This is a genomic window from Gottfriedia sp. NPDC057948 (genome assembly GCF_042887255.1).
Lineage (GTDB): Bacteria > Bacillota > Bacilli > Bacillales > Bacillaceae_G > Gottfriedia.
In genome coordinates this window covers 57,672-173,014 of sequence record NZ_JBHVPN010000008.1, presented here as the reverse complement: position 1 = coordinate 173,014, position 115,343 = coordinate 57,672, and the positions used below count along the sequence as shown (strand labels likewise).

Here is a 115,343-nt window from a genome sequence, read left to right as displayed (position 1 = left end):
TACCTGTAATTGTAATATCATAAAGATTACTTTGTATAATTGATATTTTGATAATCGTGTCAGATACAGAATAGTTATTTTTTTTAGGTCTCCCCCGTAAGTTAGTTTCAATCTAACATTACGGGGGATTTTTATCTTGAATAAAAGCAATAAGAATTAAAAATCCCTCTATTTTTAAAGAAATCATTGTCTATCAAAAGCAAAAACATATTGGGAAAACAGCAATAGGATTTATTGATTTATTATTTGAGAAATTCAAAATGAATTGTTCTAATAGTGGTGAACTAAACTCAGGAAACTATTTTTAGATAATAAATAAAGAAATATTTACTGTACTATTATTAACCCGAATTATAGATAGATTAAAAAATGCTTATTATTTATTCTTTATTAATTAAGAACGAATGAGAAATTTCTTAATTGCGTTCTTTCTCAAAATGTTATAAATATATTCATGAGGGGGGGAATAATTGCAGCTATTTAGAATATAGAAAAATACCTTTGAGTTTTTTTAATTTAGAACGAATATTCTCAAATAGCCACAGTAATTGAGATGATTTGGTCCAACTTTTAATACACCATTCCTGGATCAAAGTTTTTTATTAAATGATAGATTTGATACAAAAAGTTTATAATTTTGAAACATTTATTTGCTATGATTTTTTCGAAGACAGTATTGACATTTTCATCATATTGAATTTAGAGGTGAAATTATGAAAAACAATATTAAAAAATTATCAATGATTGCGATTAGTAGTTTCATATTATTAACTGGTTGTATAGAAGCCAAGGCTCAAAAAAATGTAAGTGTTTCAAAAACTGACCCAATCCTTGTTGAATTAAATAAACTAACTCTTAAAGAAAAAATTGGTCAAATGATTATCGCTGGTTTTGATGGAACAACAGCAAGTAATGCAGATACGCTTTTAAAAAATTATAAATTAGGTGGCGTAATACTCTTTGGAACAAATATAAAAAGTCCAAGTCAACTAGTAAATTTAACAAATGACATAAAAACATACAATAAAAATAACAAGGTACCTTTGTTTATCTCTGTCGATCAAGAAGGCGGTAGAGTAAATCGAATGCCCTCAGCGGTTTTAAATACACCTTCTGCCAGAACAATTGGAAATAAAAATAATATGCAATACGCATATAATATAGGTAACATGATTTCAAAAGAGCTATCATCCTTTGGATTCAATACTGATTTTTCACCAGTATTAGATATACAAAGTAATCCTAAAAATACAGTAATTGGAGATCGTTCTTTTGGTACAAATTCAAGTGTCGTTTCAAAAATTGGTGAAGGAATAATGGATGGAATTCATAAAGGAAACACAATTCCTGTTATTAAACATTTCCCTGGGCATGGAGATACTTCAGTAGATTCGCATTTAGAACTTCCTATAGTGAATAAAGACTTATCAAGTTTAAAAAAATTTGAGTTAGTTCCATTCGATCATGCCATCAAAAATCATGCGGATATGATGATGGTAGCTCATATATTAGTAAAGAAAGTAGACTCTAAGTATCCTGCTTCTATGTCAAAAGCTGTAATAACTGATCTTTTACGAAAACAATATGGGTATAATGGAGTTGTCATAACTGATGATATGTCAATGGGAGCCATCGCTAAACACTTTAACTTAAGTAATGCAGCAGTAACCTCTATTAATGCCGGAAGTAATATTATTTTGATAGGACATGGAAATGAAAATGTTAAAACCATTTATAATAGCATATATACAGCAGTTAAAAATCACAAAATATCAGAAGACACAATAAATAAAAGTGTCTATAAGATTTTATCATTAAAACAGAAATATAAACTTAACAATAATAAAGTTCAGCCTGTAAATGTTACAAATTTAAATAAGCAAATTAAGAAAGCAATTACTTTTAGCAATGAAACTAGTAATACACAGTACTCACTTTTAAAAAATATCTCAACAAAGGCTAATGAAGGAAAATTAATCAATGCAGAATTTAATGTAATGAATTCGACTATTGACTCTATAAGGGAAAAATGGGGTAAAGAAGACAGCAGTGTATATGTGGCCGCTGCTAAAGGAACATATAACACATACACAAAGAGAAATGTAGTAGTTGGGTATCAAAAAAGCCATTTAATATTTGAATTACGCTCTTTTAATCCTCAATTAAAATCTTTAACTATTAATAACATAAAAAATTACTTTGGTTCACCTAGTTCAGAAGTTACGACCTCAAATAACGAAAAAATAATAACTTATTCAATTGGATTAAAGAAACTTAAATTTGTTTTTCCTTTAAAGAATAAAAATTTGATTTTAGACCATTATTCAATTTATAATCCTGAAAATGTTAAAAACTAATTAAAACGATAATTTTCAAAAAAATAATAATTGTAAAGAGCTAATCTGTATGTATACGATTAGTTCTTTTTTTCTGTTAATTAAGGCATAATTACAATTATTTCAACTTAGGATTTTTATTTAGAATCTCAATATTTTGATTTCTTTCTCCGCCATCAGAAAGGTCTTCTGAAAATTCATGGTCTGCTTTCTTACCTAACAAAAGTTCAGATGAACGGATTGTGCTAGATGGCAAATTATTATTCGTTGCAGCTTGTTCATTCCACTTACCCATTAATATCACCTCGCTAGATTTAGTATTGGAATTTGTCCTTGTAATTATTTAAAATCATAGGTAATTGGTAAAATTAGAGTTAGTATTTAAAAATAGCATCTTAATGTATACTCAATCTTTATTTGTAAATATGCTATAATCTTTCAAAAGGAGGTACAAACGTGGCCAGACATAAAGAATATGATGAAAAAGAAGTATTACAAAAAGCAATGGAGCTATTTAGGTATCAAGGTTATGAAAAAACCTCTTTGCAAGACCTTGTTTCTCATATGGGGATTCATAGAAGAAGTTTATATGATACATTTGGTGACAAACATACTTTGTTTATTAAAGCATTAGAACTTTACGATAACAATATGAAGAAAAAAATGAATTTACAAGTTAAGCAATCATTATCTGTGAAAGATGCTATTAGAAGTATTTTAGAATCGATAATTGATCAAGAAAATGAAAAATCAATCGGATGTTTGACAGTGAATACTGCCATTGAGTTGGCTTTACATGATCAAGAAGTGGCAGAAAAAATCGAACAAAATTTTGCTAAGACAGAAGAAATTATTCATGAATTACTTATGCGTGGTCAAAAAACAGGTGAAATTTCGAACCACCATGACGTAGAAAAATTATCACAGTTTATTCATAATTCTTTTGTAGGTTTACGAGTATTAACAAAAACAACTAACGATAAGAATAAGCTAAAAAATATTGTTGATATGACATTGTCTATTTTAGATTGATGATTTATTTTTATAGTGAATGAAAAGAGTTAACTAACATCAGTTAATTCTTTTTTTGTATAAAATTTTGCAATGAACATTTGAGAATGAATGGTAAAAAAATATTTATCTTTCGTCCTCAATATGTTATAAATAAATACATCGGAGGGAGTTGTATTGAAGGTTTGTATATTTGAGAATGAACATTCTCGAAAGTAATAAGGTTATAAAAGTTAAGAATTAAAATTAAGGCTTAGAAAGGAAAATGAATTTGAAAAGAATGTTATTAATTATATTATTGATGTCTTGTGGAGCAACTTTTGTTACTCCTTTGTTTCCTGTGTATAGCGAATATTATCAATTAAGTAGTTTGCAACTTACAATTTTATTTGCAATCTATGCTGTTTTTCTTTTGCCAACTTTACTTATTGTAGGAGCAAAAGGTAACGGATGGGGGTTAAAAAGAGTAGTCCGTGTTAGTATCTTGATTTCCATTGCTTCTACCTTATTCTTTCTTGGTAATACTCGAGTGTGGATGCTATTTGCAGGTAGAATTTTAGAAGGAATTGCATACGGTGCTTTTACAGGTACTGCAGTTGCTTTATTATTGAGACAAACATCTCCCCAAAAAACGAGTATCGCACTCAAACTATCAGGAGTTACAGTACTTGTTGGTTTTGGGGTTGGACCATTAATTGCTGCTTTCATGTTGCAGTATATCCCTGTTCAACCTCTTAGATTACCATTGTGGATACTGCTCTTTATATTAATTATTTCGATCGTCTTACTTCAAACGATCTCAAAAGATAATGTAACACCTGAGCAAAAGCGTTCAAATAACAAAATATCACTAGGTGTTCCGAAAAAAATCCGCTCACAATTCTGGTCTATGTCAGCACTTCCTATTTTCACAGTTTTCACCTTACAAGGAATTGCTTTATCTCTAATTCCTACATTTGTCAAAAATGTAATCCAAACGTCTAATTACTTTATTTCGGGTTTGATAATTTTCGTACTTTTAAGCGGTTCAGCTGCAGCCCAGTTCATACCTAGACCGACTCAACCTATTACTCGTATGCAATTAGGAATATTTTTTCTAGTTATTGCTACGTGGCTCATTGTTATCTCAGGTTTAACATCAAGTTTACCATTGTTATGGATAGGTGTATTCATACAAGCTCTTGGTGGCGGATGGACTTTTCAGAATGCGTTATTTTTTGCAGGAAAATTGCCAGAACCTGAAGCTAGACCTCGTGTAATTTCAGCTTTTTATTTTGTTGCTTATATCGGATTTATCGTTCCTGTTATAGGAGTGGGAGTACTGTCAAAATTTTTCAATTTAAACGTAGCACTTGAATTTTTAAATTTGTTTGCAACGATTATTGTTATTTATATTTTGTTGTATTCAATTAAATTTAAACGTGACATTTCTAAGCCTATAGTTCAAAATCATGGAGCTTAAATATTTAATTGCAATGAATTAACAATTATAATGGAGAATTACCTTAACACTAACTCATTTTTTGAGTATTTAAGAATGATTATTCTCAAATGGATAAAACAATTAATTATTAAGTAAAAAAATAAAATATGAGGTGAATACGAATATGGAAATTTCAAAACAAACAGCGCTAATTACAGGAGCTAATCGTGGACTCGGTCGTCATTTAGCACAAGAACTACTTGCTAGAGGAGCCAAGGTTTATGCAGGGGTTAGAAACCTGGAAATGATTGATCTTCCTGGAGTTATTCCATTACAGCTTAATATTACAGATGAAAAGTCAATTGCTGCAGCAGCGGAAATTGCGAAAGATGTAACTTTATTAATCAATAATGCTGGATCCAATACAGAAGCCGCGCTGCTTGACGGTGAAATGGAAAAAATTCGTTTAGAGATGGACACACATTTTTTTGGCAACCTCTCAATGATTCGCACATTTGCCCCGATACTTGAAAAAAATGGGGGAGGGACAATCCTTAATATTCTATCAGTTCTCTCATGGCTGAGCATGAACGGAGGAGGAGCATATCAAGCAGCAAAATCAGCGGAATGGAGTTTGACGAATACGTTTCGCTTAGTCTTGGCACCTAAAAATATTCTTGTTTCTGGCTTACATGTTGCATATATGGACACGGACATGACAGCTAAAATTAAGGCATCGAAAGCTAACCCTGCGGACATTGCTAAGATTGCGATCGACGGTATAGAAGCCGAAAGTTATGAAATTGTAGCAGACAATTTGAGCCGAATGGTACAGCAAAATTTATCTGGCGGTGTAAAAGCGATATACCCACAATTGTTTTAAGAATAAGTAATCACTTGCAAGACTTAGTACTAGAATAAATAGGCTTAAATTAACTGCAAATATGGATTTATAGATAGGAGAATCTCCTCTATGATGTCGCGAACAATAGAAAAGTTGCTCGCACCATGGAGAATTTTTAGGGTTAAAAAAAACATCAAATTAAAATATATTATCAATCGTTCGCTGTCAATTTTTGTCACCAAAGCGAATGATCAGATCTGAATAATTAAAAAGGGAGAAATGATAACAATGAGTAAAGTATGGTTTATTACAGGAACTTCGACAGGATTCGGAAGACAATTTGTGCAGCAGTTGCTTCAAGCAGGAGAAAAAGTGGTCGCTACAGCGCGCAAACTTGAAGCTATACAGGATTTTAAAGAACTGGCACCGGATCGTGTTCACCTGGCTGCTTTGGACGTGACAAACAAGGAGCAAATACAATCCGCTGTTCAAGAAGCCGTTGACGTTTTCGGGAAAATCGATATTGTCGTTAATAATGCCGGATACGGACTCTTCGGTATGCTGGAGGAGTATACGGATGAACAAATCCGCACGCAGTTCGACGTCAATGTGTTTGGTGTACTAAATGTCATCCAAGCGACACTACCTATCTTTAAACGTCAAGGATCGGGACATTACGTAAATTTTTCATCCTTTTTCGGAACTTGGTCAATGCCTCCGTATAGCCTGTACTCTGCATCCAAGTTTGCAGTTGAAGGCTTCTCTGAAGCGTTCGCACAAGAGTTCGCACCCTTTGGAATCAAGACGACTATTGTAGAGCCTTCCGTATACGCAACAGAGTTTTTTGGAGAAGGGATGCAGCATACCGATAAGAAACAAGAATATGCTCCGCTATATGAAGCATACGAGAAAGGAATGTCGAACCTCAAGGTCGGCGACCCGGCAAAAGCAGTGCAACTGATCATTTCCGTTATTAATAGCGGTAATTCACCACTTCGCTTACCGGTTGGTTCTCAAGCTGCATACACGATACGCGAAGCTTATAGTAAGCGTCTTGAAGAGGTCAATACATGGTTTGAGCGTGCGGCTGAAGCGGACTGAATGAATAACAGGCTGAAACATAAACCTAGGTCTTAGACTTTTTTTAGAGACTTTAACCGAAGCAGTTTCTTTATTAATGGAACAGTCTAAAAACACTTATTAATATTTATTCGACTAATCCACGAATTAGTCGAATAAAGTAAAGGAGCTGATGATTATTCAGCTCCTTTTTAGCAATCAACCACCTGAGAAAGGTGGTTTTTATATTAGATCTAAATAGAAGCAGTAAGAATTCAAATCAAATTTTATAGTTGAAATAATCACATAACTTATAAGAAATAGCCGTTTTAGTTTTTATAATATTCTATCCATCTTTATTGAAAGAGTATTATAAGGATAGTTTTCAAAATGTGACAAATTATCTATTTTTTATTAAATAGCTAACTTTTCAAGTTACTATAACATTGTACAAATTAAATTGTTTTGTTATCAAAAATCCTTAAAAACACAGATTTATATTGATTTTCCTCCTATAATCTTGCCTCATTTTTCTTTATTGATAACTGAAATGAATCATTATGATAACAAGAATGTCATTTACTCAAAAAAAATATCACCATATAATAACCTTAACATTTTGAATAGTCTAAATTTTAACGTTTTTATTAATGTTTTAATTCCACTATCCTAAAATGCAAATTATGATAGAGGTGATGCTTAAGAAAACATTAGATTATCTGAAAGATAGAAACAAACAGCACCAAATACTAAGTTCTCGCTCTCCCATTCTTAAATATCACTACAATTTCAAGGGTGAAACACTGGATAAGACTAGCTCCAAAGCTGATGTTACAGCAGAAGGAAAAATGGACTTCACTAGAAGAGAAAGTTGTAACAGTTGCTGTGAGTGTTTACTGCAGTGTAAGCAGGGTCTACACATGTACAATTCAATCTTGGAACTGCTGTTTTAAACGTTAAATAAATATTACTAAAGCCGCACTTGTTTTAGGTCAAATATCAAGATAAGTTAAGTAGGAGGAAAGTGAATGATGAGGAAGAAAAAAGGTTTTCCTTACAAAGTAATTACTACAGCAACTTTAGCAGCAATATTGTTAACGTCAACGGGTTTTGCAAAAGAAACAAAAAGTAACACTGTTCCAGCTCCAAGTATTGAGGACATTGTAAAAAAAGGTCAGAAAATTTTCTTAGATGAAGAGAAGCATTTAAATGAAGATCAAGTAAATGAGCTAGGTTATAAAGATTTAAGTAAAAATGGTATTGTTAAAGCTTATAATCCAAATGAACAAGTACGAGTAATAGTTGAGGTAGATCAACCAGAAACTACTGATATTTCTCTAAATGAAAAAAAGAAGCAACAAAAGCAAAAACAAGATGACGTTATAGCAAAAATTTCAAAGCAAAGATCTGTTTCCAAGGTAAAAAATCGTTTCTTTGAAGGCTTTAATGGGTTTAGTGTTGAAACAGAATTTCGTAATGTTAAAGAAATACAAAACACACCTGGGGTTGCAAATGTACATATTGCAAGGACTTTTGAACCGTCAATGGGAGCAAGCAAAGAATTGGTACAAGCTCAAAATGTATGGCAGCAATATGGTTATAAAGGTGAAGGGTTACTAGTTGCGGTTATAGATTCCGGAATTGATTATACTCATAAAGATATAACACTCACTGAAAAAGGTAAAAAAAAGGAAAAATGGACAGAATCAAATATCCAAAATAAGTTCGCTGAAACTGAAGTAAATGAGAAATGGTACAGCGACAAAGTACCTACTGGTTATGATTGGGCGGATGATGATACTGATATAATACCTCATGGTCAATATGGAAGCCCTCACGGTACACATGTAGCAGGTACAGTAGGAGCAAATGGTGACGAATCAAATGATGGCGTACAAGGTATTGCGCCGGGAGTACAACTTTTAGCTGAAAAAGTGTTTTCTGATAATGGCGAAGGAGCTTATGAGGATGACATTATCGCTGGTATTGAGCACGCAGTAACAATGGGAGCAGATGTTATTAACATGAGTTTAGGAACTGATGCTGGATTTGTTGGTGAGGACAACGATCCGATTCAGAAGGCAATTCACGTAGCAACAGAGCATGGCACACTTGTAGTAGTTGCTGGGGGGAACTCTGCTTACAGTACAAAAAATGAACTACTGCAATCTTCTTTACAACCTTATGCTGAAAACCCAGATATTGGTACAGTGAGTGAACCAGGTGTAAGTCCATATGCAATTTCAGTTGCTTCATATGAAAATTCGAAAATACATATGAACACCCTTGCAGAAGAAAATGGAATTCAGCTTCCATATCAAGATCAAACCCAGTTTAACTTTAAGTTTTCTAAAGTTTTATCTCCATTTGAAAGTTACGAGATGATTTATGTAGGTGAAGGTAGAACTGAAGATTTTAAAAATAAAGAAGTTACAAATAAAATTGTAATTGCAAAACCAGACCAAATATATGGCTCATACAGTCATATTCAATACGAAGCAAGTAGAAAGGGTGCTAAAGCAGTTATTTTAGTACCATCGAATACAGATGTTGACTATCCATTTGTCAACTTTAGTCCATATTATACACCAGCGGCAACAACAGGCAAAGCAATCGGTAATACGTTAATTTCTAAGTTAACAAGCGGTTATATCGTTAAAATGAAATTATCAAAAGGAATTTATATTGATAATCCAAGTAAAGATACAATGTCATATTTCTCATCTTACGGAACTCCACATACATTAGACTTTAAACCTGAGTTATCAGCACCAGGCGGAAATATTTATTCAACTGTTCCAGGCAATGAGTATGAGGTTATGAGTGGAACATCAATGGCAACTCCACATGTAGCAGGTGGATCTGCACTTTTATTACAATCCTTATATGAAAAAGGATTAGCTCATTCAAAGAATACAGCTTTAAAAGCTAAAATTGCTTTAATGAACACGTCTAAAATTGTACAAGATCCACGGACAAATTCTGAAATTCCTTACTCACCACGAATTCAGGGATCTGGTTTGATGCAAATACAAAATGCAATTAAAACACCTGTACTCGTGACAAGAGAAAAAACTCCTCTAGAACAAGCAGGATCAGTTGCATTAAAAGAGATTAATAGTAATAATGTCCAATTTAAATTGAATTTAGATGCACTTCAAAACAATAAAGATAAAGAAAAAGAAGAATTCGAATACAAAGTTTATGTAGATGTCCTTACAGACGGCAAAGAAACGAAAGAATTTGACTTAGACAATGATGGTACATTGGATTCTAAAGAGTATTTAACATTAAAAAGTGAGCGAATACAAGGGGCTATAGCTTCTGTGAATGGAGAAAAAGTATCTAACTCACAAGGAAAAATATTAAAGATTAAGACAGGACAAAACAAGAATCTCGATATTCAAATTGAATTACCTACTAAATTAAAGAAAGGGATCTTTGTTGAGGGATATGTACGACTAATTCCCACAGGTCAAAATGCAGATTTAGCTGTTCCAATTTCTGTACCATATATGGGCTACTACGGAAAATGGGATCAACCACATAATATTGACCCTGTGGCATGGGATAAAGATGCTTTCTTGGGTTATACAGCTCTTTGGAATGATGAACCAGGTTCAGAAGGTACATTCCCACTTGGTTATGATCCGAAAACAGGAACATTTAACAAACGTCGAATGGTTATTTCTCCGAATGCAACCTTTAAAAATGTTTTCTCAACTTTTACGACACTAAGAAACTTACAAAAGACTGAAATGTATATTGAGAATGAAAATGGTGAAATGATTCAATATCTTGGTGACTTTAGTGAATATACTGGAAAGCCATGGAAATTCCGTAAAAATATTATGTCTTATAGAAACTATTTAAATGGTGGTTATTTGTGGGATGTAAAAGACCAAAATCACCAAGTAGTCCAAGATGGTAATTATAACTATGTAATAAAAACAACACTAGATTATAAGAATGCTAAACCACAAGTTGTAAAATTGCCTATTCAAGTAGATTCTGTTGCTCCAGTCGTTTCGGATATTAAAATACAACCGAAAGATGGACAATATGAAATCTCTTTCAAAGCAGTAGACAATGAAAATGGTAGTGGATTTAAAGGGGCAATTATTTGGTGTAACGGTCAATATATGCCATTACAGATTGGACAGACCTCAGTCCTTGTGGAAGCAGAACCAAAAAGCGTAGTCGTGTTGGGCTATGATTATGCTTATAATCATGGATACTCAGTATGGGGAGACCCTTCATATATTAATGAGGAAATGCTAGTCAACTACTTTAGTGTATGGCCAAATGAAAATATTTCTGCAAGTACACCTGCAGGAATCAATGCATTTGCTAATAACAATGTAAATTGGACAATCAATATAAAAGACATAAATGGAAAAGTAATTGATTCTTTTGTAGTTGAAAATGAAAACGAAATCCATTTAAATTGGACCCCTGAGTCAGATGTTCCAAATGGTACGTATTTTGTATCAGCAGAAGTTGTAAATAAACAAGGCTTTAAAGTAACGACAACCCCACAAACTGTTACTGTAGTACAATAAAAAAATGAAAAAATGCCAGTCTCTTATTCTACGAGCTGGCATTTTTCCAATAACTTTAAATTGATATTAAAAGTATTTCAAACAAAAGTTAACGATTTTTGGTTTCCATGATACTTAATTGGTTTGTCATCAAAGAAACTTAAAAACACGGACTTATATTGCTTTTCCTCCTATGCTCTTGCCTCATTTTTCTTTATTAATAACTGAAATGAATCATTATGATAACGAGAATGTCATTTACTAAAAAAATAAAACACCATATAATAATCTTAACATTTTGAATAGTTTAAATTTTCCTGTTTTTTAATAGTTTAATTCCACTATCCTAAATGCAATTTATGTTAGAGGTGATGTATAAGAAAACATTAGATTATGCTGAAAAATAGAAACAAACAGCAACAAAGACTAAGTTATGGAATTAATTTGTTATTATCCGGATTTAAAACTATTGGAGAATTTTATGATTTATACTACCTTTTTATTTGTTGCAATTGTAATTAATGCTTTAGCCATTTTTTGTTTTTTTATTTTAGACAAACAAAATAATAATAAACAAATTAACAAAAATAAACAAATAGAGTACAAATAATTGAAATACAAAATAAAGTGGGGTTGTAAATTTTTAGGGGTGGAGGATCAATTGGAAATGCCGGATTTATAGATTTAGGAGACCCCCTAAAGTAGACTACCTATCCTAAATATCGGTTAAGTTTTTTTGAGTGAATACTATAAGGAGATAATATCAGAAAAACGAATCGTAATTCTTTTCTATTCAATTAACGTATAATGGAATAAATTTGAATAGTTAATTTGGTTAAATGGAGGAGTTAAATTTGAACATTTCTATCATCTGTTTTGATAATTTTACAGATATTGATGTATTTTTACCTTGGGATTTGTTAAATCGTGTACGTTTAGTTGGTGGTATTAGTGATTGGGATGTCCAACTTCTAGGAACTGCTAAAACACATATTTCTATGGCTGGATTAAGAATTCCAATGACAGGGGATATATCTGAGATACCATCAGCTGATGCTGTAATATTTGCAAGTGGTATCGGGGTTCAGGATTTATTTGAAAATCAACAGTATTTAAACAAAATAAACTTCGACCCAAAAAGTCAATTGATTGGGTCCATGTGTTCTGGATCTTTAATTTTAGGAGCTAAAGGGTTGTTAAAAGGTCTAAAGGCAACTACTTATCCAACGGTAGTTGAACAACTTAAAAAATTTGATGTAGAAGTTATTGAACAAAGTTTTGTTAATAATGGAAATGTTTCAACCGCTGCTGGTTGCTTCGCTGCCCAGGATCTTTCAGCTTGGATTATTAGAACCTTAGTAAGTGAAGATATGGTAAACACTGTATTAGAAACTGTGCAACCTGTTGGAAAAGGATTGTATTTTAATTAATTGCTCATGAAATATAAAAGACAATGTTAATAAATAGCTTTGTGATAACTATACAACTGTTATACCTTCATATATACAGTAGTTTAAATAAAAAACTTGCATTACATATTCAATCACGTTATCAAGCTCAAACTGAAATTGTTATCTCCACAATTGAAAAACTTCCTATATGTAATTAGGACGATGAGCAAAATCCTACTTTCATTTGTAAAAAAATAAAGGAAGAGATATGGAGATATAAGAAAGTAATTGTATTATTATTGTAACCACTGAATGAATACAATCATTCTAATTCAGAGGTATTAAAAAAAGCTATAGACTGTTTTTCTAGAGTTGATCAGGTAATCGTGAAAAAACCTGTTATGATTGTAGAAGTTTCTCCAGGCGTTTTAGGAACAGCTCGTGCACAAATGCCTCTTCAGCCCGCGAATGGATGCTACAACTGGTAAAACTTTTCATTATGTGTCATGAATAACCGAATCCAAGCAACGATTTCCTCCCAAATCATGTTTTCCTTTTATGATACAAATAGATAAAAATAAAAAAATGAAAAAGGCTTGAAAAAATCTTTGTCAGATCAAACCTTTTCCTTTTTTAAAAGCATTTATTCAATTATATTCTAGTTACGACAATACTGATTAATGGAAAACATCCCAGAAAACAAATTCTCTTATTTCTTGGTTACAATAAATTATCATTTTTATCATCATAAACGTTTTTAATTTCATCAATTTTATCAACTTTATGTTTTACTCCATATCCTTTTTTACTGTTAAAACAAAAGCACCGAAAACAACAAAAATTATGATTCCACCTATTACATATACAGCTGTCATTGACATAAAAACACCTCCAAATTTAAATTAAAGCGATAGAATATTAATTATTTAATAGGATTTTAGATATATCCCCAAACCATACAGAGTAATGTACCGAATACGTATAGGTTTACGAGTAATAGTCAAAACAACTAATGATAAAAATAAACTGAAAAATATTATTGATACGACACTCTCTGTATTAGATTAATTATTTAAAATAGATGGAGTTCTATTTTAATATGAATGGAAAATAGTTAACTAAAATCAGTTAACTAAAATCAGTTAACTTTTTTTGTTGCTATTTATTTTTAATAATTATTCGAGAACGAACGGTAAAAAATAATTCTTTACTGGTCGTTCTCGATATGTTATAAATATATACATCGAAGGGAGATATAAATTGCATTGAAGAACAACTAAAAAACAATTAAAAGTAACTCAATCTAATATAAATGGCTTTTATATAATGAATTGCGAAAACAAGCGCAATTAAAAATACAATTATTGGAGCATGAAATCAGCCTGAAATTTTTATAAAATGAATTTAGTTTACTGCCAACTTTAACAAATCTGGTGAGTATATCCTTTTTGTTAATCGCGGACTTGTGAAGGTTTGTATATTCGAGAATGAGCATTCTCAAAAAAAGAACGAATGGCATATAGAGTAAGAAAATTATTAATAAGTTTATAAATGATAAGAAATAAAATTAAGTCTTAGAAAGGAAAATGAATGTGAAAAGAATGTTATTAGTAATATTATTGATGTCTTGTGGTGCAACTTTTGTCACTCCTTTATTTCCGCTGTATAGTGAATATTATCAATTAAACAGTTTGCAAATTACGATTTTGTTTGCTATCTATGCTGCATTCCTGTTACCGACTCTACTTGTTGTGGGGGCAAAAGGAAGTGCTTGGGGACTGAAAAAAGTTCTTAGCATTAGTATTTTGATTTCAATAGTTTCAACTTTGCTCATGATTGGAAGTACAGAAGCGTGGATGATATATGTTGGAAGAAGTTTAGAGGGAATTGCGTATGGTTCGTTTACTGGTACGTCTGTAGCTTTTCTAATTAGACAATCAGAAACCAAAAAAATTGGTAAAGCTATTAAATATTCAGGAGTTACTGTACTTGTTGGCTTTGGACTTGGACCAGCAATAGCGGCTTTCATGTTACAATATTTGCCTATTCAACCACTTAGATTACCATTTTGGATCTTAATTGGATTATTAATTATCTCGATTGTCATACTAGTATCTCTACCAAAGGATGTAGTTACGAAAGAACAAAAGCTTGCAAAACATAAGATATCACTTGGGGTTCCAAAAAAAATACGTTCTCACTTTTGGTCGATGTCTGGACTTTCTATTTTTACAGTATTTACGATCCAAGGAACAGCACTTGCTTTAATTCCAACTTTCGTGAAAAATGTTATTCAAACCTCTAATTTATTTATTTCTGGTTTGATCTTTTTAATTCTATTAGGTGGTGGTGCATTCGCACAGTTTATTCCTAGACCTTCTCAACCTGTTACACGTATTAGATGGGGGATCTTGCTTTTAGTTATTGGTTCTTGGTTGATTGTTATATCTGGTTTTACAGCAAGTTTACCATTATTATGGATCAGTATATTCATACAAGCACTTGGTGGTGGATGGACTTTCCAAAATGCACTATTTTTTGCAGGGCAACTGCCTGAACCTGAAGCGAAACCACGTGTGATTTCGGCTTTCTGGATGTGTGCGTATATAGGGTTTATTGTGCCTCCAGTTTTTGTTGGAGCACTTACTCAAATTTTCAATTTAAACATTTCTCTTATCGTGCTAAATCTGTTTTCTTCCTTGATTGTCGTTTATGTATTGTTGTATTCAGTTAGATTTAAACAAGTCACTTCCAGTCCTTCAATACGAAATCAAGGAGTGTAAATATCTTATATAATTACAAATTTAAAGGGTAAATGCTATTACAAACACTTAATTTTATTGCATTTTTAAGTCATTGATATTTCCGAAAAAATTTAGGAAATAGCTGGACTAAGTACGAAAAATAACTTTTTAACTTTCTATAACGGAGAGGGTGAATGCAAACAAACCATTAATTTTTATTTGGACATTTGAGAATGAATGTTCTCGAATTGGGTCTTCAGCTATTAGTTACGAATAAAGCAACTGCAAATATTGTTTTATAGATAGGAGAATCTCCCCTATGATTTCGTGATCAATGAAAAAGTTGCGCATACAATGGAAAATCTTTGAGGGATTCTATTAAAAAGCATCAAATTAAAATATGTTATTAACGATCGCTGTCAAGTTTTGTCATCAAAGCGGAGGATTAGATCTAATTAATAAAAAAGATAATCACCGTCATGGGTTTTATCATAAAAATAAGATTTTATAATAAGGGGAGTGACAATATGTATGAACGATTTTTGGTTCCTGTTGACGGATCCGAACACTCTAAACATGCATTGAAATCGGCAAAAAGGTTGGCGCAAAACATGGGGATAAATGCCCGTATAACGCTTCTTCATATCATTCCTAGTAACAATATCAATACAGTTGCTTTCGGAGTGGATATTGATATTGAACAATTGCAAGTAGAGGAAGTTAGGAGGATTTTAGATGAATCCGCACAAGTCCTTTCAGGGTCATCTATACAATATGATAGCGAATACCATATTGGAGATCCTGCAGAAATGATATGCAAGAAGGCAAAAGAGGGAGATTACGATCTTATCGTAATGGGTAGCAGGGGACTTAGCCTCTTTTCAGAACTGCTCTTGGGAAGTGTAAGCCATAAAGTGGTCCAGCATGCGAATTGTGCTGTAATGATTGTAAAGTAAATAAGAGGTGATCGTTACCCCAAGTACTAAGAGAAAAAGTACAAGAAGTAACCAGGTTTTATTATAGAGTTTTTAAATGGTGAATTAATTAAGCAAGCTAAATCGTATGGATATGATTAGTGTTATTATGGTTTGTTGCTAGAACAATATCCTTACTGTAAGGAGGGTTTATAAGTGGATTTTCAAATAACTGATTCTGCAAAGGAAGTATTGTGCAATAAAATGGATGAGAATCAATTTATTCAATTGTCATTTGATCGTGGAAGCTGTGACATAGTAAATAATATTTACGAAATGAAAGTTATTAACAAAAGACCAAATGACGCATATGAAAAAATATTAACAATAGATAACATTGAATTTTTAGTTAATAATGACTTTGAAGAAGTGTATGATAATCAATTAGTAATAGATTATTTAAACGGATCTTTTATCTTTAAAAATAAAAACCAAATATTTAATAATAAAATAGGCCTTAGATATGTTTAGTGCACCAAGAAATGGCTGAGGCATCAACAATTGGACAGAAACAACTGTTGTTGTAATTTGGTTAGAATAAACGTAAAAAGGCAATTTCCCAAAATTGGTGAAGTTGCCTTTCTTTTTTTATGAGCAGCGCGAATATAATTTAGTAAAGTCACTCGCAGCTATTATACTTACCTTTAAATTAAATTTGCCGGGGTTTCTCCTTTTACGCAGATACGAGATTAGCTGCAGCTAACATCGCCATTTTAAAGCGAGTTTCGTAAGTAACAGAGCTGATATGCGGCAAAGTAACAACATTCTTCATTGAAACTAAGGGATTATCTATATTAATTGGTTCTTTGACAAATAGATCTAATACTGAATTCGCAAAAATTCCGATGCCCTAATTGTTATTGGGATAGGCGGTTCTTATCTTGGAGCAAGAGCAGCAATTGAAGCATTTTCACATACCTTTCATAACCAAATAGGGAATACTACTGAAATATATTTTGCTAATAATCCAGATCTGGCAACAAACCCAAGTTATCAATATGCTGCTGTTAGAAACGCTCTTTACCGTAAAGGGAAATCTATTGAACTACTTGTGAACTACTTGTGAACTACTTGTGAACTATGAACCGTCCCTCCATTTTGTATCTGAATGATGGAAGCAACTTTTTGGAGAAAGTGAAGGAAAAAATCAAAAAGGACAATACTTAAGGATGAAAAGAAATACAGTGGATTGGGTAGTTTAATAACATTAAATTGTGTCAATCAATTTACATGATGCCAAACACTAGATTGGGGATTGTGTTAATAAATTTGAATTCATTAATTAGGATATCAATAAAGATAGATGGAAATAATAGGTAGAGAAAAATGAAAATTTACACAAAAGGAGAAAATAACAAATGAATCAACAACCATTATTTACATCTACAGCAACTGCTACTGGAGGAAGACAAGGCAGAGTTGAATCGAGTGATGGAAAAATAAAATTTGATCTCGCAATGCCAGGAAGTCCAAGAGCAAAAGAGTTACCAAACGCTACCAACCCTGAACAACTATTTGCATCTGGATACTCCGCCTGTTTTGATGGTGCATTACAGCACATGGCTAGGAAAGAGCATATAAAAGTCGAAACACAAGTAACTGCAAATGTAAATTTCTTAAAAGATGAAGCGGATCAAGGTTTTAAAATATCTGTAACGCTACAAGTAAAAGGAACTGGAATTGAAAAAGAAAAATTAGAAAATCTTGTGCATAAGGCACACGAATTCTGCCCATATTCAAAAGCTACAAGAGGAAATATAGATGTAACACTTGAGGTTATTGAATAATATGGATTTAGTACTTTTTTTAAAAGAATTATGTCAAATGTTAGGCTTCATCATTTACTATAGTTCTACAGTACAAATTATTAATTAGCTCAATGTTTAGGAACACAGGAAAACTATATCTAGGAATTTAGAGTATATATTCCAAATGTATCTTTTTGTGAATAAGCAGTTGTCAGTGAGTGCCATGGATTTTGCACAAAACCCTAGCCTACTGAAACTAACTGGAATATTTATGGAAGTGGTGTTACTCAGGACTCTATTGGAGACAATATCCGTCCGACAATTATGGTTCGTGAGAGGTCTGACGAGTTTATAACTAATTTTAATATCAGTGACCACGATTTTGCTGTAAATATTGATGCTATTTTGTTGTTTAAGGCGGATTTTGAAAAACGTTTAGCGGGTCATTGAGGAGTAATATAAGGATAAGCATTTTCAAACTATTTTGGGGGATGATTTCATAATGAATTCATTCTCCTTTTTCATGTGGTGGGAGTCTTTTTGTGTGGAGGAAAAAGAAATTTAAAAATACAGATTGTGAATAAGTACACTTAAACTAAATTGTCAGTTAGCACAAAAAATGACCGGCAATGCTGCTGATCACGTTATGCAACTAATGCTAGCATTAGTTGCATAAGATCGTAAAGGACTGTCTAAATTGACAGTCCTTTTTTTCATATATTAAATATCAACATTTTACTTTAACAGTGCCGTTTTAATAAGTAAGCTCTTTCTCATGATCGACTATTCGTCGGTCTTTTTTTATTAAACAAACTGGTAGGATAGTTACATAATAACTGTCTATTAGTAAAGGTCTTTAAAATGAGTACAGTATAAACTTTAGGAGGAAACGTTGTGTTTAAGAAAATAACGTACAATCCAGAGCAATTAGAGGATAATCCATATCTTGAATTTTTTTAACTGGAATCAATCTAAAAGAATACCCAGTAATGATTGATTAATTGGTTTTGCCATGCGTGTACACATAATTTAATATAATATAAAATTCAAGTAGCAAAAACAAACTAAATAACTAAATTTAGATAAAATGAAAGGGTGTTAATAATGAATGAAATTATTTGGCCTAAAGGCTTCCTACCAGGAATGACTGATAACTTTGCTTCCAACGAAATCATCGTGGCTAATCTATCAGCTGCAGAGTTTTGGGATTACCTTAATGATACTTCAAAATGGGAGTTATACTACAGTAATGTTGACACGATTAGCTTCCACAACGTTACGGGACCTGAATTAAACCAAGGTGCTCACTTCCGATTCAATACTTTCGGCTTCCCTTTCGAGGCGGAGGTAGTAGAGTATGAGCCACCTACAAATGACAAACCAGCAAGATTAGCTTGGCATGGCTGGGAGGAAGGCTCAACAGAAGATGATGCGTTACATGTTCACCATGCTTGGCTGCTAGAAGACCTACCTGAAGGACGTGTACGTATTCTTACTCAAGAAACTCAAAATGGTAAAGTAGCTAAAAAGCTGGCGGAAACAAAGCCAAACCCAATGATTAACGGCCACCAAGAATGGATTGATGGACTAGCAAAAGCTGCAGCAAAACAAAAACGATCTTAAGAACTAGAATACAATATTATTTCTAACCGAAATGAGACTTAGAAAGACTGTCATTCATTAGGAGATGGCGGTCTATTATCTTTATTTTTAAAGAGCGTTCTATCTTTTACCAGAAAATACTTATCCTTAGCTAAAAATGTGGGATTATGGAGAAAACAAGGGGCTAAGCATTTTGGTTTCACCACAATCTGATAATGAATAGAATGGGTAAATTTCACCTAATATATAGCCTTTCTTAAGTAACTAAAGCAAGCGTTCGTTGTACAAAATGAAAAAAAATCCTTCCCTAAAGGAAGGATTTTTTTCAGAGTGTTGAAAAACAACTTAGTCAATAGATCTAAGCATATAATTTTAGAAAAAATCCCCTTTGTAGGAAAATTATTACAAGGGGGATTTTTTATGTACTACTATCAAGAGAATTTAGACATCGCAAAAAATCGTAAACTGTATGAGAATATGATTGATGTGGAGCACCACATTGTAAAAATTGATAAAGAAATCAATTGGAATTATTTATATCAACTTATTGAACCTTACTATCGGTCAACCGTTGGCAGACCTTCAATTGATCCACTGATACTAGTAAAAATACTACTAATACAATATATTGAAGGGTTTCGCTCTGTTCGATTTACTTGTAAACAAGTTAAACAAAATGCTACTTATCGTTGGTTTTTAGGGATTTCACCTACTAGAAAAATACCTTGTCATTCGACTATTTCAAAGTTTCTTAATCATCGTTTGAAAGATAACGAGGTTTGGGAAGCTTTCTTTCACTATGTAGTAAATCTAATTAATATAGATGGATTTATTGCGAATGAAACTTGGGTGGCAGATGAAACAGAGCTAAAAGCGAATGCGAATAAAAGGAAACGTGAGGAATGGATTAAAGAAGTCGTAATTGAGGAAGATCTTGATACTTTAAAAAAAGTAAATGAACGTAGACAAAAACACGGTTTAAAATTACTTAAACCTAAAGGAAATAAAACTGAACTGAAACGCGTTTTACTTAATCCTGTTGATGGTGACGCTAGGTTATCAGTTAAACATGATGAACGAGGTCGCTTTGCATATTTTGAACATAGAGTAGTTGATTCCCTACATAATTTTATAATCGATACTCATGTGACGAGTGCGAATGTTCCTGGTCATAGAGTTTTATTGGATCAGTTAGATTCGTTAAAAGAGAGGTTCGGATATTATGCGAATGAAATGGCTATTGATGCGGGCTACTATAATTCAAGATTTGCCGAAGGTTTATTTAAACGAGGGATATTTGCCTATATCTCTCATCGTAGATTTCCAAGTAATGAACATAAAGAATGTAGAAAAACTCATTTTCAAAAAGTAAATGAAGACCTGTATGCCTGCCCTTGTGGTGTACCTTTTCGTTATAAAACGACTACTAGACAAGGCTATCATGAGTTTAAGCCTGACAAAGGTAGCTGTTCTAATTGTCCATTCGCAAAAAAAGATGATCGGGTTTTAAGAATGTCAGTTAACCAACCAATTTACGATAAACTAAGGGAACAAAGGCTATCAACTCGCGGGAAGATATTAAGGTCAGTTAGACCCTCAACAGTAGAATTAAGTTTTGCCCAAAGTAAAGAACTCCACGGCTTACGCTACGCACGATACCGAGGAGTTCAAAAAGTAAAAAGACAAGTTTTGATGACTGCAATCATACAAAACTTGATTAAATGGACCAAACTTCTCTCGCTAAAGGAAATTGGTCTTCATTTAATTTACCAAAAAACAGACTAAATGAACACTAAAACAAAAAATGCCACGAAAAATTCGTGGCATTTACTTGACGAAGTCTTTTTTCAACAGCGTGAAAAAAATCCTTCCCTAAAGGAAGGATTTTTTTAAAGTTAATTTATTCCATTAAAGTCGATTTCTTAAAGAACATGACTGTCAAATCGGCAGTCTTTTCTATTTGAGATCCAGTTTATTTTTTTGCACAAAGGCTTTCATATACACTCTGTTTTGTCTTTCAAGCATAACTGCCATTTGTTCTGTCCATCGGTCTTTTCTTTTACCGCCGGTTCTTTGTTCATAATAACTTGAAACTACTTCATCGAACTCTTTTAATTGCTTTACATAGACCTCTTTATCTTGCTGATATTCGTTCTCATGGTAAATATGTTCGTACGGTAATCTCGGTTTACGGTCTGTAATCTTTTTCGGATATCCCACTGCAATTCCAAACAAAGGTAAAACTCGCTCAGGCGTTTTTAACAATGTTTTCACTTCTTCAAGGTTATTTCGGATTCCTCCAATAAAACAAATTCCCAGCCCCATGGATTCTGCTGCAATAACAGCATTTTGTGCGGCTAAAGATGCATCAATCAATGCAACCATAAAATTTTCAGTGCTTTCTATTGATGGAAGGACACTTTTCATTTCATTTTCTCCTATAATGGAATGACGGTAAAGATCGGCGCAAAATACGAAAAAGTGACCATTTTTCTCAACATACTCCTGGTTTCCAGCTAGCTCGGCCAACTTTTTCTTACGGAGTTTATCTTTTACACCGATGATTGAGTATGCCTGCATATAACTAGAAGTTGCGGCTGATTGAGCACAGGAAACAATCGTTTTTATTTGTTCATCCGATAGAGGCTTATCCTCAAAATAACGGATAGAACGGTGTTCAAGTATAGTCGATATTACATCATTCATGGAATAATACTTCCTTTCTGATTTGAAATGTATATTAAGCTAAGCTATATAATTAAATCTATCCACCTCATTAAACAGTAACTTTTTTCTAATATTTACTGATATAAAAGAGAAGTATCTATGTAGACTTGTTTGTTTGTTTGTGCAAAGACACTTATATCATTACTAATTATCTTTTCCATACTTTTTTGTAAGTAATTAAATTCTTTTTCATTACTTAAACTTATCCACTCTGGTAACGATTTAAGCTTAATTTTTAATTCCAAATTAATTTTAGCTATTTTTGTATTTTCTTTTTATGAATCAAGACTAATTAAGGGAGGTCGAGGTGTGTTAAAAAGTGTAGATGGAGGAAAAACTTGAACAAATCTTTCCAAGGACCTCGACAATAGAAATGCTATAACACTTCAACTTCTCCGGACGAGGAATATTTGGTTGTCGGCACATAAGGTGGCAGTGTTCAGCGATTGAAATTGTCTAAAAAACAACATTAAAAAACATTCCCCTTTCTTTTTTATGGAGTGGGGAATGTTTTTGTATAAGCTATCAGGAATTTATTAAAGAATATTCAGTATTTCCTACATAAAGATTTTTCTCATTCACATATGAAAGCAACATGTCCATAAAATTTCTAGCTGCAGCTCCAATATACTTTTCTTTGTGATGTACAATAGCAATTTCCTTACAAATAATAGGATTAACTAATTTAATTACTTTAAGTGATTGTGGATTCTCAAAAGCGAGAAGAGAATTAGGAAGTATGGTAGCTCCAACACCTGCTTTCACAATTTTCAAAATAGATTGAACATCAGTTACTTCTATGATTGGCTGGATGACAAATCCTTTAGAAGTAGCGGCATCATCAAATAATTTTCGGCAATTGTGGTTCTTCGGACTTAAGACAAGTGGAATGTCCTTGATCTCTTCAAATTCAACAAAATCCCTTTTAGCCAAATGATGTTCAAAAGGAGCTACTAAAGAAAATTCTTCATTATATAAATGTATATTTGTTAACTGTTCTTTCTCATAAGACTGGTGTGTCAAAGCTATATCGATGTCATTTTGAATTACTCTTTCTTCAATATTATCTAACTTAATGATCTTCATTTGTAAATAGGGGTGCATTCTGTGAAGCTCTAAGAATACTACAGTCGCCAATTGACTTAACTCCCCAGACATTGTTCCAACAATCAGTTTTCCTCTTTTTACTTTTTGAAGCTCTCCAATTTGTTCATATATAAATTTTATATTGGAAAATATTTTATCGGATTCTTCTTTTAGAATTTTTCCCGCTTCAGTAATAGCAATTTTTTTACCTAAGCGATCAAATAAACGAACTCCTAATTTGTCTTCTAGGGCTCTCATTTGACGGCTTAAAGCAGGTTGTGATATTCCTAATTTTTCTGCTGCTCGTGTAAAATGTAATTCATCACAAATAGCCAAAAAGTATTCTATTTCCCTTAATTCCATTAATTTAACTCCTCAATAGTATTTTGTTTTATGGAAAGATACTCTCTCAATAAACTATCATGTGACTACCACTCTCAAAAAGTATATAAAGTAGTAGAACTGAAGGTATAACTACATTCCAAATAAGAAAAGTCTTTAAAGTAATTGAGAAGTTCAAAGAAGAATAAATCGAATACCTTTTTCACCTTCTAAAGTCTCAGCTTTTACACTACTCACAAAGGAGCCTCGCACCTTCCATTCCAGTCATAGATTATCCTGAGAGTGCTCAAAAAGAAATTATTTACAAGCAACAAACCTGTAAAAATCTACATATCTATGTTTTTTTATTAACCTTCATTTCCTTTTTTAGTCTTTGTAACAGTAAACTTGTTCTTGCGAGTAGTTCTCTAATATCAAAAGGCTTCGTTATATAATCATCAGCACCAAACTCTAATCCTAATAACCGATCTATAATGTCATTCCTAACGGTTAGTAAAATAATGCCCATGCCATTTTTACTTCCAACTTGTTTACATAAATCTAATCCATTCATTACAGGCATCACAATATCGGAAATCATAATTTCAGGTTGAAAAACAGAAACTTTCTCTAGTGCCTCTTTGCCATTAAATGCTGTTTCTACATTATATCCTTCCCTTCGAAAAGCATATGCTAAGGATTCTACTATACTTATTTCATCATCTACAATTAATATTTTCTCATTCACGGACTCACCTAAATTCATTGTTAATTTATTACTTATAAAAACTTTTGTTTTAATTTAAATAAAAATTAATAGTTGTCATTTCCAATAATTAAAAATACTCCTTTCTTCTTGATGGTTTAATAATATTGAATTATTATTTCAAAATTAATCATCAGTTGTTTCTAAGTTGTAAACTTTCGTTAAATTATAAAAAGGTAAACCACTAAAGTGATGAACTATTAAAAATATAATGCTTCACTAGATCTTTTGTAGGAGTTGTTTAATGTAAGCATTCTATCTTAAAAATACATCCAATGATTTTAAGAAAAACTTATTCGTTCTAACTTAAAACATTATTAATAGATGCTTCCGATGAAAAAATGCTCAAATTTTTATTATTTACAACTTAGATACAAGTTGTGTCTAAATTCGAAACATCCAAACCTTATTATTCTTTTATAAGGTTTTGAAGGGAGATGAATTTAGATCATATGTAATAGGAATTGTTATAGATTTAATTACTTTTTATTTAGTCAAATTTAAAGTAACTTAATTTAATTATAAATTCATGTAAATCTTTAATAATGAGACTACTAATAGAATCTCTTATAACATTATTTATGAAATTTCATAACAATGAAAAAAGGATTTTAAGGGTTATATATTGAGAAAATTAGTTTAGGGAGATAAAAAATTGAGCAAGAATCGAAAAATAACTTCTAGAAGAAAAAAACGAATAAAAAGAATCTTTTCACTTCTTATTTTTTTAATAATTTTATTTGTTTGTAAAAATGTTTATTCAATTACATTTGGTAATGAATTAAAAAATGAGGAAAATTCTCAAAAAAATGTACACAAACCAATTAAACATACAAATACAATAAAAGCACCACCTCAAAGACAAGTAGAGAAAACCATTAAAATTAGTGCAGCTGGCGACTTTACACTTGGTACTGATGAAAGTTTCAATTATTCTGATTCATTTGTCGATGAAGCGAAAAGAAATGGTTTACATTTTTTTGTAGATAGATTAAATAATATTTTTAATGAAGACGATTTTACTACTGTAAATTTGGAAACTACATTGACAAATGCCACAGAAAAAGCAGTTAAAAAATATAAATTTAAGGGAGATCCATCTTATGCCAATATTCTAAAATATGGCGGAATAGATGCGGTAAATCTCGCAAACAACCATAGTCATGATTATTTAGTAAAAGGTTATGATGACACTATTAGAAACTTAAAAAAATACAAGATAGGTTATTTTGGATATTCCAATCACTATTTAACAACTGTTAAGGGGATAAAAATAGGAGCACTAGGATATGAAGGTTGGAATGATACTCCTGAATTAAGAGTTAAAATTGCTAATGATATAGGTGAATTACGAAATGCTGGTGCAAAAGTAATTTTAATCCATTTTCATTGGGGTATAGAGCGAGAGTATGTACCTAATAATACTCAAAAAAGCTTGGCTCACTACGCGATTGATCACGGAGCAGATTTAATACTTGGGCACCATCCTCATGTACTTCAAGGAATTGAAGAATATAATGGAAAATTTATTGTCTATAGTTTAGGTAACTTTATGTTTGGTGGGAATCGAAATCCTAGTGATAAAGATACAATTGTTTTTCAGCAAACTTTTCACTTCCAAAATGGAAATTTGACAAATGAAAAAGAGTTGAAAGTGATACCTTTTTCTATTTCCTCTGTTTCTTCAAGAAACAACTATCAGCCAAAGTTATTAGATGGCCCAGAAAAAGAGAGAGTTAAAAATAAAGTTATTGATATTTCCGAAAAAATTTCAGGGAATAGTTGGACTATGTACGAAAAATAACTTTTTATCTTTCTATATATGAACACGAATTTCAAAAACGAAATCAAATTTTTGACAAGTTAACAATTAGACAAAGCAGCATGTGGGGGTACTTACTTTTATGAAATATTTAGTTAATTCTATTTTTATTATCTTACTATTATCTTTAAACGGTTGTAGTAACCAACACCATCATCACAATGATTCTAGTCCTAAAAAAGAGTATCACCAATCAAATAAAGAAAATGCTAATAATCAGATAAACAAAACATCAGATGTACCTAAAAATGTTATATATAGAACGAAACAAAATAATGCAATTAAAACCGTTTCACACCCAGATGTAATTACAGTTTTAGTAAACAAAAAATATTTTTTATCTCAAAACTACGTTCCAAAGGATTTAGTTTATGCAAATGTTTCATTCATTTTTAAAGAAAAGATTGAAAAGCGAAAAATGAGAAAAGAAGCAGCAATAGCATTAAAGAAATTATTTGAAGGAGCTAAAAGAGATCATATCTATTTAAGTGGTGTCTCAGGATATCGCTCCTATGCAACTCAGAAAGTTATTTTTAATCGTTACGTTAAAGTAGATGGATATACGAATGCAAGAAAGTATAGTGCATTACCTGGTTCTAGTGAACATCAAACAGGCTTATCAATTGATGTAAGTAGTAGCACTGGAAAATGTGCGGCTTCAAGCTGTTTTGCGAATACCAAAGAAGCCAAATGGCTTGAAAAAAAATCCTCAAATTATGGTTTCATTATTCGGTATCCAAAAGGTAAGGAGCAAATCACAGGATACAAATACGAACCTTGGCATATTCGATATGTTGGGGTTGCACCGGCTAAACAAATGAAAAAAAGAAACATAACGTTAGAGGAATATTTAAACGTCTATCCGGTTTCAAAATAAAATGTCTAAGAACATATAAAATATAGGAAACTATCCTTTGTATTACTAGTAGTGTTGGCCAGACAAGTATTGGTTAACACTACTTTTTTAATTGGGTGTATCTAAACGCTCTTTTTGCGAATGGGTCGATTCTATAGATACCTCGTATTCTCTACCTAAGGAGAAGTTTGTAGATTAAATCGACATTGAGAACGATGTTTTATTGACATTTAATTGCACATAGGAGAAGAATAGGAGTTTAAAGATGTGGTATACATAATTATTTAGTGTTTAGATGAAACTTTAATAAACAAAAGAAAAAGGTTTGAAATAATCTAAGTCAATCAAACCTTTTCCTTTTTAAAAGCAATTTATTCAATTATTTATTTTTTTTATCATCATAAACGTTTTTAATTTCATCAATTTTATCAACTTTATGTTTTACTCCATATCCTTTATTTACAGTAAGAACAAAAGCACCGAATACAACAAAAATTATGATTCCACCTATAACATATACAGCTGTCATTGACATAAAATTACCTCCAATTTTATTTTTACGCTCCAGATAATTAATCATTTATACTGTTTTAGGCATATCCCCAAACCATACAGAGTAAGGTACCGAATACGGTAACTAGTGCGATTGATAATGCATAAAAGATATTTGTATAAATAGCCCCTTTTTCTCTTGTTTCACCTGCATGCATAAACACTACTAATTGAAGACTCGCTTGTAAAAATGCTGTTACAAGCAATATTGTCATTCCAACTGCAAATGACAGGTTAAAAAAGTATACTACAAGTGCAATGCCAGTTAGAATCATTGAAAAGGCAAAGCCTTTAACTTGCTTAAGCGGAAATAATTCTTTCATGTTACATCAATCCTTTCAGATAAACAAAGCTAAAAATGAAGATCCATACAACGTCTAAGAAATGCCAATAGAGTGAAAAGATAAATGTTTTATTAGCAATTTCTGGAGTGATTCCTCTTTTTCGAATTTGTAACAAGATAAATAATCCCCAAAAAAATCCAAGTGTAACATGAGCCCCATGTGTACCTAAAGTTGTTAATAGAATTGCAGTAAATGCGCTTGTTTGTAATCCTGCACCCATATGCATATAATGTACGAATTCTGATATCTCAAAACTTACAAATACTAAACCAAGAATTAGTGTAATCGCAAGAAATGACATTACTGCAGTTTTTCGACCAATACGCATAGCATGAATAGCTAATCCTATAACAAAGCTACTCGCTAATAAAACAAACGTTTCAATTAATACCGGTGTAATTTCAAAAATTTCTGCCCCAGTAGGACCATGTCCAGTACGATTGACTAATGTAAAATAAGAGGCAAAAAGAGTTCCGAAAAGCATAATTTCTGCACCTAAAAAGATCCAAAAACCTAATATATTTATTTGATTTTGCTCCGTACTATATTCTAATGGAAGTGATTTTATTAATTTCATCGTTTAGGCACCTCTATATTCATTTTCGTTTTCCATAATTTTTTCTACAGGAATATAGTGACCCTTATCAATTTCAAAAGAACGAAGCCCCATACAAACAAATATTCCTATTACAGAAATAATTACAGGAATCCACATTGAAAAGACAAATGAGAATCCAAAAACAAATAAAATACAGCCCATGATAAAAGGTGCGCCACTATTATTTGGCATATGAATTTTATCATAATGCCCTTTAAAGATCGGTATTCCTAATTTCTTCGCATCCCAAAATGCTTCTATCGAATTTACTTCAGGGGTAATAGCGAAATTATAAGAAGGAACAGGACTATGAGTTGCCCATTCTAAAGTACGAGCATCCCATGGGTCTGAGCTAATATTTCTAGATGAATGACGAATACTATAATAAATGTTATACACTAATAAGATAAACCCTATAGCCAATCCGATTGCTCCAATAAACGACAATAAATTCAATGGACCAAATCCTGTAGACTCTGAATAAGTATACATACGACGAGCTTGACCATTTAATCCTGTAAAGAACATTGGGAAAAATGTTACGTTAAAGCTAATTGCGATAAACCAGAATGCCCATTTTCCAATTCGTTCATTTAACATAAAACCAAACATTTTAGGCCACCAGTAGGTAAGTCCAGCAATCATGGCAAAAACAACACCGGGAATGATCGTGTAATGGAAATGGGCTACTAAAAACATCGTATTATGGTATTGATAATCAGCGGCAGACATCCCTAGCATCACGCCAGTTACACCGCCAATCGTGAAAATCGGAATGAAACCAACAGAATATAACATCGGAACAGTAAAAACGATTTTTCCTCTCCAAAGTGTAAACAGCCAATTAAAAATTTTTATTCCAGTTGGAATGGCAATTGCCATTGTTGTAATCGAGAATATACTATTCGTTAATGCACCTTGACCCATTGTAAAGAAATGATGAGTCCAAACTAAGAACGATAGAAACGAGATAATTAACATAGAATAGACCATTGATTTGTATCCGTATAAGTTTCGACGTGCAAATGTTGAGATGATCTCACTATAGACACCAAAAGCAGGTAAAACTAGGATGTATACTTCTGGATGTCCCCATATCCAAAAAAGATTTGCCCAAAGCATATCCATCCCACCATTTGTCGTTGTAAAGAAATTTGTACCAAATAGTCTGTCCATCGTACCCATCAAAAGAGCCACTGTTAAAACAGGGAATGCAAATATTACAATCACATTTGTCGTTAGAGCAGACCAAGTGAAAATCGGCATTTTAAAAAGTGTAATACCCGGTGCCCTCATTTTTAAAATCGTTGTGACAAAATTAATTCCAGAAAGTAATGTACCAAGTCCACCAATTTGGAGTGCAATCATATAATAGTTTGTGCCAACTGATTTACTCAGTTCATTTCCAGCTAGTGGGAAATATGATGTCCATCCTGCATCTGGAGAGCCACCTATTACAAATGAGATATTTAATAACATCGCCCCCATAAAAAACAACCAAAAGCTTAGTGCATTTAAACGCGGGAATGCTACATCACGTGCACCAATTTGAAGGGGTACAACAAAGTTCATAAGAGCATAGATAAATGGCATTGCCATAAAAATAATCATGACAAGCCCGTGAGTCGTAAATATTTCGTTATAATGCTGTGCATCTAATATCGTATTTTCGGGAACGGCCGTCTGAGCTCGCATCAAAATGGCATCTACTCCACCTCGGAAAAGCATTAGTAATGCAGAAAGTAAATACATAATCCCAATTCGTTTATGATCAACGGTTGTTAACCATTCTCTCCATAAATAACCCCATTTTTTGAAATAGGTTAAACCAACTACAATAGCAATTACAGTTACCCCAATAGCGATCATCGATGCATAAATAGCGGGGTTTGGGTTTGGAATCGCAAATCGATCGAAAAATTCCATAATACATGAACTCCTTTAACTACATTTATATTTGAAAAATACCGAAAGATTAATGACCAGAGTGTTTTGAATTCATTTCCATTTCAGAGTCCATATCATTTTCACTAGAGTGATGTTTATGACCTCCTTCATTTGGAGGTAAGTACTCCAAATGAGTTCCTGTAAACGTTAATTCTCCAAGGTGACCTGGTTTTAACAACTGTGTGAACTTTTCTTTCGTTAGAGGTGAAGCGGTTTTCTTAACATCTTTGACCCATTGATTAAATTTGTTTACAGGGACCGCTTCGACATTAAAAGTATTTTCTGCAAATCCTTTACCACTGAAATTTGCATTACGTCCCATATATTCACCTGGAACATCAGCAGCTAAGTATAATGTATTGACCATGTCTGACATGGCATATTTTTGTCCTCCCAATTGTGGAATCCAAAAACTTGTAATTGGTCCGTCTGAATATAATTTAAATTCTAGTGGTCTATTTGTAGGAATATATAAATAGTTTACCGTCTCAATATTTTCTTCTGGATAACTGAAATGCCATTTCCAATTAGATGAAGTTGCGTAAATGATTAATGGTTTCTTATTTGCATAACCAGTCGGGGCAGACTCGACCTTATTGTTGCTTTGTACCGAAACGATTGAAAGAAAAATGATGATCAATACTGGAATCCCGACACAAATCATTTCAACCATTACACTACCTTTAATTTTAGGAGGTTCATAATCGTTACTTTGCTTAGATGAACGATATTTAAATAGCATATAACCTAAAATAAGGAAGACGACCAAGACAATAAAAGACATAATCCAAATGGATAACATAATATCTTTAGCTTGAATTTGAGCTTGAGGTCCTTTAGGATCCAACACCTTTACTGGTTCGCAACCAGATAACAAAATGAGAATAGAAATAAAAAAAGTTTGTAAGGTCCATTTATTCTTCATGAACAAAATCCTTTTCAATTTTTATTTTCATAACGTTATTGAGTAAATTTGATTCACAATTGGTTAAAATATAGAACCATAAATATTGAAAGTCAACGAAATCAGAATTACTGTCAATAAATGTTCACAATAAAAAAAAAGTTAATTTACCAGTATTTGAAGTGATTTTTGATCTCAAATTCACGTATCATCAGTTGATATTTCTGGTTTTCTGCAGATTTTTTAAGTAACATTTTTTGATGGAAAATTTGTTTTTTTGTAAAGTGGATGGTAAAACTATATGATAATTGGATGAGTAATAGCTAAAAAAATTAATCTATAATAGATGAATTATTTTATTAAAATTAAGTCGTTAAAATAGATTTCATAGTAGGTTGAAATAAAAATATTAGATTTAAAATTTTGTGAGAAAGAATATTTAATTGCGAGGAGTATTGTCAATGGAATGGAAACCCGATCGTGAAGCGAAAAAAGCTATCTATAAACAACTTGCCGAGTATATCGAAGAAGGAATAGTTAACGGTACTTTTCCATTAGATAAACCACTTCCTTCCGAAAGGCATTTAGCAAAAGAATTTAACATTAATCGAAGCACAGTAGTTGCCGCTTATGATGAATTGGAATCAAATGGACTTATTGAAAGAAATAGAGGAAGCGGAACAACTATCAGTAAAGATATTTGGGGGATTACTAAGAAGCGAATACCCAGTTGGAATAGATATGTTGAAGCTGGCTCTTTTCTACCAAACTTGCCTGTAACCCAAAGAATTCGTCAAAAGACAGCAGAAGAAAAGCTAATTAATTTAGCAAGTGGAGAGTTGTCAGAAGATCTTTTTCCAATGAAAACATTAAGAGAAATTACTTCAACTAGATCATTTATTGGCAGTCTTGGATATGATCATCCACAAGGTTACAAAATATTAAGAGAAACGATCGCAAACCATGTTAAACAATATCGAAAAATTAATACGGATTCTTCTTCAATTTTAATCACATCAGGTGCTCAACAAGCATTATATTTAGTTGTACAATGTTTGCTAAACCCTGGAGATTCAGTAGCTATTGAAGACCCTTCATATGCATACAATCTACCAATTTTTAAATCAGCAGGAGTTAAAACCTATTTATTACCGGTAGATCATAATGGAGTGAACCCTGCCGATATAATCGAATTACATAAAAAACATAGAATTAGAATGCTTTTCTTAAATCCAACCTATCAAAATCCAACCGGTACGAATCTTAGTCTTGAACGTCGTAGGAGCATATTAGATATTTCTTCAGAACTTGGAATCCCTGTCATTGAAGATGATCCGTATAGTTTAACGTCTTTTAATGGGGAAACAATCTCTACATTAAAATCACTAGATGAAAATGGAAATGTATTATATATAAGTTCATTGTCAAAGATTGTTGCTTCTGGATTAAGAATTGGTTGGATTATTGGTCCAAAGCCTGTAATTGAGAGATTATCTGATGCTAAACAACAAATAGATTTTGGTCACTCTGGATTTACACAGTGGATTGCAAATGACTTTTTAGAAGCTGAAAATTTTCATTTACATATTAAAAATTTAGTTAATCAGCTAGAAAAAAGAAGAAATCAAATTGTTAAAAGCCTCCAATTTTATTTAAAGGATCAGGTAGAATTTACTCAGCCACATGGTGGTATCCATATTTGGTGCAAATTAAAAAAGGAAGTTAATGAAGTACAATTACTAGAAGAATCAATTAAAAGAGGGGTACTATTTGCACCTGGTTTAACAATGGGTTCTAAAAAAGGGTTTGTTCGTTTTACCTTTGCAAGAGAAGACGAAAAGTCAATAGATGAAGGGATAAAGAGATTTTCTAAAGCACTAAAATCTATATGAACTAGGAATCATGTACTAATCATGATTCCTTTTTTACTCATTTTTTAAGTGGATGGGGTAAAAAGTACTACAATGGATGGTTTAAATTTTTACAGATTTTTTATAATGAATAGGTGGAAACAATCCACGAATTCATAACGATATAAGATATATTATTGAGTGTATTGATTCACAATTATCTTTCACTTTCTAACATACTAAAAAAATGAAGTCGATATAAAGTTTCAAAATTTGGCAGATTCAATGGAAATTGCACAGAGTTAAACTCAAAATAATTTATAAGGTGGAGTAAAACATGGAATATACAAATATTATTGATCACACATTATTATCGCCAGAGACTGATGATGTAGCCATTATAAAGTTATGTAATGAAGCGATGGAATTCGGATTTGCTTCGGTAGTTGTAAATCCTACTTGGGTAAAATTAGCCTCAAAACTCGTGAGACAATCTGATGTTAATGTATGTACTGTAATTGGATTTCCATTAGGTGCTAATACAATCGAAACCAAAGTATTTGAAACTAATAATGCTATTGAAAATGGTGCTACAGAAGTAGATATGGTCATAAATATAGGTGCTTTGAAAGGTGAAAATTATGATCTAGTCGAAAAAGATATAAACGCTGTAGTAGAAGCTGCGAATGGTAAAGCCTTAGTTAAAGTTATTATAGAGGCGTGTCTATTAACAGAACAAGAAATACAAGTAGCATGTGAATTATCAGTAAAAGCAGGAGCTGGCTATGTAAAGACATCGACTGGCTTCTCATTACATGGAGCAACTCTTAAAGATGTTGCTCTAATGAGAGAAACAGTTGGAAAATCAGTTGGTGTAAAAGCTTCCGGCGGTGTTCGAAGCATTGAGGATATTAAAGCTATGGTTGAAGCAGGGGCAACAAGAATTGGTACAAGCTCAGCTGTTCAAATTTTTACTGAAAATACAACTCTTAATTCAATTAAATATTAAGTAACTTTTATAAAAAAACTTTAATACAACTAACCATGTATCGATCGCAGATAACAAACGTACTTATAGAAGCGTCTTGAAGAGGTCTATACATTGTTGGACAGTTTTTCAGAAGTGGGTCTGAAAAAAAAGAGGATGAATCAGAAACGGCAGTTTAAAAAAATCCCACTTAATTAGCTAATAAAGAATATTATCATAAGTGAGTGCTTAATTAATAGAAAAAAGATACATTTAAATTTTTAATTCTCGCTACTGCCAACATCTTTTGACGCTGAAGGAAGTAGAAACAATAACCTTACTAGTGCCGAAGAGGATTGAAGCTGAAAGAGATCAGTCTTGCACAATACAGATATCTCGTAATTAAACATTATGTACTGGCAAACCTATGGGTTGTCCATTAACTATAAAAATAGAAAAAAGAGCAATGCTCTTCTTGAATAGAAGGAGCATTGCTCTTTTATTTTTTAATAATGAAAAAGGCAGCTTGCTTTATTATGGCGCTGCCTTTTTTGCGCTTCATGTAAGTATGATACTAAGATAATAGGGGAATCTAACTAATATTTATAGGTTTGTAGAATTGATGTTGTTAATCAAGAAGTAAAGATAAAGTAATTTAAAAATAAGTTGGAATACTGGAGGCGATTTGAAAATTTAGTGTTGGATTAAGAAATGTAATTAAAATTCAAAATGGAGGGGTATCGAAATAAATGACTAATACAATGATTAAAGAAAAACATGAGAAAAAAGATAAGATTGAAGCGCAGTCTGATTTTAAAAAATTAATTGTTTATGATACACAGAATTTATCTCTTTGGTATGGTCAAGATAAAGCGTTAAAAGATATCAATTTAAGTATATATGAAAATGAAGTGACAGCAATCATCGGACCTAGTGGTTGTGGTAAATCCACCTATTTAAAAACTTTAAATAGAATGGTTGAATTAGTACCAACCGTTAGAACTGAGGGTATTATTTTATATCGTGATCAAAATATTTTTGATAAAAATTATCCCGTTGAAGAATTACGAACCCATGTTGGTATGGTATTTCAAAAACCAAACGTCTTTCCTAAATCGATTTGGGAAAATGTAGCTTATGGACCAAAAATTCAAGGTATTAAAGATAAAAAAGAGCTAAATCAAATAGTTGAGAAAAGTTTAAAAGGCGCTGCTATTTGGGAAGAGGTGAAGGATCGTATACATGAAAATGCTTTCGGTCTTTCAGGAGGTCAACAACAACGATTATGTATAGCACGATGTTTGGCAATTGAACCAGACGTTATTTTAATGGATGAGCCCACATCTGCATTAGATCCTATATCTACCTTAAAAGTAGAAGAGCTTATTCATAATCTGAAAAAGGAATTCAGTATTATAATCGTTACTCACAATATGCAACAAGCTGCTCGTGTATCTGATCGAACTGCGTTTTTCCTCAGTGGTGAAGTAGTTGAATACTCTGATACGAATAAATTATTTTCTACACCAAAAGATAAACGTACAGAGGATTATATCACTGGACGTTTCGGTTAATGGAAGGATCAAGAGGTGATCATTGATGAGACATAAATTTGAAGAAGATTTAAGAAAGTTACAAGAATTAATCATCGAATTAGCTGAGAAAACAAAAAAGGCTGTAATTAAAAGTATGGATGCGTTTCGAGCTGAAGATATTGAAAAAGCTTTAGAAGTAATTGATGAAGATAATCGTATAAATAAACTAGAAGAAGAGATAAATGAATTAATTGTTGTAATAATTACTAGACAGCAACCTGTAGCCGTAGACTTAAGAAGGAATTTAACAGCTATAAAAATTTCACATGACCTTGAACGCGTTGCCGATTACGCTGTAAATATTGCGAAATCGACGATTAGGATACGTGATCGACAGGAAAATTTACCATTAGAAAATATTGAAAAAATGCATGAATTAGGAATTGATATGTTATCTAGAGCAGTGGATGCGTATCGCACGGAGGATTTATATGCGGCTAAAGAAATTGGCGAAATAGATGATCAAGTAGATGATTTATATGGAGAAACAGTTAAATTTTTAATGAATTGCATTGCCGATTCACCTGATCATGTTACAAATTTAATGCAAATGGCATTTATTTGCAGATATCTTGAAAGAATTGCAGACTATGCAACAAATATTGCTGAGAATATTTATTATCTTGTAAAGGGCAAACATTATTTCTTAAACCAATAAAAATGAGAATATAAAATTTATGAAAAGTTATATTCGCACTTTAGTTAATTTCTAAAATAATGAATAGACAAAGTTAATCTAGAATGAATTTAGATTGCATAGTAGATTTTTTTTTAACACAAACTATTTAGTAAATTTAAAGTGCAATAATTTGAAGGTTAACTAATTTTACTTTGGAGGTATCTTATGAAACGAAGTATTAAACTGATGTTTGCAATTATGTTAGTAGCAATCATGTTGGTAGGATGTAATACTCAAAAAAATACGAATAAAAAGAATCAAACTGGTGGTGGAAAATTAAGTGGTACGATTACAGCTGCTGGTTCAACTGCATTGCAGCCTTTAGCTGAGGAAGCTGCTACAGAATTTATGGGTAATAATCCAAGTGTTTCGATTACTATTCAAGGTGGTGGTAGTGGAACTGGAGTGAACCAAGTAACTTCAGGAGCTGTTCAAATTGGGAACTCTGATGTGCCAGCTAGTGAAAAACTTAGTGACCCTGCTCTTGCAAAGGATTTAGTTGAAACTAAAGTTGCAGGTATCGGTTATTCGATTATTGTTAATAAGGAAGTTACTGTTACTTCATTAACGTTAAAACAAATACAAGATATCTTCTCAGGAACAATTACTAATTGGAAAGATGTTGGAGGCAAGGACGAGAAAATAAATGTGATAAATCGTCCAGCTGCTTCTGGGACAAGAGCAGCTTTCGAAAAAACCGTTATGAGTGGTGTGAAAATAAACGATTCAGTCGGTACAGTCCAAGATTCAAATGGAGCTGTTGAACAAGCAATAAATAGTACTCCAGGGACGATTTCTTATTTAGCAAATTCATATCTCGTTGGAGATAAAAAGAATGCTTTAACGATTGTTCAAATAGATGGAAATGATTCTTCAATTGATAATATAACAAATGGAAAATATCCATTTTACTCATATGAGTACATGATTACAAAAGGTGATTTAAAAGACCCAGTAAAAAGTTATATAGATTTTGTTCAAGGCGATGATTTTTCAGCGAAAGTTGAAGAAATGGGTTATATACCGATGTCCAAAATGGGTAATTTAAAATAATGATCTAACTCAAAAGGGTGTTCTATTTCAAATTAAGTTTGATTAGGCACCCTTTATTAGCACTAAAATTATTATTAGGAGTTATTTATGAAAATAAGAAAAAGAAATTACTTTGCAAATGAATACTTAGGTAGAACATTAGTAACCTTTTGCGGTATTTTAATGGTACTTACCACAATTTTGATTATTATTTTTATTGTAGGTAAAGGAATACAATCATTTACTCAGAGTAATATTTCATTATTTGAAATGCTATTTTCTCCTGATTGGAGCCCTAATGACGCACAAAATCCTAGGTTTGGAGCATTAAAATTTATTACTGGTTCAATCGTAGTATCAATTGGGGCAGTCATTATTGCAGCACCAATTGCAATCGCATTAGCTATATTTATGAATTATATTTCACCGATTTTTGGAGATAAAATATTAAAACCTGTTTTAGAAATACTAGTAGGTATCCCTTCAGTTGTCTACGGATTTCTGGGAGTAACAATCTTAGTCCCGATTATTCGTAATCAAATTGGTGGAGTTGGTTTTAGTTTAATCGCAGGAATAATTGTATTGAGTATCATGATTCTTCCAACAATTGCAAGTATAGCATCAGATGCTATTAGAGCAGTTCCGAAAGATTATTTAGAGGCTTCTTATGGGTTAGGTTCTACTCGATGGCAAGCAATTAGTAAGGCTATTGTTCCTGCTGCGACCACTAATGTATTAACTGGTGTAGTACTAGGTTTAGCTAGAGCTTTTGGGGAAGCTTTAGCTGTTCAAATGGTTATTGGTAATACACTTCAATTTCCTAAAAGCATTTTTGATCCCACTGTCACATTAACTGGTATATTAACAATGGATATGGCTAATACGATGAATGGAACCTCATGGAACAATGCATTATGGTCATTGGCAATGATTTTACTACTGATTTCATTTTTCTTTATATTAATTATTCGATTAATAGGTAAAAGATAGGGGGAACAAGTATAATGAATGCTCGAAGTATTGATAAATTATGGACAATCATTCTCTATATTGTTTCATTAATTATTGTATTACTACTTATTTATCTACTATGGGAAATCATTTCAAAAGGATGGGGATTTTGGGACCCAAATTTTTTATTTGGAAGACCAAGTAATACGCAAGCCGGGGGTGGCATTGGCCCACAATTATTTAATTCATTTTATATTTTAGTATTAACATTGGTGATTTCTATACCTCTAGGATTAGGATCAGGAATTTATTTGGCAGAATATGCAAAGCCAGGGAAATTTCTAAGTTTTGTAAGACTTTGTATAGAAACTTTAGCTTCTTTACCATCTATTGTAGTTGGATTATTCGGTTTACTTGTATTTGTTACAATGACTGGTTGGGGCTATTCTTTAATTGGGGGATCACTCGGAATTACAATATTAAATCTCCCAAGTCTTACCCGTGTATCAGAAACTGCACTACTAGATGTTCCGAAAAATATTAAAGAAGGTAGTTTTGGTTTAGGGGCTACAAAATGGCAAACAATTGTTAAAATTAGTATTCCTACAGCAATTCCACAACTTATCACTGGGATTATTCTATCAGCAGGCAGAATATTTGGAGAAGCAGCAGCTTTAATCTATACGGCAGGATTAACAACTCCAGTTTTAAATTCGGTAGCACCAATTAATAGTCAAATGAATCCATTTAATATTTTTCGACCTGCAGAAACATTAGCAGTTCATATTTGGAAACTGAATTCAGAAGGTATTGTCCCAGACGCTAAAGAAATTGCTGCAAAGTCCGCTGCAGTTTTGATCGTAATGGTTCTATTATTTAATCTATTAGCTCGATTAATTGCTAATTTTATTCATAGAAGATACACGGGTACTAAAAGAAAAGTAAAATCAATTACGTGAATAATCCGAATATTTTAAAGGGAAACAGAATTTTATAAATATGAGATTTAATAGCAATCCGTCAACTTTAATTATTTTCTGGTGTATGAAGCTGGTAAAATTATAAAGTATTCTAACACGATTATCCAAAGAAGTATATAACCATAAAATTAATGAATCATATGCAATAAGTGAATGCTTTAGTTGAAGATCATTTACTGCTTAAGCTGGTTAAAGGCAGCTTTTTGTGGGACACAGCAGTCGCATTGGGTGCTGACTTAGTCAGTTTCCTTCATATACTTATCTAGACAAGACGAAGACTCGGTATAACCACTAAATCAAGTTACCGAGGTAAAACCGTTTGAATGAACAACAAGGAAAGGCTTGAAATAAGTAATAAATCAAGAGTGAGATACAAATTACACAGTTTTATGGTTAATTAATTTCACTTTTGAGGACAGTTTGAAATTTAGAAGTTATTCTACATTAAATCAAAAAGGCACAGATTTTTTCTGGGCCTTTGTTCTGATATAGAATATACTCCTATTGACTATAATCGATAGAATTACATTTTCATATTATTAAAAAGAACACTAAATCGCAAATGTTTCTTTTGATTAGAGGATAACGTTCTATAAAATCAGCTAATCCATCATTTTCAGAATGTCCTAAAAACAAAATTAGGTGCTGCTTTAACTTCTTCGCTAGCGTTCCCCATAGCCACACACCTATACCAATATGACGAAGCATTTCAATATCATTTGGTTTAATCGATATGAATGAAGTAGGTCTTCAATAGTAAACCATTTCAAAACCGTCAATCCAATTTATGACTTCAGCTTCCTTTTTAAACAAATCAGATATTTTTTCATTTAAAGTCAACTAGCTGTATGGATAATAACATTACAAGTGTTTTTAGCAGTCAGAAGATGGAGTAATTCTTTGTTCACTGTGACTGTTTCCATTAGCACCAATCTTCCTGTTATCGATCTGTGAGTCTACAAATCTTATTAATTTTAAAATGTTAGTGTTTTGTTATCAATGTGATATTGAGTAAGAAAGCAAGAAGTAATACCTTTACATGAGTACATAATTTCTTTAAAGACGATTTTGATTTAATTTGATCAATGTGAAAAAGGGTGAAATGTAATGTTTTATTTATTATTAGTAGTTTTAGGGTACATTCTGTTAATTCTACCTGTATATGTATGCGCAATAATTCTTTGTGTGGGTTCATTGTGTTCTTTTATTGCAATTTATATTGAATTAACAATTTTAGAGAAAAAAGTAAGAGCTAATTTATTATAATCTATCTAAATATTAATTATTTTAACTATAAGGGAAATACAATTATTTGCGAAAAGAAGAGTGTAGAATTTTAAATATTCTACACTCTTTTTCATTCGTTTTTATCTATTACATATCCTCTTGTTCAAACATATAACCATATCGAGGGACAGAAACAATCTTTTGACCGTATTTACCTAATTTCTTACGTAATCTATATAAAAGAGTATTAATTTCTTCTCGTCCTACATCAGGCTGCTCAACGTCATTCGTAATTCGTTCCGGCCAAACATTTATTTTAATTTCGTTATAGCTAACTGCGCTATTGGCTCTTTGATATAACAACAAAAATAATTCTGTATCTTTACTAGTTAGATGGATTCTTACACCATCAATTAAAATTTCTCTTTTAACTAAATTCACAGTTAAACCATTGAAATCGTTTAGGTGTTTATCTAAAACTAATGGTATATCAAGTGTGTCTCCAAGGTTCTGCTCTAATAGATTATGAAAAATAAGTACAGCGGCACCACTTGCAAGACTAATACAATCGCCATCACGAAGGAAAAATGGTTTATTTTTCTCTATAGAAATATGATTTACTTGTGTTCCATGTTTACTCATGAGATCAACGATTGTGTAATTTTCTTCTTTATCGAAACTAATTAAAGCATGTTTTCTTGAAATATATTGACTTGTGAAAGGAATATCTGGGAAATCATCTCCCCATGTACGCCCTAGCAATGTTTCATTAAAGGAAATAGGAATTCTGTTCTGATTTGTGGCTGTTTCTCCTTGCTTGATAGAAAGATACACGTTTTGAATACTCATGAAGTTACTCCTTTGAAAACTAATCTAGTTAAACCAAAAAAGAGTATATCATATGCAACTAATTTGTAAAGAGAATTCATTATTTATGGTGTCTTCTAATGAGGAAAAAAGAAGGAACTAGATTATTAACTTTTTAAAAGAGTACTTTAAATTCAATACTAATTTAACATAAAATTAATCTGTTAGAGGTTTGTTATCAATTTGTTATTAAACTACTATTCAATTTATAATCTTAAAAATGTTAAAAACTAATTAGTGCGTTAGTTTGTCAAATTAAATTGTAAAGAGCTAATCGACAAGTATTCGATTAGCTCATTTTTCTGTGAATTCAGGCATACTTACAATTATTTCAGCTTAGGATTTTTATTTAGCGTCTCAATATTTTTATTTCTTTCTCCGCCATCAGATAGGTCTTCAGAAAATTCATGGTCGGCTTTTTTACCTAACATAAGCTCAGATGTACGAATTGTGCTAGATGGCAAATTATTATTCGTTGCAGCTTGCTCGTTCCATTTACTCATAAATATCACCTCTTAAGATTAGTATTAGAATTTGTCCATGTATTTATTTAGAATCATGTAAAAAAATGAGTAGGCTAGAGGAGACTTGGGTTTATCCAATCGTTCTTATTTATACAGCTTTGTACATCCATTAATTAGAATACTTTACCAGTTCTCTCATATCGTTTAATAGAAGGACACGTAGTGAATGAATTGTGTTATATGGAAGAGAGGATGCTGGATGAAGAAACGATTTGCAACGTATTATCCATATGAACAAAAATTAGTGATCGAGGGTCATCAAAATCTCATTCAAGGGGAAATGAAAAATGGACAATCGTTTGTTGATTCAAGATTCATGTTCGCTCATGTGGCCAAAGAAATAGGAAAGAAAGTGGTACTTGTCGGGTGCGGAGTAGGTATAGTAGGATTACTGATTCCAACGAGTAAACTTTTCCTATACCCATTACGCATGATCATAGACAATGCTTACGATCATGTAATCGATTGGGTGCATTATGATGTTGGTCATCACATTCACAACTTTTTATCAATGAAGATCAGTTCGGGTGACTATATTGCTTCGATTGATACACATCAATCACCTAGTAGCCCGCTTGCAAAAGATGGTCATGATATCCTAGACAAAATTGATGGAAAAATGAAGAATCATTTCGAAGGAGTTAAAGATTTTCTGGAACGAAATAGATAAAGACAAAACTCCTTGCCTTGTTGAGGAGTTTTTAATTTGGTCATCAAATGTGTTTACTCTTATTTAAATTTCTAATAACATTGGTAAATAAGTGGAAGTAACATATTTATGAGATATATATTGACAGAAACGAGGATATTGCAGGCGTTAATCTCCTCAATAAATATCGAGTGAAAGGAGTACGATAATGGATTTAATCTTTGATCACCTTGTTTGGTTCTTTAAGAAACCGGAGACAGCAATTTTACCCTTAAAGCAAAGAGGTATTCATGTTGTGAAGGGAGGACGTCATGAATCTTGGGGAACATATAATACCCTAACTTATTTTGGCTTAAGTTATATTGAATTTTTAGGAATTGAAAATTTATCAATAGCTGAAAAACATGAGGAAAATCGATTAATTACGCAAATCGTAGAACAACTAGCAAAAGAAAGTCTGGAAGGTCCTGCGACAATAGCGATCCGAACAAATCAAATTGAAGAACTAGCAATAAAACTTAAAGCAGAAGGACTTACAGTTTATGGACCGCTTACTGGGGAGAGAGTTCGTGCTGATGGCCAGGTAATTAGGTGGTCATTATTATTCCCTGAATACCCGAAAAAAAATGTTAAGTTACCATTTTTTATTGAATGGGAAAAATCAGATGAACAAAGGTATTTGGAATTTGAAGAACAAGGACTGATTCGTTCACATAAATTAGGCGAACCAAAATTGGAAAGTGTTGGTTTTGTCGTAAATAATTTAGATGAGACATTAGAAATTTGGGAGAATTTGTTTGGCCTTAAACAAGGCGAGGAGTACATTGATACGGAAATCAATGCACGTTGTATAAGAATAAAATTGAGCGGAACTAATTTACTATTTTGTACACCAATTGGTAATGGTCCAGCTGCTAAAGTATTAAAAGAAAAAGGGGAGACACCTTTTTTAGTGAACCTTACTGACACAAATCAAAGTCACTTTTTTGAAATGTTAGATGGTTATTGGAGGTTCCAATAATCTATTCAAAGGTTAATCCATTACATATTTATTAAACAAACATCAATATTAAGTTATCAATTACTCAAGATTAGAGAAGTTACAAAAGAGCAACAGCCATTTTTGGCTGCTTTTTTTATTTACTAACGATTAGATCAGTGAATTTAAAAAAAGAGGAATTGTTTCTTAATTACAAATAAATAAAATTTGATTTAAATCATTCTTTCGAGATCGTTCCGGTTGTCTTAATCCTTTTTGTTTGTAGAAACTTTAACAGGTTACATTGGGTATACGAACGTTATTGTAACTAGGATAACACCAGTTGGAATAAGTGTATTCTTGTCAACTCTTGAGACATCAAAGTTGCTTTAGTATCAACCTAGCGATAAAGGATGTCAATTATTACCTATTCATTAAATTAGCGAACTGTCACGATTCATAAATAGTTTCATAATAATAGGGGGCTCTTTAATTCTTTGATGTGATATATATAATTCAAATTTTCATTGATTTTTAATGTAACTTTAAGTGGAAATTTAGTTTCTGGGTGTAAGGTTTGAAGTATCAGTTTAATACAGCACATTGTAAAAAAATACTATTTGGAGGGAATAATGTGGATATTCATAAAGTTTATATTGATGGATCAGAAATTCCATTTCAAAATGGATCATTTACATTTTTTAATTTTGGTAATAATTTAAAAATTGAACTTGAACTGGTTGTTCATCATACAGTATTAAACTTTTTAAATACATTAAATTATTATAAGGAACGAGTAAATATCTTTTTAAATCACAATAAACAAATTAATGGGGATTTTGAAATTCGCACAGGGGTAACGAGCATCCACTTAGTTAGTAATGTAAAGGAAATAGAAGGCATTGAAAATTTATCGGCAATATCTTATGGAAAAACAACGATTCAAACTCAAATAGATGAGGGTATTCCATTAGACAACGAGTTAAAAGGAAAACCGTCTTTACTCATAAATATTTTACGTTCCATTCTGGAAAATGAAATAAAAGATGAGGGAAATAAAGTTTTTGTCAGTTCACTTTTAAATAAACTTAAAAAGGGAGAACAACTAAATTCTTTTGACTTATATATAAAAGATGAATTGTGCTATTTAATTGAAGAAAATTTAACTAAAGTAAAATAAAAAGTAATTTGCAATCTTTAATATGAGAAAATATAACGCTGTAATAATAATAATCAATAAATCTGGAAGTAATTACATGGTGCCAATTTATGACGCCAACCTAACAAAACACGAAAAGTCATTCCCATTTTATATTGGTTTACTGGATATTTTTTATAGCGTTGCAAAGAGCTTGTAAAAAACTTGTAAAAAGAGTGTAGTCTAATTTGCATAAAATTGTTACATTTCTAAGTTAACATATATAAGTATATGTCAAGCTTAGGGAGATAACGATGAAACGAATAATTAATAAATTAATATTAGTAGCTGCAAGTTTATCATTTACTATACTTCCAAATGGTGTACTTGCAGAGAATATAGATAATACAAAGATTAAGAGTATTCAAGATAAACGAGTAAAAGTTCAAAAAGAAGCAGAAAAAGCAAAAAATGAGATGGATCAATTAAATGATCAAAAAAAATTGTTATTAAACTCTTTAAATACAATTAACACATCAATTGAGGATGCGAAAATAAAGAAGAGTCAAAAAGAGGCAGAATTAATAAATGGTAAAAAAGAAATAGAAAAATTACAAGCTGAAATAGAGGAATTGCAAAAACGTTTAGATCAACGTCAAGTAATTATAAATAATCGTTTAGTTACAATACAAAAATCAGGTGGAAATAACTCATATTTAGACGTTATTTTTGATGCAAAAGGTATTGGTGATTTAGTTCAACGAATAAACGCTATTGGTAAATTTATGAATACTGACCAAGACATCGTTAAGGAACAACAAAACGATATTGAAAAAGTTGAATTAAAAAAGAAAGACTTTATGTTAACTCAACATAAGTTGGAAAATGATAAAAAAGATCTTCAAAATTTAGAACGTTCACTTGTTAATCAAGAAATTCAAATGAATGCTATTCTAAGTAAACTTAAGGATGATGTATCTGAAAAGGAACAGGATATTTTAAGTTTAGAAGAACAGGAAGATCTATTAAAAGAACAGGAAAAAGCAATAAAAGTCGCTTCAAGTATTTCAGGTGGTAATTTTACTCGACCAGCGGAAGGCTATTTATCTTCAGGTTTTGGATATCGATCATTTGATCATGAAACGCATTATGGCGTAGATATTGCTAAGAATGGAAGTACACCGATTGTCTCAGTAGCAAATGGCGTTGTAATAAGAGCTTACCATTCATCTAGTTACGGTAATGTTGTCTTTATTACACATAATATTAAAGGAAAAGTATTTACATCAGTTTATGCTCATATGCAAAATTATCAAGTCTCAGCAGGGCAAACTGTTTCAAAAGGACAAAAAATTGGAACAATGGGAAATTCGGGGCATTCTTTTGGTCAGCATCTTCACTTTGAATTGCATGCTGGTCAATGGAATGAGGCAAAATCAAACGCAGTAAATCCAGCAAAGTATATTAACTTTTAAACTTTTATAACACTATTTTTATAAATATAAATTGTAAAGAGCTAATCGCCAAGTAATCGATTAGCTCTTTTTTTACTGTTAATTGATGCATACTTTCAATTATTTCACCTTTGAATTTTTATTAAGCATTTCAATATTTTGATTTCTTTCTCCTCCATCAGAAAGGTCATCTGAAAATTCATGGTCTGCTTTTTTACCTAGTAGAAGCTCAGATGAACGGATTGTGCTAGACGGTAAATTATTATTCGCTGCTGCTTGTTCATTCCATTTACCCATTAATATCACCTTGGAGTTATAACAATACAGATTTTGCTTCATGGAACAATCCTAATAAACATCAGTCCTCAATTGGTTGAATTGAATTGAATCGAATGGGAGCATGTCAAACAGTAGAATCAGCGGAATGGAGATGAACTTATAAACTTATACGTTTCGATTAAGTTTAAAATAATATTATTTAAATTGACATATTTAAAATAAATATTATCAGCGGTATTTTGTATAATCAAATTATGTACCAAACATAAAACATTAAGGTTGGTATGATGCTAATAATTAAATTAAGACATCCCTTTACGTAATAGAAGGAATTCATGTAACTTTTGTAGAAATTACTAATCGATTAATATTTAAAGTGCTTGCTTAGTCCAGACTTGACTCTAACTGATGTGAATTTTAAGGAAATGTTGAGGTACTTCCTTTTGAACAAGTAAAAAAAGTTATGGGGGAATGCCTAAGGTTACACATAGAGATGCCGAGAGGGTACTAATGAAATACTTTCCTGTAGGATAGACTAATTTATAATACAAAATTAATGTTCAATTCAGTATAAACGTTTAAAAATTATAATTGCTAATGGAAATGATTGCGAGGACGCGAATAAATGCAGATGAACTTACCTGTTATTCTAATACCAGCTCTGAGTCCAGATGATCGATTGATCCATTTGGTTAAGGAATTGAAGTCTAAATTTAATCCATATATTATAGTCGTTAACGATGGTAGCGATGCAAAGTACAATGGAATTTTTCAGAATTTACGTCAAGTAGACCGATGTACCGTTCTTGAGCACCCTCACAACCTAGGAAAAGGGATGGCGCTTAAGACGGGGATTTCATATTTTTTAAAAAATTTCTCGAATTCGGCTGGTCTTGTGACAGCAGACTGTGACGGACAGCATACACCGAAGGATATTGATCAAGTGGCAAGAGCTTTGATGGCATCGCCAGATAATTTAATCTTAGGAGTACGAAATTTTTCTGAAGAAAACATACCGTTCCGTAGTCGATTTGGAAACACACTAACTCGTTCAATTTTTAAATATCTAACAGGTTTGTCTATTACGGATACACAAACGGGCTTACGTGGAATTCCCGTTTCATATATGAATTTTTTACTTAATTTGTCTGGTGCGCGGTTTGAATATGAGTTGAATATGCTCCTGGGCTGTAAACAGCAGGGGATTGACATCAAGGAGATACTGATTGATACAATTTATTTAGATAAAAACAGCAGTTCACACTTTAATCCGCTTGTGGATTCTATTAAAATTTATTTTGTGTTCTTTAAGTTTTTATCATCATCTCTTATTTCTTTTGTCGTTGACTATGGGTTATTTGTGCTATTTATTTTTTTATTAGAACATAGAATTGGCACAAGCGCGGCTGTGTTATGGGCTGGCATTATCTCACGGGTCATTTCATCAATCGTTAATTACATATTAAATGCAAAAACCGTTTTTAAACATTCTTCAGCAAGGTCTGTCGTACGCTATTATATTTTATCAGGGATTCAAATGATTGTTTCAGCGTATGGTGTTACTTTCCTACAAGATGCCTTCCACGGCGGAGCGAGTATTTTAAAAATTGTTGTGGACTTATTGCTTTCTTTCAGTAGTTTCAAAATACAAAACGAGTGGGTATTTGAAAAAACAAAGAAACGTCAAAAAGTTAGCAAAGCATAAATTTATTCAGAAAACTAATTAGAATTTTTTTGAATTAGGCGAATCAAGCTAAACGATTCGCTTATTTCTTTGGTAAAGTGAGCTGAATTAATTTTCAAAGTCAAAAGAAAGGTAACAGTTATATGGTAAATAAAATTATTAGACGGATTTTGATTGTGTTGTTCACTATTTTAATAATACTAACTATCGGACTCGGGTTCGTACATAACCTAATTTTAGATAAAAAAGCAGTTGTGACAAATTCTCTGATTCCGAAAGATTCACCAAAAAGAATGATGCTTATTTTTCCGCATCCAGATGACGAAATTACCGTTTCTGGAGAAGTTTTTCGTGAGATTCACGAAGAAAACGCCAAGGTAACGATGGTTGTTTTGACGGAAGGAGAAGCGGGAAAAACAGGTGGTGTAGTCTCGAAAGATAAGCTCGGAAAAGCACGCGAGAAAGAAGGAGAGCTTGCAGCAAAAACACTAGGCGTAACACCAGTTCAAGCAACTTTCCCAGATGCCAAGCTTTCTGAAGTCAATCCAATCGAGTTGAAAAACTACATTTATCAACAAATAAAAAAATATAAACCTACGACGATTCTCACTTACGATGATGTTGTGGGATATTATGGGCACCCAGATCATATTTTTGCGGCAAAAATGGTTCGAGAAGTGTTTCGTGAGCATAAGGACGATTCGTCTTTTTCTGCTAAAAGATTATACATGGTGACACTGCCACCGAAAGTCTGGGATGGTCTTTCAAAGTTTGGAAAGAAACTTCAGGAAAAATATCCACTTAGGGAGAATCAAAGACCACCGACACCAACTAATGCTGTGATTGTTAAAGACTATGGTAAGAAGATAGATGAGTTAGCAAAGGGATACAAAACGCAGCAGCAGGCTGTAGATGCATTGCTTCCAGGGCATCGGCAGATTCCTTATTGGATTTATTTTAAGGTGCTAGATCGGGAGTATTTTTATTTAGCTGAAGAGAATTAATGCTTTGGGTTGTGTAGTTTGTAAAGTTGACGCGAAAGATTTTTGTTATTTAGTAAAAAAGCTCCCGAAGTTGATTTCGGGAGCTTTTTTCATGATTTGAGAGTTATATTAATTGAAGCACATTTTGAGAATAAAAAAATTTCATACGAACTAAATATAATTCGAAGTAAACAAAGTGTTGTCTTTGCACAGTAGGGTAGTAAAAAATAGCAATCCTTATGTTAATGATTTTTTCTAGTTTACATAATATATATTATAGGAAGTTGAAGTAAAAACACTATTTCCCATCTCAATAAGCAAGTATTCTTAGTGTTTTGAGATGAAATGGAAAAATTCAACAATTTGAATAATCAGATCAAAAAAATTAATTTATTTTAAATACTAATTAATTTAATAAGTAATAATTCTATATTGTAATTTAATATATGAGTAAAAATTAATAAATAAAAAATTCTTCAAAAAATAAAAATTATATTAGTTAATTTGTTTTAGTTTCTACAGCAATTCAAACTTTTATTGTTTGTTTATTTCACTCACTAATTGTGTTGAATTTTTTTTATTTCAATTACCGTTCCATCATTAAAAATAATATTTCTAACCCTTAATAAGCTCTATTTTTAAAATCATATATCCTTTAATATTAATACTCTCCTTTAAAATTTCTCCATGTGATATCTCTCGCAATGTGTGTTCCAATAAAAAACATCACTTTTAAGCGATGTTTTTTAAAGTTAGTTACTTAACGATCCGTTTCAGTATATGTAATTCCTAAGTATCTTTGTGTTCTTGGTTCAAATTCTACATTTACATATACCCCGAATTCCCTGCTTCCATCTTTTGATCTTAACCATAATTTGAATTTTTCTACTGAGACTGTTGGTGTTTTTTGTTCTCTACCAATGTGTAAATAATCTATTACATCCGCTTGCGGATATCTTTGGATTGTTGTCTCAACTGCAATTTTCCCCCATTTAGCATATGGAGGCTCATAAACTGGTTGTGCAGTAGCTGGGTTTACTTTGCAAAAAATACAAAATAAGAATGAGAAAATGAAAATGGCTCTAAATGTTCTTTTCATAATACCTCCTCCTTTTTGCTCCTATCCTTACTATTCGACCCCTCTGCGCTATCTATCCGTTTCTTGTTTGTGCAATTTATATCAGTTTTTACGCTTTTTACTAATAAAAAGAAATTTTTTACAAATAGTAATCCTATATGTATTTGAATAAGGAGGATTTATTTTGCAAAAGAATTTTCACTTTAAAACTGCATTTATTATCTTATGCATAATATGTATTTCACTGATTACTTTAAATATTTACTTACCCCCTAAAAAAGAAGTTAATGCCTTTAGTAGTCAAGTACTCAGCCGTGGTTCAACTGGCGATGATGTTAAGGAGCTTCAAGAGCGACTAATATTTATAGGATTTCTTGACGATAATCCTGATGGAGTTTTTGGCTGGAATACTTACTGGGCTCTTCGTAATTTTCAAAAGGAATTTGGTATGAAGGTTGATGGAATTGCAGGTACCAAATTAAAAGAAAAGCTTACGAAGGCTACCAAAAATTATAAAGGTACTGCATCAAATAACACAGCAAATAATAATACATCGAATAATAAACCAGCTAAACCGAATACAAATAAACCTAATAATTCGAATTCAAAACCAAATAATAAACCGATTGCAAATGCCCCGAATGGTTATACAGATAACGATATAAAATTAATGGCAAATGCAGTATATGGAGAATCACGTGGTGAGCCATACATTGGTCAAGTTGCTGTTGCTGCAGTCATTTTAAACCGTTTAACGAACGCTTCTTTTCCAAATTCAATAGCAGGTGTCATTTATCAACCAGGTGCTTTTACAGCTGTAGCTGACGGTCAAATTAATTTAACACCTAATGCACAGGCTAAAAAAGCAGTAATTGATGCAATAAATGGCTGGGATCCAACTACAGGATGTATCTATTATTACAATCCTAAAACAGCTACAAATCAATGGATTCGTGGCCGCCCTATTATCTTAACTATTGGTCAACATATTTTTTGTAAATAATTGTAGTGAGGTGTCATTATGAAAGGTAGTTGGATTGTTGCAGGTGCTTTAGCAGCCGCTCTAATCGGAACTGGTTATTGGGGATATACGCAAAATCGCGATCTGAAAGAAATGAATTTAAAAGCCGAAAATAATTATCAAAGAGCTTTTAATGAACTAACATTTGATATGGATTTATTACACGATAAAATCGGTACGACATTAGCAATGAATTCAAGAACGTCTCTCTCCCCTGCTTTAGCAGATGTATGGCGTCTCTCGATTCAAGCTAAATCAGATATTGCACAGCTTCCACTAAAATTTGTGCCTTTTGATAAAACGCAGGCCTTTTTAACAGGAGTCGGAAATTTTAGCTATAAAACAGCGGTTCGGGATTTAAATAAAGAACCTTTAACTGCAAAAGAATATAATAATTTACGTAATATCTATTCAACAGCTGAAAAAATTCAAGATGGATTACGGAATGTACAAACAAACATCATGAATAAGAACTTAAGCTGGATTGATGTTGGTCAAATAGCTGAAGAAAAAGAAGCACCTCGAGACAATAGTATCATAGATGGTTTTAAACATATTGAGCAAGTAAAAGCAACTACAGACAATGATTTCGGTCCTACGTTTTCAAATGGTCAAGAAGAATCTAAAGGCTTAAAGAAGTTAACTGGTAAAAAAATTGATGAAAATGAAGCTAAAAAAATTGCTGAAGACGCTGTACCGCTCAAAAATGTAACGAAAATCCAAGTGACTAGAAGTCAAAGCGATAATAAACGATTTGAACCTTTTTACTCAGTTTCGATGGCTCACAAAAACCCAGTAGCTGATACGTATATGGAAATAACTGAAACTGCTGGCTTGCCAATCTTCTTTATTACAAATAGACCAATATCGAAACAGCAAATCAGTTTAGACGATGCAGTGAAAAAAGGTTTAAGCTATTTAAATTCAAAAAACTATAAGAACATGGAACTATATGATAGTTCACAATACGATACGATTGGCGTACTTCAAATGGTTAAATCAATTGATGACGTACGCATCTATCCAGAAGCAATTCAATTAAAGGTTGCATTAGATAACGGTCAAATCATCGGATTTAATGCTAAAAACTATATTACGTCAAACCATGTACGTAAAATCCCTACTCCTAAGCTTACACTTGAGCAAGCAAAAGCAAAGCTTAATAAAAATGTTAAAGTTGAAGAAGAACGTTTAGCTGTTATCTTAAATGATTTTAATAAAGAAGTTCTTACTTATGAATTTTTAGGTACATATAATCACGATACATATGATATCTTTATAAATGCAACGACTGGTGATGAAGAAAAAGTTAAAAAACTTTGAGTAATATCAAAAAAGCACAGGTTTATTACTTCCTGTGCTTTTTTATGTAGAAACGATTTAATTTAATTGCATTAATATGTTCGGATCTTTAATTTTTTGATCCTGAGCTAATAAAACAACTTTTGATAAAATTTCGGCTGTTTTTGGATCCTCATCAATAAATGGTAAAAAGATTTTCCCTCTATGCTGTGAATGAACTGGGATAATATATAAAGCTCCTTTCGCATTCTTATAAGTGTTTCCACTTCCAAGATGTACGTTGTATTCACCAAGTTTTCCATATATTTTTGCATGATTTTGAGAGAAATCAACATTTGAGATTTTCATTAATCTAAGTGACTCATGAATAATTGCTTTTCGCATCTCAATGGTTGAAAAGCTTGCCTCGGGATCTACTCCTCCAACATGAGCTATACTTACAACCAAATCAACATCTCTCATAACCTCAGAGAAAATAATAGTCGGTATATCCTCAATTGAAATGTTTTCATATGTTTTACGATTAATAAATTCTATGGTCTCTAATGTAGGTGCTTCAACATCAGATGGCGAAAACCAATCCGCTGCAGCATAAATCTTAACAATAATATTTTCCTTATAAAAAACCTTCTGTAATCCCTCTTCGTAACTTGCTGTCCATACACGGCTTTTTAATAACGACACGGTTTTTCTTGGTTGTACCTGATGCCCTTCATATCTTCTCGAAATTTTACCATTTGCTAATTCATCAATAGTTGGTAAATATAATTCTCGGAAAACTTGTTTAAAAGGTTGAACGATTTTATTTTCAAAAATAAATTTTTGACATTCACTCCACATACCGCTCTTATATAAATGTGTAGGATGTGCAATTTTTAAGAAATCCGAACCGCTTAGTTGATATTCGTTACCATTTGGACTTATCAGCTTGTTATCTTCAAAAAATCCAATTTTATTTTCCTTCACAAATAAAAGCTTACTCATTAGTTGTTTTACAATCATATTTTTAGTCAAATTATCTAACTCTTTAACTGTAAATATCGTTTCTGAAACCATCGATTTTTCTAACTCAGTTTTTGCTCTTCTTAATTGATCTTTAATTTCTTTCTTTACTTCAGTCAATTTCAAAATATACTCATGCTTTTTATATTTAGCTGGAATGGATTTTAAAGCTTTGTCGTTTTTATCAATGATGAAATTAACTGCCCCTTTTTCATTTAATTCAAGTCTAATCATTAGTTCATCAATCTTTTTGGGCTCAAAATAGATGATATATTCCTCCGCCTTTTTAGATTCCAAATCCCATGTCATTCGAATGGTATCTGAATAGCCAGCATTTCTAGCTAGATTTCCTAATGCAATTTCGACTATTTTCGCTTCACTAGCTCTTCTTTGGGCTCCATACTGTTTGCTTTCCTTTAAAAATTGTTGAATAAATTCATAGCGAATAACTAAATCTTTTGTAGTTGAATTATCTAAAGGAACTAAACTATAGCATAATAAGTGCTCTTTATTTCGTTTATCGACTACAGAAGTCTTTAGATTTTCTAAATTTAATTTTCCTAGAACAGCATCAGCAAATAATTGTGATCTACGGTGATTTGCCCCTCCTGAAATATATTTGGCGCAATCGTAAAGGATCTCAAAACGTTCTGATCCTAACTCTTTATACGCCTCAGTAAACCAATTAATGTCAAATGCACCATCATTAAATTGAATAGGCTCAATTGGAGAGTAATGTGCGACGATCGCAGCCTTTTTATCCTCAAAATCTTCGTTAATATGTGCATGGAAATACCATGCAGCACTTTTTAACCCGCTCCAATTTAAATAGTAAGAAACGAGATCAAGCCATTGCGGCGCATACATCGCAGCTTCAAGTAAACGTTTTTCTGATATTTCTTTATCATTTAATAAGTTAAATAGGATTTCAACATGATCATGTTCATTCGGATAACATGCTCTTAACAATGAACTCAACGATTCTTTCTTAGAAATTTCTTCACCACTTGCGTAAAAATATCCTCGAACAAATCCTTCATCGCCAAGCCTTTCAAGAATTTGAACAAAGTAAGAAGTACCTTCAAAATAATCAATCCCACCAGCAAAATTCGATACACTTGTTGCTAAATCTCCCCGCTTTAATTCAATCTCTAAAACCTTTTCTAGTATTTTTTTTGCTATTTTAGCGATTTCAGGGTATTTCTTTACTAATTCACTGTTTTCAACATAGATTTCCCTAAAGAATTTAGTTCGTTTTGGATCACTCAGAATTTCTTTAAGAAGCTCATTTTCATCTATTACATTTAAATTGTAAGCACGTATTAAATCTTCTGGTGAGTTTTTAAATAAACGCTTTTTACAGTAATGGTAAAGATAATTTTTATATTCATAGTACTTAATAAATGATTCATCGTCATAAATTGATTCTTCTAACCATTCAATTAACGACTCAGACAAATAATCATAAATCTTAAGCCAATTTGATCCATCTGCAATGAGTATTGAAAACGACTTTAGTTGATTTAATAGATAATGGAATTTATCTTCTTTAGGCAGATCATTAAAATATGCTTCGATAATACTTCTAATTTGTTGTTCGTAATTCAGCTCAACAAACGTTTTGCCTACTTTTTTTAAGCTCGAAATAGGAAAAAATGAAGTAAGTAAGTCTTTCTGACGGCTATTTAATGGAGTAAGATTTTCTTCATCAGTTAAATCATAATTTCGATACTTATAATCCCAAGGGCTAAATGTATGATCGTAGTAATTTACTAAGTCTTGTCCATTTAAATAAAACCATAATTCAATTATTTGGTTGGTACGAAGACCACTAGAAATCAAATAGTTTTTCCAAACATCAGGTAAAGGTAATTGATCTATCATTTTTAAGTCATCTGATTTATAATGTCTTATCATCTCTATATGACTACCTAATAAAACGAATTCTTTCTGTCCATCCCAATATTCGATTTCAAATTCATAATCTTTATTTTCATGTATTAGCTCTGTTAAACCATTTAGAAAAGATAAAATTGTCGCTTTATTAAGTGTAAACCATTCTTTTTGTTGGTATGATTTTTCAATTTCAAGCTTTCGAACTGGCCTAATTTTACTTGGGTCATATAAACCAAATCCATTTTTTTCGTTCCATTCTTGCTTTGTTAATTTATCAATCTGCAACCGCTCATTTTCCGTTGGATTAGAAATTAAATGGAGTAATTCCTTATATTGATCAAAGTTGGATTTGTGTACGTTATGTTCTTTCGTTTGGTTTACAATATCCAATGCCCCAAGACGTTGTTGAGCTTTCTTACTACTCAATAAACGTTTTAACGATACCTTTAACTGTTTGTCCTTAAGCTTTAATAGTAAATGGATTGCTTCTTGTCTAACTAATGGTGTTTTAAGCGTAAGTAATGCCTCAATTCGTGCGATATCAGAGTCGTTAAAAGACGTTATTTTTTTAATTTTAGCTATAGCATCTTCTCTTATTAATACACTTCTATCTGATAAAGCATTAAAAAGATATTCCTTTTGAGTTGGGTCATCAATATTTACGATAAAATAGTCTAAGAACTGAGATCTAGTTTCAGCGCTCATATATTTTTTGTACTCCATTAGTTGAGCAATCCAATTATGATCTAAATCATACGCCGTTAAATAGATTAAAATTTGAATAATCGTATCCGGTGAATATGTTATTTCCATCTGTTTAAATGCGCTAGAATTTAGTACTTTGTTTGCTTTAGGACCATGTTCTACGAGATTACAAAAATAATTGAACTGCTTAGTACGTTCAAGTTTATCTTGTAAAAGCGGTTCTTTATAATATAAAAATTTATTTTCATTTCCACTTAAAAAGTTATATCTCGTTGAACAACGATATGGATAATTTTTAATCGTCCAGGCTTGCAATTCTATATCTGTTTGTTCGAAATGATTAGTTAATAGAGAATAAATAAGTTGTTTATTTTCTAATTGGCCAATTAAATAATGTGCAACTACTTTTTGATAATGTAAGCCGTTTGTTAAAATCAGACTAATTTCATTGATTAAATCAGCTTCCTCATATACACCTTTAGCCCATAAAGAAATATACAGCTGATCTACATTATTTTGAGAAGTCCAATCATTTCGTATATCTTCGTTATTTAATGCTAAAGAAATATAGGTAATAACTTGATTCACGATTCTTTTATTGTTCGACTCAAATTCAACACCAGTCCAAACGGCTAGTGCTCTTACAATCGAACTAAAACGTGTTAAATTATTCTCAATAATTATTTGAAGAAGAAACTTCATTCCATCGATAGTACCTTCATCCATTGTTTCAACTATATTCTGTCTTAAGCCTTCTTGTAGACCCGCAGCTAAAAGTAATTTACCCAAATCTTCATAGCTTTCCTGTTTATGAGATTTAAACATCCCTTTAATCATCCATCTACTTAGTAAAGCCGTATTATTTTCACCGTAAATAATTTCTTTTAGTGAATTTTTTATTTCTTCATTTTTATGGTCAAGTTCATAAGCAATCAAATCACTTAATATGGAATGGTAATCATAGTCTTCACTTAATTCAGAGGGTGTGGTTAGAAGCGTTTTTAAATTCACATCGTGCTGATTCCATCGTACTAATTCAAATGATTTTTCGATCACTTTTTTTGTATGTACTGACATATCCTTCGTTCGAAAAGGTCTTCTATAATAACTTTCTGAATGTGGAAAATCAATTACATGAGCTAGAATATAATCAAATTTGTTTAATTCTTGTTCACCTAATAAAGATTTTATAATGAATCGAATAGGTTCGAAGTATTCGTTTTTAGTTAAGTTTGGATTAGCGGAAAGTAATTTTCTGATTGGGTTAACATAATCGTGATTGTAATAAGAACTACTTTTTGCACCATTAATCATTAATCTAGCAATTTTTAAATGATCTCCGTCAAGTAAATGTAATTTTTCTTCTAAGCTTTGATAATATTCTTTATATTGATTCATGTTGAATTCCTTTCTACCACATACGGCCTGACAGCATCGTTAGTTTTATAAATGTAAACTCGTCATTTTCATGTAAGTCAATGTTTTCTTGAAGATTTTCTATTTCATTATCATTTAAAAATACTTTAAATAAGCCGTCTTGGAATGCTAGTAAAGCAGTAGATATTGCTTCCTTTACATTAGCATTCGTATCATTATTGATCTTATTAAACCCAATCTTACCGACCGTTGATTTCATATTGATTTCATCCTGAGTTAGATAAGGAAGAAACGGAATTCCTATTTCTTTTTGATTAAATGAATTTACGTTTATTGAGAGTAGTTCTTGTATTAATTCTTCAAGGGTTAATGGTTTTTTTTCAATTTCAAATGGTTTTTTTTCTATAAATCCTTTTCGTCTAGATAAACTTTTTAGAGTAATAAAAATCTGCATCTGTCTTTTCTCCTGTAAGGTGATACTTTAATTTTAGTTGATAATTTGGTAACTTGAAATCTATTAATTATTAAAAATCCTTTATTTAAACAGATTTAATAAGACAACAATAGTCCTTGGCGTTTGTACCAAGGATTTAACTTCTAAATAAACATCATGAAATTTATTTAATGAATAAAAGAGCAGAAGATTCTGCTCTTTTTTTATCCATATAAAGTATTAAAATATCTTCAAATACTGAAGCACTACGATACTAACCCCTAAAAAAATAACATAATAGCCAAAAATATTCAGTGACTGTTTTTTTAATAAATTGATCATCCAACTGATGGCTAAATAACCGAATAAGCTTGCGGCTAATGTTCCAAGAAATAACGGGAAAAACGCAATTTGTTCCGCATTTCCACCAAGAAGATCTTTTCCTTGGAATACGATTCCACCTAAAATTGCAGGGGTAGATAGTAAGAATGAAAAATAAGCTGCGCTTTTTCGTTCCATTCCTTTAAATAATGCTGCAGCGATCGTTAAACCTGAACGAGAAACCGCTGGAAATATAGCAAGTGCTTGAAATGAGCCGATGAATAAGGCATCAATCCAAGTTAGCTCCTCCATTGTTTTCTTCCCTTTTCTCCTTTTATCAGCAATAAATAAAATAATACCAGTAAAAATAAACTCCCACCCAATCGTTTTACCTGAAACAGAAATCTCATCAAAAAAATCTTTAAATAATAAGCCTACAATTACAGCGGGTAATGTTCCTACAAATAGTAATAAAGTTAATTTTGAAAAAGGTTTTTTGATCAAACCTTTCCACTCTTTACTGTAAAAAACAAAAACTGCTAATAAAGTACCAATATGCATTAACGTATCTAATAATAAGCCTGCCTCATCTAACCCGAATAAATGTCTACCAATATATAAATGACCGGTACTACTGATTGGGAGAAATTCGGTTAACCCTTGAATGATGCCTAATATAATTGCTTCAAAGTTAGACATAATCAATTCTCCTTTCATTCAAATTAGTAAATTATATGCAAAAAAAATTCAATTCTTGTCCAAATTATTAAAAACAAAATAAAAAAGCATCATGTTAGATGCTTTTTGGATGGTAATCTTGAAAATAACTTACTAGTAGGATCTTCTTTTAATTGGTTTGAAATATAGTTCGTAGCATCTAGTAGTTTTACTTCATCAACATCAGTTGGAATTTCTAGTCGATGTAAAAATGAAATTAAATCTTCCGTTTCAATCATTCTATTTTGTTCATTAGATGGAAAACAACCTCCGAACCCTCCATTTGCTGATTCAAACCGCTGAATCCCATACGAAAGAGAAGTATAGATGTTAGAAATGCCGTTCCCAAAAGTATTATAAAATTGCATCGAACAACGCTCTTTCGGTATTTTTATTAATAAATCCTCCAAAAATAACATAACTTGTTGAGGTGTTACTTTTCCGACCGTATCAACAAATGATAACGCCTCCACACCATCATCTAATAAGCGCGATGCTATATCGATGGCTTTTTGATGACTCACTTTTTCATCGTGACAATCAAATACCGTTGTAATATATGCACGCGATAGCTTTTCATAATCTTTCGTTACTTTTGTCATCTCTTTTATATCTTTCAATGATTGAGTAATCGAGCAATTTTTAACTTTAACATTATATGACTCACTTGTTGAGATAAAAAAGTTAATTTCATCTGCATCTACAACAAATGCTCTCATTAAACTTCTTTTATTTGGTACTAATACTCCATATGTTAGGTGATGATCTCTTTTTAGCTTCAATACTAATTCGGTAGCTTCACTAAACTGTTGTTTATTCGGAAAATTCATTAAAGTGGATACTTCGATATGATTTAATCCACTATCAATCAGATAGTTAATCCATTGTAATTTTTGGTCAATAGATAATCGTGATCCATATTGAAAATTAATACGAGGTCCAATTTCTTTTATAAATACAGACTGTGGCAAATTCAATATGATCGACTCCTATTCTACTTTTTAATTTTTTTACAAGCTCCTCTGTAAATATCCTTGTTTAAATTTTACTTGAGTCGAAAGTTATTTATGATAGACAAAGTAGAATCCTTAAAATAAAAAAAGCTCTCGATAAAAATATCAAGTGCTTTTTTTGAAATAATAGTATTTAATTACTAACCAAAATAAATTAGTGAAACTTCCATTTTTTGCATAAATACCCACTTTCAAAGATATAAACTCGGCATTTCTTGGAAGAATATACATTTATTTGGTAATTTATACTTCTAAGTCTTCGCCTTCTTCAATTACATGGAATAATAGATGAACTAAATGATGAATTGAACTAGAAGCATCAAGTTCAACTTCTTCTTCTTCAGAAGTTTCATCAACGAATTCCAAATCATTTAAATATAAAGCCATGAATTCATAAAAATCTTTCATTGCAAATGAATAGCAAGCAACTGGATCTTCATCTTCTTCATTATATTGAAGGACTAAATGAGATACATTTCCTTCATTATCCTCTGAATCTAAAAACACAAAAAAGCCTATATTCGTATCGATTTCGAATAAATGTCTAGTTCCACCTTCAGTAGACTTATGGTATTCCTCGTCATTCAATTTTTGGATTAACATATTATCTACATTATCTTCTTTGTGAAATGTTACATTAAAAGATTTCATCATCATTCTCCTTTTATATCGATTAATCAACGCATGTCTTCATTATGTAACATTCCCTATTTTATAGCAATTATTTCCATAATTAAAAAAATCAATAAACGGGAAATCTACAACTAAAAGGAGTGGGTTTGATGAGTAGAAAAAATAAAATCTTAGTTCCTGAATCTAGAAAAGCTTTAGATGCTTTAAAAGCTAAAGTAATGCATATTTCTAATCCTGAAGATGCTAAATTCGAAGCTGCTGAAGAAGTTGGAGTTCCTTTAACGAAAGGATATAATGGCAATTTAACTTCCCATGAAAACGGTAAAGTAGGTGGCCGGATTGGTGGGAATATGGTGAAGGAATTAGTTAGAATGGCGCAGGAGAATTTGAATAAACGTTGATATACCAAGGTTATTTACTAGTAATTACATTTTGTCCTTCTCCTAAAGTATATAGTTTTACTTTCCTATATTCAACCATTAGTTGCACCATTAGACTTTTCCATATTGGTAAAAGTGCATCAAATTCTTTAGAAGCATTAATTAGTCCTAAAGATACTAATCAAAAGAAAAAAGGAAACCAAAATAAAAATGGTATCTTTCAATAGAATTTCAAATCATCCCTTATTTAACTACCCTGCCATTATATTGAAAAAGGAACCTATAATCACGAGTCCAGAAATTACAAGTTCTGGACTTCATACTTCTTGTCTTTTTTTCACAAATATAAAGTAGGGAAATCTCTCACGAGACTTCCCCCTTATCAAACCGTACGTGCCCTATTAAGGCATACGGCTTACCCATATGTTGTAGTGTTTATCAAGAGGATGCATTCCAGGCATTTTGCATCTTTTGGAGACGAATAGGGTTGTAATATTCTTTTCCCTTTTCTCTTTCTCTTTTAATCCTTGTCTGTATGTTGCGTTTAGTTGTTTTCTTCATGTCATTTAGATATTGTTCTTTTGTGTAGCCCAAAACTTTATTTAAGTAAAGCCAATAAGATGGGATTAGGTTAGTCTTTAGAAAGAATGAGTTATTCCATAAACTATTCATTTTATCCCCTTTTCTTTGGGTTGGATGTTTATGAATAAAGGCTACTCGCAGTCGCCTTCTTATGTATCCATCTAGATTTCGAAGTCGATTTCTCGTCCATCTGGTAATACAATGACTTGTCTGACCTAGTTCTTCATTAGCCTTAATCGCTTTGATAATCGTCACATAATAATTGACTTTTCCACGTATAATTGGATTCACACGACTAACCCATTCTTCTTTACTCAGAGTTAATGTCTTTCGAGTCTTTTCTTTAATTTTCAATCGAAAGTCTTTGATTGATTCTTCCTTAGGTGTCACATGAAATATAGGTTTATTATCTTTCTTATTCGGTCTCCAATGATGAAATGTGAAACCTAGGAAATCGAAATCGTCCTTCTCAAAGTTGACTACTCTAGTTTTCTCTTTTGAAATCTCTAATCCTAATTCTTTCAACTTTTCTTTAGTTAAGGACGCTGCTTTTTCGATTGATTCTTTTGATTTCGCAAATAAAAGAAAATCATCTGCGTAACGAACGAAGCGAATACCATTCATTTGCTAGTAATGGTGAAATTACCCCACCTTGAGGAGTCCCGTAGTCAGAATGAATCAGTTTTCCTTCTTCCATGTGTCCAACCTTTAACCATTGTTCAATGAGACTAAGGACCGTTCGGTCCGAGACGTATTTCTTTAATATTCCGATTAGATTCTTATGTGGAATATTATCGAAGAAGCCTTTTATATCACAATCGTATATATGATTATATCCCTGTTCTATATTCCATAAAATTATTTGAAGGGCTCTTTGAACTCCTCGATTTGGTCGATATCCTACTGACCAATTATGAAACAGTAGATCCTCAAATTTTGGTTGTAACACATTTACTAAACTCTGTTGAACAATACGGTCTTGAATTGTCGGAATTCCCAATGGTCGTTTCTTTCCATTTTTCTTAGGTATGTATACTCTTTTGACTGGTTGTGCTTTGTAGGTCTTCGTTCTTAACTTTTCAAGTAGTGACAAAATATTTCCATTCAAGTTAGACTCATAACTTTCGATTGATTCTCCGTCAATACCACCTGTACCTTTATTCGCTTTTACTTGTTCAAAGCTTTGTGTTAATTTACGGTCGAATAATAATTGACCATAAACACTGTGTAATTTAAATTTCCACTCTTGATTCATTACATATTCCATGCCTTTCCTTGATGTTCATTCAAACGGTTTTACCTCAGTAACTTGATTGTTAACATTCCATCTCGTCCATGACTTGGAGCCATAGGTCGTTCCCCTTCCGTTCATTCGATGTTATGGTCATCGAACTACTTCCGTACTATGAGAACGTCTGACTTCTCCACCCGTTCTTCATCACTTCGGATTGCCCTTATAGATTAGAACCCTGCCTGTTCGGTAAGGTGGAGACCTCACGGGGTCATCGCATTTTCCTTCAAGACATACCCTGCACCATCACGTTATAAGCCACATTTTCTCGCTCTGACTTCTAAAGAAAATGCCGTTTTAGTGGGTTTCCTCACTTTTCGCAGAGTCACCAACTTATCCCGCCGCCGTGCTTCACACTTCTTGCATTAGGGTCTATCTTTTCGTCTACGGGTCTCTCGATTTACCGCATCTCCTTCAGACAATACCTCGCGATAATGCCCTAGATTAGACTTCTCGAGCTAGGTCAGTCTCCTCGAGTATGGATTTTCACCATCTGGAATTCATAATTTTATCCTTCATCCAGTCGTTACACCGAAGTGTCGTCTCTGTCTAAATAAAATAATTGAAGGGCGCTGACTAGGTCAGCACCCTATGCGACTGCCCGTCGCACAAAAAGACCGACAAATCGTCGATCCTTGTTATAGTATCTAAAGCACGCGTTAGCCATCCATGAATCCTCAGATTCACAACAGTGAATGGAAGTTTATATCGTACTCCCATGGTAGTTGAATAAGAGTCCATAAAATAACCATAGTAAAAAAGCTGTTACTCCAAATAAAAATACTCCAAACATCTTCATTACTATTTTCCGTTTTGTTTGCAGGTACATTGTCTGTCTTCGGTGGCGTACTGCTCGTACCTGTCGTTTTCCCTAAATTTTTGTTCACTTCATCTGGGTTTACATTGTCAAATTCATCTGTAATGGTTCTGCCCTGAATTTTGTATGTGAATTTATAATGGTTAGGAATTTGCGTCTTATTATTTGGATATTGAATCACCGCTACGAAATCTGTACAACCTCTTGCATCTCGAATCACTTTTTCCATATAGGCTTGATCTCCGTGCCTATTAAGAATGCTGTCTTGAGGTGTAATGTTATATGCGTTAGATACTCCCCCAAGTGAGATATGGTTATTGGATTGTTTTGTTATTTACTATTCAAATTGTTTCTTATTAAACTATTTGATGTAGGTTATCCATCATAATCCAAATTTCTAAAAATTCAAAAATCAAGGAGCCTAACATTTAATTAAGTGGACCCAATTGTTTTTTTACATATTTATCAATCTAATTTGTATTTCTATTTAATGAACGAAGGATACTTATTTGTCGTTGATCACGCTCTATTTCAAGATCATCGACCGATGTATCGCCAAAAGAAGAAATAGACAATTCGGATAATGATTGAGTCATAGCCTCATTTAAATGTGGCTTACCAAGATTATCCCAAAGTGAATGCATTCCTGGTCCTAGATGTTTTAGGAAAGCAGGGAATCCTCCTTTTCCACCCCCTAAATGGAAAGTCAAAAACGGTCCACCTGCTGCCCATCGAAGACCAATCGAGCTTGTTACAATTTCATCAAGATCCTTCATCGAAACAACGCCTTCTGACACTAAATAGATAGCCTCACGAAATAATGCTGATTGAAGACGATTAGCAACAAATCCAGCTATTTCTTTCTTCAATACAAGTGGATTCTTCCCTAACTCTTTATAAAAAGCAACAGCTTGCTCGACTGTCTTTTGTGCCGTATTGGTTCCAGGTACAACCTCAACGAGTGGGACAAGATGCGGCGGATTAAAAGGATGTCCAATCAACATTCGTTCAGGATGTACCATGTTTTTAGAAATATCACTCGCTTTTAACCCAGAAGAAGATGACAGTAATAAAGCATCCTTATTTACAAATTTTTCAATCTGAGTATATAACTCTTGTTTGAATTCAATACGTTCAGGGCCGTTTTCTTGTACCAATGCAGCACCATCCAATGCACGTTCAAGGTCCTTCTCAATAATAAGTCTGTCTGTAAGATCTTCCGTAGGGAGTCCAAGTTCACGTAACGTCGGGATAATCTGTACTATCCCCTTATGCACAACGTCCTCTAAATCAGGACGAACATCATACACTTTTACCTCCAATCCTTTCGCAAGAAAATATGCTGTCCATGATATACCAATTAGACCAGCTCCAATCACTGTTACTGGATTGAATTTACGAAGATTTTCTGGTAATTGAGGTGAGTTAGTTTGAGTGCTCATGCCAAGTCATTCCTTTCTTTTTAAGGGTCTATATATTTGAGAATGCTTTAAAAATAAATAGAATTTCCGTTGATACTATTTCTTACGTGTTTAAATTACCCCTGTATTCACATTTTATAAAAGGAAATCAAATCAGAAATTTTAAAGAAACATTTGTTTTTCATCAAAAATAACTTCAATAAAAAGGGGAAGATCCTAAGATCATCCTCTTTTTGTTGTTTAACTAATGCATGCGTAAGCCAACCATGAATCAAGAATTCACCACAATGAATGGAAGTTTAAAACGTACTTCCATAGTAGTTCAATAAAGAATTAATAATTATTTCCTAATCCAAGTAGATCACTTTATTTACCAGAAATATAATTAATAAGTTTTTTATATTTTTTGTTACAATTTTTTCTAAACTTTTTTGTAAGTGTAGGGGTAAACTTGGTATTTCGGTTCAATTTTCTTAGTCAGTCATTTTTATTTTAAATTTTAGAATTTGGAGTCGATTTTCTAATTGATTGTTTATATTTCCAATAAGTATATAACACGACAAATGCAGCAAGTAACAGTATATAAAGAAGATAAAAAATATGTTGAGAAGCAGTTATTAAATCTGTTTGATTTTGAAATTCAATTAATTGTCCACATAATGCCACTGCAAATGCCCCCCCCATGTATTGAAATAAAAGGGATAAGCCTATTCCCGAGCCAACTATTTCTTTCGGCAAAATGCCAGATACTTCATTAGTCAATGCCGATGTAACGGTAGATAATGCTGGCGCAAAACATAAATAAGCAATTGTCAAAACAATAGCTGATTCATGAATCCAAATAGAAATAATCAAGTTTGAAAGAAGCATTGAGCAAAAACCCAAAATTAAAAAAAGAAAATTTCCAAATTTATCAATCCAACCACCAATAAATCTTATTAAGATAGTTGATAGGGCTGCACCAGGAAAAATTAATAGTCCAACAGTTGCGGTAGACTTATGAAATCCATTCCCTAGAACCAAGGGCATTAGAAACAACATCGACATGTTTAAAGCAAAAGATATAAAACTTACGATAATTAGTTTTCGATATCCATGGTTTTGAAATAATTCTTTTTGAAGAAATGGATTTTTTACTTTTCTTAATTGCATGATTAATAATATCAAAAAAATTATTCCTAAACAGAAGAAAAGAATTGATAATTTTGATATTGAAATTAACAATGAAGCTGTTGTTAAGATAACCAGTATCGCACCAATAAAATCAAAATTTAATTTGTAAGAATCCTCTTTTGGAAGTAACATCCACAATACTATGCTTAACGGTAACACAAGGGTAGTTACGATAAAAAGCATCTGCCAACCTAAATAAGCAGTAATCATACCACCAACGATTGGCCCTAATCCAAAACCAAGTGCTGCAGACGAACCAAGAATTGTAAGTGATTTTCCCCTACGTTCTAATGGAACATAGCGACTTGCTAATACTGCACCTAAAACAGGTACTGCACCTGCACCGCATGATTGCAAAAGACGAGCAATTAATACAAATTCAAAAGTGTTTGAGAAAAACCCTAATATAGAAGATACTCCTAAGATAGAAAGACCAAAAGTCAACAAATACCTTATTGGTATAAAATCTGAAAGCCGACTATAAATAACTGTTGCGAGAGCAAAACCAATTGAGTATCCAGAAAGTATCCATGAAGCATTATTAGCTGAGATGTTGAGGTCGGTTATTAATTCAGGAATTGAAACGTTAAACATTGTAGTGTTCATCACAATTAGAAAACTACCAATCGACCATACAGGAATTATTATATTATCTCTCATTTGACTACCCTTGGTTGATAAGATTAAGTTCATCTTTACTTAAAATCGTATGTGCAAAAGTTCGACCATTTAACTCGTGAGCTGCATGCATCATTTCTTTGCTAAATGCTGCCGTTGCATCTTTTACTAAAATAAAATGGTAACCAATTTCTATTCCAAAACGTGCAGTCGATTCAATACATGTATTTGCTAACATACCAATTACAATAATTTTATTAATACCATGCCTCCTAGACTGGTAATCCAGGTCAGTATTTTCAAATCCACTTTGAGCCCATTGTTCTTTAATGATAATATCACCTTCTTGAGATTGAAAATCGTCATGAAATGCTCCACCCCATGTATCTTTTTCAAAAGTTATTGCCCTGACAGAGTTTATTAGATTTGAGTTTGGGTGACTCCATTTACTATAATTTCCTGGCACCCAACTATGATGTGGTACATAAAAAATTTGAATACCTACTTGTCGAGCTTTCTCTATTATTTCTTTTAAGTGATTTAGTAGGTATACTTCCTCTAAAACTTCTTTAGCATACGGATAAAGTTTCCCATCAAAGGCTATAAAATCATTATAAGGTTCAACTAAAAGAACTATCGTTATCTTATGATTGTATTTTTCTATGTTTGTATCAAATAGCTGAAACACACTCCTTTTAAATTTTAAATAAAAGATCCTTATTATTATTCTAAATAATCTATTTATTCTTATTATTTTTTAATGGTTTGAAATTGTAAGTGATAATTGTATTAGCAGTTTTAGGTGTTTACTGAAGTTCTTTTTAATGTCTAGCAAACCTTAAGTGTTTATTAACTATTATCCATTGAAGCGCGTTCAAAACTTTCTAGTTCTCTTCTGTTTTACAAAACTTAGCAAAGATTGAAACTGAAACATCTTGCAAGTCATTCTGTAATGAGGCTCCTTTTGGAGTTATACCTATTTCAATTTTTCTTTCATCTGCAAATGAGCGTTTACAATATACTAAATCTGTAGATTCAAGCCTTTTTAATAAAGATGTCAACGTTGCAGAATTAAGAAAAAATCTTTCCACCTAGTTCATTGACCGTACAAACTTTATTCTCCCAAAGAATAAACAAGTCAATATATTGTGGATATGTGATATTGAACTTATTAAGGATTATTATATATAATCGTGTAATTTCAAGTGAAGCTGCATATAAATTAAAACAAAGCATATCTTCAAATTTCATTTCTTCTTGTATCGACATTATCGTGGAGTATTATTTCTATGAAAAAAGATGACATTGTTAAGTCATCTTTTTCATAATTATCCGATGTTAAAATATTAATTCAATTTGTTATTTAAGATCTTTATTAAGAAAAATATTTACATGTTCTGCAAACAACTCCGGGTATTGAAATAAGAAACCATGGCCGGAATCCGGATAAATAATCAGTTGAGCATTCGGAATTCGTTGAGATATGATATAAGAATTAACGGTAGGGATCATGATATCGCGATTTCCGTTGGCCACGAGCACGGGCTGCTTGATTTCTCCCAGTCGGTCGAAGGTTGAATTCGTTCCCCATGCCCCGGCACCTTTGATTTGGGCTTGCACCGATTCCGGTTTTACAAGCGGCGCTCTTGATTCTTTTCTTCTGGCAAGACGCTCTAAATATGCTAAGCCTGCCGCTTTGCTCGTCTCGCTTTGCTCAAAGAACAAGTATAAGAAATCCTCGGGATCGTTAACTGGCTTGAACGCAACTTGAAATACTTCAGGTTTTCCGGATTCCGTGCCTTCTCCGGTTCCTCCCCCCGTACCTGCCAAAATCACGCGACGGACCAAATCCGGATGCTCTAACGCCACGATTTGAGCAATGTAACCGCCCATTGAAAATCCCAACAAGTCGACTTGTTTAAGTCCTAACGCTCGAATGAAAGCATATGCGTATTTCGCCGTTCCAAAGAACGACTCCGGTGTCTCTCCCGATGACAATCCTATGCCCGCGCTATCGAACAGAATAACCGTTCGTTCATTTGCCAGTGCATTGATGAGAGCAGGATCCCAATCGTCTATCGTGCCTCTGAAACGTTGGCAGAAAACGAGCGGAACATCCGATGGTCCACCGAAAGTCCGATAAGCGAACCGAATGCCATCCGCTTCTATATAAGATGTTTCTACAGTTTCTGCAGTGAAAGTATTTAAATTTTGTTCTAAATTTTTCATTTTATATCATCCTCATAGTTTTATTTATTTATTTATTTATTAATCTCTGTGTTTGTTTTTAAACGTTGAATCTCCCTTAATATATAGGTTGTAGTCGTTGAATGTTGTACTTCATGTATTGTTACAAACGCTAAAATATCCCCAATTGTTACAAACGAAGTATCACGAATCAAAAATGGATCTTTCAACTTCTCATCTAATTTACCCATAAAGGTTGAATTTATATCGTCTAATTGTATTTTTAGTAGTTGAACCAATTCAACTTTTGAAGGTGGATATAAAGTCCAGTCCGAAGGTTTTGTTCCGCCCTTAAAAAGTTCAACGAATCCATCAGGTAGCCTTGATGATCCCGTAATTCGTTTGAAAAGCATGCTATCCGTGATTGCCATGAAATGACCTATATTCCATCTGATTGTGTTATTAAACTGAATCGGCTGTATATCATAATACTCTTCTGACAAAGACTCAAATTTTCGGATATTATTTAAACGTACATAGTTTGCAGTTTTTAATGTGGTATTTGAGCTCATGATAGCCCTCCTTATTTTTGTATTTTATATAATAGAAAGAGCTATATTTATAAACTATCATTGAATTTCTTAAATACTAAAACTGCATTATGTCCACCGAATCCGAATCCATTTGAAATCGCATAGTTTACTTCGGCATGAACTGGATGGTTTGGAACATAATCTAGATCACATTCTTCATCTGGATATTCATAGTTAATTGTAGGTGGAATTGTATTTTCCAAAATACTTTTAAGGGTGATGATTGCTTCAATTCCTCCAGCAGCTCCAAATAAGTGCCCTGTCATAGATTTAGTTGAACTTACTTTCAGTTTATATGCATGGTCTCCAAATACACTCTTAATTGCTTTCGTTTCAGATTTGTCACCTTCAGGTGTGCTCGTGCCATGAGCATTGATGTAATCGACATCTATTGGTTGGATCTGTGCCATATTCAATGCGAGTTTCATTGCTCGTTCTGCTCCATGAAAGTCAGGGGAAGTAATATGATAGGCATCAGTTGTTGATCCATAACCAATGATTTCACCTAAAATAGTTGCCCTTCTTTTTTTAGCATGCTCATATTCCTCAAGTAACAAAATACCTGCTCCTTCTGACATAACAAAACCATCTCTTTGCTTGTCAAATGGTCTGCTGGCAGTTTCGGGTGAATCATTATTAGTTGACATCGCTTTCATCCTAGAGAAACCAGCATAAGCTAAAGGACTGATGGAAGCTTCAGATCCTCCTGCCAATATTGCGTCAGAATATCCGTGCTTAATGTTAAGAAAGGCTTCTCCAATTGCATGATTGCCAGTGGCACAGGCAGATACAGGTGAAAAACTTGTTCCTTTGAAACCTGTTTTGATTGAAACGATTCCTACAGCCATATTACTAATCATCATTGGTGCCATGAAAGGAGATACTTTTCTTGCTCCTTTTTCTAAAAGCATTTTATGATTTTCTAGTACAGTGTCTAATCCACCAATTCCTGAGCCAATAAAAACTCCTAATCGATTTGGATCTGTTTTTTCGAGGTCTAGTCCTGCTTGATCTAATGCTTGTTTGACTGCAATATACGCATATTGAACAAATTTATCGTATTTACCTAACTCTTTTTTATCAAAATATTCTTCTGGAAAAAGTTTTTCGATATGGCCACCAATTTTTGTACTTATATTTTCATAGCCCTCGAACTCAACCTTTTTAATGCCAGATTTTGAAGCCTTTATATTTTTCCATAATGTGTCCACATCATTACCTAATGGTGATACTACACCATAACCAGTTATTACAACCCTGCGATTCATAAAGAACCTCCTTGAGCAAATTCTAGAGATTTTGCCATTGCTATCTATTTTTTGCACTTTCACCTTTAAGCGTCATGCATGTTGAACTTGCTTTCGCAATCAATGACTCTTTTTCATCATATATTGAGCAATCAATAAAACCGATGTTGCTTCCTTTTTTGACTACTACCGCATGGGCTTTTAAAGTTGTCTGCCATATAGGTTTTAAATAATTTATTTTTAATTCAACAGTCGTAAAGGATTCACTTTCATTTAATAAGGTAGCATACGCAACCCTCATTTCCGCATCCGCCAGGTCACAAAGTATGCCACCATGAACGGTTCCCATCGGATTGAAATGGTCTTCCTTTGTCTCAAGTTGAAATACAGTCTCTCCTCTATTAATCTTGATTGGATAAAAGCCGATTAATTTTGCAACAGGAGGAACAGAAATTTCCTTCTGTGAATTTAATTTAATGGTATTCTTCATTAAAATTCCCCTTTCAGTATTAAAATTATTTAAATACATAAACCTAAAATGAAAATAAAGAATAGATCATAGCAAAGTCACAAATTACTATGCAACTCACCTCTCTAAAAACAATTAACAAAAAGAACCGAATGGTCTGTTTTTTGTTTCAAAAAAATATGGAAATCGCAATTAGAAAAGAATTTCTATTAATTGCATATTTACCATATCTAAATAATTTTTATCTTTGTATAAACGACTAAGGGCTAATGCTCCTTCTAATGAAGACAGTATGAAAACGGCCATCTTTTCTGGATCTATGTCACTTCCAATTTCATTTCGATTCTTTCCATGAATGATAATCGTTTTAATAAGTTTGATTAAGTCAGTAAATCCTTCTTTTATTGTATCCTCGAATTCAATAGTTGAATCATCAGCTTCTATTGCTGCATTCATCAACGGGCATCCACCTATGACAATTTCATCTTGAGACAAAGTATTAAAAACGCTAATAAATGCTTTAAATTGATCATAAGCAGAATCTTTTGATGCAACTGCTTCTTTATAATATTCTTTAAGGGTATTTAAAGAATGAGTAAACGAAGCTTCGGCCAAAGTATCTTTATTTTCAAAATGATTATAAATACCACCCTTTTTTAAACCAGTGGCTGTCATTATATCAGAGATAGAGGTCGATTTATATCCATGTTTATTGAATAATGTAGATGATTTATCAATGATGTATTTTTTAGTTCGTTCACCTTTATTAATGTTACTTACCTCCTTATTCTAAAAAAGAACAACTGGTCTTTTTTTATTAAAACATATTATTATAAGTATTGTCAATCTAACATCAACGTATTAATCCAATTTTCCCTAATAATAATCATGTTAAAAAGAGCAATCTATCCTATCGTAGCGGAAACTTAAATAGTTAAAGGAGATTGGAAAATTCTATTGCTATTCCTTCTCCTATCCCAATAGCCCCTCTAGTAATGATTTGTCTGAACTGCCAATATTTCTTCCTTTTCGTTCTCTTTTACAAAACTAGTAATGATTAAGGTACCAAGAAAAATGCATGAAGCAAGGATGTACGCACTTTGAATTCCACCAAATTTTTCAATAACCGCTCCTGCTAAGGATGGACCTATTAATTGGCCAATCGAATAGAATACTGACACAAAGCCTAAGACGGCTGGGACTAGAGATGGACTTACTCGTTCGGCTGCCATAGATTGGATAAGTACCAAAAATCCTCCGAGTGAAAACGGAAATAAGATGGAAGCTGCTACAAAAGCAATAAGATGATGATTTAAGACAGGTAGAATTCCTGCAATCATGCAAAAGATCGATGCAATTTGTAAGGAATTTTTTCTTCCTATACGATCAGAAATCATTCCAAAAACTGGACTTCCTACAATGATAGATAACCCAGATAACGCAAATACATTTCCTGCAATTTTTTCACTGAAGCCTGAATCAATCATAAATGATGATTGGAAAAGTACTGGGATTAGGTAGCCCACTCCTACCAAGAAATAAATAATTCCAATTCGAATAATTTTTACATTTTTATATACCTTGCTAATTGATTGATTTTGATTGTTTTTCGTATTCGTTTTGTTTTCTCCCTCTTTTAGTACGAACAATGATAAAATTGTAACGATAAAGGAGATAATACCGAAAATCGTCCAAATTTCCCTCCACCCTAAAGATGGAAAGTAATCACTTAGATTGGTCGTTATTATTCCACTTAAAAGCATCCCTGAACCTACACCACTCAATAAAATCCCAAGAACAAGCCCTTTTTTATTGGCAAACTGAGTAACCATTAGGGACATAAGTGGTGCAAATACTAATGAACTTCCTGCTCCAAGTAGAAACATGATTAGCATGACAAAATAATATGATTTTGCAAATGAAAGAAGGAACAGACAAACTGTAACTAAAAATCCTCCGGCTAATACAATTTTCTTTATCCCGAACTTTTGGGCCAAAACGCCAATAAGTGTTGAGATGACCAAAAATCCAAGTGAAATGATCGTAGCTAAAAATCCTGCCTGAGCGTAGTTGATAGCTAAATCTTCTTGCATAGAAGGCATTAATACACCATAGGCTAATCTTGCAAATCCTGATGTCGCAATGACCAACAAGTAACCTGCTATTAGTTGAGAAAACATTGAACTTTTTTTACTCGTCATTATATCACCCTCCAATAAAAAACCGTTTGGTCTGTTTTCAACCAAAAAAAATATTTAAATCCAATTCTGTACTATAAAACATCTGATTTTAAAACATCGCTCCTTCCTCAATCTTATTCAATTCATTCCAAGAAAAGAACAATCGGTCTGTTATAATTTAACTACTTATTCGATAATAAGTCAATAAACTTTTAAGTATGTAAGATAAAGTTCTTGAATATAAAAATAAGGAAAAATATTCCTTATTTTTATTTTAATACCATAATATTTTATAGATTGTAGCTGGATGGTCTTTAGGTCCAGGTCCTCCTACTTTCACTAAATTTTGATAGGTTTCGTCTTGAAAAAACGCATCAGGAACACCAAAATGAATATAACCTGAAGGATTTAAAAATTTATAACATACTTTAGCTACATCCACACCTTCTTCATAGGTAAGATGCTCCCATACATGTTCAGCTAAAATAGCTGAGATAGAATTATTATCAAATATACTTTCCCAAGTAATCTCATCTAATATGTTAAGTTCATCTTCTTGTGTTTGAATCCATCCAGGATTATTGTTAAACGCTCCTGCACCTACTACTACTTTAATTTCATCTTGTTTTGTAACCAACACTTTCACCTCATAACAAATTTATTTCATTTAATATTTTCTTTGTTTACAATAAGTTTTCCTTCTTCAACTAAACTGCCAGTTAGTTGAAGAAGAATCATATCAATGAAGAAGCTAAAAATAACACCCTACCTCCATCAGAAATTGGAGGTGCTAAAATGACTATCAAAAAAGTAGGTAAGTTATGGTCATTTTGAATTGAAGCCGGTATAAATCCAAAAACAGGTAACCGTAAACAAGTATACCGTAGTGGATTTAAAACAAAGTGTGAAGCACAAGAAGAAATGACTGAAATTTCAGAATGACCAAGTAATCTTGACAATGAATATTCATCCAAATTTCCATTATTGAATGATTGAGCAGCATAAAAAAAGTCTAAATTTATGAGGAAATCCGTTTACCATCTACAGCCCGTTGTAAAAATATAACCATATAGCATGAATTTGAAAGGATATCCTATTTATTTAAATTTACTAAGTGGACTATTCATTCCTCTCTCTAAAATAACTTTATCGTCTGTTGAATTTAAATATATTTGTGTGGTTCTTAATTCTGTATGTCCTAGCAATCTGCTCACAGTATATATATCCGTATTATCTAGCATTGTCTGTGCATAGTATCTTCTACAGTTATGTACTATACCGTTTACATCTTCTATCCCTAATTCAAGACAAGCCCTTTTTACAACGTTTAAAGGCATCTTAATTGTTAACATACCTCCATGAGTTGAAACGAATAAAAAAAGTGTAGTAAAGCCTTTTCCGTTAATGTATTCTTCTCTCTTTCTCAAAAACTTATATAACTGCTTTTGTAAATGTAAACTAATTGGAACATATCTAATTTTATTACCTTTACCAAGAATTCTAATTGCATTATCGCTAATATCATTTAGTTGAATCTGTCTAATTTCACTATTTCTTATTCCTGTTTCAATCAACATTGTAACCAAAGTTTTATTTCTAATATCTAAATAAAACTTACCATTATAGAAATTAATTATTGCTTTAACATGATCATGGTTAAAAGTTTTAATCATTGGTTTTTTTTCTGGTAAATAAGTAATCTTTTCAGCGGGATTTTTAGTAAGTATTTCTTCTGCTACACCAATTAAAAAACACCTTCAATGTAGCTATCTTTTTATTAATCGTTGAAGGTTTTACCGTTTTCATACAAAATTTTATATATTGCTTAATTGTAAAAGTATCTATATTATTTAAATCGCCACCGTACCAGCTGCAAAAAGCATTTACAGTATACTTATGTGTTGTAACGGTTGTGTTACTTCTACCCTTAATTTCCATATCTAATAAATATTCTTTTAAAATGTTTAACACAATAATCATTCTCCAATCATTATAGTATTTTTAATTGAAGAACAAAATTTAAAACTGTTTAACTTAGTTATATTGGTAGTTATTCAAACTCCTTAAACCCTTAACAACGCCTTTAGTATTAACGCTTTAACACCTTTCGTAACCTCCCATGAAAACGGTAAAGTAGGTGGCCGGATTGGTGGGAATATGGTGAAGGAATTAGTTAGAATGGCGCAGGAGAATTTGAATAAACGTTGAGCGATAAAAAGTAATATGATGTAGTAAAAACATAAGTTTAATTCAGTAGTTCATATCTGCCCCTCACCTGTCATCTAAAGTAAAGTATTAGAATAAAAATTTTTTATATTATTCCTCAAATGTATAAACTTTATTAATTAAGGATTTTATAAAATGTACCCATAATGGTACGCGCATGAATAGAAAAATATGTGAACTTTTTCAAGTTGTATCATTCTTAGCTGTGATCCATCACAGTAACAGACAATTTAGACACTTGCTAACGGGGTGTCTTTTTGTTTGTAAATACACTAATTACTTTCTCACATGTAAATTAGTACTAAGTTGGTCAACTCTAGTAAGATAATTGTTGTTTAATTGATTAAATGAAAAATGCCCTTGATCCAATTAAGAACACAGGGGCATTAGTATTAAATATTCTTATACTCTTTTTGATTTATTTCCCTTAACTTTCTCAATAGCCATTTTGCCCATATAAGATCTTTTCCAAATCTTGGAGAGAGGTTTATAGGTTTACATTCTACTTCGTTATGATTCAACTTGTCATAGACTCCTTTAGTAAAAAGAGATTTATCTACGTAGTTATTTAATTTGAAGAAATCCTCATCTTCTGAATTTTTATGAAGATCTTCAGGTACCTTAACTTTTGAAAAAATATTGCCAAAATCACTTTCTTTAAAACCGCCTCTAAAAAAATCATCAAACAGATTGGACATATTAAACACTCCTTTTATTTCTGAATAAAGAGTTTGGCTATGAATGCATAAGGGTATTGTGTATTTGTTGTACACAATTTTAAAGAGTATATTGCGACAACTTTTTAAAATCTTGGTAAAATTTTGTCCAACAAATAAAAAGTTCAATACTTAATTATTGAAACTCCATACATGATCTATTTAATTTAACCAACACTTTTTTAATAAAATTTTACTAATTAAGGTAAATTAAAATAATTAGAAAAAAGAGCTCTAATTGATACGAGCAAGTACAATAGGGCTAAATAAAAGGGAAAAGACTTGAACGAGGTCCTTTCATTTGTATAATAACATTGATTTATTTTTTGGGACTTCCATAAATGTTACAAATTTAGAACAACTTAATACAAAAAAAATCCCTGTATCCATTAAAGAGACAGGTTTTTTTTATTATAATCAATATAGAATAACTATTAGAAAAGTCCATGCACTAAATATTTAACAAAATCAGTAAAACCTTCTCCTACCCCTGAATAGATCATTTCGTGATAAGCATTATTCATACTTAAAGCGATCGATATTGTTATAAGGACGGGGACAATTATCATTACTCCCTTTTTCACTGTATAACACTCCTTAAAGTAACTTTTGAATTTTTCATTAAATGTAAGTCAGAAAGTTTTAAAAAATACTTATGATAATAATGTATACAATTTGTATGAAGTAATCAATTGTGAATTAATTCCAGTTAATATTTTTTTGTTGAATTTCATTTAAAACATAAAAACACAAAAAATCAGATCGAAAAAAGTAACTTGTAATAGCAACTTCTTACAATCTGATTTTATGTTAATCTTCGTCTTTTACATCTGGGTCCTCAGGAATTGGTTCGTTATAGTAATCTGCAATCATTTTTTTTGCTTTTTCCATTTGTTCTAAATGATTATTAAATTGCTCTTTGTAGATTAAATATTGTTCACCATCATGTACTGCTCTTATTTTTCGTTCTTGAATTAATTGGTTTATATAGGATTCTTCAACATCTAAGTATTCCGCTGTTTCTTTAATTGTTAAATACATTTTGTTCTCCTTAGTAAATATACTAACATTATCTTACCATAAATTTGAAAATCATTTGAAACAGAAAATAAATATAGAAAATTAAATAACCTAAATAAAAAAAAACACAAATCAAGGATTCGTGTTCTTATTATAAATACACCTAAAACTCTGTTGGTGTGCCCTGATGAAAATACATTTTCCATTGACCTTCTTTAAACTTCCAAATTGAACTACGTAAGGAATGTTGTTTCTTTATTTCATTAAATATTCGGTAAGTAACAAGTGTAATTTCGTCTGATAATGGATGAATTTCAAAATCACTTAATGTCATTTTTACGATTCCAATGCCATTTTCTAATTGATCATTTTTATATAAAACTCTACCTGAACTTCCGAATTCAAAAAATTCATCGGCTAGTAGATTTTTCAGTTCATTTTGTGAGGTGCGAATTTCTGGTTTAAGTAATTTTTCTTCTAACATACAAAGATGCTTTTTTAAAAAATCTAAGCTTTCCATCATTCGTTCACCTTCTTAATTTTATTTAGATTGATATTGAATTAGTAAGCTTTACCCCAATAGACCATTACATCCGTTTTCTTTCCACAGCATACACATGTATCAGCAAGTTGTTCTTGTTCGAATGGAATACATCTTGAAGTTAAGCCAGCTTCTTCTTTTATTTGTTCTTCACAAGCTAGATCCTGACACCACATTGCTTTAATGAAGCCTTGTTTTTCATCACTGATTTGTTTTAGCTCTTCCATTGAAGTAGCTTCATATGTTTTTTCTGTACGATTGTTTAATGCTTTTTCGTAAAGAGCTGTTTGGATTTCTTCAAGTAATTTTGTAATATTTTCTTCTAAAGCGTCTAATGAAACGACCGTTTTTTCTCGCGTGTCACGTCTTACTAAAACTGCTTGATTCTTTTCAATATCTTTTGGACCAATTTCAACACGAACTGGAATTCCTTTCATTTCATATTCGTTAAATTTCCAGCCTGGCATTTTATCAGAAGTATCAATTTTTACTCGAGCAATCTTTGAAATACGGTTTTTTAATTCAGTTGCTTTTTGGGTAACGCCCTCTTTATGTTGAGCAATTGGAATAACCATTACTTGAGTTGGAGCTACTTTTGGAGGTAGTACTAATCCGCTGTTATCACTGTGAACCATAATTAAAGCCCCGATTACTCTTGTTGTCATACCCCAAGAAGTTTGGTGAACATATTGTCTTTTAGAGTTTTTATCTGTGTATTGAATATCAAATGCTTTTGCAAATCCATCTCCAAAGTTATGAGATGTACCACTTTGTAATGCTTTCCCATCGTGCATTAAGCTTTCAATTGTGTAAGTAGCTTTTGCACCTGCGAATTTTTCTTTTTCTGTTTTTTGCCCTTTAATAACAGGAATTGCTAAGAAGTCTTCTAAGAAATTAGCATAAACATTTAGCATTTGAATTGTTTCAGCTTGTGCTTCTTCAGCGGTTGCATGTGCTGTATGACCTTCTTGCCATAAGAATTCAGTCGTTCTTAAAAATGGTCTTGTTGTTTTTTCCCATCGAACAACTGAGCACCATTGATTATATAATTTTGGTAAGTCATTATAGCTTTCAACTGTTTTTGAAAAATGCTCACAAAATAGTGTTTCTGATGTAGGACGAACTGCTAATGGTTCAGCTAATTCATCATGCCCACCATGCGTTACCCAAGCAACTTCAGGAGCAAAGCCTTCTACATGATCAGCTTCTTTTTGTAATAAAGATTTAGGGATAAATAATGGCATATATACATTTTCATGATCTGTTTGTTTAAATTGAAAATCTAATTCTTTTTGGATATTTTCCCATAGTGCATAACCATAAGGTCTTAAAATCATACAACCTTTTACACTTGAGTAATCGACTAATTCTGCTTTTTTTACGATATCTGTGTACCATTGTGCAAAATCAACATCCATATCTGTAATTGCTTCAACAAATTTTTTTGTAGTCATTTTCTCTACTCCTAATCATTTTTTAGAAAATAAAAAAACGCGCGAGAATAATCTCCAAAGGGACCATTCTCGGCGTTACCACCCTAATTACTATATAGAAAATACGAAATAAGCGGATGAAAAACAAAAAACGCCATGAATGATCGAAAGGGACCATTCATGGCGTTACCACCCTACTTATTATGTAAAAGCTCTACATAATCTCTTAACATCTTTAACGGGAAAACCGCTGTAGCCTACTTTTATTTCGGTACAGAGACTCCAAGGCTGGTTCAGAATACTTGCTTTAGGAATTTGCACCAACCATTCCCTCTCTAAAAAGCTTATAAACTTACTATTCCTTTTCTAAGTCGTTTATTAATTTAAAGTTATAATACGTGAACAAATTGTATCTGTCAATGTGTATTATACCCATTTTTTTAAAATTTCTTACATTTCTTACTATATTGCCTCATTTTTTACTTCTTTTGTTCGTTTCTTTGGTAAAGGTACTTCAGATAGCAGCATGCCACCTACAATAAAAGTCCCACCAATAATTGTTTGAATCGATAGTGTTTCATTTGCAAATAGTACTGCTGTAAATGCCGCAAAAACAGGCTCAAAAATAAAAATTAATGCTGCTTTCGTTGAAGAAATATGTTGTTGAGCAAACATTTGAACCCAAAACGCAATACTCGTACAGAATACTGCAGTCACAATTACTGCAAAAATGAATGTCGGGTTGACCCAAAGTTCTTTTGAAAATGAAACGGAAGTATCTTCAAAAATTAGAGAGAAAATCGTACTACTAATGCCAACTGTTGCTAGTTGAATCGTTGTAAAGGTGATTGGATCCATTTGCTTTGTATACTTTCCTGATAAAATAATATGGAATGCAAATGCAACTGACCCAATTAGTGTAAGTACATCTCCAAGATTTACAGAAAATGAATCACCTAAAGTTAAGAAACTTAGTCCCAGTAATGCAATTAAACATGCGATTACGGTAGACCAGTTGGATCGTTCTTTATAGACTAAATATAAAAGAACAGGTACTAATACAACACATAGACCAGTAATAAAACCTGATTTTGATGAAGTTGTATACTTTAATCCAAATGTTTGAAGTAAATACCCTAAAAACAACATGAATCCAATTCCACTAGTAATAACGATTTGTTTAACCGTTAATTTAGTTTTTTGCTTTCTTTTAATTAAAAATGGCAAAAGGACTAAAGTTGCCAGGATAAATCGAAATGCGTTAAATGCAAACGGTTCAACGTATGCAATCGCATTTTGGACTACTACAAATGTTGTGCCCCAAAGTAATGTTACGATAATTAATGAGATAGTAGCTATTTTATCTATTCTCAGGTCTCTCATCCCCTCTCCAACTAGTTGGTCCCATAAAATTGCAAGTAAAGAAAACTCGTTGATTGACGAGCCTAATTGGCGACTAAGTTGAACTCACTTCATTTCTGCCAATTTATTCCCACTTAACGAAAAAAAGATGTGAAATTACCACATCCAAGTACTTTAAATTTTATTGGTTCCACATTAAATTATATCCTTATTTTATCATAGTGTGTAATGAATTTGTCTCATAACTGTAAAATTTCTCTATCTTATGATAATTTTTATGGAAATTTTGCCCAAAACTTGATTAGTTCATGATTGACTCAACGAATCCTCATCCATATACTTAAATACAGAAAAATAGGAAAAGGTGATTGGATGGATTTTGAAATTACATATTTATCGTTTTATGTTGTTACTGTAGAAGGTAAAGGTGAACAATCCGATAAACGATATAAACATTTCCAAACATTAGATGAATCAATGTTTGAAGAAAGCGCATTGAAAGGCTTTTTAGAAGGTGAACTTGAACGAATTGTCAATCGAAAAGTTGAAAAACATCCAAAATCTGATTCTGTACCTACAAAATTAGGTCACTTTATCGTCGAAGAAGGCCACTTTTTAGACTCAAATCCAAATTATAATTTATTCCAGCGAATAAGAGATGCTAAATCAATTGAAGATTTTAAAGCAGAAAATGAAACTTTAGTCATTAATTACATTGATACAAGTGCAGTTCGCGGTGGAGCATTTTTAGTTATTCAAGCGAAACTAAGAAAATATTTTGATGATCCATTCTTATTTGTACTAAAATGCGATTTCGAACCAAAAGTAGCCTCCATTTCAGATGAATCTACTCTCATTAAAACGGTTGAAATGGCAATTACAACGAAAAATATGAAATCGATTCAATATCCATATATGGAAGAATTAGGGATGATCTCAGAAAGTGAATTAAAAATCCATCAAGCATCTCACGCAAGATATTTTGAAGATTTTTTAAAATTTGTTTCCTATTCTGAATCAATGCCTGAAATTGTAAAATCTCAAGTAATGGAAATGGTTTATGACAAAATTGAAGACGTTTTTGAAGAGGAAAGTATTGAAAGACAACAATTTGATGCAGCAATGGAAGTATGGGCAGCAAGTCCTAAACGTGAAATTCAAGAGCATTTTACACCCAATGAAGTAATCGAAGCAGCGGCACAGATCGTGGAACATACACCAGAAATTGAATTATCATTTAAAGCGGATCACTTTTCTGTAAAAGGTTTACTAGCTGATTTCGGTGATAACCTCCATATTGCAAAAGTAAACGGTCGATATGTTGTAATTTTAGAAGCTGATACATTGCAATTTGAAAAGGGATTTTCACCGATTGAGTTTTTGAAGCCGGACGAATTGGATGATGTCATTGATCGAATTGGTCAGAAAGTAAATATTCCGGGATATTAAAACGATCGACTAACTCATATAAAAAGTTAAAAGACAGTTTGCTATTACTAGCTTGCTGTCTTTTCGATTTCAACTAGATTGCTTTATGTAGTCACCTGCTAAGTGAACACCTTTAGAAAGTTGGTAAAAACATTCTAGTCTTTTTTTAAATTAAATTATTTCTTAAGCATCATATATATGTTTTAATAAAGAGTTTAATTTTACATCACTTTTCCTAACTGATAACTTAAATAAATATGAAAACAATTTAAATATACTATAACCAATTAACGTTCCCGTAAAATTAAATATGACATCATTAATATCAACAACTCTAAAAGTGTAACCATTATGTAGTCCAATAAACCCTTGCAAAGACTCAATTATGACTCCTATTAATAATCCAGCTATGACTATTTTTTTAAATGTACTTTTTGTAATAAAAGGAAGTCCAAAGCTGAATGGTATTGTCATCAAAACATTCAATAAAGAAGTCTCAAGGTCCTGCATTGTAAGAGTAAAAAGAGGGACTAGATTCTGGTTTTTCCATACATGTAGTCCAATCATATTCCTGAAAGTTTGAGATACATTGGAAATTGAGTATATTTAAGAACATTACATAAATAGATATACATAATAGTGAAAAAGAATAAATACACTATATTTTTTTTGAATTTTATCTTTAAAACAAATAATATCATACATAATATAATTATAGATCCATATAAAATCCATCCATTGAAATCTATCATTTTTTCCATTTTAAAATCACCTCCAATTCAAACCATACAAAAAGACAGTTTTTTTATGGATTTTTAATTTTTTGAACGTTTTATTTTACTGATTTTTTAGCGTTCTTGATCCTTTGAGATTATTTCCGTCGTCATTACTATTGATCCTTTCAATTCTTAAAAAATACTTAGTTCCTCCACCTACTGTTTTGAACATTCCTGAAAAATTACTACTTACTTTTGCTTGAACAGATCCAAAGCTGTAACCACTAGTTGCATTCCAAAGACTAAACAATAAATGAATTGGGGTGTTTTTAGCACCTGCATCTTTACTGTAAACATAAGTAGAACCATTAATTAATACCTTACCTGCATCTAATTTATGATAAGCGCCATCCCCTCTTCCATCTAAAGAAACTTTTTCTATCTTGAGAGAAGATACTTGTACTAGCAAATGCAGGAATAGTAAAAACAAGACTTAAAATGATATAGCTTAGGGTAAGAAAAATATCAATTTCAGATTTTTCATTAAATAACCTCGCCTTCTGTTTTTATTAATATAACACTTCAAATCCTAACAAATTATTACAAATTTGGAACAATTTTGAATGAATTGTCGAAAATTCGTTAAAATTATTATGTTTATTTTTTGTTAAACAATTATGCATGTCCTTACTACAATAAAAATGAGCCATCCGCATAATCATCAGTTACATTAATTATTTACTTTCCTTTAAATATGTTTAACTTCTATCGGAGATTTTAAAATAACGACAAGTTTACCATCTGATAGTTGTTAAAGTCCTATTACATCTATTTTAGCGTGTTTCCTAAATTTCTAGCATAAGTAGACTTATCCGCTCCCCCTGACCTAATTACTATAATTTTACTTAGTCCATCGCTCTATAAATTCTTCCAATTCATCTCTCTTTTTTAAATCTTTCATCTTAGATTTTTCTAGTATTCTATCTTAATATAATATATGTTAACTAAATAAAATATTTAGTTGACATATAATTTAAGTTTCATTAATATGATAATAGTTATCAGAAAATTGACAGTAGGAGAATTAAAATGAAAATCAAAGAAATTACATTTGTAGCAATGTTTGCAGCAGTTATGGGTGTCCTTGGACAAGTTCCTCCGATTATGTTATCCTTTACACCAGTTCCAATTACTTTACAAACACTTGGTGTTCTTCTAACTGGTGGTGTTTTAGGTGCAAGATTAGGTGCATTAAGCCAAACCATCTTTTTATTACTAGTTGCAGTTGGAATGCCGCTTCTATCTGGTGGTCGTGGTGGTTTTAGTGTATTTGCAGGACCAAGTGTTGGTTATTTAATTTCATGGCCTATTACGGCTTTTGTAATTGGGTATTTATTATCTCGTTTTAAAACCTTAAAATTAAAACAAGTCTTATTGATTAACTTGACTGTTGGAATTCTATTAATCTACTTAATCGGTATCCCAATTCAAGCATTTATGATGGGAATTCCAGTTATGACAGCTGCTAAATTAAGTTTAGTATATATTCCAGGTGATGTATTAAAAGCGATTCTTGCTTCAATTTTAGTATTCAAACTAAGACAGCAACCGGTTTTTTCAAGCTCATTGACAAAAAACTATTCTAAACAATCAACAGAAAATATGTAAATTTTTGGGACACTCTTGTTGTGTCTCTTTTTTATAGAGGTGATTTAAAATGGCAAATACTACAGAAACCTATCAGAAAAACGCTAGATTGTCGCCTGACAAAATCGCGATACATACGAGTAATCAACAAATCAGTTATAAAGAATGGAATAAATTAATTAATCAAACGGCTAATTGGTTACACTCTTATCAATCAATTTCGAAAACAATTGGTATTCTTTTACCGAATGGCATCTCCTTCTTGCAGATGTTTACAGGAGCGTCTAAAGCGGGTTGGATTGCCGTTCCGTATGATATGAAATGGAATCTAGCGGATTTGGAAAAAAGGGTAAAGCTTTCGAATCCTTCTATTATTGTTACAACAAAAGATATGTACAATAAGATTCATTCGATCCTTCCAAATGTGAAGATTATAGATGATATCTTTCAAAAAATAGGTCAATTTGATTCCTTATCTACAATTGAAATAAATGAGAACCTACCTTTCTATGTCGGATTTACCTCAGGTACAACCGGGAGCCCGAAAGCATTTATTCGTTCTCAAGATTCATGGGTTGCTAGCTTTGATTGCAATCGCTTTGACTTTGGATTAGATGAAACGGATCAAACTCTTATACCTGGAGCTTTAATCCATTCTCATTTTTTATATGGTGCAATTAGTACCTTATATTTAGGTGGAACTGTTATCCTTTTAGAAAAGTTTTCTCCTATTAATGTAATATCACGAATTAATTCTTTTCCTATTACGACTATTTATGTTGTTCCGACAATGATCGAAGCATTAATAAAAGTAGGTATTCAAGTCGATCGAGCGATGAAAATACTTTCGTCTGGTGCAAAGTGGACCGAAAAATCTAAAATTGAATTTCGTCATTTGTTTCCTGCTATGATAATCTACGAATTTTTTGGGGCTAGTGAATTAAGTTTCATTACCGTATTGTCGGATCGAGATGGTGACCTTAAGGCAAAAACGGTTGGAAAGCCTTGTTATGGTGTTGAGTTACAAATTCGTCGACCAGACCAAGAGTTAGCTAAACCGAATGAAACTGGAAAAATATATGTGAAAAGTAAGTATTTAATAAATGGATACTTTGAAGAAAATGAAAGAACCATTTATTCAATTCAAGATGTTGATGGCTGGGCTACAGTTCATGATATGGGCTTTATTGATGAAGACGGTTTTTTAACAATAAACGGGCGTGAAAAAAATATGATTTTATACGGAGGTATTAATATATTTCCTGAAGAAATCGAAAAAGTTATTTCTCTTCATCCGGATGTTGAGGAAGTTGCAGTCGTTGGTCTTTCAAACCCGTATTGGGGTCAGATTGTTGCTGCAGTGATCAAAGGCAAATCTAATTCTTTTGAGCTAAAAAGATTTTGTAAAACACACTTATCAGCTTATAAAATACCTCGCAAATGGTTTTTTCAAAACGAAATGCCGTATACGACTAGCGGAAAAATCGCACGTGCGGAAATAATTAAACAAATCGAAATGCAGGTGACTAACAATTAAAAGAGCTGTTATTGTCAAAGCAAAGCGAACACCTATTGGAAAAAAAGGTGGAATTTTACGAGAATTTCAACCACATGAACTTGCTGCCCCATTGCTCAAGTATTTGGCAGATGGGTTAGATGAAAAGATTGATGACATCATTTTAGGAAATGTTGTTGGCTCAGGGGGAAATGTCGCTCGTGTTTCTGCATTGGAAGCGGATCTTTCTCTTACAGTCCCAGGAATCACAATCGATCGTCAATGTAGTGCAGGATTAGAAGCGATTCGAATGGCTTGTTACTTAGTCCAAGGTGGTGCTGGAACTTGCTATCTTGCTGGAGGAGTTGAAAGTACTAGTACCTCCCCATTTCCTGCTAGAGCAAGATTTTCACCTGACAAAATTGGTGATCCTGATATGGGGATTGCAGCGGAAAATGTAGCTGAAAAATATGGTATCTTAAAAGAAGCTCAAGATCAATATGCATTATTAAGTTATACACGAAGCTGGGAATCTCATCAAAACGGACACTTCAATCAAGAGATTATTCCAGTTGGTGATTTCGACCATGATGAAGTATTTTTCAAAAAAAGAAAGATGGAAGAACTTTTAAAAAGAGCAAAACCTGTCTTTAAAAAGAACGGTACAGTCACAGCTGCAAATAGTTGTGGCATTCATGATGGGGCCTCCGCTGTTCTAATTATGGAAGAAAATGAAGCAATAAAAAACGGTTTAAAACCAGTTTTACGATTTGTGGATAGTCAAGTTTCTGGTGTTCATCCTAATTATCCAGGTGCAGCACCGATTCCTGCTATTCAAGATTTGTTAAGTAGAAACAATTTAACAGCGGCTAATATAGAACTTTTTGAAATAAATGAGGCTTTTTCTTCAAAAGTACTAGCCTGTTCTAAAGAACTTTCCATCCCTACTTCCAAGTTAAATAGTTGTGGTGGAGCATTAACGATTGGCCATCCATATGGGGCTTCCGGAAGCATCATGGTCACAAGACTCTTTTATGAAGTACAAAGAAGAAAAAATTTAGATTCAAATTATGTAGTCGCTGCAATTGGAAGTGGTGGTGGAATCGGATTAGCTGTCTTATTCGAAATCGTAAAACAAAATTAAAAAATCATGAAGTAGTAAAAAGTATAAAGAGAGGTAAACAGATGAAAGTAATCGGTTCAATCGATCTACATACACGTTGTAAACATTATCATACAGCAAGAGATATCATTGCTATCAAATTCAAGTGCTGTAATACATACTATGGATGTTATTATTGCCATGAGGAAAGCGCTAATCATGAGCCAAAAGTCTGGGGTAAAGATGAATGGCAAACAAAAGCGATTCTTTGTGGTAACTGTCATGAGGAATTAACAATTCAAGAATATCAAGAATGTAACTACAAATGTCCTAAATGTGAATCTGATTTTAATCCAGGTTGTAAAAACCATTACCATTTGTATTTTGATTGATTTAATCAAGAAAACTAAAGTTGGATCCTCTGTAATATAAGAACAATATAAAAAGGATGCCAGTCGGCATCCTTTTTATATCGAATAGTATTAATCTGTTACGATTGTGTTTGAAGAGCAACTCTTAAACCCAACCCTATATAAACTAAGCCAATCGCTTTCCCCATCCATTTTGGACCTTTTGTTTTTTTACTAAAGATCTTTTTACCGATTACACTTGATAAAAGCACTAGTAAAGTTGTGTACAAAATACTAAGTGATACAAATGTCAAACCAAGTGTTAACAGTTGAATGAATACCGGATGTCCATTATGTTGAACAAATTGAGGTAAAAGTGCTAAGAAAAATAGTGCAGTTTTAGGGTTTAATACTTCGATCAGCACCGCTTGACGAAAGGAAAGTTTACTATTTACTTCTTTTTGTTCAGTTGCTTTTCTACTGTTTTTCGATTTTTTAATGATTGCAGTGATACCTAAATAAAATAAATAGGCTGCACCTAAATACTTTACGATTTCAAAAGCAAATGCAGAAGTCATTAAAATGGCAGAAAGTCCAAATACGGATGCACATGTATGAATTAGATCACCGACAGCAATTCCAACGCCTGTTAAGATGCCATTCCATTTCCCACCTTTCATTGTTTGGGATAATGTTAAAAGTACAGCTGGTCCTGGTATTAAAAATAGCATTAATACAACTAAAATAAATGAAAGCATGATGATCATCTCCTCTCGTTACTTTTTATTTAGACTATTATACAATATATTTTTGCAGTAATTGCCTAAATTGTTATTTATTTCAATAAAAATAAGCCGCTTTCCACAATTTGAAAAACGACTTATTCATTCTACATTTATAATATTTCAATATAGCCTTCTGTTCCATGAACACGAATTCTTTGCCCGTCTTTTATCAGTTTGGTAGCATTCTCTACACCGACAACTGCAGGTAAACCATATTCTCTTGCGATAACCGCTCCGTGTGTCATCAGTCCTCCAACTTCAGTGACCAGCCCTTTTATCGCAACAAATAAAGGTGTCCAACTAGGGTCCGTGAATGAAGTAACTAATATGTCACCCTCTTCTAAGTTTGCATCTTCCATATTTAAAATAACACGTGCTCTTCCTTCCATTACACCTGAAGAAACAGCTAAACCTAAAATCGCTTCTGCTGGAAGATTTTCACGTTTATATTCACCTACAATGATTTCACCATCAGATGTTAAAACTCGTGGAGGTGTTAGTTTAGTATATAATTTGTACTCGTCTTTTCGTTTATTAATGATTTGATAATCTAGTTTATTTGTGCAAACAACTTCGTGAAGTTCTTCAAATGTGAGATAAAATAGGTCTTCCACTTCAGAAATGACATTATTTTTAACTAGTTGTTCAGCTTCTTTCAATAAAGCTAGCTTATACACAAAATAGCGACTAATCATTCCATACTTTGGATATTCACGATATCCAATGAAATTCCTGATTAGACTAATAACTTCCTTTATCTCCTCCGCTTTTTGTTTACCATCCGGTAATAGCAACAATCGTTCTACAAGCTCTATTTCTTTTTGTTTTGCTTTTTCTAGCCCTTGCTTAAATCTCCGTCTACTTTCATGCGGCTCAAAGTTTTTAATGTTACTAAGAATCATTGGGACAAGTGTAGATGGTTTTTCGCTCCAACGTGTTCTAGTCAGATCAATTTCACCAGTACATCTCATTCCGTATTTTCTTAGATAATCAACAATTGCATTTTTAGTTTCTTGTCCACCCACAAATTTAATTACTTCATCCAAAAAGTTATCATCTTCTATATGTTGCAAATAATCGATTACTTCTGGATAAGGACGAATTACATCGGCGACATCCATTAGTGCTAGACCCATTTCTGAAGTAATATTATTCGGTACAGATTGCGTAATGGTATCTCCTACATTCTTTTCATCTAACCATTCGTATATTTTTTCATTAATCCATTCTGTCGCATTCATAGCGGACATAAACACCGCGGAACTTCGCGGGTCAAATAATAACTCTCGTAATTTCTGAAGATCTTCTATAATAAAATCCATTAAATCTGATCCTGATTTCATTTGAATGTTTTGTTTTAATTCTTCGATTGATGTTTCGTTTTTCTTAATCAATTCAGTTACAATTGTTGGATCGTTTTCGATTAGTGCTTTAAAACTCGACGACGAATGTTCTTGAACATTTTTAGTGGGGGTTGGTGCTTTATTCTCAGTTGATGATTCTAGATAATCTTCTCCTGCTACAACCTTTAATAGAGCGTCTTTTAAGAGCGGATCTGATTTTCCTATTGCCTCTATAAACATATTTCTTCTGTCAGGTGAAGCAAGATGTTGTGAGATATCAACAAATAATCTACCTCCTGCTTTACGCATAGGTGCCCTAGAGGTTAACATCCAAAACGACAATCCCAATGGTTTGATTGGATCGGTCATCATTTGTTGATGGCCAACAGATAGATAGACGTGTTTTTCTTGATCATCTACTTCTGGAATCGGAAAGAGAGTTGTGATTGGACGACTTTGGACAATATAAAATGTATCTTCTACTAAACACCATTCGATATCTTGTGGACATCGGAAATAAACTTCAATTTGTCTACCAATTTGTGCTAGTTGTAAAATTTGTTGATCAGTAAGTGTTTGAGTGATTTGTTTTTGTGAATCAATCTGCTGTGACTCTGTTCCGCCTTCTCTTCGACCATAAATAGCCAATTTTTTAGTTGCGATTCTCTTATCGATGATTTTATTATCTTGTACCATATAACAATCGGCCGATACTAAACCAGAAACTAAAGCTTCTCCAAGTCCAAAACTTGCATCAATTGATACTACCTTTCGATTAGAAGTAATGGGATCAGCAGTAAATAAAATCCCTGAAGCCTGAGGGAAAACCATTTTTTGAATAACAACAGATAGGTAAACTTGATTGTGGTCAAATTCATTTTGCATACGGTAGATTACCGCACGATCCGTAAATAAAGAAGCCCAACATCTACTAATATGTTGTAAGATATTTTCTTTACCAATAATATTTAAATACGTGTCTTGTTGGCCAGCAAAAGAGGCATGTGGCAAATCTTCAGCAGTTGCACTAGAACGCACAGCGTATGCAAGTTCCTCGCCGAATTTGGAGAGATAGGTAGAAACTGCATTTACAACTTCGGAAGGGATTGCTACTTCTAAAATAAGGTCTCGAATCTTACTGCAAATCTTACTAATTTGATCTCGATCTTTTACATTTAGCATTGTTAGTTGATTCAATAAATCATGATAGGATTCGTTTTGATCTAGGGCTTTTTGGAACCCCGCTGTTGTAATACAAAATCCTTCTGGAACGTTTATATTAGGAATTTTTGATAATTCACCTAAATTTAATCCTTTTCCGCCAACGAGTAAAAGTTGGTTTTTATTAATCTCTTGGAAATCGAGAACAAAAGAATTCATTCCACATCTCTCCTAACCTTTAATGTCTATTGATTTTATCAGTTGAAAATAAGAAGATAAAGTCTATTTTAGCCATTTTTTTTATGGTATAATTAAAGTAGGAAGAGTATGTAAGAAAATCAAACAACTAAAAATCTATTCACCACTATATAGAATGAAAAAAGCACAGAAATTAATCTGTGCTTTTTTTTTTATTCAATAGATGCGATTGGTTTTTTACCAAACTGTTTATTGTACAATTCTTTATATAATCCATTTTGCATTAACAATTCTTCATGTTTGCCTTCCTCAACAATTTGACCATCCTTTAACACAATGATGCGATCCGCGGCCATAATGGTTGAAAGTCGGTGAGCAATAACAATGGACGTTTTATTTTTTAATAATCCTTGTATTGCACTTTGAATATAAAACTCAGATAAAGTATCTAATGATGAAGTTGCTTCATCAAGAATAATGATTTCAGGATTTTTCAATAATACACGAGCGATTGAAATTCTTTGTTTTTCTCCTCCTGAAAGTTTGATCCCTCGATTTCCGACAATTGTCTCATAACCATTTGGTAAGTCCATTATGAAATTATGAATATATGCTGCCTTACAAGCATTGGTGATTTCTTCGTCTGATGCTTCAGGGCTTGCATATAATAAATTTTCTTTTATCGTTCCATTAAATAAATAGCTATCCTGTGTAACAAGTCCAATATGTGACCGTAATGATTCTAACGTGAATTCTCTAATATCTCGACCACCTATTTTGATTGAACCTGATGTAAAATCATACAAACGAGGAATTAAATTGGTAATGGTTGTTTTACCAGCTCCACTAGGTCCAACTAATGCAGTCATTGTGCCGGATGGAGCAATAAAGGAAATATTTTGCAAAGCGGTTTTATCTTTCTGATAAGAAAATGATACATCGTTAAATTCAATATCTAAATGAGTAACACTCATTTCAGTCGCATCATCACGATCTTTAATCGTTAATTTCATATCAAAATATTCAAAAATACGTTCGAATAAAGCGATCGAACTTGTAATATTTACATAAAGATTTGTTAATTGTCCAACTGGCCCGTATAAACGACCAAGTAAAGCTACAAAGCTAATAATAGCCCCGATTGTAATCTGACCGTGAATAAATAAATATCCACCATATAAATAGATGAGCATTGGGCCGATGCTAGTAAAAGTTGATAAAATCATCATAAACCAGCGGCCTGCCATAGATTCCTTTATTTTAAGATTAGTAGCCTGTACATTAATATCATCAAAATTTTTAAATTCCTTTTGTTCTTTTGTAAAAAGCTTCATTAATAAATAACCACTAATATTTAATGTTTCTTGTATAATATGATTTTGCTCACTTGTTTTTTCCTGTGTCTGTTTTGCAATACTCCAACGAACACTTCCCATTTTACGGGTTGGTAGAATAAATAATGGTACAATGATTAATCCTAGTATTCCAAGCCTCCAGTTCACTATTAACAATGTGGTAGCGGTAGAAATAAGAATGAATAGATTATTAGCGAAACTCACAATCGTACTATCAAAAACAGCTTTAACACCAGAAATATCAGCTGTCATGCGGGTGATCACTTCACCTTGCTTAACGTTCGAATAAAATTGGTATGGCATTTGTTGTAAATGGAGATACATTTGGTTTCGCATATCGTAAATAATTTTTTGGGCAACATATGCATTTAAATAATTTTGCCAAACACCCAATAACTCTGAAATAATTGTAGTACTAAGTGAGGCAAGTACGAGATAGATTAGGAGACTTAAATCTTTATTTGGTAAGGCTGTATCAACAATATGCTGAATGATGATAGGCGGTAAAATGCCTAGTACTGAAGTAACTAATAAAATAAGCACGACAAGTGTTGTTTGCTTCCAATACGGAATAAAATATTTTGCAATTCTAAGTAGTATTGCCTTTGTTATATTTGGTTTTTGTGCGTTTTTATCATATTTCATTCGCCCAAAACCATGGGGACCCATCGGAGGTCCACCACCCCATCCTGACATAATTAAACGTCCTCCTTATTTCGAACAATTAGTTTGTTCATTTGATAAATCAGTTAAAATTTTTTTTTGCATGTCTATAAGTATATTAAGCTCATCCTGTGAAAATTGTTCCAGTGAATTTGCTAAACTCTTATATGCTTCTGATTCTTCTCGATAGCGTTGACATAATTCTTCACCATCGGGCGTTAAAAATAATTGAGTTTCGCGGCGATCAATAGCTGACGTTTCTCTTTTTACATAATTTTTCTTCTCTAATTCATCAATACTAAGACTCACTCTGCTTTTAGCAGTCCTAATTCGTTCAGTTAGTTCCTTTTGTGATAAACCTTCATTATTTCGAATTGAATTGAGGATAATTAACTGTTGGAAGGTTATACCAAGTTTAGTTGCAGTTAGTAAGTTTATTCTTTTTATTTGACGCGCAATTGAAATAAACGAATTTGTTAAATCGATTGCTTGTTGAAAATCTGGCATCATATCACTCCTTTCATTAGTTTACTATATAAACTGTTTACATTGTAAACTAATAATAAAACTTTATTGTTCATTTGTACAATTAAAAATTATTAATAAATAGACAATAGGATATTTTCTACAGCATTTCTTAAATTATTCAGTGATTTGGTTGATCTTAAATTTTGAAGTGTATTCAAAAGTGATTTGTGAAATAATTGTAGGTAAAGATCGTCAGAATGAATGGAGGTACATTAAGGATGGCAGATAACACACCAATTAATGATTCAGTAAAGATGCACTTTTTGCTAAAATCTATTCCCCCAAGAACAACCTTTCAACAGGACATGACAGATGAAGAACGGAAAATTATGGGAAAACATATTGCTTATTGGACAGAAAAACAAAACCAGGGAATTGTTCTAGTGTTTGGACCAGTTCGAAATCCTTCCTCACCTCATGGCATTGCAATAATTGAAGTTGAAAATGAAGACCAAGTCCCAAAACTTATCGAAGAAGATCCAGCCGTGTTAGCTGGAATCATGTCTACGGAATATTATCCGATGCTCGCAGTACTCCCTAAACAAAATACATGATGTAGGTGTTGAAAAAATTGAACGAAATTAAAAAAAGCAAACGGATCAGTGGTGAACTGTCCATTTGCTTTTTTTATTTCATTTATTGATTACATACTTTATATAATTTTAGTCACTCAATTAAGTAAGTATCCTAAAAAAGACCTGCTTCTTTTGCTGCCTCAAAACTAACTCATGTAAATTCCACTGGATCAATATTAACATTTTCCCAATGCATATACATTAAACGTGGTTTATCAAAAAGCCAATGATTATGAACTGCTGTCACGATAATTCCTCTTTTTCGTAATGCTGTCATTAATGGGTTAATCTCTTTCTGACGGACAACAGATTCGCCAAGGTTTAAACCATTATCTTCAAAAGATAACATGAAAGGAAGTGCTAATGGAGAACGAGTCCTACGACCTAATATAGTCGCATTTATATCACGTAGACGCATAATTACACATACAGGTGTAGCTTAAACAACATCTCCTCCAATCATATCCGCAAGTCTTTGACAAGTTGAGATATCATCACTCTCTTCATTCTTTTTATTTTTTACTCAATATCTTATGAAGAAAATGAAGGGCGGGTGCCTAGCTTAATCCTTAACTAATCATCGTAAATACCTCTCAATATCCAATGATTTCTAATTAAAAATTAAAAAAAATCCTTTAATTTCCAATTAAATAAGTGAAAAGTCCTATTTTTTTAGTAAGAGAATTTGATTATCTTACATTAAATTGTTATTATATAAACATTAAATGTGTTCAAGCACATAAGGAGGAAATAAAAAATGGAACATGGTAAAGTAAAATGGTTTAATGCAGAAAAAGGTTTTGGATTCATCGAGCGTGAAAATGGTGATGATGTATTCGTTCACTTCTCAGCAATTCAATCTGAAGGATTCAAATCATTAGATGAAGGTCAAGCAGTTACATTTGATGTAGAACAAGGACAACGCGGACCACAAGCAACTAACGTTAAAAAAGCATAATTAAAAAAGTCGGATTCTATTGATAGAATCTGACTTTTTTTATAATAAAAATAACCCCCCTATTCATTGATTAGGGGGGGTTAAACGTGGAGCTCGGGTAAAGAAATGGTTTAAAGTATTATAGCCTATAAAAAATGAATACACAACATTCATTTTATACCTTCATTAAGTTAATTTTACTTACTATGTGTATTTGTATATTGAAAGTGTATGAGAATTATTAACGTTATACTCTGAAGATAAAATAATCAACCTACAAATAATTTGTAATTTAATTCAATTTACAGGACAACACCTCTTCTGTGTCGAATTATATAATTTAGAAGGGAGATGGGAAAATGAGTAAGGAAAATCTATTAAAGAACCTTCGACTTGCAACAAGAGGAAATTTCTTTATATTCAACATTAAAAATTCATTGGAAAATGATCCAAATATGATTGAAAAACTAGCTAAGGAACTAGAACTAGATGGATTAATCAAACTAAAAGAGTGCACACAGTTAGAAGATTCACTCTTTTTAAGCGGAATACTTAAGTATGCATCCAAATAAATTGGATGCTTTTTTGTTGATGAACAAGTTGAAAATGAAATGGATACTCGATTTCAGTTATTCAATAAATAATGGTTAAATTTTTATTAGCAACATTATATTCAAAATGGAATTTAAAAGTAGGAACACTAGCATAGATTGAACGGGGCTAATGTTTTATATAAGGGGTATCGTTTCATACACGATTTGAAAATTTGAAATTCTGTAATCTTCCTTGTAAGTTGAAATAAAGATTTTTTACCCGAATAATAGTTCTTTGGCTTGACTTTGTGATATCCCTTTAACTAATTCAAGTTCGCTTATAAAAATTTTACTTGCGTTACCTAACATCTGTTTTTCACTTGAATTAAGAGATTTTTCTTTATCTATACGCATTAAATCACGTACTACTTCTGCGCCATCTTCAATATTACCTGTTTTCATTTTCTCAGTATTTAGCTTAAATCTTTGTTTGTATGATAGAGAACGATCAGATTCTCCATTATGAAAATTTATTAATATATTGTCGAGTGTATTTGAATCAACGACCATTCGAATTCTTGAATTACTCATTTTTGAAATTGGAATCATTACTTCCATCTTTTTAATTAGTAATCTTATAATAAAATACTGCTGAATTTCACCTTGAACTTCTTTTTCTTGAATGGATTCGATCACACCTGCTCCTTGCATTGGATAAAAGATACTATCACCAACTTCAAACATTATCTACACCCCCATTTAATTGAACCTATATAAGCATAACATTTATTATTTTTTTGTCAAAATAAATATTTTATCAATAATAAATTAGTCTTGTCAATAAGTAAATAAATTTTTTAGTTAGTGTTTTTATTTTTAAAATTATGACTAAGAATTAAGTAAAAATTAATCATAAAAAAATATGTAAATTCACCAATAATTTAGGTGAATTTGATTATTTTTGCATTTAATGTTAAGATTGGATTATTACATTGTGTGAAAGCGCACTAGGAGGAAACAAAAATGGAACAAGGTAAAGTAAAATGGTTTAATGCAGAAAAAGGTTTTGGATTTATCGAGCGTGAAAATGGTGATGATGTATTCGTTCACTTCTCAGCAATTCAAACTGACGGATTTAAATCATTAGATGAAGGTCAAGCAGTTACATTTGATGTAGAAAAAGGACAACGCGGACCACAAGCAACTAACGTTAAAAAAGCATAATTTTAAAAAATAAAAGTCGGATTCTACTAGTAGAATCTGACTTTTTTTATTTTTATCTAATAAAAATAAAAACCCCCTATTCATTTAAGAATAGGGGGGAATTTAAACGTGGAGCTCAGGTAAAGAAATGGTTTAAAGTATTATAGCCTATAAAAAATGGATATACAAATTTTTACTAAAAGAAAATCGTTAGTAAACTAATAAGATTATTCGGATTATTAGAGTAACAAGCATTTGATCATATTCATTTCTCATTCGTTCGATTTCAGTTATTTTTTGAGATATCCATTCAATTACCTGTTGATTTCATTTAAAGGTATAAAAAATTAAATCTAGCGTTTGTTAATACTAAATTGGTCCTTACTTTTCCATTAGTTTATCTTCCCTTTTATCTACTAATAGATCCTCAAACGATAATTGTTCTACTTCTTTCGTTTCGTTTGATTGAGTTACAGGTGTAGCAAAATTAATTTGCCATTCACCCGAGTAATTAATAATTGTTCCTTGTATTTCCTTCCTCATTGTTTATTTTCCTTTGCGATCATTTTATAATCAATTTTTTTAGATATATTTTTATACTAAATTATAAAATAAATAAGAATTAATTTAAACATTTATTCTCTATTTGTCGTTAACTAACATTAGTTTAACAACACTTTTATACTCTTATTTCTTAAATAAAAATATTTTTAAATATACTTTTAGTACTGGAGTTTCACATTTTTGTTTAGTGTGGATTTTCCCTTTAATTCAGTAACAAAATTGGTTTACACGATTAATGTGTAAACCAATTTTCATTAAACGGTCAATTAGGTACTTCCATATCCATCTCCAAATTATTTTGTTTCACAATCGGTTTCGCAGCTTTTGAAAGCAGACCGGAGATCGATACAGCAATAAGTACGAAAATTAAAGCACGAAGTAACCCTATTTGTTCACCGATAATTCCTAAAAATGGTGGTCCTATTAGGAATGCTAGGTAAAAAGCCGTTGATACTGCACTTACTCTTGCAGCTACTCTATGAGGATCGTCTCCTGCAGCGGACAGTCCAACTGGAAAACCAAATGCTGCCCCAAGGCCCCAAAAAACACATGCTATGGCATTTGGTTCAAAAGTTTACAACTATGTTAGAAAAATCTGTGGAATTACATTTGATATCTCAATTTGGTAAACCTAAATATATCAATTTGTTAATATTTTTCTTATAAGATGAGGTTATTAATAGATTTTTTATCTCTGAATTGATTTTTATTATAGTTTTCATTTCTAGTTTCTATTAATTAAGAACTTCTTTATAGTAACGAATTTAAATAAATACTTACGTAATTAGAAAGGGAAAATACTTTGTCCATACTCCTTACATTAATAAAACACCATCGTTATCTTTTGTTATTTTCAGTGAATCTCCTTGAACTTATTGCTTTACCTATTTCAGGAGAAATCACTATGAGTTATTCGGGGTATCTAATATACCAAGGTAAAATGAGTTATATATTTTCTATTTTCTTGGCAACATTGGGTGCTGTTATTGGAATTACTGTATCTTATTTAATTGGTAATGGATTCGGTTATAATCTAATTCTAAAGTACGGAAAATATATACACTTTGGTCCCGAAAAATATAATAAAACGGCAAAATGGTTTGATCATCATGGTAATAAACTCTTGCTATTTGCTTTTTTTATACCTGGAATTCGCCATTTTACTGGGTATTTTAGTGGGATTTCCCGATTACCTTTTAAAATATTTGTACAGAATGCATATATTGGTGCGTTTCTATGGTCGATAACATTTGTCACTCTTGGTAAGGTTCTTGGTCCTCAGTGGGTGAAATTTCATCATTCTGCTAGTAAATACCTTGGAATAGGAATAGTTGGTCTTTTAATTTTCATTGTAATTTTATTCTTGTTAAGGAGATACAAAACATCTTTAAAATACTTTTTAAATAATTATATAACTTCATTTTCAACTCGTTTTTATTTATCATTAAAAAGAATGAAAATTTTTATTATATGCCTTGCTGTTTTGTTTTTAAGTATGCTTATTTTTACTTTAGGATTGGGTGAACAATATTTACACAATGAGTTTAAAGAGTTAAATGAAGTTAGTATATATATCATAAACGAACTCTTTGGAGACAACTGGGCTTTCATAATGAAGGGATTACTTGTTCTTCAAATACCTTTAATTTTACTTCTTATTTCGTTGGTTACTTTAATCTTACTATTTGTTAATAAGAGAAATTTAATATTGGAATTCTTATTTTTTATAACATCTATTGTTGGTGGAGTGATATTCAAAGAAATAATTACGCATGTATTTCATTATTTAAAACCTAATGCCGGCTCTTTATTACATTTTAAGTTTCCAAATGAACAATCTTTTATGTCAATTGTCGTCTATGGTTTTTTTGTTTTTGTATTGATACGCCATTTGAAAAACGATATCTATACTCGAATCAAATTGATCACTCCAATTATAGTTTTATTTCTTTTATTATTAATTGGAGTAGCAAATATATATTTCTCAATTCAAATTCCAAGTGACATTATAGCAGGATACACATATGGAGCAGCATGGTTATTTTTAAATTTATTACTACTTGAAATAATTCGTCTCATACAACAATATAAGACATTTCCAAACAAACGTACCATTTAGACATTTATCTATTTAAAATCAATGAAAAAGTAAAATTATGACATATAAGTGAGACGGAATGGATATGATAGTATCTTAACTCTAATAGAATATGATTTAATTGTTAACTAGTAAAATTCAATAACAACTTTGTAAATTTGAGGTATTTTTAAATGAATTTAAAGTATTCTTTGTCCATTGCTTTTTTAATAAGTCTTTTGTCACTTTTTGGTTTCGGACTCATGGCATTACTAGTGAGCAATCATAGTATATATCATTTTGATAGTACAGTTATTAACTTAATACAAGGACTTGAATCACCGGTCATAACATCTTTTATGAAAATAATAACTTTTTTAGGTTCAAGCGTATTTATCATTCTACTTTCTATTAGCATTCTATATTTTCTTTATAAAGTTTTAAATCACCGTTCTGAGTTAATATTATTTATTGCTGCTCTTATTGGCTCAAATATTCTATGTGTTTTATTAAAACTCTTTTTTCATAGGGCAAGACCTGATTTACACCGTTTAATTGAAATAAGTGGATATAGTTTTCCAAGTGGGCATGCAACTAACGCAATGACAGTTTATGGAATCTTAACATTTATATTGTGGAGAAATATTCGTACAAAATCTGGGCGTTCTCTTTTGATAATAACAAGTTTAATAATGATTCTCTTAATTGGAATAAGCAGAATTTATTTAGGTGTTCATTTTCCAAGCGATGTAATTGCTGGTTACTTTACTGGAGGATTTTGGATTAGTACTGCAATCTGGTATTTTCAGCGTTATAAAGAAAGGCAATATGAACGAAAACAATGCGCTTGAAGATTTTCTTACTAATTGTAAAAAAAGGAATTTTATATTTGTACGGATTGATGAGGGAATCCTTTCATTATCAAAAGAAAAATAGAGAGTAATTACTCTCTATTTTTCTTTTGATTAATATTATGATATTCCTTCAAAAATATCGTTAACGATTAACTGAGAACTAAAACCTTTATATAAGTTCATTAGTGATATTTTCATGTTAAATAAATAATATGGCTTTTCAAGTATTTGTTCTACATAATCCACTAAATCACTTATAGTTTTTACAGTGAGTGAGGCCCCTACATTTTCAAAAACACGGGAATTTTCACTTTCTTGTCCAGGTGTTGGTCGGTACAAAATTGTAGGTAAACTACATGCTATACTTTCTGAAAGTGTTATCCCCCCTGGTTTAGTAATTAGTAAATCTGCTTCTTTATATAGATTATAAATATCATTTACATAACCAAACACCTGAAGTCTACCATTGTATACTTCTACTTTGGTAATAAGACTCTTATATAGATTTCGGTTATTTCCACAGACAACTTTTACACTTAGTCTCTCATCATTTAAAAGCTGCTGGGTTATTTTTTTTACATCTTTCAAAGCCCCTACAGCACCAGCAACAATTAATATTCGATAATTTAAATTAGTTTGGTGCTCGTCTACTATTAGTTTACTCCTTTCTATTTTTCTAAATTCTTCTCGTATGGGTATGCCACTTACTAATACTTTTGAAAAAGGTACACCAAATCTTGACAGTTGTGGCAATAATTCTTCAGTAGCAATATAGTATCGATCTACTTCATCGTTAATCCAAGAACGATGGATATAATAGTCAGTTATTACAGTATAAAGTTTACAAGGATGACCTGATATTTTCTTCCATTTGGCTACCGATTCTACTGGAAAAGTAGTAACAATGATGTCTGGTTTCTCAATTTGAAGTATGCTTTTTATTTTTTTTCCACTTAATTCTAAAAGCTTATCAATTATAGATAAATTATAAAGCTTTTCAGTTCCGTAAAAGAACCATTTGTATACTGTCTGTGCATGTTTGAACATATTTATGTGGAGTTGCTGCGCGAATGTATTTAAAGTAGGATACGCTTCGTCATATAAGTCTATAATAGTTACATTTTTTAAATCATGATTTTCAAATTCACTTTTTAAAGCTTTGGAAACTTGTTTATGACCATTTCCGAAACTAGAAGTAACTACAAGTATTTTTGGTTGCTGCATCACTTTTAATGATCCACCCTTCTTTTGTTACACAATTTAAAAACATATTATGGAATCATTATATATTTTTTAAATTAAATTTCGCAGATTCTATTATGAATATTCACTATAAATTTGATTAAAACAATTTAATTATTAAATACTTCTACATATCAAAAAAATGCCTTTTTAAAAATGAATAATGAATTTTATAGCCAATCATTAAATTATAGTGAAATTTATTAAAAAAAATTAATCTTTTTTGTTTTTTTACTGTGCTATTATATAGCAATGCTATACATTTCACGTACGTTTAAACAAAGTAAACCTTCAATTTTAAACTTAAATTTATCCTGGTTAAAGGTGGAAATAATTATGAAAGAAAAGAAAACAAATCGAGTTTTTAAAAATGCGATGATTTTTCAATGGTTTTTTAAAACTAGTTATTATTTGATGATCATCATATTGCTAATCTATTTTTACATTTGTAATTCCTCTGGCTCATCTACATTTATTTATAATGAATTTTAATTTTATAAACTAATATTTATAGAGGTATTCAAATGACACCATACGGAAATTTACTATATTTTATAATATTGATGTTATTATTCTTACCAATTATTATTTGTGGGCTAAGAGGAAAAAAGATAACATTTTACAGTACTCTAGTGGGATGGACACTTATTTTACTTATTTTTAAAGATGATGTAAAACAGTTGTTATTTTTTATATGTTTTACTATTTTTCAATCAGTATTGGTCATTAACTATAGAAAATATCGTGAGAAATATAATAATCCTCGTGTTTTTTATTTTTTAATTGCTTTAACGTTATTACCTTTAATTTTAACAAAGGTTCAGCCATTTTTTATTTCAAAATCAATAATTGGATTTTTGGGTATTTCCTATGTAACTTTCAAAACAATTCAATTACTAATCGAAATAAGGGATGGATTAATTAAATCGTTAACAGTATTTGAGTTTCTACAGTTCTTTTTATTCTTCCCGACTTTTACGTCTGGTCCGATTGATCGATATCGTAGGTTTGAGAAGGATTTTAAGAATAGCTTTGAAGCTGGAGAATATAAGCGGTTTTTATTTAATGGTATCAACTTAATATTTCGAGGGTTTCTTTATAAGTATATTATTGCTCATGCGATCAATTTGTATATTATTTCAAATGTCTACTTACATGAAGACCTATTTGTATTAAAACTATTATACATGTATGCATATAGTTTTTATTTATTCTTTGATTTTGCAGGTTATAGTGCTTTTGCAGTCGGAGTTAGCTTTTTATTAGGTGTTCAAACACCACAGAACTTTAATAAACCATTTTTAAGTAGAAATATTAAAGATTTTTGGAATCGTTGGCATATGACATTATCATTTTGGTTTAGAGATTATGTTTATATGAGGCTAGTTTTTTTCTTGCAAAAAAAGAAAATAATAAAAAATCGATATGTAATCTCGTATATTTCTTACTTTACCTTATTTTTTTTAATGGGTCTTTGGCATGGACTAGCGTTGCATTTCATTGTTTATGGTATTTACCATGCTATTTTAATTATTTGCTATGATCTATTTGAAAGGAAAAATAAAGAAAAGAAATTAATTCCTCGAACAAAATTCACAGATATACTTTCAATAATTATTACATTTCACTTTATTTGTTTTGGCTTTTTAATTTTTTCAGGAACTTTATTCTAAAACAAATAAATAGATATCAAATGAGGGGTTATATATGAAAAAACCTACTTTCGGTCCAATATTTTTGGCTTTTATAGTTGTTATTTTAATACTTACCATTCCAAATCAATGGTTATCTACATTAGTTACAAATCGAACAGCTAAGCATCTATCTAGCTCACTTAGTCCTGCTGTTTTCCAAGGTATTACAGTACAAAGACAAGTTATGAAAGATCCTACTATTATACCAATCTATGGTTCGTCTGAACTTTCAAGATTTGATCAGTTTCATCCTTCAAATTATTTTAAGGTATATGATCCAAAATATACACCTTTCTTAATTGGAAGAGGAGGAACTCAATCATTAATACATTTCCTTAGTTTATCTGCTAACTATTCAAGTTTAAAAGGGAAACAGATAATTTTTATCATTTCACCTCAATGGTTTAATAAAAGAGGATTAGATGAACAACGTTTTGACCCGAATTTTTCAAAGTTACAAGCAATTGAATTAGCAAATAATAATAAAATCCCTATTGATATCAAAAAAAGAGCAATTAATCGATTACTTGATTATTCAATAGTTAGAAATGATAAAATGCTTACGACTTTGATGAGGCAAGCACTTGGAATGAAAACAGAAAAACTGACTAATAAACTAATTACTAATAATTTAGTTAATCCTTATTTATCAATTATAAATAAACAAGATGTACTTACATCAAAATTTAATTTTATCAGTAAATTTAATATAAATAATTACTCAACTTCAAAAAATAAATCATATAAAGAGCTGATGGCAATTGCAGAAAAAGAAGGAAAGAAAACAGCAACCAATAATCCATTTTATATTAGAAACAGTATTTATACATTGCATTTTGCTAATAAAATTAATCAATTAAAAAACTCTAAGTCTACACTTTCCTATAAAGAATCACCTGAATATAAGGACCTACAACTGGAATTAGATTTATTAAAAAGTGCTGGCGCGAAACCACTTTTCGTATCTATTCCAGTAAATGGGTACTTTTATGATTACATTGGTTTTAAAAAAGAAGAGCGTACTTTATATTATAAAAAAGTATCTAAAGAAATTCGTGATTCTGGATTTAAAGTTGAAGACTTAACGAACCATGAATATGATAAATATTTTTTCAGCGATTCGCTTCATTTAAGCTTAAAGGGTTGGGTTTATGTGGATCAAGCAATGGAATCTTTCTTGCACAGTAAAGAAAAAGTTTAGAAATAATGTCAAACCTTTGTGGTTAGCTGATTGAGAATGAACAAAATGTGTATATGAAATTAAGTATAGTCCAAAGAAAAAGCTTCCGAACACAAAATTTGAGTGTTCGGAAGCTTTTTCTAAAATTCATTATTTTAAGCAGCCATAGTTTCTAAAATTGATATAATTTTATTTGGTGTAGACCATTCATCGCGATCAAAATCAGAAATTGTTACATCTATCCCTAATTTATCTTCTATCTCAACTAGTAAGCTAACAGTTCCAAATGAATCTAACAAACCATCTTCAAATAAAAGTACTTCCGGATTTTCTACTATTTCTTCTGTATTACATAAATCAGTCAAAATAGCTAATACTTGTTCTCGAATATTTTTCATTATATTACCCTCTTTTGTTATATTTTCTAATAAATTTTCTAATGGAGTTGATCAATATTTAACCTGGGCAATTTCTTCTGTCGTATTTTAATATGCAATTGATTAGGTGATTAACTGACTTATAATTAATCGCGTATTTTACATTTTTCATAAAATTACACCCTATTTATTGGACAAAATTAAAACCAAATTTAAAGAATAAATCCACTCCCCTTTTTTCTTTGCCCTATAAAAGAGAATTATAGCGGAGATCCCTTAAAGTAAAATAAAAATAAAATTAAACTTAAATGAAAATTTGATTCTAAATTAAATATTCCTAATCTGAATAAGCATGAATTAAAGAACCGATACTTTTAATACTTTGAATTTTTTAGAAGTTTAACCTGGGAAAAAATTTAGAAAGTTTATTGAAGAAGAGCATCAAGTATAAGTAATTTTTAATAAAAAAACAGGGAATTTTAATATTGGATAACATTGTTTATGATAGAGTTCTACTTAGTTAAGATTTTTACGGCGGTTAGACAACATCGGGTATTTATTCAAATGAATTTGCAAAAGCAGAAATACCGGTATACAAGCTTGATTTCCTTAAGAAAATAACTAAAGGATGAAAGGAATGAAAGAAGGTTATGAAAGATCGACGCTGGATAGGAATATTGACAATTTGGGTTGGTATTATAGCAGGTACATTACTTATCGGCACTGTGCTTGAAGATCAGGGGTTTCCTTCACCCCATTTATTTGCTGCACTTCTTGTTGGGATAATAGTGGCGTTCACGCCTTTTAATCGTTTTAGTACAGTAATTCCATCCGGTGTATTTACAGTAGCTCAAGCGATTACAGGTGTACTTTTAGGTACTTACTTTAACCCATCATCAATTGCCTCTCTAGAAAATGCCTGGCCGATCGTACTTATTGTAACAGGAGCCACTTTAGTGCTAAGTGTCATAACTGGACTTGTTTTTGCTCGTGTGACCAAAACTGATTTAGCAACTTCTACCCTGGGGATGATTGCAGGTGGTTCGGCAGGAGTCATAGCTACGAGTGATGATCTTAAAGCTGACAGCCGACTTGTAGCCTTCATGCAATTTGTTCGTCTCTTTTTAGTAGTATTTATCACACCCCTTCTTGTCCGACTAGTTCTGTTACCTACTGGTAACTATGAACATGCAGGGCCAACGGAAATCGAGGCCACAGGTCCAATTCTTGCGGGGTGTATCTTCACATTATCTATTGCTATACTGGGAGCATGGTTAGGAAAGCGTTTCCGTATTCCCGCAGGGGCTTTGATCGTACCATTGATACTTGGGTCTGTTTTGAGTATATTGAAACCATTTCAAGGGCTTACCCCACCCGAATTGATACGTGAACCGGCATTTACTTTAGTTGGTCTTCAAATTGGATTGCGTTTCGATAGAGAAACCTTAGGACGAGCTCGACGATTGTTACCAGCAATTACTAGTTTTGTTCTCATACTCATAATCGGCTGTGGAGCTTTCGGTTTGGTTCTCGCAAAGTTTGTCCATCTTAATCTACTTTCCGGATACTTGGCGACAACACCAGGTGGCATTAATGCTGTGATGGCCATCGCTTTTGGTAGCGGAGCCGATACAACATTAATATTTGCAATGCAAACATTCCGCCTTTTTATCATGGTGCTAGTTGCAGTTCCTTTAGTACGCTGGTTGATAGGCAGAGATACGCCTACAAAAAACGGAATTAGCAAAATACTTAAAGAACCTAAATAAAAGAGTCTGTTGATAAAATCTGTTAAGACCACGGGTCCATTTTGAATTAATCTCCAGATATTTAAAGCCGCAATAACAAATGTTTTGACATATCAGTTGGCATATAAAAATGCAAAAACTCGCTTCAATCTTGGCGAGTTTTTGCATTTTGGTTCTTTAAAATTACCTTTGGAAGACAATATTTTATTTAAACGGTTTTTATTTTAAAAATGTGCTAGGCATTACAACAAGAACTACCTCTCCACGAGCACAAAGGATATCATTTGCAAATAATTCTGTATGAACTTTCCATTTTTTAGGATGGATTTCTTCAACAGTGCCAATTGCTTTTAGTGGTACATCTTGGGGAGTTGGTTTAAGATATTCCACATTAAGGGAAGCGGTTACAAATCTAGGTGGTGCTGTGCCATCTCCTATTTCGTTCCCATTCTTACGGTGTAAAGCAAGAGAGGCAGAGCCTGTCCCATGACAATCAATTAACGAAGCTATCAATCCACCATATATAAAACCTGGAATTCCCATATACTTTGATTCCGGTGTAAAGATCGTAACCGTTTTATCACCTTGCCAACCAGTGCGAAGATGATGACCATCTTTATTTAATCGACCACATCCATAACACCAAGCAAAATCTTCTGGGTAGATATCTTGAATTGCTTTTTCAATTACTTCCTCCATCATTCATCCTCCTTAATAACTTTTTAAATAAAATTCATCTGAATATGAGCAATCGTTCGGTCATATTGTACTTTAAATATATACAAGGTCATCTTAATCCACAATAGTTTCCTGATAATTCCGTTAATATTACACCCATTGTGACTTAATAGATGCTCTATGCCAAAAATTTGATGGTATGAAAATCAATTTTCTAGGGGTGCTTTGTTTTACTAGATTTAGTATTTTAGTGATTGGTTAATTACAAAAAAGCCCTATCCAAACAGAGAGTATTCTGTTTCGGATAGGACCTTTTTCGTATGATTTTTTGTATTTTAGCGTAAACCAAATGCATCAATTACATCTTGCTTAATGCGATTCCCTGCATCATCCCATGCACTTGCACGAAGTGAAACAGAACCTCCTGGCAGTTTAGGGAGTTTTAATTTTGTTACCCAACCAGATTCCTCAGAAGTTAAGGTTACAGCTTCCCATGTTTTTCCACGATCAAACGAAACTTCAAGAGTTGTTCCCTCGATGTGACCGGCACCTTTTGCTCCGTCTATATGTGAAGCATAAACCTTTAGTCTAGTAGAGCTTCCTGCCTTTACATCGCCCGCTAAGTTTGTATCAATGTCATAGTTTAAAGCAAGTAACGGCATTGTAACACGTTTTGCTTCAAACTCCGACCAGAATGTCCATTCTGTGTGCGTCTGCGTAGAGGTATGCCAGCGTGCTGGATCGCGTTGTGAGTCCTCAATTAGTTTATATTGAGTGCGTTCTTGTGGAATTGATTTGTTAGTATTTAATGATGCACCTTTCATTTGACGAATAAGCGTAGTACCTTGATATAAACTTGAAGTTGTATCGTCTATTGTCCCTGCTAAGAAACCAGCATGTCCGAATTCACCATCTCCCCACGCCGGTGTGTTTAAATAGATAAAGTTACCTTCACGATACGGGGCAAAAAATCCTGTACCAAATGACGGACGTACAACAGGCTTAAACCAATTGCTTTCTAAATGCTCACCTGGATTGTATTTAACAACTTCATCTCTCATTTCCCATTCGTTGTCTGTGACAGAAGCTTTTTGATACCAAGTTGAGCCCTCTGTAGCAGATACCCACTCTTCGCGTTCGATTGGAAAACTCATAGGTTCCCAAGCAAGTCTTCTGTCTAGTGAACGAGTTGGGCGGAAATCAAAGCGCCATTCCGCTCCAGGTGCTTTTCGATCAGAGTAATAACGACTATCAACTCTTGCTAAATCGCTTACTTCTGGAGCATAAACGATTTCATTGTCTGGGATTGAACCATTAAATGCCTTAACAAGATCGTATAAATATGGTGTATTTGCTGTCCCTTTTACATTTAATTTAAGATCATTTGATTGTACTTCAGCGATCAGCTTTTCTCCTTCAGTACCACTGATGGCTGTGACAGCTAGAGGAATTTTTGCATAAGCATTCGTTGCATAAGGTTCAATTAATTCTTGTGGTTTGTCATTCACTACAATTAGTAATTTTACGCCAGCCGCTATTGCTGCTTTTGCTCTGTCAAATTCATCAACCTCATCGCTTCGTTTAATAATAACTGCTTTTCCTTTTGCGTCTAGTCCATTATAATCTTCAGCTGCACCTTTTTCTGCATAGACGGTATCTAATTGATACGTTCCATCAAGATTTGTACTTCCTAGCTGAGGGAAATCATCTAGTTCGATCCCATTGTATTTCATCGTTAAAATAGGCTTGACCATTCGCCAGCGAGTTGCTGTTTCAAAACTACCAGACTTTACTTCATTGATTGGAGCCACATAAACATTATCTACTGTATTCGGAAGTTGAAGCATTTGAGCTATACCACCATTTGCAGTCAATCGTGTATACTCCATTTTTCTAAATGAAGATTCTGATTCCTTTGGTGTCTTTACTTTTATTTCGTTGGCTTTTTGCCCGTCTAAATCCAATGTACTATCTTCTTTCAATTCAAATTCTGGATTCCCCACAAGCGCAACGCCAAGATGGTCTGTTTTCTTATCAACATCCATTATTGACATAATAGAGTATGTACCCGGCGGTAAACGTAAAGTTTTGGTTCCGTTCACTGCTACTTGCTGATAGGTACCAGTTTCCAAATTATAAACATAAGGATAAGCAACGTTCGGAGATCCGTCCCGATCAATTGCATTTATTGTAAGGTTATAACGCTCACTTTCCTTTGTCATGTTCATTGCCGTATGCGTCACAATTTTTCCATCTAATCTTGCTGATAGTTGACCTTGGTACGTAGCCCCTAAAGTTCCTTTACTTACGTCAACTGATAATTGGACAGTTGCATTTCCTTTTGCCGGAACCGTTACCTTGTCTGCAGATTGCTTAATCAATCCATTAGGAGCAGGTTGACCATTTGCATCTGTAAATGAAATAGAAAGATCCAATATGACATCCTTATCGCTATCATTGTAATATGTCACATTTCGTTCAACAGGTGTCTTTTCCTCGTGAGGCCAATCAAAAAATCCAAATGATACAGAACCTGTTGAACGAATATTCCCAAGAGCTGCCGGAATATCTAAACGACCTGTTCCATATTGAGTTGGGTTCAGTCCTTTTAGTTGAACTGTTGAGCTCATTAATGCATCTTTAATCTGTTGACCAGTCCATTCCGGATGCCTTTGTGAAATAATCGCTGCTGCACCGGCTACGTGAGGTGTTGCCATTGATGTACCACTTTTGGACGAATAGTAGCCACTTCCAGACGATGCATATTGAGATCGAGCTGCTACAATATCGACCCCAGGTGCTGATAGATCAGGTTTAAGGGCAAAGTCCCCAATACGAGGTCCTTTCGAACTGAAAGATGCTAACTGATCTGTTTTCGATACAGCGCCTATTGTAATGGCAGCGTCTGCCGCACCTGGTGAACCGATTGTTCCTTCGCCACCTCTGTTCCCTGCAGCAATGACAAACAATGCACCTGTCTCCTTACTTAAACGGTTGACAGCTTGAGACATAGGGTCTTTTCCATCACTCGCCTCTTGTGATGATAAACTCATTGAAACGACTTTGGCATGGTGTGCAGCCCACTCCATTCCTTCAATAACCCAGGAATCTTGACCTGACCCATTATTCGCTAAAACTTTCCCTACTAGAAGATGAGAACCTGGAGCTACTCCTTTTAATTTCCCACCTGAAGCTGCACCTGTTCCAAGTACAGTGGAAGCAACATGGGTACCATGAGAATTGTAATCCCTTGTATCTTCACCCGGAACAAAACTAACTGCTTCATCCAACTGCCCTAAAATATCTGGATGGTCCTTATCAATACCTGTATCAAGGACAGCTACTTTTGTTCCTGTTCCATCAAATCCAGACGACCAAGCAGTTGGCGCACCAACTTGTGGAACACTTTTATCTAAAGTTGCTTCTACTTTTCCATCAAGCCAAATTTTGTCGATTCCGTTTTCTACTTGTTCATTCGTCATTTTTGTTTTACTTGATTTTGTATTGATACCAGATTTAACTGATTTCCAAAAGTCGTTTGCTTTTGATTTCTTTGTAGTTAGCGATACAGCGTTAATACTCTCTAAAATATGAGTCTGAGTAGAACCTTCTGGTGCTTCAGGAATCGAATCAGTAGTCATTGCACGCGTTTTGCTTTTTTTGTATTGTACTATGAGTGGCATCGTATTCTGATTTGCATCATCATACTCATTTTTCAAAAGTTTAGAAATATTAAACAGATCATTATCTAGCTTGTCTGCTGCTAAATACGGCATTGCTTGTTCTGGAATAACAAATGTTTCTTTATTAATTGTCATGATATTTGTATGATCTTCTTCACCATTTGCAGTCGTGATATCAATTGTTGTCTTTCCATCGCCTACGCCTGTAATTGTGACAACATCACCCGTAATTAATGTAATAGTCCGTGTTTCTCCATTTTTAAATGAACTTAAAACAGGGTCTTGGTTTTGCTGTTCATCAACATTTCCGGTTTTTATTTGCTGAACTGAGTCATTTTGTGAGGCTTCAGATGATGTATTTGCATGTGTGATTAACGGCACTGATGATAACAATAGTGCTGCAAATATTGCTATTCCGGTATGTTTTGAGATTTTTCTTTTCTTTTTCATACATTTTCCCCAATCTATTAATTTACGATTTTTAACTAAATATTTTCAGAGATTCATAGAATTAACGTCAAAATATATCAAACGAACATGTTTTTGAGAATTTTAGCTTTGCTTTTTTTGAGTATAGTAGAGGATTTGTGTTAAATTTTCTTGTATTTTTAGCTAAATTATTATATTAATGTTAAATGAATAACCTGGTTGTAATTTTACGAAAATAGATAAATTAAAATAAATACTTAATAGTCTTTCAGTGTTTCATTTGGCCCAACTATGATAAATCAGTAGTTCGTGGTAAATCAGTTGCTAAAATAGTTAGAATTTAACAGTCTACTATTTTCTATTTTTTTTAAATATCCCCTTCAAAATCATAAGTATAATTTTTTAAAGGGGACAATTTTTAATGTAAGCCAAATGCTTTTATGACATCTTGCTTAATGCTGTTGCCTACATCATCCCATGCACTTGCGCGTAGCGATGCAGAACCACCTGGATTGTTAGGAAGTTTAATATCTGCAACCCAATCTTCACCTTCACGATTCAGATTCGTTTGTTTCCATGTCTTTCCTTCATCAAAGGAAACCTCAAGCGTTGCTCCTTCAATCGTACCAGCACCTACTGCGTTAGGTAGATGAGTAGCTGATAATTTTAGCTTAGTTGATCTTGCAGCTGGTACATTACCTGCTAGGTCCGTTTTAACATCAAAATGTAAATCTAGCATTGGGAGAATAGGTTTATTTTCTGAGTATTCTGACCAGAATGTCCATTCGGTATGTGTTTGAGTAGATTTACTCCATACGTTCGGATCACGTTTGGAATCTGATATCATCGTATATTGTTTACGTTCTTTTGGAATCAAGTTTGAATAATACACGATTACTGATTCACTATCTTTTTCAGCAATAAGTGAAGATCCTTGATACAACTTAGAATGTGTACCTCCATTACCAAAGAACCCTGCATGTCCTACTTGTGAATCACCCCAAGGGTGCGTACTTACATATAGCATCGTTTTATCACGATAAGAAGCAATAAATCCGGAGCTAAACGATGGCTCAATGACAGGCTTGAACCAATCACTTTCCAATTGTTGGCCTGGTTGATATTTTTTTAATTCATGTCGCATTTCCCACCAGTCACGTAACTGATCAAACTTCTCTACCGTTGATTTTTGATACCATGTAGATCCTTCAGGGGCTGATACCCACTCCTCGCGTTCTGCTGGTAAGTTCATAACTTCCCAACTAAGTCTTCTATCTACCGAGCGATTTGGACGGAAATCAAAACGCCATTCCGTACCTATTGCTGGTCGATCTGAATAGTAACGGCTATCTACTCTTGCTAATTCATCTGGTTGTGGCGCATACACTGTTTCTTCATAAGGAATTGAATCGTTAAATACTTTAATTAAATCATATAAATATGGAGAATTTTCTGTTCCTTGTACATTCAATTTTATATCTCCTGAACGTACCGCTTCTACAAGTGCCTCGCCTTCTGTCCCACTAATTGATGTGATCGCTAAAGGAACTTTTGCGTAAGCATCTGGGACATAGGCATTGCTCGATTCACGAGGATCGTCATTGACTACGATTAACAGTTTTACACCTGCTGCTATTGCTGCTTGTGCTCGTTCCGCTGGTTTCACGCTGTCACTACGATAGATCACGACTGCCTTTCCTTTTGCATCCAGTCCTTCATAATCAGTAGCTGCACCCTTACCAGCATAAATAGTAGGAAGTTGATATGTTCCGTCAAGATTTGTACTGCCTGTTTGTGGAAGATCATCAAACTCATGACCATTCAGTTTCATTGTTAGGATTGGCTTGATCATTCTCCAACGCACGTCCATTTCAAAGCTTCCATTTTCTACCTTATCCGTAGGAGCTGCATATACTTTATCAACTGTCTTTGGCAATTCAATTGATTCACCTGTTCCACCTTTTGCTGTTACGCGAGTGTACTCCATTCTTCTAAAGGATGCTTCCGATTTCTTTGGCGTTTCTACTTTTATTTCATGGGTTTTTCGTCCGTCTAACTCAATTGTCTGGTCTTTTGTTAATTCAAATTCTGGATTCCCTACAAAAGCTACCCCTTGGTGGTCTGTATTTGTGTCGACATCCATGATTGACGTAACAGAATACGCACCTGGAAGCAATCGTATATCAACTGAACCATTTACTTTGACTAACTGAGGTTTAGCTGTTTCAAAGTTATAAAGAACAGCATAGGCAAAATTCGGTGAACCATCTCTGTCGATTGCTTTAATTGTTAAGTTATGATGCTCTTCTTCCTTCACCATAGCCAATGAAGTACGAGTAACTACTTTACCACCTACAGAAGCTGCTAAATACCCTTGATAGCGTGCTCCAAGCAGTCCTTTGCTCACGTCAACAGCTACTTTAATTGACGTACTTCCCTTTGCTGGAATCATTACGATGTCTTTAGAATGCGTTAACAAACCTTCTGGAGCCTTTTTACCGGCTGCATCTGTGAATGTTGAAGCGATATTTAATGTTACATCTGTATTTGTGTCATTTTTATAAGTTACTGTGCGTACAACAGGTTCTTTTTCGTCATGTGGCCAGTCAAAAAGTCCAAATGATACAGAGCCAGTTGCATATACTCCGTTGTTAATAGCTGCTGGAATATCAAGACGTCCTGTTCCAGTTTGGTACGGTGTAAGACCTTGTAATTGCTTTGAAGAGCTCATTAATGCATCTTTAATTTCCTGCCCAGTCCAATCTGGATGCTGTTGTAAAAGAATGGCAGCTGCACCAGCAACGTGAGGAGTTGCCATTGATGTACCATTTTTAGACATATACATCCCGCTTCCTGACGCTGCAACTTGAGAGCGAGCAGCCATTATGCTCACACCAGGAGCTGATATATCAGGCTTAATGGCCATGTCTTTAATACGTGGCCCTTTAGAGGAGAATGATGCTAATTGATCTGTTTTTGAAACAGCTCCAACTGTTAATGCTGCATCAGCTGCACCCGGAGCTCCAACTGTTCCTTCACCACCATTGTTACCCGCAGCTATAACAAATAAAGAGCCTGTTTGCTCACTTAAACGATTAACAGCCTGAGACATTGGGTCTGTTCCATCACTTGCTTCACTTGACCCTAGACTCATTGAAATAATCTTTGCCTTATGGGATGCCCACTCCATTCCGTCAATAATCCAAGAATTTAGACCAGATCCATTGTTTCCTAGTACCTTTCCTACGATCAAACGAGCACCCGGTGCAACTCCTTTATTGACACCATTTGAAGCAGCACCTGTTCCCAACACAGTGGAAGCTACGTGTGTGCCGTGCGAGTTATAATCTGAAATATCTTCTCCAGGCACAAAGTTGACCGCTTCATCTAATCGACCTGAAATGTCAGGGTGGTTTTTATCAATCCCTGTATCTAGTACAGCGACTGTCGTGCCTTTTCCGTTGTATCCTGCATTCCAAGCAATTGGTGCACCTACTTGCGGTACACTTTGACTCAAGGTTGCTTCTACTTTCTCATCTAGCCATACTTTTTCGATCCCCTCACCTAGTTGATAAGAAGGACTAGATGTTCTGGAAACAGAAGCTTTTGA

Annotated in this window: 101 protein-coding genes, 4 pseudogenes and 1 other annotated feature (2 of these 106 cut by a window edge); of the genes and pseudogenes, 50 read left to right on the top strand and 55 right to left on the bottom strand. The window is 32.5% G+C overall.

Annotation, left to right across the window (positions count from 1 at the left end):
* Window positions 1–23, top strand: the 3' end of a protein-coding gene (locus ACFVRR_RS14430; protein ID WP_387329667.1) for an Ig-like domain-containing protein. 3,226 nt of this gene lie to the left of the window's left edge; 23 of the gene's 3,249 nt are visible here — the last part of the coding sequence; its start codon lies off the left edge, out of view; the stop codon is at window positions 21–23.
* Window positions 24–713: 690 nt separating this feature from the next.
* On the top strand, window positions 714–2,357 hold the full coding sequence (nagZ, locus tag ACFVRR_RS14425) for a beta-N-acetylhexosaminidase (RefSeq protein ID WP_387329664.1): 1,644 nt from the start codon (window positions 714–716) through the stop codon (window positions 2,355–2,357).
* A gap of 97 nt (window positions 2,358–2,454) precedes the next feature.
* Here nagZ and ACFVRR_RS14420 read toward each other — a convergent pair whose 3' ends face one another.
* Entirely contained in the window at window positions 2,455–2,631 is a 177-nt protein-coding gene (locus tag ACFVRR_RS14420; protein WP_387329660.1) for a hypothetical protein, read from the bottom strand.
* A gap of 161 nt (window positions 2,632–2,792) precedes the next feature.
* On the opposite strand from ACFVRR_RS14420, the gene ACFVRR_RS14415 reads away from it, so the two are divergent.
* From ACFVRR_RS14415 to ACFVRR_RS14350, 14 genes and pseudogenes are all read left to right on the top strand, one after another.
* The gene (locus ACFVRR_RS14415; RefSeq protein WP_387329657.1) at window positions 2,793–3,368 is read left to right on the top strand and encodes a TetR/AcrR family transcriptional regulator; all 576 of its coding nucleotides are present in this window, start codon (window positions 2,793–2,795) and stop codon (window positions 3,366–3,368) included.
* 244 nt (window positions 3,369–3,612) lie between these two features.
* Window positions 3,613–4,809: an MFS transporter gene (locus ACFVRR_RS14410; protein ID WP_387329654.1), complete on the top strand. Its 1,197-nt coding sequence runs from the start codon at window positions 3,613–3,615 to the stop codon at window positions 4,807–4,809.
* A 145-nt stretch (window positions 4,810–4,954) separates the two neighbouring features.
* Entirely contained in the window at window positions 4,955–5,653 is a 699-nt protein-coding gene (locus tag ACFVRR_RS14405) for an SDR family oxidoreductase (protein WP_387329651.1), read from the top strand.
* A gap of 249 nt (window positions 5,654–5,902) precedes the next feature.
* Complete coding sequence (locus tag ACFVRR_RS14400; protein WP_387329647.1) at window positions 5,903–6,715, top strand: SDR family NAD(P)-dependent oxidoreductase; 813 nt, start codon at window positions 5,903–5,905, stop codon at window positions 6,713–6,715.
* Window positions 6,716–7,701: 986 nt separating this feature from the next.
* The gene (locus ACFVRR_RS14395; protein ID WP_387329643.1) at window positions 7,702–11,235 is read left to right on the top strand and encodes a S8 family serine peptidase; all 3,534 of its coding nucleotides are present in this window, start codon (window positions 7,702–7,704) and stop codon (window positions 11,233–11,235) included.
* 833 nt (window positions 11,236–12,068) lie between these two features.
* Window positions 12,069–12,644 (top strand): DJ-1/PfpI family protein, encoded by a 576-nt coding sequence (locus ACFVRR_RS14390; protein ID WP_387329640.1) that lies wholly within the window; start codon window positions 12,069–12,071, stop codon window positions 12,642–12,644.
* 269 nt (window positions 12,645–12,913) lie between these two features.
* Window positions 12,914–13,093 carry an NADPH-dependent FMN reductase gene (locus ACFVRR_RS14385; protein ID WP_387329719.1) on the top strand — a complete coding sequence of 60 codons (180 nt, stop codon included), beginning with the start codon at window positions 12,914–12,916 and terminating at the stop codon, window positions 13,091–13,093.
* 1,098 nt (window positions 13,094–14,191) lie between these two features.
* Window positions 14,192–15,388 (top strand): MFS transporter, encoded by a 1,197-nt coding sequence (locus tag ACFVRR_RS14380; RefSeq protein WP_387329637.1) that lies wholly within the window; start codon window positions 14,192–14,194, stop codon window positions 15,386–15,388.
* 488 nt (window positions 15,389–15,876) lie between these two features.
* Window positions 15,877–16,305 (top strand): universal stress protein, encoded by a 429-nt coding sequence (locus ACFVRR_RS14375; RefSeq protein WP_088041935.1) that lies wholly within the window; start codon window positions 15,877–15,879, stop codon window positions 16,303–16,305.
* A gap of 174 nt (window positions 16,306–16,479) precedes the next feature.
* Window positions 16,480–16,794: an iron-sulfur cluster biosynthesis family protein gene (locus ACFVRR_RS14370; protein WP_387329632.1), complete on the top strand. Its 315-nt coding sequence runs from the start codon at window positions 16,480–16,482 to the stop codon at window positions 16,792–16,794.
* 358 nt (window positions 16,795–17,152) lie between these two features.
* Window positions 17,153–17,432 (top strand): annotated as a pseudogene (locus ACFVRR_RS14365) (hypothetical protein); the annotation flags it as partial.
* Window positions 17,433–17,681: 249 nt separating this feature from the next.
* Window positions 17,682–18,110, top strand: coding sequence for an organic hydroperoxide resistance protein (locus ACFVRR_RS14360; RefSeq protein WP_387329629.1), 429 nt, complete (start codon window positions 17,682–17,684; stop codon window positions 18,108–18,110).
* A 1,065-nt stretch (window positions 18,111–19,175) separates the two neighbouring features.
* Entirely contained in the window at window positions 19,176–19,694 is a 519-nt protein-coding gene (locus tag ACFVRR_RS14355; protein ID WP_387329627.1) for an SRPBCC family protein, read from the top strand.
* A gap of 399 nt (window positions 19,695–20,093) precedes the next feature.
* A complete protein-coding gene (locus tag ACFVRR_RS14350; RefSeq protein WP_387329624.1) occupies window positions 20,094–21,458 on the top strand; it encodes an IS1182 family transposase in 1,365 nt (454 codons plus the stop codon).
* Between the two features lie 171 nt (window positions 21,459–21,629).
* Here the strand turns inward: ACFVRR_RS14350 and nfsA are convergent, their stop codons facing one another.
* From nfsA to ACFVRR_RS14335, 3 genes are all read right to left on the bottom strand, one after another.
* Complete coding sequence (gene nfsA / locus ACFVRR_RS14345; RefSeq protein WP_387329621.1) at window positions 21,630–22,379, bottom strand: oxygen-insensitive NADPH nitroreductase; 750 nt, start codon at window positions 22,377–22,379, stop codon at window positions 21,630–21,632.
* Window positions 22,380–22,925: 546 nt separating this feature from the next.
* A complete protein-coding gene (locus ACFVRR_RS14340; RefSeq protein ID WP_387329618.1) occupies window positions 22,926–23,849 on the bottom strand; it encodes a LysR family transcriptional regulator in 924 nt (307 codons plus the stop codon).
* 313 nt (window positions 23,850–24,162) lie between these two features.
* Window positions 24,163–24,555 carry a response regulator transcription factor gene (locus ACFVRR_RS14335; protein ID WP_098565628.1) on the bottom strand — a complete coding sequence of 131 codons (393 nt, stop codon included), beginning with the start codon at window positions 24,553–24,555 and terminating at the stop codon, window positions 24,163–24,165.
* Window positions 24,556–25,246: 691 nt separating this feature from the next.
* Here ACFVRR_RS14335 and ACFVRR_RS14330 point away from each other — a divergent pair.
* Together ACFVRR_RS14330 and ACFVRR_RS14325 are read left to right on the top strand one after the other, a co-directional pair.
* Complete coding sequence (locus ACFVRR_RS14330) at window positions 25,247–26,377, top strand: CapA family protein (RefSeq protein WP_483867346.1); 1,131 nt, start codon at window positions 25,247–25,249, stop codon at window positions 26,375–26,377.
* Window positions 26,378–26,477: 100 nt separating this feature from the next.
* Window positions 26,478–27,272, top strand: coding sequence for a M15 family metallopeptidase (locus ACFVRR_RS14325; RefSeq protein ID WP_387329611.1), 795 nt, complete (start codon window positions 26,478–26,480; stop codon window positions 27,270–27,272).
* Between the two features lie 358 nt (window positions 27,273–27,630).
* Here the strand turns inward: ACFVRR_RS14325 and ytzI are convergent, their stop codons facing one another.
* From ytzI to qoxA, 5 genes are read right to left on the bottom strand one after another with little or no spacing between them, the layout of a single operon-like run.
* Window positions 27,631–27,786, bottom strand: coding sequence for a YtzI protein (ytzI, locus tag ACFVRR_RS14320; RefSeq protein ID WP_335492483.1), 156 nt, complete (start codon window positions 27,784–27,786; stop codon window positions 27,631–27,633).
* 55 nt (window positions 27,787–27,841) lie between these two features.
* Window positions 27,842–28,126 (bottom strand): cytochrome aa3 quinol oxidase subunit IV, encoded by a 285-nt coding sequence (qoxD, locus tag ACFVRR_RS14315; RefSeq protein ID WP_025568480.1) that lies wholly within the window; start codon window positions 28,124–28,126, stop codon window positions 27,842–27,844.
* Window position 28,127: 1 nt separating this feature from the next.
* Window positions 28,128–28,724: a cytochrome aa3 quinol oxidase subunit III gene (gene qoxC, locus ACFVRR_RS14310; protein ID WP_387329606.1), complete on the bottom strand. Its 597-nt coding sequence runs from the start codon at window positions 28,722–28,724 to the stop codon at window positions 28,128–28,130.
* A 3-nt stretch (window positions 28,725–28,727) separates the two neighbouring features.
* Entirely contained in the window at window positions 28,728–30,671 is a 1,944-nt protein-coding gene (qoxB, locus tag ACFVRR_RS14305) for a cytochrome aa3 quinol oxidase subunit I (RefSeq protein ID WP_387329602.1), read from the bottom strand.
* A gap of 49 nt (window positions 30,672–30,720) precedes the next feature.
* Window positions 30,721–31,617: a cytochrome aa3 quinol oxidase subunit II gene (qoxA, locus tag ACFVRR_RS14300; protein WP_387329599.1), complete on the bottom strand. Its 897-nt coding sequence runs from the start codon at window positions 31,615–31,617 to the stop codon at window positions 30,721–30,723.
* Window positions 31,618–32,057: 440 nt separating this feature from the next.
* Between qoxA and pdxR the strand changes: the two genes are divergently transcribed.
* The 7 genes from pdxR (at window position 32,058) to pstA (ending at window position 39,629) form a co-directional block, all read left to right on the top strand.
* Entirely contained in the window at window positions 32,058–33,488 is a 1,431-nt protein-coding gene (gene pdxR, locus ACFVRR_RS14295; protein WP_387329596.1) for a MocR-like pyridoxine biosynthesis transcription factor PdxR, read from the top strand.
* A gap of 295 nt (window positions 33,489–33,783) precedes the next feature.
* Window positions 33,784–34,455: a deoxyribose-phosphate aldolase gene (gene deoC, locus ACFVRR_RS14290; RefSeq protein ID WP_387329593.1), complete on the top strand. Its 672-nt coding sequence runs from the start codon at window positions 33,784–33,786 to the stop codon at window positions 34,453–34,455.
* 719 nt (window positions 34,456–35,174) lie between these two features.
* Window positions 35,175–35,987, top strand: coding sequence for a phosphate ABC transporter ATP-binding protein PstB (gene pstB, locus ACFVRR_RS14285; RefSeq protein WP_387329716.1), 813 nt, complete (start codon window positions 35,175–35,177; stop codon window positions 35,985–35,987).
* Window positions 35,988–36,009: 22 nt separating this feature from the next.
* A complete protein-coding gene (gene phoU, locus ACFVRR_RS14280; RefSeq protein ID WP_483867345.1) occupies window positions 36,010–36,666 on the top strand; it encodes a phosphate signaling complex protein PhoU in 657 nt (218 codons plus the stop codon).
* A gap of 186 nt (window positions 36,667–36,852) precedes the next feature.
* Window positions 36,853–37,740, top strand: a complete 888-nt coding sequence (locus tag ACFVRR_RS14275; protein WP_387329587.1) for a phosphate ABC transporter substrate-binding protein PstS family protein — start codon at window positions 36,853–36,855, stop codon at window positions 37,738–37,740.
* Between the two features lie 87 nt (window positions 37,741–37,827).
* The gene (gene pstC, locus ACFVRR_RS14270; protein WP_387329584.1) at window positions 37,828–38,709 is read left to right on the top strand and encodes a phosphate ABC transporter permease subunit PstC; all 882 of its coding nucleotides are present in this window, start codon (window positions 37,828–37,830) and stop codon (window positions 38,707–38,709) included.
* A gap of 14 nt (window positions 38,710–38,723) precedes the next feature.
* Window positions 38,724–39,629, top strand: a complete 906-nt coding sequence (pstA, locus tag ACFVRR_RS14265) for a phosphate ABC transporter permease PstA (protein WP_387329581.1) — start codon at window positions 38,724–38,726, stop codon at window positions 39,627–39,629.
* Between the two features lie 1,395 nt (window positions 39,630–41,024).
* Here pstA and ACFVRR_RS14260 read toward each other — a convergent pair.
* Together ACFVRR_RS14260 and ACFVRR_RS14255 are read right to left on the bottom strand one after the other, a co-directional pair.
* Window positions 41,025–41,726, bottom strand: coding sequence for an FHA domain-containing protein (locus ACFVRR_RS14260; RefSeq protein WP_387329578.1), 702 nt, complete (start codon window positions 41,724–41,726; stop codon window positions 41,025–41,027).
* 344 nt (window positions 41,727–42,070) lie between these two features.
* Window positions 42,071–42,247 carry a hypothetical protein gene (locus ACFVRR_RS14255; RefSeq protein ID WP_387329576.1) on the bottom strand — a complete coding sequence of 59 codons (177 nt, stop codon included), beginning with the start codon at window positions 42,245–42,247 and terminating at the stop codon, window positions 42,071–42,073.
* Between the two features lie 220 nt (window positions 42,248–42,467).
* Between ACFVRR_RS14255 and ACFVRR_RS14250 the strand changes: the two genes are divergently transcribed.
* The 4 genes from ACFVRR_RS14250 (at window position 42,468) to ACFVRR_RS14235 (ending at window position 46,509) form a co-directional block, all read left to right on the top strand.
* Entirely contained in the window at window positions 42,468–42,938 is a 471-nt protein-coding gene (locus ACFVRR_RS14250) for a hypothetical protein (RefSeq protein WP_387329573.1), read from the top strand.
* Window positions 42,939–43,125: 187 nt separating this feature from the next.
* Window positions 43,126–43,938, top strand: a complete 813-nt coding sequence (locus ACFVRR_RS14245) for a VOC family protein (protein ID WP_387329571.1) — start codon at window positions 43,126–43,128, stop codon at window positions 43,936–43,938.
* A gap of 592 nt (window positions 43,939–44,530) precedes the next feature.
* Window positions 44,531–45,076 (top strand): hypothetical protein, encoded by a 546-nt coding sequence (locus ACFVRR_RS14240; protein ID WP_387329568.1) that lies wholly within the window; start codon window positions 44,531–44,533, stop codon window positions 45,074–45,076.
* Between the two features lie 272 nt (window positions 45,077–45,348).
* Window positions 45,349–46,509 carry a murein hydrolase activator EnvC family protein gene (locus tag ACFVRR_RS14235; RefSeq protein ID WP_387329565.1) on the top strand — a complete coding sequence of 387 codons (1,161 nt, stop codon included), beginning with the start codon at window positions 45,349–45,351 and terminating at the stop codon, window positions 46,507–46,509.
* 99 nt (window positions 46,510–46,608) lie between these two features.
* Here ACFVRR_RS14235 and ACFVRR_RS14230 read toward each other — a convergent pair whose 3' ends face one another.
* Window positions 46,609–46,785, bottom strand: coding sequence for a hypothetical protein (locus ACFVRR_RS14230; protein WP_387329562.1), 177 nt, complete (start codon window positions 46,783–46,785; stop codon window positions 46,609–46,611).
* Window positions 46,786–47,446: 661 nt separating this feature from the next.
* On the opposite strand from ACFVRR_RS14230, the gene ACFVRR_RS14225 reads away from it, so the two are divergent.
* A complete protein-coding gene (locus tag ACFVRR_RS14225; protein WP_387329559.1) occupies window positions 47,447–48,472 on the top strand; it encodes a glycosyltransferase in 1,026 nt (341 codons plus the stop codon).
* 122 nt (window positions 48,473–48,594) lie between these two features.
* Window positions 48,595–49,455, top strand: coding sequence for a PIG-L deacetylase family protein (locus tag ACFVRR_RS14220; protein ID WP_387329556.1), 861 nt, complete (start codon window positions 48,595–48,597; stop codon window positions 49,453–49,455).
* A gap of 739 nt (window positions 49,456–50,194) precedes the next feature.
* On the opposite strand, the gene ACFVRR_RS14215 is transcribed toward ACFVRR_RS14220, so the two are convergent.
* The gene (locus ACFVRR_RS14215; RefSeq protein WP_387329553.1) at window positions 50,195–50,533 is read right to left on the bottom strand and encodes a DUF3889 domain-containing protein; all 339 of its coding nucleotides are present in this window, start codon (window positions 50,531–50,533) and stop codon (window positions 50,195–50,197) included.
* 163 nt (window positions 50,534–50,696) lie between these two features.
* Between ACFVRR_RS14215 and sleB the strand changes: the two genes are divergently transcribed.
* Together sleB and ypeB are read left to right on the top strand one after the other, a co-directional pair.
* Complete coding sequence (sleB, locus tag ACFVRR_RS14210) at window positions 50,697–51,515, top strand: spore cortex-lytic enzyme (protein WP_387329550.1); 819 nt, start codon at window positions 50,697–50,699, stop codon at window positions 51,513–51,515.
* A gap of 15 nt (window positions 51,516–51,530) precedes the next feature.
* On the top strand, window positions 51,531–52,856 hold the full coding sequence (ypeB, locus tag ACFVRR_RS14205) for a germination protein YpeB (protein WP_387329714.1): 1,326 nt from the start codon (window positions 51,531–51,533) through the stop codon (window positions 52,854–52,856).
* A gap of 57 nt (window positions 52,857–52,913) precedes the next feature.
* Here the strand turns inward: ypeB and ACFVRR_RS14200 are convergent, their stop codons facing one another.
* The 5 genes from ACFVRR_RS14200 to ACFVRR_RS14180 form a co-directional block, all read right to left on the bottom strand.
* The gene (locus ACFVRR_RS14200) at window positions 52,914–57,836 is read right to left on the bottom strand and encodes a DUF4132 domain-containing protein (RefSeq protein ID WP_387329547.1); all 4,923 of its coding nucleotides are present in this window, start codon (window positions 57,834–57,836) and stop codon (window positions 52,914–52,916) included.
* Between the two features lie 13 nt (window positions 57,837–57,849).
* Window positions 57,850–58,269 (bottom strand): hypothetical protein, encoded by a 420-nt coding sequence (locus tag ACFVRR_RS14195; RefSeq protein WP_387329544.1) that lies wholly within the window; start codon window positions 58,267–58,269, stop codon window positions 57,850–57,852.
* Between the two features lie 219 nt (window positions 58,270–58,488).
* The gene (locus ACFVRR_RS14190) at window positions 58,489–59,268 is read right to left on the bottom strand and encodes an undecaprenyl-diphosphate phosphatase (protein ID WP_387329541.1); all 780 of its coding nucleotides are present in this window, start codon (window positions 59,266–59,268) and stop codon (window positions 58,489–58,491) included.
* 89 nt (window positions 59,269–59,357) lie between these two features.
* Entirely contained in the window at window positions 59,358–60,263 is a 906-nt protein-coding gene (locus tag ACFVRR_RS14185) for a beta/alpha barrel domain-containing protein (protein WP_387329539.1), read from the bottom strand.
* Between the two features lie 279 nt (window positions 60,264–60,542).
* A complete protein-coding gene (locus ACFVRR_RS14180) occupies window positions 60,543–60,950 on the bottom strand; it encodes a cytosolic protein (protein WP_098861219.1) in 408 nt (135 codons plus the stop codon).
* Window positions 60,951–61,081: 131 nt separating this feature from the next.
* On the opposite strand from ACFVRR_RS14180, the gene ACFVRR_RS14175 reads away from it, so the two are divergent.
* Window positions 61,082–61,333 (top strand): alpha/beta-type small acid-soluble spore protein, encoded by a 252-nt coding sequence (locus ACFVRR_RS14175; protein WP_387329536.1) that lies wholly within the window; start codon window positions 61,082–61,084, stop codon window positions 61,331–61,333.
* A gap of 417 nt (window positions 61,334–61,750) precedes the next feature.
* Here ACFVRR_RS14175 and ACFVRR_RS14170 read toward each other — a convergent pair whose 3' ends face one another.
* The 17 genes and pseudogenes from ACFVRR_RS14170 to ACFVRR_RS14090 form a co-directional block, all read right to left on the bottom strand.
* The gene (locus ACFVRR_RS14170) at window positions 61,751–62,518 is read right to left on the bottom strand and encodes a reverse transcriptase domain-containing protein (RefSeq protein WP_387329533.1); all 768 of its coding nucleotides are present in this window, start codon (window positions 62,516–62,518) and stop codon (window positions 61,751–61,753) included.
* On the bottom strand, window positions 62,484–63,161 hold the full coding sequence (locus tag ACFVRR_RS14165) for a reverse transcriptase domain-containing protein (RefSeq protein ID WP_387329530.1): 678 nt from the start codon (window positions 63,159–63,161) through the stop codon (window positions 62,484–62,486). The genes ACFVRR_RS14170 and ACFVRR_RS14165 overlap by 35 nt, the downstream gene beginning before the upstream one ends.
* 887 nt (window positions 63,162–64,048) lie before the next feature.
* Window positions 64,049–64,309, bottom strand: a pseudogene (locus ACFVRR_RS14160) (DNA/RNA non-specific endonuclease); the annotation flags it as partial.
* Window positions 64,310–64,472: 163 nt separating this feature from the next.
* Window positions 64,473–65,444: a 3-hydroxyacyl-CoA dehydrogenase NAD-binding domain-containing protein gene (locus ACFVRR_RS14155; protein WP_387329527.1), complete on the bottom strand. Its 972-nt coding sequence runs from the start codon at window positions 65,442–65,444 to the stop codon at window positions 64,473–64,475.
* A 471-nt stretch (window positions 65,445–65,915) separates the two neighbouring features.
* Window positions 65,916–67,256 (bottom strand): MFS transporter, encoded by a 1,341-nt coding sequence (locus ACFVRR_RS14150; RefSeq protein ID WP_387329524.1) that lies wholly within the window; start codon window positions 67,254–67,256, stop codon window positions 65,916–65,918.
* A 4-nt stretch (window positions 67,257–67,260) separates the two neighbouring features.
* Complete coding sequence (locus tag ACFVRR_RS14145) at window positions 67,261–67,902, bottom strand: cysteine hydrolase family protein (protein WP_387329521.1); 642 nt, start codon at window positions 67,900–67,902, stop codon at window positions 67,261–67,263.
* A gap of 196 nt (window positions 67,903–68,098) precedes the next feature.
* Entirely contained in the window at window positions 68,099–68,305 is a 207-nt protein-coding gene (locus tag ACFVRR_RS14140) for a transcriptional regulator, SarA/Rot family (protein WP_387329518.1), read from the bottom strand.
* A 268-nt stretch (window positions 68,306–68,573) separates the two neighbouring features.
* Window positions 68,574–69,443, bottom strand: coding sequence for an alpha/beta fold hydrolase (locus ACFVRR_RS14135; RefSeq protein ID WP_387329515.1), 870 nt, complete (start codon window positions 69,441–69,443; stop codon window positions 68,574–68,576).
* Window positions 69,444–69,475: 32 nt separating this feature from the next.
* Window positions 69,476–69,973, bottom strand: a complete 498-nt coding sequence (locus tag ACFVRR_RS14130) for a DinB family protein (protein WP_387329512.1) — start codon at window positions 69,971–69,973, stop codon at window positions 69,476–69,478.
* A 47-nt stretch (window positions 69,974–70,020) separates the two neighbouring features.
* Window positions 70,021–71,262, bottom strand: a complete 1,242-nt coding sequence (fabF, locus tag ACFVRR_RS14125) for a beta-ketoacyl-ACP synthase II (RefSeq protein WP_387329509.1) — start codon at window positions 71,260–71,262, stop codon at window positions 70,021–70,023.
* 40 nt (window positions 71,263–71,302) lie between these two features.
* Entirely contained in the window at window positions 71,303–71,731 is a 429-nt protein-coding gene (locus ACFVRR_RS14120; protein ID WP_387329506.1) for a PaaI family thioesterase, read from the bottom strand.
* A 171-nt stretch (window positions 71,732–71,902) separates the two neighbouring features.
* Window positions 71,903–72,448 (bottom strand): TetR/AcrR family transcriptional regulator, encoded by a 546-nt coding sequence (locus tag ACFVRR_RS14115; RefSeq protein ID WP_387329711.1) that lies wholly within the window; start codon window positions 72,446–72,448, stop codon window positions 71,903–71,905.
* Window positions 72,449–72,699: 251 nt separating this feature from the next.
* Window positions 72,700–73,911, bottom strand: a complete 1,212-nt coding sequence (locus ACFVRR_RS14110) for an MFS transporter (RefSeq protein ID WP_387329503.1) — start codon at window positions 73,909–73,911, stop codon at window positions 72,700–72,702.
* Between the two features lie 262 nt (window positions 73,912–74,173).
* Window positions 74,174–74,530, bottom strand: a pseudogene (locus ACFVRR_RS14105) (class I SAM-dependent methyltransferase); the annotation flags it as partial.
* A gap of 94 nt (window positions 74,531–74,624) precedes the next feature.
* Entirely contained in the window at window positions 74,625–74,849 is a 225-nt protein-coding gene (locus ACFVRR_RS24320; RefSeq protein ID WP_483867344.1) for a hypothetical protein, read from the bottom strand.
* 138 nt (window positions 74,850–74,987) lie between these two features.
* Window positions 74,988–75,563, bottom strand: a complete 576-nt coding sequence (locus ACFVRR_RS14095; protein WP_387329500.1) for a tyrosine-type recombinase/integrase — start codon at window positions 75,561–75,563, stop codon at window positions 74,988–74,990.
* Window positions 75,564–75,606: 43 nt separating this feature from the next.
* Window positions 75,607–75,861, bottom strand: a complete 255-nt coding sequence (locus ACFVRR_RS14090) for a site-specific integrase (RefSeq protein WP_387329497.1) — start codon at window positions 75,859–75,861, stop codon at window positions 75,607–75,609.
* Window positions 75,862–75,999: 138 nt separating this feature from the next.
* Here ACFVRR_RS14090 and ACFVRR_RS14085 point away from each other — a divergent pair.
* Window positions 76,000–76,098 (top strand): annotated as a pseudogene (locus ACFVRR_RS14085) (small, acid-soluble spore protein, alpha/beta type); the annotation flags it as partial.
* Between the two features lie 410 nt (window positions 76,099–76,508).
* Here the strand turns inward: ACFVRR_RS14085 and ACFVRR_RS14080 are convergent.
* The 6 genes from ACFVRR_RS14080 to ACFVRR_RS14055 all read right to left on the bottom strand — a co-directional run bounded on the left by ACFVRR_RS14080 (window position 76,509) and on the right by ACFVRR_RS14055 (window position 81,209).
* The gene (locus ACFVRR_RS14080) at window positions 76,509–76,814 is read right to left on the bottom strand and encodes a hypothetical protein (RefSeq protein ID WP_387329494.1); all 306 of its coding nucleotides are present in this window, start codon (window positions 76,812–76,814) and stop codon (window positions 76,509–76,511) included.
* Between the two features lie 452 nt (window positions 76,815–77,266).
* Complete coding sequence (locus ACFVRR_RS14075) at window positions 77,267–77,416, bottom strand: hypothetical protein (protein ID WP_387329491.1); 150 nt, start codon at window positions 77,414–77,416, stop codon at window positions 77,267–77,269.
* 226 nt (window positions 77,417–77,642) lie between these two features.
* Window positions 77,643–77,873 (bottom strand): excisionase family DNA-binding protein, encoded by a 231-nt coding sequence (locus tag ACFVRR_RS14070; RefSeq protein ID WP_387329488.1) that lies wholly within the window; start codon window positions 77,871–77,873, stop codon window positions 77,643–77,645.
* Between the two features lie 142 nt (window positions 77,874–78,015).
* On the bottom strand, window positions 78,016–78,372 hold the full coding sequence (locus tag ACFVRR_RS14065) for a nuclear transport factor 2 family protein (protein ID WP_387329705.1): 357 nt from the start codon (window positions 78,370–78,372) through the stop codon (window positions 78,016–78,018).
* Window positions 78,373–78,413: 41 nt separating this feature from the next.
* Window positions 78,414–79,847: a proline--tRNA ligase gene (proS, locus tag ACFVRR_RS14060; RefSeq protein WP_387329485.1), complete on the bottom strand. Its 1,434-nt coding sequence runs from the start codon at window positions 79,845–79,847 to the stop codon at window positions 78,414–78,416.
* A gap of 145 nt (window positions 79,848–79,992) precedes the next feature.
* Window positions 79,993–80,204 (bottom strand) — a binding site (T-box leader).
* Window positions 80,205–80,288: 84 nt separating this feature from the next.
* Window positions 80,289–81,209 (bottom strand): DMT family transporter, encoded by a 921-nt coding sequence (locus tag ACFVRR_RS14055; protein WP_387329482.1) that lies wholly within the window; start codon window positions 81,207–81,209, stop codon window positions 80,289–80,291.
* Window positions 81,210–81,560: 351 nt separating this feature from the next.
* Between ACFVRR_RS14055 and ACFVRR_RS14050 the strand changes: the two genes are divergently transcribed.
* Window positions 81,561–82,637 (top strand): DUF3900 domain-containing protein, encoded by a 1,077-nt coding sequence (locus tag ACFVRR_RS14050; protein ID WP_387329479.1) that lies wholly within the window; start codon window positions 81,561–81,563, stop codon window positions 82,635–82,637.
* Between the two features lie 162 nt (window positions 82,638–82,799).
* On the opposite strand, the gene ACFVRR_RS14045 is transcribed toward ACFVRR_RS14050, so the two are convergent.
* The gene (locus ACFVRR_RS14045) at window positions 82,800–83,183 is read right to left on the bottom strand and encodes a VanZ family protein (RefSeq protein WP_387329476.1); all 384 of its coding nucleotides are present in this window, start codon (window positions 83,181–83,183) and stop codon (window positions 82,800–82,802) included.
* 270 nt (window positions 83,184–83,453) lie between these two features.
* Entirely contained in the window at window positions 83,454–83,801 is a 348-nt protein-coding gene (locus ACFVRR_RS14040; RefSeq protein ID WP_387329472.1) for a hypothetical protein, read from the bottom strand.
* Window positions 83,802–84,421: 620 nt separating this feature from the next.
* Here ACFVRR_RS14040 and ACFVRR_RS14035 point away from each other — a divergent pair.
* From ACFVRR_RS14035 to ACFVRR_RS14020, 4 genes are read left to right on the top strand one after another with little or no spacing between them, the layout of a single operon-like run.
* Entirely contained in the window at window positions 84,422–85,000 is a 579-nt protein-coding gene (locus ACFVRR_RS14035) for a biotin transporter BioY (protein ID WP_387329469.1), read from the top strand.
* 49 nt (window positions 85,001–85,049) lie between these two features.
* Window positions 85,050–86,516 carry an AMP-binding protein gene (locus ACFVRR_RS14030; RefSeq protein ID WP_387329466.1) on the top strand — a complete coding sequence of 489 codons (1,467 nt, stop codon included), beginning with the start codon at window positions 85,050–85,052 and terminating at the stop codon, window positions 86,514–86,516.
* Entirely contained in the window at window positions 86,512–87,618 is a 1,107-nt protein-coding gene (locus tag ACFVRR_RS14025; protein WP_387329701.1) for an acetyl-CoA C-acyltransferase, read from the top strand. Before ACFVRR_RS14030 ends, ACFVRR_RS14025 begins: the two co-directional genes overlap by 5 nt.
* A 41-nt stretch (window positions 87,619–87,659) precedes the next feature.
* Window positions 87,660–87,968, top strand: coding sequence for a CHY zinc finger protein (locus ACFVRR_RS14020; RefSeq protein WP_387329463.1), 309 nt, complete (start codon window positions 87,660–87,662; stop codon window positions 87,966–87,968).
* A gap of 98 nt (window positions 87,969–88,066) precedes the next feature.
* On the opposite strand, the gene ACFVRR_RS14015 is transcribed toward ACFVRR_RS14020, so the two are convergent.
* From ACFVRR_RS14015 to ACFVRR_RS14000, 4 genes are all read right to left on the bottom strand, one after another.
* Complete coding sequence (locus ACFVRR_RS14015) at window positions 88,067–88,684, bottom strand: LysE family translocator (protein ID WP_387329460.1); 618 nt, start codon at window positions 88,682–88,684, stop codon at window positions 88,067–88,069.
* Between the two features lie 137 nt (window positions 88,685–88,821).
* The gene (gene ppsA, locus ACFVRR_RS14010; RefSeq protein ID WP_387329457.1) at window positions 88,822–91,434 is read right to left on the bottom strand and encodes a phosphoenolpyruvate synthase; all 2,613 of its coding nucleotides are present in this window, start codon (window positions 91,432–91,434) and stop codon (window positions 88,822–88,824) included.
* Window positions 91,435–91,625: 191 nt separating this feature from the next.
* Window positions 91,626–93,464: an ABC transporter ATP-binding protein gene (locus ACFVRR_RS14005; RefSeq protein WP_387329454.1), complete on the bottom strand. Its 1,839-nt coding sequence runs from the start codon at window positions 93,462–93,464 to the stop codon at window positions 91,626–91,628.
* Window positions 93,465–93,479: 15 nt separating this feature from the next.
* Window positions 93,480–93,938, bottom strand: coding sequence for a MarR family winged helix-turn-helix transcriptional regulator (locus ACFVRR_RS14000; protein ID WP_387329451.1), 459 nt, complete (start codon window positions 93,936–93,938; stop codon window positions 93,480–93,482).
* Between the two features lie 239 nt (window positions 93,939–94,177).
* Between ACFVRR_RS14000 and ACFVRR_RS13995 the strand changes: the two genes are divergently transcribed.
* Complete coding sequence (locus ACFVRR_RS13995; RefSeq protein ID WP_387329448.1) at window positions 94,178–94,513, top strand: YciI family protein; 336 nt, start codon at window positions 94,178–94,180, stop codon at window positions 94,511–94,513.
* A gap of 172 nt (window positions 94,514–94,685) precedes the next feature.
* Here ACFVRR_RS13995 and ACFVRR_RS13990 read toward each other — a convergent pair whose 3' ends face one another.
* Complete coding sequence (locus ACFVRR_RS13990) at window positions 94,686–94,952, bottom strand: DUF1259 domain-containing protein (protein ID WP_387329445.1); 267 nt, start codon at window positions 94,950–94,952, stop codon at window positions 94,686–94,688.
* Window positions 94,953–95,291: 339 nt separating this feature from the next.
* Between ACFVRR_RS13990 and ACFVRR_RS13985 the strand changes: the two genes are divergently transcribed.
* Together ACFVRR_RS13985 and ACFVRR_RS13980 are read left to right on the top strand one after the other, a co-directional pair.
* Complete coding sequence (locus ACFVRR_RS13985; protein WP_025568372.1) at window positions 95,292–95,492, top strand: cold-shock protein; 201 nt, start codon at window positions 95,292–95,294, stop codon at window positions 95,490–95,492.
* A 338-nt stretch (window positions 95,493–95,830) separates the two neighbouring features.
* Window positions 95,831–96,043, top strand: coding sequence for a hypothetical protein (locus ACFVRR_RS13980; protein ID WP_387329440.1), 213 nt, complete (start codon window positions 95,831–95,833; stop codon window positions 96,041–96,043).
* 237 nt (window positions 96,044–96,280) lie between these two features.
* On the opposite strand, the gene ACFVRR_RS13975 is transcribed toward ACFVRR_RS13980, so the two are convergent.
* A complete protein-coding gene (locus ACFVRR_RS13975; protein ID WP_387329437.1) occupies window positions 96,281–96,748 on the bottom strand; it encodes a CarD family transcriptional regulator in 468 nt (155 codons plus the stop codon).
* Window positions 96,749–97,027: 279 nt separating this feature from the next.
* On the opposite strand from ACFVRR_RS13975, the gene ACFVRR_RS13970 reads away from it, so the two are divergent.
* The gene (locus ACFVRR_RS13970) at window positions 97,028–97,228 is read left to right on the top strand and encodes a cold-shock protein (RefSeq protein WP_098427505.1); all 201 of its coding nucleotides are present in this window, start codon (window positions 97,028–97,030) and stop codon (window positions 97,226–97,228) included.
* Between the two features lie 360 nt (window positions 97,229–97,588).
* On the opposite strand, the gene ACFVRR_RS13965 is transcribed toward ACFVRR_RS13970, so the two are convergent.
* On the bottom strand, window positions 97,589–97,750 hold the full coding sequence (locus ACFVRR_RS13965; protein ID WP_387329433.1) for a hypothetical protein: 162 nt from the start codon (window positions 97,748–97,750) through the stop codon (window positions 97,589–97,591).
* Window positions 97,751–98,675: 925 nt separating this feature from the next.
* On the opposite strand from ACFVRR_RS13965, the gene ACFVRR_RS13960 reads away from it, so the two are divergent.
* Both ACFVRR_RS13960 and ACFVRR_RS13955 read left to right on the top strand, forming a co-directional pair.
* Window positions 98,676–99,890 carry a VTT domain-containing protein gene (locus ACFVRR_RS13960; RefSeq protein ID WP_387329430.1) on the top strand — a complete coding sequence of 405 codons (1,215 nt, stop codon included), beginning with the start codon at window positions 98,676–98,678 and terminating at the stop codon, window positions 99,888–99,890.
* Window positions 99,891–100,042: 152 nt separating this feature from the next.
* Entirely contained in the window at window positions 100,043–100,699 is a 657-nt protein-coding gene (locus tag ACFVRR_RS13955; RefSeq protein WP_387329427.1) for a phosphatase PAP2 family protein, read from the top strand.
* Between the two features lie 120 nt (window positions 100,700–100,819).
* Here the strand turns inward: ACFVRR_RS13955 and ACFVRR_RS13950 are convergent, their stop codons facing one another.
* Window positions 100,820–101,926 carry an MGDG synthase family glycosyltransferase gene (locus tag ACFVRR_RS13950; protein WP_387329698.1) on the bottom strand — a complete coding sequence of 369 codons (1,107 nt, stop codon included), beginning with the start codon at window positions 101,924–101,926 and terminating at the stop codon, window positions 100,820–100,822.
* A 354-nt stretch (window positions 101,927–102,280) separates the two neighbouring features.
* On the opposite strand from ACFVRR_RS13950, the gene dltX reads away from it, so the two are divergent.
* From dltX to dltD, 3 genes are read left to right on the top strand one after another with little or no spacing between them, the layout of a single operon-like run.
* Window positions 102,281–102,436, top strand: a complete 156-nt coding sequence (gene dltX, locus ACFVRR_RS13945) for a teichoic acid D-Ala incorporation-associated protein DltX (protein WP_387329424.1) — start codon at window positions 102,281–102,283, stop codon at window positions 102,434–102,436.
* A gap of 32 nt (window positions 102,437–102,468) precedes the next feature.
* Complete coding sequence (gene dltB / locus ACFVRR_RS13940) at window positions 102,469–103,617, top strand: D-alanyl-lipoteichoic acid biosynthesis protein DltB (RefSeq protein WP_387329421.1); 1,149 nt, start codon at window positions 102,469–102,471, stop codon at window positions 103,615–103,617.
* 34 nt (window positions 103,618–103,651) lie between these two features.
* Entirely contained in the window at window positions 103,652–104,839 is a 1,188-nt protein-coding gene (gene dltD / locus ACFVRR_RS13935) for a D-alanyl-lipoteichoic acid biosynthesis protein DltD (protein ID WP_387329419.1), read from the top strand.
* Between the two features lie 134 nt (window positions 104,840–104,973).
* On the opposite strand, the gene dltC is transcribed toward dltD, so the two are convergent.
* On the bottom strand, window positions 104,974–105,216 hold the full coding sequence (gene dltC, locus ACFVRR_RS13930; protein ID WP_387329416.1) for a D-alanine--poly(phosphoribitol) ligase subunit 2: 243 nt from the start codon (window positions 105,214–105,216) through the stop codon (window positions 104,974–104,976).
* 629 nt (window positions 105,217–105,845) lie between these two features.
* On the opposite strand from dltC, the gene ACFVRR_RS13925 reads away from it, so the two are divergent.
* Entirely contained in the window at window positions 105,846–106,964 is a 1,119-nt protein-coding gene (locus tag ACFVRR_RS13925) for an AbrB family transcriptional regulator (protein WP_387329413.1), read from the top strand.
* A gap of 198 nt (window positions 106,965–107,162) precedes the next feature.
* Here the strand turns inward: ACFVRR_RS13925 and ACFVRR_RS13920 are convergent, their stop codons facing one another.
* The 3 genes from ACFVRR_RS13920 to ACFVRR_RS13910 all read right to left on the bottom strand — a co-directional run.
* A complete protein-coding gene (locus ACFVRR_RS13920; protein WP_387329410.1) occupies window positions 107,163–107,642 on the bottom strand; it encodes a PaaI family thioesterase in 480 nt (159 codons plus the stop codon).
* Between the two features lie 314 nt (window positions 107,643–107,956).
* Window positions 107,957–111,754 (bottom strand): S8 family serine peptidase, encoded by a 3,798-nt coding sequence (locus ACFVRR_RS13915; protein WP_387329408.1) that lies wholly within the window; start codon window positions 111,752–111,754, stop codon window positions 107,957–107,959.
* Between the two features lie 397 nt (window positions 111,755–112,151).
* On the bottom strand, window positions 112,152–115,343 hold the 3' portion of the coding sequence (locus ACFVRR_RS13910; RefSeq protein ID WP_387329405.1) for a S8 family peptidase. The gene runs 615 nt beyond the window's last position; the window shows 3,192 of its 3,807 coding nt (coding positions 616–3,807); the start codon falls outside the window, past its right edge; it ends in the stop codon at window positions 112,152–112,154.

Coding starts and splice junctions, on each gene's coding strand:
- nagZ (WP_387329664.1), top strand. CDS start 714: ATGAAAAACAATATTAAAAAATTATCAATGATTGCGATTAGTAGTTTC.
- ACFVRR_RS14420 (WP_387329660.1), bottom strand. CDS start 2,631: ATGGGTAAGTGGAATGAACAAGCTGCAACGAATAATAATTTGCCATCT.
- ACFVRR_RS14410 (WP_387329654.1), top strand. CDS start 3,613: ATGAATTTGAAAAGAATGTTATTAATTATATTATTGATGTCTTGTGGA.
- ACFVRR_RS14405 (WP_387329651.1), top strand. CDS start 4,955: ATGGAAATTTCAAAACAAACAGCGCTAATTACAGGAGCTAATCGTGGA.
- ACFVRR_RS14400 (WP_387329647.1), top strand. CDS start 5,903: ATGAGTAAAGTATGGTTTATTACAGGAACTTCGACAGGATTCGGAAGA.
- ACFVRR_RS14395 (WP_387329643.1), top strand. CDS start 7,702: ATGATGAGGAAGAAAAAAGGTTTTCCTTACAAAGTAATTACTACAGCA.
- ACFVRR_RS14380 (WP_387329637.1), top strand. CDS start 14,192: ATGAATGTGAAAAGAATGTTATTAGTAATATTATTGATGTCTTGTGGT.
- ACFVRR_RS14375 (WP_088041935.1), top strand. CDS start 15,877: ATGTATGAACGATTTTTGGTTCCTGTTGACGGATCCGAACACTCTAAA.
- ACFVRR_RS14360 (WP_387329629.1), top strand. CDS start 17,682: ATGAATCAACAACCATTATTTACATCTACAGCAACTGCTACTGGAGGA.
- ACFVRR_RS14355 (WP_387329627.1), top strand. CDS start 19,176: ATGAATGAAATTATTTGGCCTAAAGGCTTCCTACCAGGAATGACTGAT.
- ACFVRR_RS14350 (WP_387329624.1), top strand. CDS start 20,094: ATGTACTACTATCAAGAGAATTTAGACATCGCAAAAAATCGTAAACTG.
- nfsA (WP_387329621.1), bottom strand. CDS start 22,379: ATGAATGATGTAATATCGACTATACTTGAACACCGTTCTATCCGTTAT.
- ACFVRR_RS14340 (WP_387329618.1), bottom strand. CDS start 23,849: ATGGAATTAAGGGAAATAGAATACTTTTTGGCTATTTGTGATGAATTA.
- ACFVRR_RS14325 (WP_387329611.1), top strand. CDS start 26,478: ATGAAATATTTAGTTAATTCTATTTTTATTATCTTACTATTATCTTTA.
- ytzI (WP_335492483.1), bottom strand. CDS start 27,786: ATGTCAATGACAGCTGTATATGTTATAGGTGGAATCATAATTTTTGTT.
- qoxD (WP_025568480.1), bottom strand. CDS start 28,126: ATGAAAGAATTATTTCCGCTTAAGCAAGTTAAAGGCTTTGCCTTTTCA.
- qoxC (WP_387329606.1), bottom strand. CDS start 28,724: ATGAAATTAATAAAATCACTTCCATTAGAATATAGTACGGAGCAAAAT.
- qoxB (WP_387329602.1), bottom strand. CDS start 30,671: ATGGAATTTTTCGATCGATTTGCGATTCCAAACCCAAACCCCGCTATT.
- qoxA (WP_387329599.1), bottom strand. CDS start 31,617: ATGAAGAATAAATGGACCTTACAAACTTTTTTTATTTCTATTCTCATT.
- pdxR (WP_387329596.1), top strand. CDS start 32,058: ATGGAATGGAAACCCGATCGTGAAGCGAAAAAAGCTATCTATAAACAA.
- deoC (WP_387329593.1), top strand. CDS start 33,784: ATGGAATATACAAATATTATTGATCACACATTATTATCGCCAGAGACT.
- pstB (WP_387329716.1), top strand. CDS start 35,175: ATGATTAAAGAAAAACATGAGAAAAAAGATAAGATTGAAGCGCAGTCT.
- ACFVRR_RS14275 (WP_387329587.1), top strand. CDS start 36,853: ATGAAACGAAGTATTAAACTGATGTTTGCAATTATGTTAGTAGCAATC.
- pstC (WP_387329584.1), top strand. CDS start 37,828: ATGAAAATAAGAAAAAGAAATTACTTTGCAAATGAATACTTAGGTAGA.
- pstA (WP_387329581.1), top strand. CDS start 38,724: ATGAATGCTCGAAGTATTGATAAATTATGGACAATCATTCTCTATATT.
- ACFVRR_RS14260 (WP_387329578.1), bottom strand. CDS start 41,726: ATGAGTATTCAAAACGTGTATCTTTCTATCAAGCAAGGAGAAACAGCC.
- ACFVRR_RS14255 (WP_387329576.1), bottom strand. CDS start 42,247: ATGAGTAAATGGAACGAGCAAGCTGCAACGAATAATAATTTGCCATCT.
- ACFVRR_RS14250 (WP_387329573.1), top strand. CDS start 42,468: ATGAAGAAACGATTTGCAACGTATTATCCATATGAACAAAAATTAGTG.
- ACFVRR_RS14245 (WP_387329571.1), top strand. CDS start 43,126: ATGGATTTAATCTTTGATCACCTTGTTTGGTTCTTTAAGAAACCGGAG.
- ACFVRR_RS14235 (WP_387329565.1), top strand. CDS start 45,349: ATGAAACGAATAATTAATAAATTAATATTAGTAGCTGCAAGTTTATCA.
- ACFVRR_RS14230 (WP_387329562.1), bottom strand. CDS start 46,785: ATGGGTAAATGGAATGAACAAGCAGCAGCGAATAATAATTTACCGTCT.
- ACFVRR_RS14220 (WP_387329556.1), top strand. CDS start 48,595: ATGGTAAATAAAATTATTAGACGGATTTTGATTGTGTTGTTCACTATT.
- ACFVRR_RS14215 (WP_387329553.1), bottom strand. CDS start 50,533: ATGAAAAGAACATTTAGAGCCATTTTCATTTTCTCATTCTTATTTTGT.
- ACFVRR_RS14200 (WP_387329547.1), bottom strand. CDS start 57,836: ATGAATCAATATAAAGAATATTATCAAAGCTTAGAAGAAAAATTACAT.
- ACFVRR_RS14195 (WP_387329544.1), bottom strand. CDS start 58,269: ATGCAGATTTTTATTACTCTAAAAAGTTTATCTAGACGAAAAGGATTT.
- ACFVRR_RS14190 (WP_387329541.1), bottom strand. CDS start 59,268: ATGTCTAACTTTGAAGCAATTATATTAGGCATCATTCAAGGGTTAACC.
- ACFVRR_RS14180 (WP_098861219.1), bottom strand. CDS start 60,950: ATGAAATCTTTTAATGTAACATTTCACAAAGAAGATAATGTAGATAAT.
- ACFVRR_RS14175 (WP_387329536.1), top strand. CDS start 61,082: ATGAGTAGAAAAAATAAAATCTTAGTTCCTGAATCTAGAAAAGCTTTA.
- ACFVRR_RS14170 (WP_387329533.1), bottom strand. CDS start 62,518: ATGAATGGTATTCGCTTCGTTCGTTACGCAGATGATTTTCTTTTATTT.
- ACFVRR_RS14165 (WP_387329530.1), bottom strand. CDS start 63,161: ATGGAATATGTAATGAATCAAGAGTGGAAATTTAAATTACACAGTGTT.
- ACFVRR_RS14155 (WP_387329527.1), bottom strand. CDS start 65,444: ATGAGCACTCAAACTAACTCACCTCAATTACCAGAAAATCTTCGTAAA.
- ACFVRR_RS14150 (WP_387329524.1), bottom strand. CDS start 67,256: ATGAGAGATAATATAATAATTCCTGTATGGTCGATTGGTAGTTTTCTA.
- ACFVRR_RS14135 (WP_387329515.1), bottom strand. CDS start 69,443: ATGAAAAATTTAGAACAAAATTTAAATACTTTCACTGCAGAAACTGTA.
- ACFVRR_RS14130 (WP_387329512.1), bottom strand. CDS start 69,973: ATGAGCTCAAATACCACATTAAAAACTGCAAACTATGTACGTTTAAAT.
- fabF (WP_387329509.1), bottom strand. CDS start 71,262: ATGAATCGCAGGGTTGTAATAACTGGTTATGGTGTAGTATCACCATTA.
- ACFVRR_RS14120 (WP_387329506.1), bottom strand. CDS start 71,731: ATGAAGAATACCATTAAATTAAATTCACAGAAGGAAATTTCTGTTCCT.
- ACFVRR_RS14110 (WP_387329503.1), bottom strand. CDS start 73,911: ATGACGAGTAAAAAAAGTTCAATGTTTTCTCAACTAATAGCAGGTTAC.
- ACFVRR_RS14095 (WP_387329500.1), bottom strand. CDS start 75,563: ATGATTAAAACTTTTAACCATGATCATGTTAAAGCAATAATTAATTTC.
- ACFVRR_RS14080 (WP_387329494.1), bottom strand. CDS start 76,814: ATGTCCAATCTGTTTGATGATTTTTTTAGAGGCGGTTTTAAAGAAAGT.
- ACFVRR_RS14070 (WP_387329488.1), bottom strand. CDS start 77,873: ATGTATTTAACAATTAAAGAAACAGCGGAATACTTAGATGTTGAAGAA.
- ACFVRR_RS14065 (WP_387329705.1), bottom strand. CDS start 78,372: ATGGAAAGCTTAGATTTTTTAAAAAAGCATCTTTGTATGTTAGAAGAA.
- proS (WP_387329485.1), bottom strand. CDS start 79,847: ATGACTACAAAAAAATTTGTTGAAGCAATTACAGATATGGATGTTGAT.
- ACFVRR_RS14055 (WP_387329482.1), bottom strand. CDS start 81,209: ATGAGAGACCTGAGAATAGATAAAATAGCTACTATCTCATTAATTATC.
- ACFVRR_RS14050 (WP_387329479.1), top strand. CDS start 81,561: ATGGATTTTGAAATTACATATTTATCGTTTTATGTTGTTACTGTAGAA.
- ACFVRR_RS14045 (WP_387329476.1), bottom strand. CDS start 83,183: ATGATTGGACTACATGTATGGAAAAACCAGAATCTAGTCCCTCTTTTT.
- ACFVRR_RS14035 (WP_387329469.1), top strand. CDS start 84,422: ATGAAAATCAAAGAAATTACATTTGTAGCAATGTTTGCAGCAGTTATG.
- ACFVRR_RS14030 (WP_387329466.1), top strand. CDS start 85,050: ATGGCAAATACTACAGAAACCTATCAGAAAAACGCTAGATTGTCGCCT.
- ACFVRR_RS14020 (WP_387329463.1), top strand. CDS start 87,660: ATGAAAGTAATCGGTTCAATCGATCTACATACACGTTGTAAACATTAT.
- ACFVRR_RS14015 (WP_387329460.1), bottom strand. CDS start 88,684: ATGCTTTCATTTATTTTAGTTGTATTAATGCTATTTTTAATACCAGGA.
- ppsA (WP_387329457.1), bottom strand. CDS start 91,434: ATGAATTCTTTTGTTCTCGATTTCCAAGAGATTAATAAAAACCAACTT.
- ACFVRR_RS14005 (WP_387329454.1), bottom strand. CDS start 93,464: ATGTCAGGATGGGGTGGTGGACCTCCGATGGGTCCCCATGGTTTTGGG.
- ACFVRR_RS14000 (WP_387329451.1), bottom strand. CDS start 93,938: ATGCCAGATTTTCAACAAGCAATCGATTTAACAAATTCGTTTATTTCA.
- ACFVRR_RS13995 (WP_387329448.1), top strand. CDS start 94,178: ATGGCAGATAACACACCAATTAATGATTCAGTAAAGATGCACTTTTTG.
- ACFVRR_RS13990 (WP_387329445.1), bottom strand. CDS start 94,952: ATGCGTCTACGTGATATAAATGCGACTATATTAGGTCGTAGGACTCGT.
- ACFVRR_RS13985 (WP_025568372.1), top strand. CDS start 95,292: ATGGAACATGGTAAAGTAAAATGGTTTAATGCAGAAAAAGGTTTTGGA.
- ACFVRR_RS13980 (WP_387329440.1), top strand. CDS start 95,831: ATGAGTAAGGAAAATCTATTAAAGAACCTTCGACTTGCAACAAGAGGA.
- ACFVRR_RS13975 (WP_387329437.1), bottom strand. CDS start 96,748: ATGTTTGAAGTTGGTGATAGTATCTTTTATCCAATGCAAGGAGCAGGT.
- ACFVRR_RS13970 (WP_098427505.1), top strand. CDS start 97,028: ATGGAACAAGGTAAAGTAAAATGGTTTAATGCAGAAAAAGGTTTTGGA.
- ACFVRR_RS13965 (WP_387329433.1), bottom strand. CDS start 97,750: ATGAGGAAGGAAATACAAGGAACAATTATTAATTACTCGGGTGAATGG.
- ACFVRR_RS13960 (WP_387329430.1), top strand. CDS start 98,676: ATGAGTTATTCGGGGTATCTAATATACCAAGGTAAAATGAGTTATATA.
- ACFVRR_RS13955 (WP_387329427.1), top strand. CDS start 100,043: ATGAATTTAAAGTATTCTTTGTCCATTGCTTTTTTAATAAGTCTTTTG.
- ACFVRR_RS13950 (WP_387329698.1), bottom strand. CDS start 101,926: ATGCAGCAACCAAAAATACTTGTAGTTACTTCTAGTTTCGGAAATGGT.
- dltX (WP_387329424.1), top strand. CDS start 102,281: ATGAAAGAAAAGAAAACAAATCGAGTTTTTAAAAATGCGATGATTTTT.
- dltB (WP_387329421.1), top strand. CDS start 102,469: ATGACACCATACGGAAATTTACTATATTTTATAATATTGATGTTATTA.
- dltD (WP_387329419.1), top strand. CDS start 103,652: ATGAAAAAACCTACTTTCGGTCCAATATTTTTGGCTTTTATAGTTGTT.
- dltC (WP_387329416.1), bottom strand. CDS start 105,216: ATGAAAAATATTCGAGAACAAGTATTAGCTATTTTGACTGATTTATGT.
- ACFVRR_RS13925 (WP_387329413.1), top strand. CDS start 105,846: ATGAAAGATCGACGCTGGATAGGAATATTGACAATTTGGGTTGGTATT.
- ACFVRR_RS13920 (WP_387329410.1), bottom strand. CDS start 107,642: ATGGAGGAAGTAATTGAAAAAGCAATTCAAGATATCTACCCAGAAGAT.
- ACFVRR_RS13915 (WP_387329408.1), bottom strand. CDS start 111,754: ATGAAAAAGAAAAGAAAAATCTCAAAACATACCGGAATAGCAATATTT.